The organism is Bradyrhizobium sp. Rc2d (genome assembly GCF_900099855.1).
Taxonomy (GTDB): domain Bacteria; phylum Pseudomonadota; class Alphaproteobacteria; order Rhizobiales; family Xanthobacteraceae; genus Bradyrhizobium.
Genome location: NZ_FNCU01000029.1, coordinates 1 through 104,545 on the forward strand (window position 1 = coordinate 1; position 104,545 = coordinate 104,545).

The following is a 104,545-nucleotide window of genomic DNA, read 5'->3' on the forward strand; positions in this document are numbered from 1 at the left end:
CTTGACGGAGGCCTCCAATGCTTGCAGCAATCAAATGGAACTCCCGACATAGTGCTCGCGAATGGGTAATGATGGCTGTGGCGCTTGTCGTCCGCACACAGGCAAACCGGCAGAACGGCGAAAGGAAGCAAAAGCAGCCACTCTGGAAGCAGTTCGACGACACCCATCATTGGGACTCAACCGCGGAGGAATGGGTCCCCAACCAAGACCGACCGACTTCCTAAATACCTGCGAACGACGGGGGTGTCGGGCAGGGCGATGGAATTTCTGTCAGCAAGACTGGCGGGATATCCAATCGGCGAGTCCAACGATTGGGGACCGACTGCTTGCCAGTCTGATCGGACGAGTGGCTTACCCCATCCACGCGTGCATCGCATGGTCGGTCCCGACGAATCCTTTGGCTTGGCCTCCCAGCAATTGCTTTGAGCCCGGCTGCAGTTCCCGTCGCGTTCTGCAGTGGCGTTACCCTGTCCTAGCCAACATGATCCACGAACGGTTGATGTCGGATAATGGCCCCGTGGCCGCTCAATCAGACGCCGCGATGTCTGCCTCTGGGAGATGAGCCGACCGTCTCCGGTAAGCTCCCGAGGGCGGCCTTTGACCCCGAGCGGACCTCCGCCAACCTCCAGTGCGTTCATTCTCCGCTCCGCTGCTCGGTCAGGCCCTTGGAGCCCCCTTACTTTTGGTTGGATGAATGGTTTCGCCCCGGGCGAGCATTTCTACAAACTCGCGAATTCGCTTATTCCGCGTTTCGGGGCGCTTGGCATCGTTCACGCGATAGACGAAGGCGAACCTGTTGGCACGGTCGAGCGTCGCAAACGCCCGTTCTGCTTCCGAATTTGCAGCCAGCGCAGCCAGGAAATCGGACGGAGGTTCGGCTTTGCCCTGGGATTGATACGCCGCGCTCCAGCGACCATCGGCTTTGGCTTTCTGGACCTCGCTCAACCCGGCAGGTTGCATGCGCCCTTCGCGAATAAGACGCTCCGCTGTATCCCTGTTGATTGCGGACCATCGGCTCGCACTTCGCCGCGGCGTCATTCTCACTAAATAGTAATGCTCATCAAACTTCCCAAGCTGACCATCGATCCATCCGTGACATAAAGCGGCTTCGATGGCCTGCGCCTTGGTGATGGTTGCTTCTGGTGCGCCGGCTTTAGCGAGCTTAAGCCAAAAGCCGCTCTCGCTTCCCTCGTGTGCCGACAGATAGGCTTCGATGGATGGCAGGTCCGCAAATGATATGATCGGACCCTTTACATTGGTCATGCATCCTCCTCGCATGGGCGGTTAAACGATTCCCTATGGATACGGGCCGTTCCGCGCTTGTATAGCCGGCATGCGGACTAGTCACTAACACCAGATTGAAGTTGCGAAGCCGCCTCCGGGTGGCCTTTGATTTTGCAATAAGTGCTGACGGTTGATGTCCGATTCTGGCCCGATGCTGCCTGGCTCGAAGCCCGTGCAAACCTCGGCTGACGAACGTAGACCGGATGCGGTTTTCAGGAAGGCAGACCGCCGACTTTGATCCATCTCGGACATTGGGACGCAGCTTCGGAGATCCGATTATTTGCTCATTCTCACTCGCTGTCTCGCCGCAAAGTGCTAGGCTTTGGACATGGACGGGCGTTTCCTCCGTGGTGCTCAATGAGACGGCGCGAGTTCATGGGGCTGATCGTCGGCGCGGCAGCGACGTGGCCGCTCGGCGTGCGTGCGCAGCAACCGGCAAGGTCGGTCTACCGGGTAGGGTATCTCGCGATCGCGTCACGCGAGCAAACATTTCGCAATGTTAGAGCCTTCGAAGCGGGCCTGCGGAGCCTTGGCTACCGCGTCGGCGAGAATGTCGTCATCGAGTACCGCTTTGCCGACGGAGACATGGGGCGGCTGGCGGCGCTTGCCACAGAGGTGGCCGGGCTCGGCGTGGACGTCATCGTTTCCGGAAACAATGTGACCACGGTTGCCGCCATGAAGGCGACCAGGACGATCCCGATCGTGATGGCCAACAGTGCCGAGCCGGTCAGTGCCGGACTTGTCGCCAGTCTGGCGCGCCCGGGTGGCAACGTCACCGGGTTCAGCTCGGAGCCCGGCGATGAGATCAACGGCAAGCGGCTCGAATTTCTGAAGGACATTCTGCCGAACCTCTCGCGTGTTGGCATTCTGTGGAATCCGGACTTTGCGCCCAATCAGGACCGGCTGACGTCGCTGCGGGAAGCTGCCCAAGCGCTGGCGTTGACTCTTGTCCCGGCCGAGGCGGGCGGGCCGGACATACTTGAACAAGCGTTTGCGACAATGGTGAGAGAACGCGCGCAGGTGCTTCTCGTGCTGAGCGATGGGGTGCTGTTCAACCATCGCGGCCTGATTGGCGTCATGGCCGTCAGAGATCGGCTGCCTGCAATCTCTGCCGTGAGAGAATACGCCGAAGCGGGCTTCCTCTTGAGCTACGGGATTGACTTGCCAGATCAGTTTCGCCGGTCTGCGACCTTTGTCGACAAGATTTTTAGGGGTGCGAAACCTGGCGACCTGCCAGTCGAACGGCCGACCAAGTACGAACTTGTCATAAACCTCCAGACCGCCAAAGCACTCGGCATCAACGTGCCACCGACCGTGCTGACGTGGGCCGATGTAGTGATCGAATAGGCACCATGACGTCGCTGATTGGCCCCTTGGCCGAACTGCTTATAAGCCGCCGCAACGCCGGTCTCGGAGGAGAACCGGACTTGACGAGCTGTGCGGTCGGACCGCTGTTTGTGACCCAAAGCCGTCTTGGCCATGGGCGTCGCTCGTGGTGCAGCGTTCTGCTATTGTAGCTTTTGCTCATTGTTGAATATCGGCCAATGGAGCACGCGAATGCCAAACAGCGAGGAGATCGAGGCGAAGTCGAACAACCCGGTGCCGCAGGGCTATGTGCTTGGTGCCAGCGAGGGTGAACACCTGATCCATTTTCGTGATGGCGGCAACATCTTCATCATGGTCGACCCCGTAACGGGATCCAACAATTTCGGCCTTGGCACGCAGCAGTTACCCAAGGGTTCAGGCATTCCGGTTCACCGACACCTCGACAGAGACGAAGCCTTCTACGTTCTGGAAGGCAGTGGCACGGTTACACTCAATGATGTGAGTCACTCTTGCGAAAGAGGTGGAACGATTTTCATACCCAAGAACACGTGGCATGGCTTCAGTAGTCCAGATCAGCAACTGGTTCTGCTGTGGGTCATGGTGCCGCCAGGTCTCGACGGTTTCTTTCGCGAAACCTGCAGCCGACCCGGCGAACCTCGAAAGGAATTGACGCGGGAGCAGATCAACGCGATTGCTCTCAAATATGGGCAAGAATTCAGGTAGGCGGGCTCAAACATTTACTCACAGGAGCTAAGACGTCCCTAGCCGACGTGCCTATTTTGTTTGGCTGCTCATTTCAGGTGGAGAGCTGACTAAGCGCGGATGGGTCGGCGAAGTTGCCTTTTGACCCCTTGGCGGACATGGGATCAAACCAGCGATTGCCACTAACCGGGGCCAATTTTATCCTCGTTAGTAACACTAACTTGGGTGTCAGAATCTGTCACATTAGTCATTGGACTTTTCAGAAATAATTTCGGCCCCTCATTGTTGTTCTTCCTGCGACAGGCGTTCTCGCTGTCGCGTCAACAACGGAGGATTCTTCGATGAGCAACAAGTTGTTTGGTTACCTCATCGCAGGTGCGCTCGCCTCCGCGCTCGCCATTGCCTCGCCGGCCCTCGCCCAGCGCGGCGGTGGCGGCGGTGGCGGGCATGGCATCGGCGGCGGTGGCGGCTTCGGTGGCGGGCATGCTATCGGCGGCGGTGGCGGCTTCGGTGGCGGGCGTGCTATCGGCGGCGGCGGCGGCGGCTTCGGTGGTGGGCGTGCTATCGGTGGTGGCTTCGGCGGCGCCCGCTTCGGCGGCGCGGGCCTAGGCCCGCGCACCGGACCCATGATAGGCCCGCATTTCGGCGGCGCCCGCTTCGCGGGTACGGGCCTAGGCCCGCACACCGGACCCATGATCGGTCCGCATTTCGGCGGCGCCCGCTTCTTTGCGTCGCGTGCTGCGTTCACGCCTCGCTTCCATCACCGCTTCTTCCATCATCGCTTCCACCGCTTTGCGTTCATCGGCGTGCCTTTCGCCTACGCCGCCTATAACTATGACGATTGCTGGCGCAGAGTGTGGACGCGATATGGACTGCAGTGGATCAACGTCTGCTACGACTACGGCTACTAAACGCTCGCGAACCCACATCATTGTGATGATCGCCACTGGGTACTTTCTGGCGCAGAGAAGCTGAATAGGCTGGGCGATCGTCGGAGAACGGCCATGACGGGTGGCTACCGCCGCATTCTGGTCGTCGAGGACGATCCGGAAACCGCCGGTGAGCTCAAGGACCAGCTCACGATCAGCGGATACCAGGTTGATTTGGCTTCCAGCGGCAGCGAAGCGCTGAGCCACGGTGCGGCACACAACTATGCCGTGATCACGATCGACCGCATGCTTCCCGACATCGATGGCATTGCGGTGATGTGCCAGTTGCGCGACGGTGGCGTTGCCGCGCCCTTCCTGATCATCAGCGCGCTCGGAGAAGTCGACGACAAGGTTCGTGGCCTGCGGGCCGGCGGCGACGACTATCTGGTCAAGCCTTTCTCCTTCCTCGAGTTGTTGGCGCGACTGGAAGCGCTTGGCCGGCGCAGCGACGCCATCGCCGAGGAGGCGATCCTGCGCGTCGGCGATCTCACAATCGACCTGATCTCGCGGACCGTCAGCCGGCGCGGCAAGGAGATTCTCCTTCTGCCCAAGGAATTCCAGATTATCAATATCTGGTGCGCAACGAAGACCGCATCGTGTCGCGGGCGATGGTGCTGCAGCACGTCTGGGATCTTCATTTCGATCCATCGAATATCATTGATGTCTATGTCGGACGGTTGCGCCGCAAGGTGGACGACCAGCAAGCCTATCCGCTGATCCATACGATTCGCGGTGTCGGATGCTGTCTCCGTGCTCCTAGCTAAGACGCTCAGCTCAACGACTTTCAAGCAGGCGCTGATCGCGATCGGCGAGAGATTGAGGTCCTGGTGCCTCCACCCCTGCTCGCCAGCGCCGACGAGCTGATCGAATATAACGTAGTTTGCTGCGATGCATGAGTCAGGAAGTGGCCCGAAGGCGACTTTGCGCTGCCCCTCGAAAGAGGCTTGAAGCGCAGTCGCGGGGCGTTTCGCTCGTTTAGGCGATGCCAAAACCATGAGCCGGACCGGCCATTTCGTGATAAGAAAGGCCGTGAAGACCTTTGAGTGGGCTCGGCAATGAGTGATTTCGAATTGCCTGTGACGCGCTATGCCATGAGCGGCGATGTAAGCATCGCATACCAAACGATGGGCGATGGACCGATTGATGTCATCATCGTTCCCGGTATGGTGTCGCATGTCGAGTTCATGCATGAATCGCCGGGATATACAGCGTCCCTGCGTCGCCTGTCCGGTTTCGCCCGTGTCGTAACATTCGACAAGCGAGGGCAGGGATTGTCCGACAGGGCGCCAGGCGCACCTTCGCTCGAACAGCGAATGGATGATGTTCGGGCCATCATGGATGACATCGGCTCGAAACGGGCGGCGCTCTTGGGTATTTCCGAGGGTTCAGCCATGAGTATCATGTTCGCCGCGACATACCCTGAGCGCGTCTCCCACCTAGTTTTGTATTCCGGGTTCGCAAGCTCTCCTGCCCAAAGGATGAACAATTATGAAGAGATAGTGTCCGAGCGCGCCAAAGCTTGGGGGACCGGCATGCTGATCAAGGTCATCAATCCAAGTCGTGCATGTGACCCAAAGGCGGTTAGCCACTTTGCCAAGTTTGAAAGGCTATCTGCAAGTCCGGGGGCATATAGGTCGCTGGCGTTAATGAACGCATCCATTGATGTCAGGCCCATACTGTCAGCGGTACGAGTTCCTACGTTGGTGCTTCACCGACGAACGGACACTTTGGTTCCAGTCGAAATAGGTCGGGATCTCGCAAAGCAAATTCCCGGTGCCAAATACATTGAATACCCTGACGGCGATCACATGATGACGTTTGGTGATGTCGAAACCTTGTTGGGAGATGTCGAAGAGTTCATCACCGGACACCGCGAAATTCCATCAACCGATATTGAGCGTGTTTTAGCGACGGTTCTTTTCACGGACATCGTGGAGTCCACACGTCGCGCCGCCGATATGGGTGACCAAAGATGGACCCACTTACTGAATATCCACGATCAGCTGGCAAAAGACTTGGTCGAAAAGCACAGGGGTACGCTGATCAAAACGACCGGCGATGGCATTCTCGCGACATTTGATGGACCCGGTCGTGCTGTTAGGTGTGCGCTTGCGCTTGGGACCGCTTCCAAACAAATCGGTTTGCTGTTGCGTGAGGGTCTGCACACCGGTGAAATCGAAATAAGGGACCGGGATATTAGCGGTATTGCTGTGCATGTGGCGGCTCGTATCATGGCGCAATCCAGAGCTGACGAGATCCTTGTCTCGAGGGTCGTGACCGACCTTGTGGCTGGCGCTGGCTTGAAATTCTTTGATCGCGGATCGCACGAGCTTAAGGGCATTCCGGGACGATGGGATCTCTTTGCGGCGAGCCTGTAGATCGGGCTATGCCTGCTATTGGGCCCTTAGCTGAGATCGCTGCGGCTAGGCTTGAAGTCAGCTTGTGACCTGCGAGCAGACTTCGTCTAGCCCGTAGGATGGTTTTGAACGCTTGCGAAACCACGCCGTGGCGCCATTCCAGTTCTGGGCCTGCTCCGGCGTCGTTGCCGCCCATGTCAATGTCGCCAGGGACAGCGCCAGCGCGGCCAATGATGTGATGCTGATTCGACCGCGTTTCGCGCTTCGGCTCAGAGCCCTCGCTTCTTGCGACATTCCCGGTGCCCTTCTTGGCCGGGCACCGAGCGTCGCAAACGACATCTCACCAGCCTTCCACGGACGCGAGCAATGCGGGCAATTAGCATCGGCCCGGTTGCGTCCCCCTCAGCAATGGAACCACCATCACTGCGGGCGGGAACTTGTCAATGTTTCTCACCGGTAACCGACCGGAAATTTAGCTGACGCGAACAGGCGGCGGATGCGCATGAGAAGGTCGGGTCAGTTCGCTGAGTGATGGAGGGGAGGAAGCGATCGATCCGGTACCGTCGCAAACCGGTTAGCAACCCGTGCTTCCGATTTGCGTTCTAGTCCGCTGAATACAGCCCAGATGTATCATTTGATCGAACCGGTGCGATTTTGGCGGCCGCATGGATAAAGCCCACGACGTGCTGATCCGGAACCTGTGGGAGCACACCGCGCTGGCGGAGGAGGATGTCGCCGAAATCCGGACGCTCACCTTCACGGTTCGTGACTTTGTGCCGAACGAGGATTTCATCCGTCAAGGCGACGAACCCGAACATTCGGCGCTGGTCGTCTCCGGCATGGTCACCCGCTACCATCTGCTCGGCAGCGGGCGGCGGCAATATCTCGCGTTCCATCTCACCGGCGATCTTCCTGACGCGCAGGGCCTGTTCATTGATGAGATGGATCATGGGCTGAGTGCGCTGGGGCCGGCTTCGGTCGCCTTCATCCCGCATCGCGAATTGTTCGCCGCTTTCCGACGGCGGCCCACTTTCGGGTTTGCCGTCTGGCGCGAGACGCTGCTCGATGCCACGATCTTTCGCGAGGCCATCACCAACCAACAGCGCCCGTCCCATGCAGGCGCGCATGGCGCACCTGTTCTGCGAGCTATTCTATCGCGCCCGCGCCGCGCAGCTGGTCCGCGGCAATCGCTGCCGGATGCCGATCAGCCTGGCCCAGCTTGGCGAGACGCTGGGCATGGCGATTGCGACCGTGAACCGAACGCTTGCCGATCTCAGGCGGAGCGAAGCCATGGATCTGCGCGACGGTGAGCTGATCGTGCTGAAATGGCGCGAATTGCAGCGGCTCGGCGATTTCAACCCGGCCTATCTGCACCTGAGGCGTCAATCGGCATCGTGACGGCGTGTGCGCCTGTGCGAGGTCCAGCTCGAGCTGGGGAACAACTCTCTCCCGGGCACGTCATTCATGAAATGAGGGAGATGCCCATGAAAGCTCTCATCGCAGCGATCGCGTTTGCCGCCATGACCGGGTCCGCGATTGCCCAGAATATTGGGCCCGCTCCGCAGAGCGGCATGGAAAGGCCGGAGAACACCAACGGCGCCACTGAGAAAGGGGCGATGGATACCACCGGCATGAATGCAAATCAGGCAAAGCGGCCCGGCACGAAGGATATGTCCAAGGGAGAGAACAGGACCGACGACAAGAAAAAATAAGAGTGCCGGCGGCGTGGCCAACGCCTCCAAGGCGCCGGTCTTGCAATTGTATCACCTGCAGCAGTCTCACTCGCGCGCGCAGCAATCGACCAGCGCGCGCCAGATGCGTTCGATCTGTAATGTCCTTTGACGTTCGAAGACGGCATCGTCCTCCGCACGAGGCGGCGTTGCGGTCCGCGTGTCGCGCGGCTCAATCCAGCGCTCCGAGATGGGATCGTACCATCGGCCGGGAGTCGTCACGTCCAACACCTTCATCGTCTACCCCATGCGCCTGTTGCTGGTGTTCTGGATGAGGTTGCCATGCGCAGCCTGCTCACGAATGTTCTGCTTCTCGTCGTCGCGGCGACCCTTGGTGGTGTCGACGGGAACTGACGGTGCGCTGCCGGCGCCCTTGGGACTCCGGTTCTGCTCGGGAACGGGGCGCACCGTTTTCGTCAACGGCTTTGTCATGCGCATCGACTCCATCATTGCCTGATGTGAGATCAACGCAATTAACGTTCGCGACGTTCCAAATGGTGCCGTTACGTTCTAAAGCATTTTAAACGCGATAGAACTCTGTTCTCGGCCGGAGAACTACGGGCATCTGGCGCCGGCTGCGCGTGGCGGTCCGTTCAGGAGTGAACACATCTGCGACGGCGATCGGCGCCGCAGTCGCCGAGCGAAGACCATTGTCCATGCCGTGCTTCTATCCAAGCCGTGCTTTGCGTTCGTCCGGGGCGCAGCTTCGCGCGGCGTGCTCGCGGTAGAGGGCGATCGCCCTGTTGGCGAGCATCAACGGCCGGCGCTCGCCGGTCTTGAGCTGCGCCTCGATGGCATCGAGGATGACGTTTGCGGACTCATCCGGCGGACCGAGCTCGCCGCTCTTCTCCAGGAAGCTCCAGGCAATGAAGAATGCGTTCTCGACGGTGCAGCGAATGGTCATGCGCTGCCAACGCCGTGCAGCCGCGCCCGTTCCGCGCGCCGGGTCGTGTCCCGGACCAATACGTGTCAGCGGAACCCCGGCTTACGTTGGATTTCGGTTGATCGCGCCATGGACGCGACGGCGACGGCGTTGGTTACGCCGGCGCGCGTTTCGCGGATTTCAGCGCATCTCAGTTCTTGAGCACGATGCGACCGACCACCTTGCCGGCGCGCAACTCATCGATCCATTTCTGGACGTCGCCCATCGGCTCCTCGCGCATCGGCGTCGGCTTGATCTTGCCGGCGCGTGCCAGCGCCATCAGCTCCTGGGCTTCCGCGAGGGTGCCGACCATGAAGCCCTCGATGGTCATGCGCTTGTAGACCCATTGCACCATCGGCAGCGTGAACTGGCCGCCCATCAGGCCGGAGACCACGATCTTGCCGCCGCGTGCGGCGACCGCGACGGCAAACGCCATCGACTTCTCGTTGCCGGCGAAATCGACGATCTCGTCGAAGCCGCCCTCGGTCTCCTTGAGGATGCGCTTGATCACGTCAGGCTCGGCCGGATCGTAGGCGCTCGCGGCGCCGTTCTTCAGCGCGGTCTCGCGCGCGGCCGATGAGAGGTCGGCGACCGTAATCGGCTGCTTGAACATCGCCTGCGCGAACGACAGGCCCATCATGCCGACGCCGCCGAGCCCGATCAGCAGGAGGTTGCGCTGGCGTGGACGGTCGACCAGACGCTTGAGCGCGCCGTAGGCGGTCACGCCGGAGCACATCAAGGTCGCGGCCTGATTGACGGGCAGGGGATCGTAATCGAGCAGATATTTGGCGTCGGGCACCAGCACATGGGTAGCAAAGCCGCCGTCGATGGAGACGCCGAGGAAGCGCTGCTTGACGCAGAGATTCTCGTCGCCGTTCTGGCAGTCGCGGCACTGGCCGCAGCCGATCCACGGAAACACCGCCTTCTTCGCGCCGACGAGTCCGGCGGGAACGTCAGGGCCGACTTCATCGACGACGCCGGCGATCTCATGGCCGAGCGTGAAGGGCAGCGTCATGCCGCGCGTGGTGTCGAGCTTCTTGCCGCCGCCGAGATCGGCGTAGCCGTCCTGGATGTGCAGGTCGGAGTGGCAGAGGCCGCAGCGCTCGATGCGCAGCAGCACCTCGCGACCTTGCGGCTTGGGCGTGTCGACGATGGTCTCGCACAACGGCGCGTCGAACTTGACCAGGGACTGCCTGCGCATCAGCGCCATATTCTTTCCTCCGAAATTATCTCATTGATTGAGCATGATCTGTTTCGGAAAACCGCTTCACACTTTGCGCTAGCGCGGCCCTTCAGGTCCGGATCATGCTTCTTCGCTTCGTATATTGGCCAATTCACAGGCCATGGCAACAAAACCCGCAATCGGAATGGTCTCCGCGCGACGGGTCGCATCGACGCCGGCAGCTTGCGCGAGCCGCGCGGGATCGACGCCCAGAGATTTCAGGCTTTGCCGCAGCATCTTGCGGCGCTGGCCGAAAGCTGCGGCTGCGACCTGCTCGAGCAGCCTGCGATCGCAGGCCAGAGGTTCTGCGCGCGGCTTCAGCCGCACCACGGAGGAGGTGACCTTCGGCGGCGGCACGAAGGCGGAGGGCGAAATGTCGAACAGGATCTTGGTCTCGCAGCGCCAGTTGGCGAGCACGCCGAGCCGGCCATAGGCCTCCTCGTCCTCATGCGCGACGATGCGCTCGCCGACCTCGCGCTGGAACATCAGCACCATCATCTCGTACCAGGGCGGCCAGGGCTCGATCGTGAGCCAATTGATCAGGAGCTGGGTCGCGATGTTGTAGGGCAGGTTGGCGACGATCTTTGCTCTTTCGCCATCGAGCAGCGGATGCGGGTCGAAGGTCATGGCATCGCCATGCACGATCTCGAGCCGGCCGGGATAACGCGCGGCGATATCCCGTAGCGCCGGGATCGCGCGATCGTCATGCTCGATGGCGATGACGCGCCTCGCGCCGAGCGCGAGCAAAGCGCGCGTCAGCCCGCCCGGGCCGGGCCCGATCTCGACGATGGTGGCATCCTCGAGCGGCGCGGCGGCGCGCGCGATGCGCGCGGTGAGATTGAGGTCGAGCAGAAAGTTCTGGCCGAGCGATTTGCGGGCCGACAGCGCATGCTGGCGGATGACCTCGCGCAGCGGCGGGAGGTCGTCGATCGCGCTCATCAGAGGTTTTCAGCCGCCATGCGGCTGGCGAGCCGAAGCGCCGCGATCAGGCTCGCCGGATTGGCCTTGCCGGTGCCGGCGATGTCGAAGGCGGTGCCGTGATCGGGCGAGGTGCGGATGAAGGGCAGGCCGAGCGTGACGTTGACGGCGTCGTCGAAAGCGACCGTCTTGATCGGGATCAGCGCCTGGTCGTGATACATGCAGACCGCGCAGTCATAGGTCTGTCGCGCAGCCTCGTGAAACATGGTGTCGGCAGGCAGCGGGCCCTTGGCCTCGATGCCGTCGTTGCGCAGCGCTTTCAGCGCCGGCGCGATGATGGTCTGCTCCTCGTGGCCGAGCGAGCCGTCCTCGCCGGCATGCGGATTGAGGCCGGAGACCGCGATGCGCGGCGCCGTGATGCCGAAGCGGGATTTGAGCTCGGTCGCGACGATGCGAACGGTCGAGACGATCAGCTCGCTCGTGAGCTGGGCCAGCGCCTCGCGCAGCGAGACGTGAATGGTCACCGGCACCACGGCGAGCTGCGGCGACCACAGCATCATCACCGGCTGCGGGACGTGGCCGTCCGTCGCGGCGAGCTCGGCGAGGTATTCGGTGTGGCCGGGATGACGGAAGCCTGCGCGGTAGAGCACGCTCTTGGCGATGGGATTGGTGACGACGGCGCCGGCGCGGCCCTCGCGCACATCAGCGACCGCCTGGCGGATCGAGCCGAGCGCGGCCGGTGCGCTCGATGCGTCAGGCTTGCCGGGCTCGGCCGTGGCATGCTCGCCGGTGGCAACCACGGGCAGGGCCTCGGTGAAGGCGGCCTCGGCCTCGCCGGGGCTCACCGCGGCGATCCTGATGTCGGCGCCGAGCGCCTTGGCGCGCCGGGCGATCAACGCCTCGTCGCCGAGCAGGTAGAAGGCGGGCAGGTTCAGCTCACGGCGCCTGAGCCAGGCTGCGATGGTGATGTCGGGGCCGATGCCGGCGGGCTCTCCCAGGGTCAGGGCGAGGGGTTTTGCCGGGCGCGCTGCGGAAGGCTCGGCCATCAGCGGTTGCGATATTCGATCATCGCCGCCTTGCGGAGCTCTTCGAGATAGGCCTTCTGGGTCTTCTCGTACTTCTCCTGATACATCTTCTCGCGGACCTCGCGTTTCTTCGGCGTGTCGATCATGGTCGGCTTGCGCGAGCACAGCACCACCATCTCGATGCCGGCCTTGGTTACTTCGGGCGCGGTCAGATGGCCGATCGGCGTGTCGTCGAGCACCTTGCGCAGCGCCTCGGGTAGTTCCGCGGTGGTCTTGGTGATGCTGTCGCGGATGGTGGCGTTCGGCGTCGAGCGGAACAGCGAGTTGGCTTCCTCGCAGCTTCCGACGCGCGCGCGATAGCTGTCGGCTTCCTTCTTCCGTGTTTCAAGGAACGCCGCGGACGAGCCGCGCGGCACGATCAGCACGATCGGCTGCATCTTGTATTCGGTGCCCTCGATCTGGAGCTTCTCGCCACTCTGCGCCTGCACGGCCTGCGCGACGTCGCGCTCGCCGACGAGCAGCTTCTCCTTGTAGCGGCCGCGTACGAGGCTGGTCCAGACCATCTCGGACTTCATGCGGCTCTTCAGCGTCTCCGGGCGCACGCCCTTGGATTCGAGCGACTTGGTGAGCTGGTCCGGCGTGATGCGCATGCGCTGCGCCATGCCCTCATAGGATTGGTTGATGTCGGAGACGCCGGGATCGACCCCGTACTTCTTGCCTTCCTTCATCTTCACCTTGTCGTCGATCAGCTCGTTGATGACCTGCTCGCGGCTCGGCGCCTTCTGCGTCGTGAGCTGGTCGAGCTTCGAGCGCTGTTCGATGTCGAAATCGGTGATCGGATCGCCGTTGACCATGACCACGATGTTCTGCGCCCGCGCCGGCGCACCGACCAGGAACAGGGCGGCGAGGACGAGAAGGGGGCGGAAGATCGGCAACGGAATCGTCATGGTTATCGCTCGCATGTCAGCCGCGTCGAGCCTGTGGTGGCAAGCGCGGCCAGCACTTCAAACCGCTCACTGGAGGCCCGAGGAACCGCTGGTCGTCGACGAGGTCGCCAGCGTGCGCAGGCCGATCTGGAACATGAACGCGTGGCTCAGCACGGGCGGTGCACTGCCCGCGGAATAGCTATAGGAAGTTACATAGTTCGCCGCCAGCACGAAGCAATCGTCGACATAGCCGGCGCCGAGCACATACTGGTTGATCTTGTTGGCCTCCAGATCCCAGCGGGCCGAACCCGACACCACCCAATTGGAGGCGACCTTCAGCGAGCCTGTCGTAAGGATGCCCTCGCGGCGGGTCAGATAGCCGAGTTCCGGCTGCGCTGCGTAATTGCCGTACAGCACGGCGACCGACCAGCGATTGAAATTGGCGCGGCCTTCCGCCTCGAAACGCTGGACGTTCCAGGTCTGCTCGTCCATGCGGGAGCGGACGCTGAATGTATAGGTGCTGTTGGGTGAGTAGCTCGCGCTCGTGACGTAATCGGAACGCGGCTTGTCGAGACCGGAATTGAGGCCGGTATTGATGGTGTCCTGGACCGCGAAGGAGTTCAGGCCGAACAGGTGGTAGGACTGGCCGAACAGCACCTTGACGGCGCCGCCCTTGTCGAACTGCGTGGTGGACTGCACGCCGACATTGGCGCGGCCGCCGCCCTCGACGCGGTCGTAGCCGGAGAACTTGTCGACGCTGAACAGGTTCGATGCGTCGAATACCATGCTCTGGGCGTCCTCGTTCGGGAGCTTGCCGGCATAGGTCTCGTTCGGCCGGATGATGATCTGCGCGATCGGCTCGACGGTGGTCGAGCCCCAGGGCTGAATGTTGATGAAGGGATAGCGGTATTCCAGGCCAACGGTCGGCATCAGGCGGAAGGCCTGGGTGTCGCCGACGGGCAGGAAGTTCGACACGCCCGGCTGGTTGGAGACCGAGGAATTGATCGCGTCGGCGCGGAGGCTGGCGAACGGCGTCCAGATCTGGCCGAACGGATCGGTGAAGGACTTGCGCCACTGCGCTTCCGCGGTGAGGCGGGTGTAGGTGCCGGGGAAGCCGCGCAGCAGGCACTGCGAAGGCAGACGGGCCAGCGGATCGGCCGACGCCGTCGTGCACAGGCTGCTGGTGTTGGCGGTCGTCGTGATCGGATCGAACACCGACCCGTCACGCGACAGGTTCACGAAATTGGTCTTGTAGCTGAACTCGCCGCCGAAGACGGGATAGTTGAGCACGTTCGAGTAGTCGATCACCGGATAGACGATCGGCACCTGGCTCTGGTTGCCCGAATAGCTCAGCCAGTACATCGTGCGCGCATCGAAGAAGCTGCGATTGCCGACACCGGTCAGATAGAGCTGCGACAGCGCTTCCGTCGGCAGCAGCAGGAACGAGCCGAGCGGATCGCGGTACTGATAGAGCCGGTAGTCCGAGAAGAAATAGTAGTCGGACATCAGGACGCCGTCCCAACCCCAGACCCATTTGTCGTTCAGCGCGAACTGACCCTTGGTGTCGACGGCGCCGCGGAATTGGCGGTCACCGGGCTGCCCGGCGAACGCTCCCGGATCGAGCTGGTCGATGCCATAAGCGCGGATCTGGTAGGCGCCGTCGATCAGGCGCTGCCGGAATTCCCCCTGCAGCATCACGCCTTGCCGCGACATGAAGCGGGGCGTGATGGTTGCGTCCATGTCGGGCGCGATCGCCCAATAATAGGGAATTTCGGCGCCAAAGCCGGTGTTCGTCGTGCCCGGGAAATAGCCCGGCATCAGGAAGCCGGACTTGCGCTTCACGGTCGGGTCGGGCGTCGAGAAATAGGGCATGTAGGCGAGCGGCACGCCGAAGAATTCGAGCTGTGCCGTTTCGAAATACAGCATCTTCTCCTGCTGGTCGTGGATGATGCGCGCACCCTTGACCTGCCACAGCGGCGGCTTCTTCGGATCGTCCTTACACGGCGCGCAGGCGGTGTAGACGCCGTTCTCGAACACCGTGTAATTGCCGCTGGAGCGGTCGGCGCGGCTCGCGGCCATGCGGGTCTGATCGGCGGTGTCCACGCGCAGCGAATCGACGAAACCGTCGCGGTAATCGTCGGAGAGATCCATGATCTCGGCATAGGTGATCTTGCCGTCGGCATCCGTCATGCGGATGTTGCCTTCGGCATGAAGCCGCTTGGTCTTCTGGTCGTAGATGACCCTGTCGGCCTCGACGCTGGTGCCGTTGTAGAACAGCTGGACGTTACCGACCGCGGAGACGCGCGAGTTGTTGTAGTCGTAGTCGACCTCGGTCGCCTGCACCAGCATCTGGTTGTCGTTGGGAGCCCTCTGCGGCTTCGGACGCGGCGGCAGCGGATTATAGGTGTACTGGGCGGAGGCAGGCACCACTGCGGCAACGTCGATCAGCGCGCCGAGCGAGGCGGCAGCGGCGACAGCGAGCAGAAGCCTGCGGACGGACCAGCCGCATCCGTTCGCGCGCACCAATGTGCGCCGCGTCGAACGAGACACGAGCCCTCGGTGGACGGCAGTCACTATCCGTCCTCCTGATAGAGCAAGGCCAAAAAGCCGGTGAGGCCGCCCACCACAACGGGCAACCACGCCGCAGCGATCGGATGCATCAACTCAGCCTTGCTCAAGTCCTCAGTTACTTTCGACAGGACGTAGAGCAGAAAGCCCGCGCCCACGCCACTCAAAACCATCTTCTGCACGCCGCCCATCCGGAAGAAGCGCAACGACACGGAGGCCGCCAGCATCACCATGGCCGCCAGCAAAAACGGCTGTGCCAGAAGCTTCTGATACTGGAGTCGGTATCCTGCTGTCGCGAAGCCCGAGCTTTCGGAGGAGCGGATGTAGCTCGGTAGTTGCCAAAAGGACACAGTCTCGGGTGTGGAAAAGCTGTTGCGGACCTGCGCCTCGGTCAGCGTCGTCGGAATCTCGAGGCGGGCCTGATCGACCGGCGGGGAGTCCAGCGAGAAGCGTCGGACGTCCTTGAACAGCCAATGGCCGGCCTCCAGCGTCGCCTCGCGCGCCTCGATGCGTTCCTTGAAGTGCTGCTCTGTGTCAAACCGGAACAGCGTGAGGCCGGTGAGCCGGATGCCCTGCTGCTCGCTGCGCGCCGCATTGATGATGGTCTGGCCGTCGCTGGTCACCTGATTGAGCCAGAAGCCGGACGCATCCTGGATGCCGCCGCCGGGCGCCGAGCCGAACAGCTCCGCCTCCATGCGCTTGGAGAGTTCGCGCAAGTTGGCTGACATCGGATTGTAGGCGACGGTGGCGATCACTCCGATCAGCAGCGCGCTGCCGAGCGCCGGCGAGATGAACTGCCAGGCCGAGATGCCGGCGGCGCGCGCGACCACGAGCTCGAGCCGGCGGGAGAGCGCGAGATAGCAGGTCATGGCGCCGATCAGCATGCAGAACGGCGTCAGCTTCTCCAGCAGCTGCGGCACCCGGAATAGCGAGGTCTCGGCCACCATGATCGCCGAGGCGGATGCGAGGCCAGAGGTCTTGCGCACCATCTCGATATAGTCGACCAGCACCAGCAGCAGGAAGATGCTGGCGAACACGCCGAGCGCGGCGACCACGAAGCGGCCGGCGAAATAGCGCCCGAGTGTGTTGGTGAGCATGCTCATGCGGTGGCCGGCCGTCCGAACAGCCGCGCTATCCGCGCGTTCGATCTGTTGATGGCCTCCATCAGGCCGGGGGGCGGCTCGACCACGACGCCGCCTATGATCATCCAGAGCCCGACGCCGATCGCGCCCACGACCATCGCGTATTGCACCAGCACCGCGCCCGGCGATTTCACCGCCATCACGGAGCAGGCGAAGCCGGCCATGCGCAGGCCGAACACCGCGAGGATCGAGGAGCCGATCGAGAAATTGCGGCTCTGGCGGGTCGTGCGGGGCGCACCCAGGAACGCGAAGGTCAGCACGGCAAAGGCGAACGGATAGATCGGCGCCAAGATGCTGTCGTGCAGGGCCGAGCGGAACTGGCCGGGGATCTGCTTGTAGACGGGATCGTCCTCGGACGGCGAGAACAGCTCCCAGAGATAGCGTTCGCGGATGCCGAGGGTGACGTCGCGGCCCTGGCCGGAGAATTTCGACATGTCGAAGCCGTAGCGGCCGAACGCCACCAGCGCCGGATCGCGCTTGCCGGCCTCGAAGCGCTGGAGATTGCCCGTCTCCAGCACCAGGAACGATCCGGTGTCGTTCTTCACGACCTCGCCGTGCTCGGCGACGATCGAGACGCGCTCGTTCGGATCGCGGCGGTCGTCGATGAAGATGCCGGCGAGGATGCCGCCGGGCTGGCGCTCGCGGATCCGGATCGTCAGGTTCTTGTCGAGCTGGGCGAAGCGGCCGGGCTGAAGGATGTTGGTGAGCACGTCGGCTGTGATCTCGGCGTCCCACTGCTTGATCCGCCGCATGCCGTCGGGGGCGAGATAGGCCGCGATGAAGGCGACCAGCAGCGCCACCACGCAGGTCGCATAGAAGAACGGATAGAACAGACGGAATGGCGAGAAGCCCGCCGCATTCATCACGATGATCTCGGAATCGGTCGCCAGCTTGTTCAGCGTGTGCGAGATCGCGATCATCAACGCGATCGGCGAGATGATCAGGACCAGGGCCGGGATGACGAGGCTGGTGATGCCGAGGAAGGTGAGGATGGTCTGACCCTGGCTCGTCATCAGGTCGATGCCGCGCAACGCCTGCGTAATCCAGATCACGCCGGTGAGGCTGACCAGGACCAGCGCAAACGACGCCAGCGTCGTGCGGAAGATATACCTATCGATCGACCCCATGCGCTACTGCACGAATCCCACCAAGACCCCAATGCCGGCGGCCCGCCCCAATCCCGCAACGGGATCCCCAAGGGACGGCCAGCCATCGGTTCCGCCAGCTTACTCTCTCTACCATCCCTTTGATCCGTCAACAAAATGGCTGCCCCATGGCGCCCTCAATATATGGTTAATATTTCGCTCGTTGTGGCCCGGCGGCCACGGCGGTGCTTGGCATCTGGCGGGCCGCTGGCCCATAGTACGGAAACCTCAGTGAATCGCAGTTCAGCTCCGGCCCGCGGCCGGGATCGCCGGGCGGCGAAAAGCCTCATGTTTTGGAGAAGTTACCCATGTCCGATGCCATCAAGGTCGGCTTTGTCCCGTTGTCTGCCGCGCCCCGTGGCATCCTGGTCGTGTTCTGCGACGACGGTCTGAAGCTCGGCCCGGCAACGGCCAAGGCGCTCGGCGGCGCCGCGGACCTGGTGAAGCGGGCGGCCTCCGCCACCGCCTTTAAGGGCAAAAGCGGGGCCGCACTGGACATCCTGGCGCCGGAGGGGGTGAAGGCCACTCGCCTGATCGTGATTGGCGCCGGCAAGTCGGCCAGCCTGAAGGCGAACGATTTCCTCAAATTCGGCGGCGTGGCAGCGAGCAAGCTTCCGTCCGGGACCGCCGCCATGACCATGATGGCGGAACTGCCCGACGGCGCCATGACGAGCGAGCAGGCGGTCGCGGTCGCCGCGGGCCTACGGCTGCGCGCCTACAAGTTCGACCGCTACAAGACCAAGAAGAAGGACGGCGAGGAGGGCGGTTCGCGTGCCGATGTCTCGCTTGCGGTCGGCGATGTCACCGCTGCGAAAAAGGCGTTCGCCGCCGCCGGCCACGTCGTCGACGGCGTAGTTATCGCGCGCGACCTCGTCAACGAGCCGCCGAACGTGCTTTTCCCTGAGGAATTCGCGCGCCGCGCCGGCCAACTCCGCAAGCTCGGCGTCAAGGTCGAGGTGCTCGACGTCAAGGCGATGCAGAAGCTCGGCATGGGCGCGCTGCTCGGCGTCGGCCAGGGCTCGATGCGGCCGAGCCGCACCGTGATCATGCGCTGGGACGGGGCCAAGAAAGGCGAGGCGCCCGTCGCCTTCGTCGGCAAGGGCGTCTGCTTCGACACCGGCGGCATTTCGATCAAGCCGGCCGGCAGCATGGAGGACATGAAGGGCGATATGGGGGGAGCTGCGTGCGTCGTCGGACTGATGCATGCGCTGGCGGCGCGTAAAGCCAAAGTCAACGTGGTCGGCGCTATCGGCCTCGTCGAGAACATGCCCGACGGCAATGCGCAGCGGCCGGGCGACATCGTCACCTCGATGTCGGGCCAGACCATCGAGATCATCAACACCGACGCCGAGGGCCGCCTCGTGCTCGCCGACGTGCTCTGGTACGTGGCGAAGAAGGTGAAGCCGAAATTCATGGTGGACCTGGCGACGCTGACCGGCGCCATCATGGTCGCGCTCGGCACCGAGCATGCCGGCATGTTCTCCAACAATGACGAGCTCGCCGACCGGCTGATCGCGGCCGGCATCGAGAGCGGTGAAAAGGTCTGGCGCATGCCGCTCGGTCCCGAATACGACAAGCTGATCGATTCCCAGTTCGCCGACATGAAGAACACCGGCGGCCGTCACGGCGGCTCGATCACCGCGGCGCAGTTCCTCCAGCGCTTCGTCGACGGCACGCCCTGGGCGCATCTCGACATCGCCGGCACCGCCATGGGCGCGCCAAAGTCCGACATCAACCAGAGCTGGGGAAGCGGCTATGGCGTCCGTCTCCTGGATCGCCTGGTGGCAGATCATTACGAGCGCAAATGACCGAAGTGCTGTTCTACCATCTGCAAAACATGACGGTGGAGAACGTGTTGCCGCCGCTTCTCGAGAAATCGCTCGAGCGCGGCTGGCGCGTCGTGGTGCAGTCGACCTCGGAAGAGCGCGCCGATGCGCTGGACGCGCATTTGTGGACCTATCGCGACGATTCGTTCCTGCCGCACGCGACATGGCGCGTGAACGATGCCGTCGACCAGCCGATCGTGCTGGCGGTCGAGGCGGACAATCCGAACGGCGCCAATGTCCGCTTCCTGGTCGACAACGCTGCGCTGCCGCAGGACGCGGAGGGCTATGAACGCATGGTGCTCTTGTTCAACGGCGACGACCCGGACGCGCTTGCGCTCGCGCGCAGCGCCTGGACGGATTGCAAGGCGCGGGGATTTGATGTCACCTATTGGCAGGCCGACGAGCGGGGCCGGTGGCAGAAGCGGAATTAGCGCCGTTCGCAATTAATGATAATTTGCACTTTTCGAACGATGCTGGCTTCGGCCACCTTCGTGCCGCAAAGGGATGTTGGGACAATCGTTTAGGGCTGGTCCTTCACGCGGGGAATGAGTTTATCGTGCGACATCAAAAGCTTCCCGGCTCGCTCATGATTGCGTTGGCCGCCGTAGCACCGCTGGTTGCGGGCTGCTCGGGCGCGAGCGATCTGCTGTCGAAGGACGCAGAATGGTTCCAGAAGCCCGGCCGTCTCTTCATCAAGAATATCTCGATCGAGTCGCCGCCACTCACGCCTGACAAACCGGTCGGAGCCGAGGATCTCGTCAGCGCCGACGGCGCCTGTCCCGGCATGGCGCCGCCTCCCGGGCCGGCCGATGCCAATGCATCGACGACGTCGCCGGCGCCGATGGGCGGCACGGTCGCGCTCGGCCACACCGAATGCGACGTGGTGCGCGGCATCGGTGCGCCTTCGTCCGTCAACCTCTCCAACGACGCCATCGGCCGCCGCGTCGCCGTCGTGACCTGGACGACCGGTCCCCGCGCCGGCATCTATACGTTCACGGCCGGACGCTTGTCCTCGATCGAGGGCAATCCGGAGCCGCAGCCGGTGCCGAAAGCCACCAAGCCGAAGGCGAAGAAGAAGTCGGCGTAAGCGTAACGCTTGCCGTTGAGGTCGCGTGCCCCGGACACCGCGCAGCACCATAGTGATGCGCTGCTGAGCCGGGGCCCAGACTCGTGGCACGCTCGGTCCCGGCTCTGCGCAGCAGTGCAAAGAGTGCAGCCGCGCGTCCGAGACACGAGAGTGCATTGGAGCATGATCCGGAAAGGTGTGAAGCGGTTTTCCGTCTCAAGACGCAGCTCCTTTAGATCTGACGGCCGCTCTTCGCGATATGCTGCCAAAACGCCTCCGCGGCCTGCGCCAGACGAAGCTTCGGCCGGAACACGTGGATCTCGATCGGCACGTACCATTGCGGCCCACCTGCTGCGACGATCTCGCCCGAGGCGAGCTGATCGCTGATCAAGCTTTCCGGCAGCCAGGCCATGCCGCGGCCGGCCTGGACCATCGTCACCAGCAGCTTTGCGAGATGAGAGGTAAAGGTTGTGCGCAGATGCGCGTCCAACGGCGACGTCGCGCGCACGGCTTCGAGAATTCGTCCCATGCCAGATTCAGGACGGAAGCTCAGGAACGGGACCGGCGCGGCTTTCGTTCCCGGGAGCTTGAAGCGGGGCTTACGGCTTCGACTTGAAACCGGCACCGATGCCGGAATCAGCCTGTCGTCCCCGACATGCAGCGAGCGGAAATGCGACGGCGCCAGCGCCGTGGTCGCTGCCGGGTGGTAATGACAGAGCAGGAAGTGCGCATCGCCCGCGAGCAATATCCGCTCACAGGCCTCCATGTGGTTGGCGACCAGCTGCACGTTCGGAACGAACGCCAGCTTGGTCTCGATCCCGCGCAGCCAATCGGGAAAGAAAGTCAGCGACAGCGCGTTGGTCGAGGCGAACTTCAGCACGTCGGAGGCGCCGCGAGCCCGTTCCTGGGCGTCGAGCCGGCCGGCGGCAAGCCGGCGCAGAACGTCCTCGGCCGTCTCGCGAAAGCCTTCGCCGGCCGCCGTGAGATTGACGCTGTGCGTCGTGCGGTCCAGCAGCGGCGCCCCGGTCCACACTTCCAGCGCCTGAATCCTGCGGCTCAGCGCAGGCTGCGAGCAATTCCGCTGCTCCGCGGCGCGCGAGAAGCTGCGTGTGGTCGCCACCGCGATGAAATCGTGCAGCCAGTTGATCTCCATCGCACGGCCTCCTGATGTTCAAGACATTGCTTATGCATAATTTGCATAACGATATCAGAACACGACATTGGATTTCCAGTGTCATGGGCGGCACGGTGCAGCAAGACTTCTGTAGGAGAAGGCGCGATGGCTGCGCGCACGCTATACGACAAGCTGGTCGACGCCCATGTCGTCCGCAATCTCGACGATGCCGGTCTCGTGCTGCTCTATGTCGACCGCACCGTGCTCAACGAATATACCAGTCCGCAAGCCTTCGCCGGGCTGCGCGCGGCTGGGCGCAAGGTCCGGAATCCGAAGGCCGCGCTGATGGTCGTCGACCACGTCAACCCGACCGCGGCTCAGCGCACCCGAGCGATGCCGGACCGAGGCGCGGCGCGGCAGGTCGATTACTTCGCCGAGAACGCCAGGGATTTCGGCATCGAATATTTTGATATCCTCGACCCCCGGCAGGGCATCGAGCATGTTGTTGCTCCGGAGCAGGGGCTCGTCATGCCAGGCATGGTGATCGCGGCCGGCGACAGTCACAGCACCGCCTATGGCGCGTTCGGTGCCCTCGGCTACGGCATCGGAACATCCGACATCGAGCACTATCTCGCGACGTCGACCGTACGCTATCGCCGCCTCAAGACGATGCGCATCCACCTGACGGGCGAGGCGCCGCTCGGCGTGACGCCCAAGGACATTGTAATGGAGGTGATCCGGCGGATCGGTGCCGATGGTGCGACCGGATATGCCGTGGAGTTCAGCGGTCCCGTCGTCTCCAACATGAGCGTCGAGGGCAGGATCGTGATCTCGATCATGATCGTCGAGGCGGGTGCGCGCGGCGTCGTGATCGCGCCGGATCAAAAGGTGCTGGATTATCTGAAGGGACGTCCTCGCGCGCCGAAGGGCGAGATGTGGGAGCGGGCGGCCAGGAGCTGGCTGATCCTGGCTTCGGATCCCGACGCTCGGTTCGATCGCGAGATCGCGCTCGAGGTTTCCGAAGTCTCGCCGGTCGTGACCTGGGGCACCAGTCCCGACCAGGCGATCGCCGTCACTGAGACCATTCCCGATCCTGGACAGCAGGCTGCGCCCGAGCGCCAGGCGGCCGCGAGGCGCGCCCTGGACTATATGGGCCTCAGGCCCGGCCTGCCCATTCAATCCGTTCCGATCGACTTCGCTTTCATCGGGTCCTGCACGAACGCGCGGATCGAGGATCTGCGCGATGCGGCCGAGATCTTTCGCGGCCGCCGGGTCGCCGATGGCGTGCGTGCGATCGTGGTGCCGGGCTCGACCCAGGTCAGGGCCCAGGCCGAGGCGGAGGGCCTCGCAAAGATGTTCACCGAGGCTGGCGTCGAATTCCGGCAGTCCGGCTGCTCGATGTGCCTTGCGATGAACGACGATGTGCTCAAGCCCGGCGAGCGGTGCGCGTCCTCGACCAACCGCAACTTCGAAGGCCGCCAGGGACCGGGCGCGCGCACGCACCTGATGAGCCCGGCCATGGTGGCGGCGGCAGCCGTCACCGGACGCATCACGGATGTGCGTTCTCTCTTGGCAGGAGCACGTCAATGATTCCGTTCGGTCAGGTCACGGGCGTGGCTGCGCCCATGATGGCGCCCAATGTCGACACCGACGTCATCATGCCAAAAATGTTCCTCAAGGGCGTGGACCGCAGCGGCTTGGGCGAGGGCGCCTTCAACCTGCTGCGCTTCAGCGGCGGTAAGCCCAATGCTGACTTCATCCTCAATCGGGAAGGCTATCGCGACGCCAACTTTCTCGTCGTCGGCCCGAATTTCGGCTGCGGGTCGAGCCGCGAGCACGCGGTCTGGGGACTGCAGCAGCTCGGCATTCGCGCGCTGATCGGCACCAGCTTCGCCGGCATCTTCAACGACAATTGCGCCAACAACGGTCTGCTGACGATCTCGCTCGATGCCGATGTGGTGGCGGAGCTCGCCCGCGTGGTGGCCGACAGCTCGCGCAATGACGTCACGATCGACCTTGCTGCGCAATCGATCCGGTTCGATCGCGGTCGCCGCTCGATCGGGTTCGACATCGAGCCGGACAGGAAAGAGGCCTTCCTGACCGGCCGCGATTTCATCGCCTCCACGCTCGTCTTCGCCGACGACATACGCGCCTTCGAGGCGCGGCATCGGGCGGAGAACCCCTGGATCGTCTGACCTGCACGACCTTGCGCGGCTCGAATCCGCGCCCCAACGACAAAACGACAAACAGCGGAGGAAGCTTTGGTAGACACAACATATCGCCCGGCCGAAGCGCCTGGCGCCGTTGCTGCAACACATCTGGCCCGTCTCAAGGTCGGGCCGTTGCCGATCGGCATCTACGTCGCGGCCGCACTCGTCTGCGCCGCCGCCGTCTATTCCGGCAAGCTGCCGAACGACGTGATCGGCGGCCTTTCGGTCCTGATGCTGCTCGGCTTCCTGCTGGGCAAGCTCGGTCAGACCATTCCGGTGCTGAAGCAGATCGGCGGCACCGCGATCCTGTGTCTATTCGTGCCGTCGGCTCTGGTGAGCTACGGCCTGATGCCAGAAGCCGCCTTGAAGGCGATCACGACCACGTTCCGAACCGCCAACTTTCAGTATTTCTTCATCGCCTGCCTCGTCGCAGGCTCGATCCTCGGCATGCCCTATCGGGTCCTGGTTCAGGGCTTCATTCGGATGTTCGTTCCGCTCCTGATCGGCACGATCGCGGCCGTCACCGCCGGCATCGCCGTCGGGCTTCTGTTCGGCCACAGCCCGAAGGACACGTTCTTCTTTGTCATCATCCCCATCGTCGGCGGCGGTCTTGCGGAAGGTGTCCTGCCGCTGTCCATCGCTTATTCCGAGATGTTGCATCGGTCGCAAGCCGAGCTTGTGGCGCAGATGGTGCCGGCTGCGCTGCTCGGCAACGTCGTCGCGATCGTCAGCGCGGGCCTGCTGGCGCGCCTTGGCGAGATGCGGGCCGATCTCAATGGCAGAGGGATGCTGGTCAAGACCGGAGACGACGACATTCTCGGCGAAGCGCGGCCGGACCAGCCGATCGATCTCGGACTGCTCGGTGCCGGCATAGTGCTGTCGTGCGGCTTATTCGTGCTCGGCATGATTTTGGCGCCGCTCACCGGCATCCCCGGGCCGATCATGATGATCATCGCCGCAGTGGCATTGAAGCTGACCAGGTTACTACCGGCCGAGATGGAGCTCGGCGCCTATCAGATCAACAAGTTCATGTCGACCAACCTTACTTTCGCGATCCTGGTGGCGATGGGGACATTGCTGGTCTCATGGCAGCAGCTCGTTGCCTCCTTCAATCCAGGCTACATCATGATCTGCACGACCACGGTGCTGGCGATGATCCTGTCAGGTTTCTTCGTCGGCAAGTGGCTGAACATGTATCCGGTGGAGGCGGCGATCGTCACCGCCTGCCACTCGGGCCTCGGGGGCACCGGCGACGTCGCTATTCTTGGCGCCGCGGATCGCATGGGCCTGATGGCGTTCGCCCAGATCGCCACCCGCGTCGGCGGCGCGATCATGATCGTGATCGCGACACTCTTGATGAAGTCGCTGTCCTGATACGGGCCGCGGCCTTCGCGCAGGACGAATGTTCCAGGGGAGATCTCAATGCTCGAATTCGAACAGATTGAATCATGCTCCGATCGATCAGAGACCGGGTTGACGCGCCGCCATCTGATGTCGATCGCGTTGACAACCGGTGCCCTCGGTTCGGCCATATTGGCGCCGGGTGCTTTCGCTCAGGAGAATAATGCCGTGACGACCAGCGCGCTGCAAAAGTTGCTACCGGGGTTTCGACAGAAGCGCCTCAAGACCAGCGGGGCCGAGATCAACGCGCTCGTGAAGGGCGAGGGCGCGCCGCTGCTGTTGCTGCACGGACACCCGCAGACATTGGCGTGCTGGCACAAGATCGCCCCCAAGCTCGCGGAGCGCTTTACCGTGGTGCTGACCGATCTGCGCGGCTACGGCGACTCGAGCAAGCCCGACGGCGGCAAGGACAGTATCGCATATTCCAAGCGGGAGATGGCGCGGGATCAGGTCGAAGTGATGCGCGCGCTCGGTTTTGACCGCTTCCAGGCTGTCGGCCACGATCGCGGCGGGCGCGTTCTGCATCGTCTGATGCTCGATCATCCGGACACCGTCTCCAGGGCGGTCCTGCTCGACATCGCGCCAACCGCGACGATGTACGCCAAGGCGAACAAGGAGTTCGCTACGCGATATATGTGGTGGTTCTTTCTGATTCAGCCGGCGCCGCTTCCGGAAACCTTGATCGGCAACAATCTCGAATTCTATCTGCAGACCCATATCAACAAGCAGAACAAGACGCCGGGCGCCATCGACCCGGTTGCACTCGAAGAGTATCGCCGGTGCTACACCCGCGAGACGCTGCATGCCGTCTGCGAGGATTATCGCGCCGCTGCCGGCATCGACCTGATCCACGATGAGGCGGATTCCGACAAGAGAATTGGTTGCCCGCTGCTCGTGCTGTGGGGCGGCAAGGGAGTTGTCGGGTCGAGCTACGACGTCCTCGACACATGGCGCGCCAAGGCCAAGGACGTGCGAGGCGGAAGCCTGCCTTGCGGCCATTATCTGCCGGAAGAAGCACCTGAGTTGCTCCTCGAGCAGCTCAATGCCTTCTTGGCGTAACGACGGCGAGGCGTCTCGGCAGCGGTCTTCAGGATCGCTCGCCGGTCTATCTCACGCTCATGGTGCTGGGGTGGCTCGCTGCCCGGCGAGACCTCTGAGTGCCGCTTTCCCGGAGGCGCTGGTCCTGCCAATCGGCCTCACAAAAGGACATTTGATTCAAACGCTCAGAGCAAGGTACGTGAATACCGGTACTGTGCATGGGGTTGTTTTGCCGGTTTTGATGCAGCCAATCGCGTCAGGAGGGTCAACCCGCCGCCTCGTCGAACTGCGCGCTCGCCTCGAGCCACTGTTCCTCCGCCCGCGCCAGTGCGTCCGCCGCATTGGCGCGCGCCTTCGACAATTGCGCGGCCTGCTTGGGATCGCGGCTGAAGATGTCGGGCAGGGCGAGGGCGGTGTCGATCTTCGCGATGATCTCGCCGACGCGGGCGATCTCGGCTTCGGCTTCCGCGATGCGCTTCTTCAGCGAGCCGCGATTGTCCGACTTCGGGCGTTGTGGCTTCTCACTCGCGGCGCTGCGCTCGCGCGGCGCTTCGGCATTGCGCGCGGACAGCACCAGACGGCGGTACTCGTCGAGGTCGCCGTCGTAATTGGTCACGGTGCGGTCGGCGACGATCCAGAGCCGTTCGGCGCAGGCCTCGATCAGGTAGCGGTCATGCGAGACCATGATCACCGCGCCGGGAAATTCGTTGATCGCCTCGGCAAGCGCGGCACGGCTGTCGATGTCGAGATGGTTGGTCGGCTCGTCCAAAATGATCATGTTGGGGCCGAAGAAGGTCGCAAGGCCCAATAGCAGCCGCGCCTTCTCGCCGCCCGACAGTTTTCCGGCTTTGGTGTCGGCGGCCTTGCCGGAGAAACCGATCGCGCCGGCGCGGGCCCGCACCTTGGCTTCGGGCGCATCGCCCATCAGCTTGCGCACGTGATCGTAGGCGGAGGCGTCCTCGTTGAGCTCGTCGAGCTGGTGCTGGGCGAAATAGGCGATCGACAGCTTGTCCGCGCGGGTCACCTTGCCGGAGAACGATGCGAGGCGTCCGGCCAGCAGCTTGACCAGCGTCGACTTGCCGTTGCCGTTGGCGCCGAGTAGCGCGATGCGGTCGTCATTGTCGATGCGCAGGGTGACGCGGCTCAGCACAGGCGTTGCCGGATCGTAGCCGACCGAAGCGTTGTCGACGGCGATGATCGGCGGCGACAGGATCTTCTCCGGCGCCGGAAAGCTGATCTCGCGCACGTCCTCGGTGACCAGCGCGGTGATCGGCTTCAGCCGCTCCAGCATCTTGACGCGGGATTGCGCCTGGCGCGCCTTGGAGGCCTTGGCCTTGAAGCGATCGACGAAGGCCTGCAGCCGCGCGCGTTCGGCCTCCTGGCGCTTGACCTGCTTGGCATCGAGCAATTCGCGCGCGGCGCGCTGCTCCTCGAAGGAGGAATAGGTGCCCTTGTAGAGCGTGAGCTTGCCGCGCTCCAGATGCAGGATCTGGTCGACCGAGCTTTCCAGGAGGTCGCGATCATGGCTGATCACGATCACCGTGCGCGGATAATGCGCAAGGTGATCCTCAAGCCACAGCGTGCCTTCGAGATCGAGATAGTTGGTGGGCTCGTCGAGCAGCAACAGGTCGGGAGCTGCGAACAGCGTCGCGGCGAGCGCGACGCGCATGCGCCAGCCGCCGGAGAATTCGGCGCAGGGGCGGAGCTGATCGGCGGCGGAGAAGCCGAGGCCGGAGAGGATCGCGGCCGCACGGCTCGGCGCCGAATGCGCGTCGATGTCGACGAGGCGGGTCTGGATCTCGGCGATCCGGTGCGGATCGGTCGCGTGCTCGGCCTCGGCGAGCAACGCGTCGCGTTCGAGGTCGGCCTTGAGCACGACGGAGATCAGGCTTTCGGGGCCGTTCGGGGCCTCTTGCGCGAGACTGCCGACGCGCCAGCGCGGCGGCAGCGTCACCGAGCCGTGCTCGGCCGCAAGCTCGCCGCGGATCACCTTGAACAGCGTCGACTTGCCGGTGCCGTTGCGTCCGACCAGGCCAACGCGCGAGCCGGGCGTGATCTGCACGGAACTCTGGTCAATCAGAAGGCGTCCGGCGAGGCGGATGGAGAGATCGGTGATGGAGAGCATGCGGCCTTGTCACCGCAAGGCGCGTCGAACGCAACCCGTTTTTCCGTGGTTATCGCTTGCGCATGATCCTTTCGGAAAACCGCTTCCGGATCATGCGCCGGTCAGTGCGATTCGCGCTCGCGCTGCTTCAATTCGTTGAGCAGCTGCTCGAGGTGCGTCGGGAGGTGAGGATCGGGGCGCAGACTCTGCTGAAGCCGTTCGCCCACGGCATCGCAAATTGAGCGGCTGGTGCGCCGGTCGATCTGTACGCTGTCATTGGCAAAAGGCCCAGCCATCGCGAGGTTCCATGCTCTTAAAGTAAAGACACGGTACCAAGTCATTGCCCCCAAAATGGTTTCGCTGCTCGCGGGGAATGTCCGAAAGTCTCGTCAAAGTTGTATGAATCGCCCCATGTCCGCCCAAATAAGAGGCCCCGGCGGGCGGAACGCCGGGGCCTCTCCTGAAGGGGTGCCTTGGGGGCATAGGACCCCTTTTGTCAGGAAGGTGCTTTGGAAGGTGCTGTCGGGCTCAGTAGCAGCGGTTGATCAGCCGCCAGCGGGGTCCCCAGGGGGTCGGGACCAGCCGGCGCACATAGCAGCCGCCATAACCGTAGGAGACGGGGCCGCCGACATAGAAGCGCGGTCCGCCCCAGCCGTGGTGCCAGCCGCCTCCGTGCCAGCCTCCGCCGTGCCAGCCGCCATGCCAGTGAGCGGAGGCGGAGGTCGGCGCCAGCGCGGCACCGAGCGCGACCGCGGCAACGGCGGCAAGCGAAAGTTTCCTCAACATGGTGATCTCCTCAAAACTGCCGGCGCGGGCCTGTCGCGTCGATGGAAAGGCCGCCGAAACGGTCTGCCTCACAATCAGGCTTGGGTTTCGATGGGCCCGACCTTACGCCCGCGAAGCTGAACCGAACCCCGACGGGGATTTCAGGATCGGTTCATCTGGGTGAAATCGTTGTAATCAGCTGAAATCGCGGGTTACGACGCCTGCGGCGAAGCGCCCATGCGGCCGCCTCGGCGGTCGCTTGCCGTCCGGCAAAGGCGCCGATATAAGCCCCGCAACTCCCGAACCACCGCATTCCTTCCAAGGACAAGATTTATGGCCATCGAACGCACTTTCTCGATCATCAAGCCCGACGCGACCGAGCGTAACCTGACCGGCGCGGTCAACGCCGTGATCGAGAAGGCGGGCCTGCGCATCGTCGCGCAGAAGCGCATCCGCATGACCAAGGACCAGGCCGAGACCTTCTATGCCGTCCACAAGGCGCGGCCGTTCTTCGGCGAGCTCGTCGACTTCATGACCTCGGGTCCGGTCGTGGTGCAGGTGCTGGAAGGCGAGGGCGCGATCGCCAAGTACCGCGAGGTGATGGGTGCGACCGATCCGGCCAAGGCTGCCGAGGGCACCATCCGCAAGCTCTACGCCAAGTCGATCGGCGAGAATTCGGTGCACGGCTCGGATGCGCCGGAGACGGCTGTAATCGAGATCGCGCAGTTTTTCTCGGGCAACGAGATCGTCGGCTGATCCATCAGCCGATAAGTTAGGACGACGGGGCGAAAGGACGTATTGTGAACTGGCTCTGGCAGATCTTCGATCCCGCGACGATCGGGGCGTTCTTCACCCAGTTTCGCAACGAGATGGCTGAACCGACCTTCTGGATCGCGGTCGGCAAGATCATCTGGATCAACATCCTGCTCTCCGGCGACAACGCGCTGGTGATTGCGCTCGCCTGCCGCGGCCTCAAGCCGCGGCACCGGCTGTGGGGCATGATCTTCGGCGCGGGCGCCGCGGTGATACTGCGGATCATCTTCACCGGCATCGTCGCGAGCCTGATGGGGCTGCCCTACCTCAAGCTCGTCGGCGGTCTCGCGCTGATCGTGATCGCGGCAAAACTGCTGGTGCCCGAAAACGAGGACGAGGACGACGTCGAGTCCGCCTCGCATCTGTTGCAGGCGGTCCAGATCGTCGTGGTCGCCGACATCGTCATGAGCCTGGACAACGTCATTGCGGTGGCTGCTGCCGCCAATGGCAGCGTACCGCTGTTGATCCTCGGCCTCGCCATCAGCGTGCCGCTCATCGTCGCCGGTGCCGCGCTGATCATGGCGCTGCTCGCAAAGCTGCCGGTCCTGGTCTGGGCCGGCGCGGCGCTACTTGGCTGGATCGCGGGCGAGGTGATCGCGACCGATCCGGGCGTCGCACCGAAGCTGCACATGCTGTTCGACGGCCCGCTCGGCGCCTCGCTGGACAGCGTGCTCGGCGCACTTCGCATCCCGCCGCAGTTCGCACATGGCGGCGGAGGCGGCGAATATTTCTGCGCCGCGCTCGGCGTCGTTGTCGTGCTGGTCGTCGGCACCATCTGGCGCCGGCGCAGCCTGAGCGCGGCCGCGCTCGAATCCTCCGAGGGGCACGCCAAGGCATCGGCGAAGTGACTTCGACGCTCTGATCGGTCTTGGTCTTCTCTCCAGCGATGAGAGGCGAGCATGTCACTGATGTGCTCGCCGCGTTGGCCGCGGTACGCGAGCGATCACCGGCCATGGGCACAGCGCAAGAGCCGAAGTCTCCCATCATCGCATTCCTACAACCGCGCGCATTGTGTTCGCGGCAGGAAGCGCGCTGCGCGGTAATACGCAGCGCGCTTGGGCGTTGCGTGCGATGAGTCTTCCTTCGCAACCAACGCGCGATTTAGAGGTTGTCTTATTATAAACTATTGAAAATAAAGGGTGCTTTCGTTGACTCAACGATGGTCCCCACGGCACGTCGTTCCGACGTTCATGTTCATGAAATCGGAAGCTGGTGCGATGCCGTCGAGAGTGATTTGCCGTCCTGTTGCTGTTCTTGCTGCTAGCATCAAAGCCCTTCTGACGTGCTCCAGCCCGAGAGCCTTCGCGGTCTCCGTGGTCTCCATTGCCTTGTTCAGCGACGGCCTCCTGCACGGCACTGTTGCGCAAAGCGCTGTGCCGGAGACGGAGCGGGGCAGCACGTTGCCGGCGGTGACCGTCAGCGCAGATGCGCCGAAGCCGCTCGCACGTCCACGCTCCAATCCAGGCCGAAGGGCGGGCCGTAGCGCGCCTGCGAATGAGCGGGCCAAGTTGCAGGCGGAAGCAACCCCCACGGCTGCGAGGCCGGGCGCGCTTCCGCCGTCCTACGCAGGCGGGCAGGTCGCCCGCGGCGGCCAGGTCGGCTTGCTGGGCAACAAGGATTTCATGGATACGCCGTTCAACATCGCCAGCTACACGGCGAAGAAGATTGAAGATCAACAGGCCACCACGGTCGCCGACGTCGTCAGCAACGATCCTTCGGTGCGTTTCACTGGCCAGACCGGCGGCATTCTCGACTCCTTCTTCATCCGCGGCTTTCCGATCGGGGAGGGGAATGTCGGAGAAATTGCCTTCAACGGCGTCTATGGCGTTGCACCGAATTATCGGGTGTTCACCGATTACGTGGAGCGCATCGAAATCATCAAGGGCCCGACGGCGCTGCTTTACGGCATGGCGCCAAACAGCAGCGTCGGGGGCACCATCAACATCGTTCCAAAACGTGCTGGGGATGTCGATCTCACCCGGGTCACGACCGACTACGCGACAAATACCCAGCTCGGCACGCATCTCGACGTGAGCCGTCGGTTCGGCGAGAACCGCGAATTCGGTATTCGCGTCAATGGTAGTTATCACAATGGCGATACACCGTTGGACAACCAGACCCGGGAGGCGCATGTCGGCGCCGCAGCGTTCGACTATCGCGGCGAGAAGTTCAGAGCTTCGCTCGACTTCATCGATCAGGAGGAAAAGTTCGACGCGCCCACGAGGCCGTTTCTGGTCGCAACGGGCGTCGCCGTTCCGACCGCGCCGGTCGGGCGGCGCAATGTCACGCAGGCCTGGGAATGGGCCAAGGTTCACGACAACTCGCTGCTAGCGCGCGCCGAATACGATGTGACGGACTCCGTGACAGTGTTCGCCGACGGCGGTGGCGGCAGGACCCAGGTCGATCGTCTGTTTGGGACGCCGACGATCCTGAACGCGGCAGGCAACACGACTTCGACGCCGGGGCATTTCAAATTTGATATCGACAGGAACGTGGCCGACGCCGGTGTGCGTGCCCGGCTCGAAACAGCCGCGATCAGTCACGCCGTGACCTTCCAGGGCAGCTACTACACGGATCAGATCTCGCGCGGCTCCGTATCCGGGACGCCGGTGTTGTCCAACATCTATGCGCCGATCGCCCGTCCCGAGCAGCTCGTTCCGGCTCCCGCGACTGTACCGAAGCTGTCGGATACCGCGCTGACCGGCCTTGCGCTGGCCGACACCATGTCGGTTTTCCAGGAGCGCCTTCAGCTGACGGTCGGCGTCAGGCAACAGGGCGTCAAGTCCAACAACTACAACACCACCACGGGCGCCGTTACCTCCGCCTACGACCAGACGGCGCTCACGCCGATGGTCGGCGTGGTCGTCAAGCCCTGGAGCAACGTTTCGCTGTCCGCCAATTACATCGAAGGGCTCAGCAAGGGCGACGTCGCACCGACGACGGCGAGCAATCAAGGAGAGGTCCTGGCGCCGTACTTCAGCAAGCAGAAGGAAGCCGGCGTCAAGATCGATTTCGGGATGCTCGCGACCACGATCAGCCTGTTCGAGATCACCAAGCCGTCGGGACAGCTGGGGGCAGATAAGGTCTTCCGGGCTGACGCCGAACAGCGCAATCGCGGCGTGGAATTCACCGTGTTTGGAGAAGTGCAGCCGGGCATTCGCGTGCTTGGCGGCGTGACGTTGATCGACGCGGAGCTGACGAAGACGAGCACGCTAGCCAATCTCGGCAAGACGCCGATCGGCGTGCCTCAGGTGCAGGCCAATTTGTCCGCCGAATGGGACACGCCGTTTGCACCCGGACTGACGCTGGTCGCAAACACCATCTATACCGGGCACCAGTATCTGGATGGGGCAAACACGCAAGTTATTCCGGCCTGGACCAGGCTCGATCTAGGTGCGCGCTACAACACGCGCATCAATAACCGGCCGGTCACGCTCCGGGCCCTGGTCCAGAATGTATTCGATACCAACTACTGGGCTGGCGTGGCGAGCTTCTCCGCATTGGCGCAAGGCACGCCGCGAACTCTGCTATTGTCGATGTCGACGGATTTCTGAACCAGGTCGGCTTTGATGCGCGCAACGACGATGCGCGTTCCGAACGTCACCGAGGCCAGACGCGGAGCCACGATCAGGCGCAGACGACGGGTGCTCTGAATGGACGAAAGAATCAGGGCGCCGCGACAGGACGGCTCCGCGCCCGCCCGATCCCGAATGATGCCCGGGCGCGCGCGCCACACGCTGCTGTGGGCTCACCGATGGCTCGGATTGATCTTCGGCCTCGTCGTGGCGCTGATAGGCCTCACCGGAAGCTTCATTGTCTTCTACCGGGAGATCGATGTTGCCCTGAATCCTGCGCTCTATACTCCCGCAGGTCCGGAGCAAAAAGTCACTTTATCGGAAGTGATGCGCGCCGCCGCGGCGGCGGATCCAGCGCCGATTGCCACGATCCTGGCGCCGGATCGGACCTGGCCGGTCTGGATCGTGATACATACGCATGAAACTGCGCCTGGCCGCTACCCGAACCGTTGGACGACCATGGTCGATCCTTCGAACGGAAACGTGCTCGGGCGGCGTGACTACGTCAACGCGTTCGCCCTCAAGGTCTATCGTCTCCACTACACGCTGCTGCTCTATGAGTGGTGGGGCAAGGAGCTGGTCGGCGTGGCCGGGTTCGTGCTGCTCGGTTTGGCCATATCGGGCCTGGTCCTGTGGTGGCCGAGGCCGGGTCTTTTCTGGCGATCGGTCTCAGTGCGCAAGAACGTCTCGCTGCTTCGATTTGTTCTGGACGTTCATAGTGCGGCCGGCTTTTGGGCACTGTTCGTGCTCTTGGGGATCTCAATCACCGGAGTCGGCATCGTATTTCCCGACATGGTGCGTCCCATCGTTGGTCTTCTGTCGCAAACGACGCCTGATCGCTCGCCACGGGTCGAACTGCCGTCTCCGGCAGAGAGCCGTTGCTGCCAGCCGATGCGATCGCGCGAATAGCGCAGGCGGCCAAGCCCGGCGTTGCGATCGCTATGTTCAATCCGCCGACCGCAACGCGCAACACCTGGCGCGTGCAGTTTCGTCCCGACGGTGCTGATCCCGCCGTGCGGGCACGGGGGGCGATCTGGCTCGATCCATGGAGTGGCGCAGTGGTGCACGACCGCACTCCGCTCGCCATGTCGATGGGGGACCGCTATCTGGCCGAACAGCTCTGGATCCACAACGGCGCGGCGCTCGGACTCGCAGGACGTCTGCTGGTTTTCGCGGCCGGATTCGCGCCTCTCGCCCTGTTCGTCAGCGGCCTGATCATGTGGCTCAAAAGACGACCCGGGAGGATGAGGGTCACCGCCGCACGATCGAACCGGCGCGGTTGATCAGGCGGGCGAGCTGGCGGAAGCGGCTGCCGACGCGGTCGGCGACGAGATCGACGAGGCGGTGCTCGAACACCAGCATCAGCTTGCGGCTCCCGCTGCGGAAATGTGTGGCGGGCAGCACACCCGGCCGCGCCGCCGAGATCAGGTGCGCGACGCGGAACGCAGCGCCCAAGAGGCGTGCACGCTCGAGCTGCGCCGGCGTCAGCAGGCTCTGCATGGTGGCCGGCGGCTGGTTTTCCTCGCTCAGGCCCGCATAGCGGTAGAACACCGACAGGCCGATGAACGCGCGCTCGGTATGGGTGATCGCGCCGAAATTGCCGTTGACGACGAGGCTCAGCGTCTGCTCGCCACGATGATCAGGATGCACGCGCCAGCCGATGTCGGAGAGCAGACACGCGGTGTGGCGCAGGCGGCGATCCTCTTCGGTCTCGCGCAGCTTCACGACGCGCGCGAGGCGGTCGGTCCAGGCGATCAGCTCGCGGGCGTGCTTCGCCGAACGCGACAGCAGCTGGTTGAGCTCCTCTGCGGCGCAGATCAGCCCGTCCTTGTTGCGTTCGGAGTCCGGCAGCTTCTCGTGCAGCAGGCCCTCGCGCACGCCGAAGGTCGAGAACACGATGGTTTTCGGCTTCGCCACGCGGATGATGTGCTCGAGCACCAGTGCCGCATAGGTGAGGAACGGGCGGCGCGCATCAGCGACGATCTCGATGTCGGCCAGCATGTCGGCGGCCGCAAGCCGGCGCAGACGCCGCGAGAAGTCGAGCGCCTCGGCCGCCGGAATCGAATAGCCGTGCATCACTTGGAGTGGATAGCCGCTCTGGATGATGTGGATGCGCGCGAGCGCGCGCCAGGTACCGCCGACCGCGTAGAAGGTGCGGCCGCGGCCCGCGGCTAGCTGCGGCACCTCGTCGATCGCTTCGCGGACGATGCGGTCGGCGCGCTTGAGCGATTTGTGCGCGAGGTCCTGGAGCGCGAGCCCGCCGAGCGGCAGCGTCACGCCGCTGCGTACGCTGTTCCTGCGCACGTCGATCAGCTCGAGCGAGCCGCCGCCGAGATCGCCGACGATGCCGTCGGGATAATGGATGCCGGAGATCACGCCGAGGGCCGACAGCCGCGCTTCGCGCTGGCCCGACAGGATCTCGATCTTCACGGCGCAGATGCGCTCGGCCTTCGCGATGAAGTCGGGGCCGTTGGAAGCGTCGCGGCAGGCGGCGGTCGCAATCGCGAACACGCGCCCGACCTGCATCACGCGGCACAGCGCCCGAAAACGCTTGAGCGAGGTCAGGGCCTTGTCGACGGCGTCGGGCGCGAGCAGGCCCGTGCTCTGCACCTCGCGCCCGAGGCCGCACAGCGTCTTCTCGTTGAAGATCGGAATGAGGCTGCGCGCGAGCGCCTCGTAGACGACGAGACGGACCGAGTTGGAACCGATATCGATGACCGCGACGCTGGAGCCGCGCTTGCGCGGCCGCTTCACGTCGAAAATCCGGGATCAGGATGGATGACGTTCATTACGGCGCGTGAGACGGCGCGGCGAGGATTCCTTGAGCGACTTTCCACGGCCAGACAGACTCGGATTTGTCATGAAGTAGTTGTGGACGTTGAAAGGCTCCTCGCCCTTCGCGGCCTTCATACGCGTTGAGGACCCGTCCGGCAACAATTGCCAGCTCTGCTCATTATCCTTCAGATTCGCGACCATGATCTGTTCGAGAACCTGCTGATGCACCGTGGGATTTTGCAGCGGACACAGCACCTCGACGCGGCGGTCGAGGTTGCGCGGCATCATGTCGGCCGAGGAGATATACACAGCCGCTTTCGCGCTCGGCAGGCCCTGGCCCATGCCGAAGCAGTAGATTCGGCCGTGTTCCAGGAAGCGTCCGATAATCGACTTGACGCGGATGTTCTCCGACAGGCCGGGAATTCCGGGCCTGAGGCAGCAGATGCCGCGCACCACCAGCTCGACCTGGACGCCGGCCTGCGAGGCCTCGTAGAGCGCGTCGATGATGTCGGGGTCGACAAGCGCGTTCATCTTCATCCAGACCGCGCCGTGCCGCCCGTGCCGTGCATGCGCGGTCTCGCCCTGGATGTGCTCGATGATGCGCTTGCGCAAGGTCAATGGCGACACCGCCATCTTCTCAAGATCGCTCGGCGCGGCATAGCCGGTGATGAAATTGAACACGCGCGCCGCGTCGCGGCCGATGGTCGGATCCGAGGTGAAGTAGGAGAGGTCGGTGTAGATGCGCGCGGTCACCGAGTGATAGTTGCCGGTGCCGGTATGGACGTAGGTCGTGAGGCTGCCGCCCTCGCGGCGCACCACCATCGAGAGCTTTGCATGCGTCTTCAGTTCGAGGAAGCCGTAGACGACCTGCACGCCGGCGCGCTCGAGGTCGCGCGCCCAGCGGATGTTGGCCTCTTCGTCGAAGCGCGCCTTCAGCTCGATCAGCGCGGTCACCGACTTGCCGGCCTCAGCGGCTTCGGCGAGCGCGCGCACGATCGGCGAGTTGTTGGAGGTGCGGTATAGCGTCTGCTTGATCGCGACCACATCTGGGTCGCGCGCGGCCTGCTGCAGGAACTGCACCACCACGTCGAAGGATTCATAGGGATGATGGACGACGAGGTCCTTCTGCCGGATCGCCGCGAAGACGTCGCCGGCATGCTCGCGCACCCTCTCGGGATGGCGCGGCACGTAGGGGGTGAATTCGAGGTCGGGACGGTCGATGCGGGTGAGCTGCGAAAGCTCGTTCATGGCGAGCACGCCATCGACCAGGAACACCTCGTCGTCGGCGGCCGACAGCGCGTGCTGGACGAAGCTCCGCAATTCCTCGGGCATCTTGGCGTCGATCTCGAGCCGGATCACCGAGCCGCGGCGGCGACGCTTCAGCGCGGTCTCGAACAGGCGGACCAGGTCTTCCGCCTCTTCCTCGATTTCAAGCTCGGAGTCGCGGATGATTCGGAAGGCGCCCTGGCCGCGCAGATTGTATCCGGGGAAGAGGCGGTTGATGAACAGGGCGGTCGCCTGTTCCAGCGAAATCAGCCGGACGGCCCTGCCTTCGGCTGGTAGGCGGATGAAGCGGTCGATCTTGCCGGGCATGCGGATCAGCGCGTTCATCTGCTTGCCGTCGGCGGCGCGCGTGAGCTGGAGCGCGATGGTGAAGCCGAGGCTCGGGATGAACGGGAAAGGGTGGGCCGGATCGATTGCGAGCGGCGTCAGCAGCGGGAACACGTTGTTGAGGAAGTAGTCCTCGATCCAGCTCCGCTCCGCCTTGGTGACGTCCTTGCCCTCAACCAGCACGATGCCGACATCGGCGAGCGTGCCGCGCAGGTCGCGCCAGATCGCCTGCTGGTCGGAGGCAAGCTCGGACACGGTGCGGTTGATCAGCGCGAGCTGCTCCGACGGCGTGAGGCCATCGGGGGCGCGCTCGGCAATGCCCTCGCGCACCTGGGCCTTGATGCCGGCCACGCGGACCATGAAGAACTCGTCGAGGTTATTCGCTGAAATCGACAGGAATCGTACCCGCTCCAGCATGGGGTGGCTGGGATTGACCGATTCCTCCAGGACGCGGCGATTGAAATGCAGCCAGGACAGCTCGCGGTTGATGAAACGCTCGGGGCTGGAAGCAATCGCCGGCAGGCCCTCGGTTTCCGGGGGTTTTTCTTTGATTTCAACGGCTTGCGCAGAGTCCATGAGAAGTCGATCCATCCAGTTCACCCCAATTTGCGACTTACGCGCAAAACCGGCGGGAGCATGTGTTAGAGCGATGACGTTTCGATGACATTGATGTTCCGCCGCTCCGCCGCGTCAAGCGGCCTCGGAGGCGGGCGGGGGCCGGTCAGGCGTCCCGAAGCAGCTCGGCGGCCAGCGCCCGGGTGACGGGGCGCCCAAGCCGCAGGGCCTCGCTGTCGAGCAATTCCACAGCCCGCCGGGCGGCGGCCGGGGACCGCTCCAGGCGAGTGGCGAGGTAGCTGACCACGCTCTCATCCACCGTGAGTTGACGGTCGGCGCAGAATTTGACGATCAGGCCACGGAAAAGCTGGTCGTCGGGCGGCAGCAGCGCGACCGCCGGCACGGCGCGCAGGCGCGAGCGCAGGTCGCGAAGCTCGATCTCGAGCGATGCCGGGACCTCGCGCCCGGTGAAGAGGACGTAGGCGCCATCCTCACGGGCGAGGTTCATCAGGTGGAAGAGCGCGCGCTCGTCAAATTCTTTCGCCTTGAGGTCCTCGACCACTAGCGCCCCGGTGGCGAGCGCGCCCGGGACCGCTGCAGCGGTCAGGGCGTTGGCCGTGGTCGAGCGGGCGCCAGCCTCCTCGGCCCAGATCGCGGCGAGATGGCTCTTGCCGCTGCCTTCGGGGCCGGCCAGCCACATGATCCGGTTCGGCCATTCTGGCCAGGCGTCGATCAGGCCGAGGCCGGCCGCGTTGGCGGGGCCCTCGAGGAAATTGTCCCGGCTGAGGCTTTCCGCATGCGGAAGCGAAAACGCCAATTGTCGGGGATGAACGCGGCCTGCCACGCTTGCCTTGCTCCATGCCGGCGCGCCGGCCTCGTTGGAAAAGATTCGACTTGATCGAGCGGGAGTTGGCCTTTTACGGGGCCGCATCCCAACTCATTTGGCCTCGATCGTGCTCATGTGCCGCAGCCACTCGACGAGATAGAGCGACACCGAGGAGAGCGTGAAAACCGTGACGAGGCCCATCAGGATCATATCATAGGGTTGCGGCTTGAAGCCGAAGGCAAGTGCGGCCAGCACCAAGGCCGCGAACGCCACTTGGGCCACAGTGTTGAGCTTGGACACCTTCGAGGGCTTCATCTCGACCGGCCGGTCGAACAGCCAGGATACGATCACGGCGGCGACGATCATGATGTCGCGCGAGACCACGAGGATGACAATCCAGCGCGGAATCGCCCCCCAGATGCCGAGCGCCATGTAGATCGAGACCAGCAGCGCCTTGTCGGCGAGCGGATCGAGCAGGGCGCCGAGCTCACTCGTCATATTGAAGCGCTTGGCCAGGAAGCCGTCGACGGCGTCGCTGATACCGGCGATCAGGAAGACCGCGAACGCCACCTCCATTTGGCTCGACACGATGGCCCAGACGATGATCGGGACCAGCATGATGCGGCCCAGGGTAATGATGTTCGGAATACTCACGCGGCGCTTCCCGGCACCCGGATTGACCTCAGATCCGGCCCCCTCGGAGGCTGAACCGGTTGATATCTACATAGTATAGGGCGGGGCGCCATGCGAGCCATTGCGCGTCCCCGGAATTCGACGTAACCAGCCGCAAACCCACTGGAAATCGGGCATGACCGACCGCAAAAACGGCCTCACTTACGCCGATTCAGGCGTCGATATCGACGCCGGCAACCGCCTCGTCGACCTGATCAAGCCGATGGTGCGCGCCACCGCACGGCCCGGCGCCGACGCCGAGATCGGCGGTTTCGGCGGCCTGTTCGACCTCAAGGCGGCCGGTTTCAAGGACCCCGTTCTGGTTGCCGCGACCGACGGCGTCGGCACCAAGGTCAAGATCGCGATCGAGACCGGCCTGCATGGCGGCATCGGCATCGACCTCGTCGCCATGAGCGTCAACGACCTCGTGGTCCAGGGCGCCGAGCCACTGTTCTTCCTGGACTATTTCGCCTGCGGCAAGCTCGATCCGGAGGCCACCGCCGCGATCGTCGCTGGCGTTGCGGAGGGCTGCCGCGAATCCGGCTGCGCCCTGATCGGCGGCGAAACGGCCGAGATGCCCGGCCTCTACAAGGACGGCGATTATGATCTCGGCGGCTTTGCCGTCGGCGCCGCCGAGCGCGGCACGCTGCTGCCGCGCAAGGACATCGCGGCAGGCGACGCCGTGATCGGGCTCGCCTCGTCGGGCGTGCATTCCAACGGCTTCTCGCTGGTGCGCAAGATCGTGGAACAATCCGGTCTCGGCTTCGAGGCGCAGGCGCCGTTCGCGCCGGTGATGACGCTGGGCGGCGCGCTGCTGACGCCGACGCGGCTCTACGTCAAATCCTGCCTGCGTGCGATCCGCGAGACTGGCGCGGTGAAGGGACTAGCCCACATCACCGGCGGCGGTTTCACCGACAACATTCCGCGCGTGCTGCCGAAGCACCTGGGCGTCGGCATCGACCTTGCACAGCTGCCGGTGCTGCCAGTGTTCAAATGGCTGGCCGCGCAGGCCGGCATCGCCGAGCTTGAAATGCTGCGCACCTTCAACTGCGGCATCGGTATGATCGCGATCGTCGAGCCTGACCAGGTCGACAAGGTGGTCAAGGTCTTCACCGATGCCGGCGAGACCGTGGCGCAGCTCGGCACCGTGATCCCGGCCGAAGGCGAGCACCGCGTCGTCTATAACGGCCACCTCGACCTGGCGCTGTGATGAAGCGCCGCGTCGCCATCCTGATCTCCGGCCGCGGCTCCAACATGGCTGCGCTGATCAAGGCAGCGGCTGCCGCGGATTTTCCGGCAGAGATTTCGCTGGTCATCTCGAACAAGGCCGATGCACTGGGGCTCGAACGGGCCAGGGCGAGCGGCGTGACAACCGAGGTGATCGAGAGCAAGCCGTTCGGCAAGGACCGCGCAGGTTTCGAGAAGGTGCTGCAGGCCGCGCTGGACCGGCACGGCATCGAGCTGATTTGTCTGGGCGGCTTCATGCGCCTGTTCACGGCGGAGTTCACCAAGGCCTGGTACGGACGGATGCTCAACATCCATCCGTCGCTGCTGCCGTGCTTCCCCGGCCTCGATCCGCATGGCCAGGCCTTGCGTGCCGGCGTCAAGCTGTCCGGTGCGACGGTGCACTTCGTGATCCCGGAGACCGATGCCGGCCCGATCGTGATGCAGGGCGCGGTTCCCGTCAGCGACAACGATACGTCGGACACGCTCTCGGAGCGCATCCTCGAAGTCGAGCACCGCATCTATCCCGAGGCGCTGCGGCTGCTCGCGGCCGACAAGGTCCGGATCGAGGGCGAGGTGTGCAAGACGGCGGGCAGCGGACCGTCGGAGAATTTTTTGGTTTCGCCGGTGGTGAGCTGAAGCGACGTCGCTTTTCGACTTCCAAAACAAAATCCCCCGGCAGAGCCGGGGGCAACGTCATGATCTCTCGCGCGTAGCTTTGAGAGAAATCAGGAGACCTTGAGGTTCTCCGCGGATGATTTGCCGCGGTTCTCCACGAGGTCGTATTCAACCACCTGATTCTCGTTGAGGGTCGAGAGTCCGGCGCGCTCGACGGCGGAGATGTGGACGAACACGTCCTTGTCGCCGCCGTTCGGCTTGATGAACCCATAGCCCTTGGTCGGGTTGAACCATTTGACGGTGCCCTTTTGCGGCATCGCTAGTCTCCTCCACTAGATAGAAAAAAGACGCGGCCGCTTTTTCGCGTGCCACGCCACAAACGGGCTTCCGGAAGTCTGTTCGAGTCTTGAGTCTCAATGTCGCGAAACGCACAGCCGAGCGGCCAATTCCGATTGTGGCCAATATTGCAACATGAAAAGCGCGCGTTAGCAAGCAGAGTGCGAATTTCAAGATCGCACCGGACACGCCCGAGTGCAATTTTCGACCTGTGGCCGGGGAACCACAATCAGGAGCAATCCCCCTCGTCGGGAGGTGTCAGCTGGTTGACCCTCCGTAGCAGTTCGGCACAAATCACCTCATGCGTGCGCCGCTCGTGTTGCATTTTTGCGCGCCGCCATTTGCTTTGGGATTTGTCGTCATGCGCTGCACCGCGCAGCCACCAGGGACACGGCAGACGATCGGGCTGAACCGCATCCGCCGCGTCGCGGCAGCGGTCGCCACGACCTTTGCCCTTATGACGTTTGCACTCATCGTGACGGTGTCGGCGGCGACGGCCGTCCTCGCGCAAAGTCCGACGCCGACGCCCACGCCCACGCCGACCCCGACACCCACGCCGTCGCCGACCCCGGTTCCGATGCCGACCTCGACCAATTACGACCAGTCGGCCGGCAACAGCACGCTCAATCTCGGCTCAGGTTTCCTAGAGCGCCTCGGCAACCAGGCATCGAGCGGCATCAACCGGGCATCCCGCACCAATCCCGGCGGCGGCGGCGCATCGGCGAGCACCGAAGATCCGCGCTACCGCACCTGGTTCGAGGGTTACGGCATCTCCGTCCGCACCGATGCGCAGGGAGACTTCCTCGGCGACAAGCGCAAGACCTTTGGCGGTGTCGCCGGTATCGGCGCGCGGCTCGCACCGGGTGTCAATATCGGCTTTTCGGTCGACCAGAGCCACACCGACATCGACGTGCCGCTGGCGCTCCAGTCGGCGACACTCGACCTGACCCAGGTCGGCATCAACGGCTCCATCGACAAGGGGCCCTGGACCTGGGCCTTTGCGGTGGTGCACGGTTTCGGCAAGGTCCGTTCCAGCCGCGACACCGGCTTCGGCGTTGCGAACGCGGGCTATCGCGCCGCGGTCGACGGTGCGCTGACCGAGATCAGCTATTACTGGACCAAGGACCAGATGCGCATCGTGCCCAAGGGCGCGCTCGAATATGTGCGCGCTACCAGCGCGGCGTTCCAGGAGGCCGGCGGCCTCGATCCGCTCAACGTCGGCGCGACGGCGCTGTCGCGCGCGCGCGTCATGATCGGGGCCGAGATCGGCCGCTACTTCATCATCGACCAGAAAATCCTCGACCTGTCCGCCTACGGCAAGTTCGTCGACAATTTCCACCAGGACCTCGGATCGATCCAAGTCAGCCTGGGGACCCAGAGCATCGACGTCCCCGGCATCGGCGAGAGCCGCTACGGCATGGATGCCGGCGCCTCGGCCTCGCTCAGCCTGACCAGCGTCGCGCGCCTCTACGTCAATTACGACGGCAAGTTCCGCAACGAGCTCACCTCGCACCAGGGCACGGTCGGCTTCGAATACAAATGGTGAGCTGAAACTTACGCCGGCGTTGCCGCGGCATAGCCCGTCAGTCCAAAACCCTCGCGCGCGGCCGTCATCATCGGCACCAGCGCGTTCGGATGGATGAACTCGTCGCGGAAGCAGGGATAGGTCTTGGGATCGAAGATCTTCTTCAGCCAGTCGACCACGATCTTGTGCCGCTCGGAGGTGCGGAACTCCTTGTGATAGGTGAGCCAGAGATCGGCGTGGTGGCTGACGCCGAGATCGACGGCAACGAGCGGCGCACCGAGCGCGATCGACACCGTCGGCAGGAAGCCGATGCCGGCGCCGCGCTCGACGGCATAGAGCACGCCGACCGAGGAGTTGGTTTTGATCCCGACGACGCCTTCCAGCGACTTCAGCCCGAGCACGCGGGCATAGGCGCCGTCATCGACCTGCGGCGCGCTCTGCTTGATGATGCGGTGGTTCTTGAGGTCGGCGAGCGTTGCCGGCACGCCGTAGAGGTCCTCGTACTCCTTGGAGACGAATGGATAGATGTGCAGCCGGCCCAGCTTGGCGACGATCAGATCCGGATTGGTCGGTGGCTCGAGCTGGATCGCGATGTCGGATTCAAGCCGCGCGACGTCGGCCTGCTCCATCGCGCAGCGCAGATCGACGGTGATCCTTCGATAGGTCTTCTGGAAATCGATCAGCCGCGGCAGGATCCAGAAATTGCCGGGCCCCTCCGTCACCGCGACGCGCACGGTGCCCGCGGTGTCGTTCGACGAACGCGAGGCGCGACGGAAGACGTTGAAGGCGTGACGCTCCATATGCGCGACGTCGGCGATCATCGCGGTGCCTTCGTCGCTGAGCGTGAGTCCGCTCTGGTCGCGCAGGAACAGCTTGCAGCCGATGCTCTCTTCGAGCCGGTCGATCCGGCGCATCAAGGTGGTGGAGGTGAGGCCGAGCTCTTCGGCCGCGTTGCGAAAACTTTTATATTTTGCGCATGCTAAAAACAGCTTCAAATCGTCCCAGGACGCACCCAGGACTTCTTCACGGTGCTGCATCATCGCAGCACCCCGGTGCAATAACTGCTGCATACTCTTGGTCCCCAACCGCTAAGCTCGTCCTCATAGCGGGGTACGAAAGCCGTAAACGATAGAGGGGCGATCTCGGTATGGAAAGAGGCTCGTTTGCCGCAAGGCATGATTTCGACGCGCTGCCGCTGAGCCCGGACGTGGACGTCCGTTGCGCGCAATTTTCCGAAATTGCCGCGCTTTCGGAAATGGCGCATCGCCTGGTGCCGGGTGTGCAGATCGGTTCAGCAGAGCTTGCAAGATATTTCACCTTCGATCCTCAGAGCATCCTGACTTTCAGCCGGAAGGGCCGTCTGCTCGGCGGCATGGCCTTCCTGTTCCTCAATGATCGCGGGCACGATGCGCTGCTGCTCGACGAGATCTGCCTCACCGCGCCCGAGACGCGCTATCTCGCGTCCGCGAAAGACGACGTCGCGGCCATCTACATCTGGGCGATCGCGACGACGGGGCGCGGTATCGCCGGTCTCGGCAAGGCCGCGGCTCATCTGCGACAGCTAAGGTTTCGCGGTGCCGATTGCTATGCGCAGCCATCAACCGTGGCCGGACGCGACATCATGAAGGCGACCGGCTTTGTGCCTGTCCCAAGCTTCCAACCCGACCTCTGGTGCTACGAGCGCCCCTGGCATCGCCAGCCGATGCGCATGCCGGGTGCGATCATCCAAGCAAGGAGTTTTGCAGATGCACGGTACTAGAATTCCTCTCGCCAAGCCCGACTCCCGCGCCATCACCATCCGCCTTGCGCGCGATCCCAGCGATCTGATGTTGGTCACCGCGATCCGCTCTGCGGTCTATCTCGCCGAGCAGGATTGTCCGTTCGAGGAGGAGTTCGACGGCAACGACATGGTCGCCGCGCATTTCATCGGCTTCGTCGGCAACGAGCCCGCGGGCTGCCTGCGGGTGCGCTTCTTCGGCGATTTCGCCAAGGTGGAGCGGCTTGCGGTGCGTCACCAGTACCGGCGCTCGCGCGTCTCGTTCAAGCTGGTGCAGGCAAGCGTCGACTATGTGAAGCGCAAGGGCTTCCGCAAGATCTATGGCCAGGCGCAGGACCGGCTGGTCGATTTCTGGGCCCATTTCGGTGCCAAGCCGCTCGGCCACAACCGCAAGATCACCTTCTCGGATTTCTCCTACACGGAGATGCTGCTGGAGATCGAGCCGGGGCCGGACGCCATCACGCTGGACAGCGATCCCTATGTGATCATCCGGCCCGAAGGCGATTGGGACCGGCCGGGCGTACTCGACGCCTCGGCGGGGCGGGCGGTGACCTCGCCGCTGCGGGATCTCGCGCTCGCCGACCGTTGAAACAGGTGCAGCTGCGCGCAAGACAATGCCGGTTTCCATCCACGATGATCCGCCGATCCTGATCTGCGCGGACCTCCAGGTCGAATATCTGACCCCTGGGCGCCGCCATGTCATCCTCGACGGCGATGCCGCCACCGAGCGCTGCCTGGAACTGCTGACGCTGTGGCGCAGCAATCTCTGGCCGGTGATGCATTTGAAGCGCATCGCGCAGGCGGCCTGGTTCAATCCGGCATCCAGGCTGACCGATTGGATCGCGGAGGCGAAGCCGCGTCCGGGAGAAATGACGTTCGAGCATCCGCTGCCGTCGGCCTACAGCTCGTCGCGGTTTGTGGACTACATGTCCAATATCCACAATGTGCGCTGCGTGCTGGCCGGGTTTTCCCTGGACGAGACCATCCTGGCCACCGCCGTGGACGGGTTTCACCGCAGCCATCGCTACGAGGTGGTCGCTGACGCCGTGGCCTGCCGGCAGCCGGGCACGGGTGATGCCGCCGCCTACAAGCGAGCAGTAGTGAATGTCATCGGGAATTTTGCTACGATCCATTCCAGCGCCGAACTGATCAGAACCAGCGGCGCCGTTGCGGTGTAGGCGGCCGCGATCGGCGGGTGGGGGTCGAGACATTGTCACGGGGAGAACAGCTCAAGGAGCTGGCAAGCGATTTGTCGCGTGCCGTCGAGACGGCGCGCCGCGTCGGCTTGCCCACGACGGTCTATCTGCTCTCGATGGCGCTCGTTGAGGTGAGGGAGGCCGCCGCCGCTGACGATGGGGATGACGACGACGCGGCCTGAGAGCCGTCCCATCCCGATATGCGGCTTTGTGCAATGCTGCTGAGCGCTTGCTGCCGACGAATTGGCGTTGCAAGCTTTGTCCCATCGCAATAGCCAAGTGGCTTGATCATCAAGTGACGCTGGCTGTGCCGGCGACGTCACGACTTTAGGGATCCCTGCAAATGACCATGCTGCCGAATTCGCCAGAGGCCCGGGATGTGGCCTATCAGCTCCATCCCTACACCAACGCGCGCACCCATCAGCAGGCCGGTCCCCTCGTGATCGAGCGCGGTGAGGGTCCCTACGTGTTCGATGCTGCGGGCAAGCGCTATTTCGAGGCGATGGCAGGCCTGTGGAGCGTCGGGCTCGGCTTCAACGAGAAGCGTCTCGTCGACGCCGCACACAAGCAGATGCAGGCGCTGCCGTTCTATCACACGTTCTCGGCCAAATCGCACGGGCCCTCGATCGACCTCGCCGAGAAGCTGGTCGCACTCGCGCCGGTGCCGATGAGCAAAGTGTTCTTCACCAATTCCGGCTCGGAAGCGAACGATACGGTCCTGAAGCTGATCGCCTATCGTTCCAACGCGCTCGGCCAGCCCCAGCGCAAGAAGGTGATCAGCCGCCTGCGCGCCTATCACGGCGTCACCATCGCCTCGGCCAGCCTCACGGGCCTGCCGAACAATCACCGCTCGTTCGACCTGCCGCTGCCGAACATCCTGCACACGGGCTCGCCGCATTTCTACAAGGACGGCGCGCCGGGCGAGAGCGAGGAGGCGTTCGCGACGCGCCGGGCCGAGGAGCTCGACGCGCTGATCCAGAAGGAGGGCCCGGATACGATCGCGGCCTTCTTCGGCGAGCCGGTGATGGGGGCGGGCGGCGTCATCGTTCCGCCGGCGACCTATTGGGACAAGATCCAGAAGGTCTTGAAGAAGTACGACATCCTGCTGGTCGCCGACGAGGTGATCTGCGGCTTCGGCCGCACCGGTAAGATGTTCGGCTGCGAGACCTATGGCATCAAGCCGGACGCGATGGTGGTCTCCAAGCAGATCACTTCGAGCTATTTTCCGCTGTCGGCGATCATGCTGAACGACCGCATGTTCGAGCCGATCGCGGACGAGAGCAACAAGATCGGCGTGCTCGGCCACGGCTTCACCGCGGGCGGACATCCCGTCGGCTCGGCGATTGCGCTGGAGAATTTGAAGATCATCGAGGAGCGCGGCCTGGTCGCGCATGCCGCTGAACTGGGGAGCTATATGCAAGGCAAGCTGCGCGAACTCGCCAGCCATCCGCTGGTCGGCGAGGTCCGCGGCGTCGGCATGATAGCCGCTCTCGAGCTCGTGCTCGACAAGGGGCGCAAGACGGCAGCCGCTACGCCCGGCGCCGTCGGCGGCATCGCCAGCCGCATGCTGCAGGAGCGCGGCGTGATCTCCCGCAACATGCTCGATGCCATCGCCATCTGCCCGCCGCTGATCGCCACCAAGGCCCAGATCGACGAGCTGGTCGCGGCGATCTCGGGTGTGCTGGAGGACATGAAGGGGGAAGTGGCGAAGCTGACGCCGGGGTAGGATCGAGTCTGTCAGTGTGGCCGAAGCAGCCAGCCACATCCACCGGTGTCGTCCTGGCGAAAGCCAGGACCCATACCGCGTGATCTATCGATCGGGGTTCGTAGAAGTACCGAATGGCGAATCTTCGCCAAACTCCTCCCAGGGGTAATGGGTCCTGGCTTTCGCCAGGACGACATTGGGGAGGCACTTGGGCCGCCTACGCCCGCTGCACCCCGACCACGCGTCCCTTCTCGATCGCCAGCGCCAGCTCGCCGCGCTTGAGCTTCAGCGCGGCATCGCCGAACAGCTCGCGGCGCCAGCCGCGCAGGGCCGGCACGTCGGCCTCGTCACTGGCTGCAATCTCCTCGAGATGGTCGACGGTGGCGATCACCTTGCTGGCGACCGCATGGCGCTCCGCGGTCATGCGCAGCAGCACCTTCAACAGCTCGACGATGGCGGCGCCATTGGAGTTGTTGCGCGGCTTCTCCAGCTTCGGCAGCGTCGAGAAATCCCGCGCCAGCCCGCGCTCGACCGCGGCGACGATGTCTGCGCCCCATTTGGATTTCTCAAATCCCTTCGGCACCGAGCGCAGATGGGCGAGCTTCTCCAGTGTGGTCGGCGCATGCGTTGCGATGTCGCTGATGGCTTCATCGCGCAGCACGCGGCCGCGCGGCACGTCACGGCTCTGCGCCTCCTGCTCGCGCCAGGCCGCGACCTCCATCAGCACCGCGAGATCCTTCGGCTTGCGCACCCGGGTCTTCAGCCGCTCCCAGGCGCGCTCGGGGTGGAAGTCGTAGGTTCTGGGCGAGGTCAAGACCTCCATCTCGATGGAGACCCATTCGCTGCGGCGGCGCTTCTTCAGGTCGGCGTCCAGTGCTGCGAACACGTCGCGCAAGTGGGTGACGTCTGATACCGCGTAGTGCATCTGCTCCTTTGTCAGCGGCCGGCGCGACCAGTCGGTGAAGCGGTGGGTCTTGTCCGGGCGGTGACCGGTGACTTTCTCGACCAACTGGTCATAGGCGATGCTATCGCCATAGCCGAGCACCATGGCCGCGACCTGAGTGTCGAACACCGGATGCGGGATGATGCCCGCCTGGTGCCAGATGATCTCGATGTCCTGGCGGGCGGCGTGGAAGACCTTCAGCACGCCTTCGTTGCCCATCAGCTCGAAGAACGGTTTGAGGTCGATGCCCTCGGCCAGGGCGTCGATGACGACGGCTTCCTCGGCGCTGGCCATCTGCACCACGCACAACAGCGGGTAATAGGTGGTTTCGCGCAGGAACTCGGTATCGACGGTTATGACGGGGTGCTTGGCCAGCCGGCTGCAGGCAGCCGCGAGGTCAGCAGTGGTGGTAATCAAATCCATGAACGGCCCATGACGAGATCATCAGCCGTTCTGCCGAAAGTGCAGTGATGTCAAGGGGCTCGATGCGAATTCAAGCCTTGCATTTGGGTTGAAATCGCATTTTTCCGACAAAAATCCTATTCGTAGCGGACCCGCTGCGAAGATTTCCGGGCGCAGGGCAGCGCCACCACGAGCACGCACATGGCGACCAGAGCCAGTCCCAGGAACTCGAAAACCAACAGATCCACGGCGAAATCTCCAGAAACATTGGTAGATTTGTCGGGGGTGCGTTGAGGGTCTGTTAATTCCAATGGTTACCGGCGGTGCGGGCAGCCGGATGGTGGACGGCAGGTTAACGGGCAGGGGCCGTCCCAACGAATTCGGCGCCCCGCATGAGACGGAGCGCCGATGTTCGTTTGCCGTGGCAGCAGGCCTCACGGCAGTTTCAGCGACGTCTCCGCGTTGTACGGCTTGAGCGTCTCGTCGGCGGCCTTCTGGGCGGCGGCGAGGGCTTCCTTCGGCTGCTTCTTGCCGTTGAGGACCAGCATCACCTCGTCCTCGAGGTTCTTGCGCACTGGGACGGTCTTGTAGGTCGCGAACCAGGGCTTTGCGACGTCGAGCTGCTCGACGGCGGTCTTGGCGTCCGGGTTCTTGTTCAGGAAGTCGACCATGTCAGGCGTCTTGTAGGCGGCCATGTTGGGCGCGAAATAGCCGGTGGCGCGGCTCCACCAGGCGCTCTTCTCGGGTGAGGTCATCCACTTGATCAGGGTCCAGGCGGCCTTCTGCTTGTCGGCTTCGAGGCCGGCCGGAATGATCAGCGAGGCGCCGCCGATCGGCACCGCGTTGCGGACGTTGCGCGGGATGAAGGCGACCTTGTAGTTGAATTTGGCGTTGTCGCGCACATAGGTGAGCGAGCCCGTGGACAGCATCATCATCGCGGCGTTGCCGGAGATGAAGGAGGTGCTGACGGCGGGGCCAGGGGTGGCGCCGGGCGGATGCACCTTGTGCTTGGCGATGAGGTCGTTCCACCAGGAGAGCGCGCCGAGCATCGAGGGCGTGTCGTAATAGACCTCGCCGCCGAACTCCTCGTTGTAGTAGCGCCCGCCATTGGACATGGTGAGCGTTTCCATCATCCAGCCGCAATAGTCGTAGGCGCAGGGGATCGCAATGCCCCATTGGGTGACCTTGTCGCCCTCGCGCTTGGTGAGCTTCTTGGCCCAGTCGGTGAGCTCGGCCCAGGTCTGCGGCGGCTTGCTCGGATCAAGGCCCGCTTCCTTGGCCTTGTCGGCGTTGATGTAGAGCAGCGGCGTCGAATTGTGGAAGGGCACGCCATAGACCGAGCGGTTGATCACCGCGTTGCCCTGCAGCGCCGGGAAGAACTGGCCTAAGAACTTTTCCTTGGTGGTGCCGTCGGCGGCGATCAGAGAATCCAGATTGGTGAGCTCGTTCTCGATCTGCATGTCGAGCAGGAAGTTGGCCGACATGATCACGGCTGACGGCGGCTTGCCGGCCTTGATCGCGGCGCGCGTCTTGATCAGCGTGTCGTCATAGGAGCCGGTGTAGACGGCGGTTGCCTTGACCTCGGGATGGGTCTCGTTGAACTCCTTGATCAAGGTCCCCATGTCGCGGGCGAGCTTGCCGTCGACGGGAACGGGGAAGAACAAATCGATCTCGGTCGGGCCTTCGCCGGCGAGAGCCGGAAAGGCGAGGGCGCCGGCCATCGTGCCTGCAATGGCAAGGCCGAGCATGAGCCTGCGGGAGAATAGCATCGGAAAATCTCCTATTTGATGCCTGAGGTGACGAAAGAGCTGATGAAGCGCTTCTGGAAGATCAGGAAGGTGACGAGCAGCGGTGCGATAACCATCAGCGTGCCCGCGGCGATGGTGCCCCAAGCCTGCGTGCCCTCGGCCGTCTTGGTGAAGACGGAGAGCCCGACCGTGAGCGGCCGCTTGTCCGGCGAGTTGATCACCATCAGCGGCCACAGGAAGTCATTCCAATGGCTGGTCACGGAGATGATGGCGAAGGCCGAAAAGCTCGGCAGCGACAGCGGCACGTAGATGTGGCGGATGCGCTGAAACAGACCCGCGCCGTCGATCAGCGCGGCGTCCTCCAGCTCGGTCGGAATGGCCTCGAACGCTTGCCGCATCAGGAACGTGCCGAAGGCCGAGGCAAAGAACGGCATCATCACGCCGGTAAGCGTGTCGTAGAGGCCGAGCTGCGCGATCAGGCTCAAATTGGGCACGATCAGCAGCACCGGCACCAGCATCAGCTGCATCAGGAACAGGTAGAAGATCAGGGTCTTGCCGGCGAAGGCGAGCCGCGCAAAGGCAAAGCCCGCCAGTGTGATCGTGACGAACTGCACCAGCAGAATGCCGGTGCAGATGATGGTGGTATTGAGGGTGTAGCGCGGGAAGTCGCCGATCTCCCAGGCCTCCCTGATGTTGTCGAGCGTCGGCTTCAGGCTCGGCATCAGCTCGGCCATGAGATTGATGCCGTCGGAAGCCGGGCGCAGGGTCGCCACGCCCATCCAGAGGAACGGGATCAGCCAGACCAGCGCGAGCAGCACGGTCAGCACGAAGCCGAGCTTTGGCGTGATCTCGCGGCGGGTGGCGAGCGGAGCATCCCTAAACAGACGGTCGATCACATTCATGGCCCGCCCTCGCGGTTCGCCAGCGTGCGGAATGAAAGCGCGGTGAGGCCCATCAACGCGGCCAGCGTCAGCAGCGTCGCCGCCGAGGCCTTGCCGACGTCGTAATGCTCGACCGCCTGCTGGTAGATGTAGAACAGTACGAGATTGGTCGAGTTGGACGGGCCACCCTGGGTCAGGACGAAGACGTGGTCGACTTGCGTCACCGCATTGAGCGTGGCGATCACGGTGACGAACAGGAAGGTGGGCTTGAGCTCCGGCAGGATGATGTAGCGCAGGCGCTGGAACGGACCGGCGCCATCGAGATGGGCGGCCTCCATGACGTCTTCCGGCACCGCCTGCAGGCCGGCGAGGAAGAACAGCATGTAGTAGCCGGCATTCTTCCAGATCGTGATCACCATGATCGCTGACAGCGCGATGTCAGGGTCACCCAGCCAGTTCGGCAGCACCGGAAGCAGCCGGCCGATGTAATAGTCGAGCAGGCCGACATTGGGCAGGAAGATGAACAGGAACAGCGCGGATGCCGCGACCATCGGGATCAGCACCGGCAGGAACAGCGCCGCGCGCAGCGCGCTGGTCACCGCGCTGGTGCGCGCGAGCGCGAGCGCAAACAACAGGGCCAAGCCGATGCTCGGGATCGCTGTGCCGACAGCATAGATCAGATTGTTAACGACCGCGCCGGTGAAGGCGGGGTCGGCAAGCACCGCGCTGATATTGTCGAAGCCGACGAAGCGGACGGGCGCTTTCGGCGTCGTGCGCTGATAGAGCGCATCGATGAACACGCGCCCCATCGCGCCATACGTGAACAGCGCGAGGAAGATCAGCGAGGGCAGCAGCAGCAGATAGGCCGGTAGCGATGCCTTGAAGCCGGCGGCGAAGCGCTTCAGGACGTGCAGGCGCGGTGCCGCCGAGGTCGCGACCGGGAGAGCCGCGGGTTCGGCGAGGCTCATCTCACCGCGCCGCAAACTTGAGCGCATAGTCGCGGCCGTCCATTCCCGCAGGCGGGTCGAAGGGGAAGCGCAGACTGGTGTCGAGGAAGTCGTGGCTGTGCACGACCAGGTTCTCATCGTCGATCAGCACCACGCCATAGGCCGGCGGTTCGTGGCTCGCCAGATGCGGCGCATTGGCATTGAGCTCGAACCAGACCTGGTGGTTGGTGCCGCGCAGCGTCGAGAACGGGATTTTGCCGTAGCTGCCGAAGATCGGCCGGTGCACATGGCCGAAGAAGAGGTGGCGGATGCGGCTGCGATAGGGCGCGATCACCTCGGCGAATTCCCCGCGCTGCTTCAGCGCGATCTCGTCCATCGCGAGCACGCCGACCGGGAAGGGCGGATGATGCATGAATACGACGAAGGGCATATCAGCGGGCGCTGCGGCCAGCGTGCTTTCGAGCCAGCCGAGGCGCTTGTCGCACATCTCGCCGGCGTGGCTGGTCTCGTCCAGCGTGTCGAGGAAGACGAACAGGCCGTGCTCGGTGGTGCGCGTCCCCTGCACGAAGCCGTTCTGATCGCGCGGCGCGGACCGAAGACCGTCGAGGCAGGCCACGCGCTTATCGTGATTGCCGACCATGGCGATGTAAGGCATCTTCAGCGCGGCCATCGCATCTGCGAAATTGGCGTAGGAGTCAGGCTCGCCCCAATGGGTGAGGTCGCCCGTGACGACCGCGAAGGCCGCATCGGACTGATGCTTGTTGATGTCGGCGATGGCGGCATCGAGGCGGGCGCGCGGGTCGAGGCCATAGAGCTTCAGCCCGGGATTGGCGAGATGCGTGTCGGTGAGGTGGATGAATTTGAAGGGCATGGCGCGCGTGTCAGGTCTCTGGGAGGACGGTCGCCTCCGGCAAGACGGCCCGCCAGCCGGTTAGAGTGAGAGTGTTTCAGTTTGATGACAGTGGTTGCCGACGCGGCAAATTGTTGGGCAGAACGGCGAGTGCGGTCAACGGGGTCGTCTCGCGTTGCGGCATCGAGCCTATCGCAGTGCGCAGAGTCGGACGAGCGCAGGCAAATCCATCAGCATCGCGAGTGCAGGGATGGTTGAGGCGCCGAGGAAGATGGTTGGGTTGCGCTCTACCCGTCCAACGGCATTTCTCACGTCCCACAAAACGTCTGCAGCACCCGCTGATCCGGGAGCGGCGGATCGGCGTAAGCCGCATAGTCCGGCTGGTCCTCGTACGGCTTGGCCAGCACCTTCACCAATTCCTCGAACGGAGCATAGTCGTCGTCGTTGACGGCGGCCTGGATCACGGCTTCGACGCGATGGTTGCGCGGGATGAAGACCGGATTGACGGCGTGCATGGCGGCTTGCCGTTCGGCGGCGCTCTGCGACTCCAGGGCGATGCGCTCGCGCCAGCGCTTGGCCCAGTCGTCGAAAACCGAGGGATCCATGAATTGCGCGCGGACGTCGGAGGCGCCGGCTTCATCCCCCGCGGCCTCACCGAGCTTGCGGAAGGTGAGGGTGAAGTCGGCCTGGTTCTTGGCCATGGCATCGAGCAGGTCCTGGATCAGGGCGTCGTCGCCGTCGCGCTCCGTGAACAGGCCGACCTTCTTGCGCAGGCCGGCCTGATAGGCCGCACTGAAGGTCTCGGCGAAGGCGCCGAGAATGTCCTGGGCTTCGGCGACCGCCTTCTCCTGGTCGTCGGAGAACAGCGGCAGCAGGCATTCGGCGAGCCGGGTTAGATTCCACAGGCCGATGCGCGGCTGGTTGGCATAGGCATAGCGGCCCATCTCATCGATCGAGGAGAACACCTGCGCGGGGTTATAGGCATCCATGAAGGCGCAGGGGCCGTAATCGATGGTCTCGCCGGAGATGGACGTGTTGTCGGTGTTCATCACGCCATGAATGAAGCCGACCAGCAGCCAGCGAGCGACGAGATCGGCCTGGCGCGCGACGACGCTCGCGAGCAGGGCGTGATAGGGCCGCTCGTCATGCAGCAGCTCGGGATAATGGCGGGTAATGACATGGTCGGCGAGCCGGCGGATCGCCTCGGTGTCGCGGCGGACGGCAAAGAACTGGAAGGTGCCGACGCGGATATGGCTGGAGGCGATGCGCGTCAGCACCGCGCCGGGCAGCGCGGTCTCGCGGATGACGTGCTCGCCGGTGACGACGGCGGCGAGCGAGCGCGTGGTCGGGATGCCCAGCGCGAACATCGCTTCGCTGACGATGTATTCGCGCAGGACCGGCCCGAGCGCGGCGCGGCCGTCGCCGCGGCGGGAGAACGGGGTGGGGCCGCTTCCCTTGAGCTGGATGTCGCGGCGGACGCCGTCTTTATCGATGACCTCGCCGAGCAGGATGGCGCGGCCGTCGCCAAGCTGGGGCACGAAATGCCCGAACTGGTGGCCGGCATAGGCCATGGCGATGGGATCGGCGCCGACGGGAACCGCCTTGCCGGCCAGGATTTCGGCGCCTTCCGGGGTCTCCAGCGCATCCGGATCGAGTCCGAGCTGGACCGCCAGCGGCCGGTTCAGCTTGATCAGCCGGGGCGCCGCCACAGGGGTCGGCGCGACGCGGGCGAAGAAGCTGTCCGGCAGCGCCGAATAGGAGTTCTGGAAGGGGAAATGGACCGTCATGGCCTCAAGATAGGGCTGGAACGCCTGATGGCAAAGGCTCGGCCCCTGAAAATGGGCGGTTCTGGCCCAAAACAGCGCGTTCCCTTGGTTGCCGCCTAGGGTCTCGTCGGGTAAACCCTGCCGCAACTTCGGACCGGCCGTTACAGGCCGTCCGATTCGCTTCCTCCGACATTGATTTTGGGACGACCATGCATCGCTACCGGTCACATACATGCGGCGCGCTCCGTGAGAGCAACATCGGCGAGACGGTCCGCCTCTCGGGCTGGGTCCATCGCGTTCGCGACCATGGCGGCGTGCTGTTCATCGACCTGCGCGACCATTACGGCCTGACCCAGTGCGTGGTCGACCCGGACTCGCCGGCATTCTCGCTGGCCGAGAAGCTGCGCTCGGAATTCGTGGTGCGGATGGACGGCAAGGCCCGCCGCCGCCCCGAAGGCACCGACAATGATGATCTGCCGACCGGCAAGGTCGAGGTCTACATCAGCGAGATCGAGGTGCTGGGCCCGGCCGGCGACCTGCCGCTGCCGGTGTTCGGCGACCAGGAATATCCCGAGGACATCCGCTTGAAGTACCGCTTCCTCGATCTGCGCCGCGAGAAGCTGCATCAGAACATCATGACCCGCATCGAAATCATCAAGTCGATGCGCAGACGCATGGAGGGGCAGGGCTTCTTCGAGTTCAACACCCCGATCCTGACCGCGTCCTCGCCGGAAGGCGCGCGCGACTTCCTGGTGCCCTCGCGCATCCATCCCGGCAAATTCTACGCACTGCCGCAGGCGCCGCAGCAGTACAAGCAGCTCTTGATGATGAGCGGCTTTGATCGCTACTTCCAGATCGCGCCCTGCTTCCGCGACGAGGACCCGCGCGCCGACCGTCTGCCCGGCGAGTTCTATCAGCTCGACGTCGAGATGAGCTTTGTCACGCAGGACGACGTCTTCGCGGCGATGGAGCCTGTTATCACCGGCGTGTTCGAGGAGTTCGCCAGAGGCAAGCCGGTGACGAAGGGCTGGCGGCGGATTCCCTTCGCCGAGGCACTGCGCAAATACGGCAGCGACAAGCCGGACCTGCGCAATCCCATCGAGATGCAGGACGTCTCCGAGCATTTCCGCGGCTCCGGTTTCAAGGTGTTCGCGCGCATGCTCGAAGATCCCAAGAACCAGGTCTGGGCGATCCCGGCGCCGGGCGGCGGCAGCCGCGCCTTTTGCGACCGCATGAACTCGTGGGCGCAAGGAGAGGGCCAGCCCGGCCTCGGCTACATCATGTGGCGTGAGGGCGGCGAGGGTGCAGGTCCGCTCGCGAACAACATCGGGGCCGAGCGCACCGCCGCGATCCGCGCGCAGCTCGGCGTGAAGGAGGGCGATGCCGCCTTCTTCGTCGCCGGCGATCCCGACAAGTTCTGGAAGTTCTCCGGTTTGGCCCGCAATAAGGTCGGCGAGGAGTTGAACCTCACCGACAAGGAGCGGTTCGAGCTCGCCTGGGTCGTCGACTTCCCGATGTACGAGTACAATGAGGACGACAAGAAGGTCGATTTCTCGCACAACCCGTTCTCGATGCCGCAGGGCGGCCTGGAAGCGCTGAAGGGCCAGGATCCGCTGACCATCAAGGCGTTCCAGTACGACATCACCTGCAACGGCTACGAGATTGCCTCGGGCGGCATCCGCAACCACGTGCCGGAAGCGATGGTGAAGGCGTTCGAGATTGCCGGCTATGGCGAGCAGGAAGTGGTCGACCGCTTCGGCGGCATGTACCGCGCCTTCCAGTACGGCGCGCCGCCGCATGGCGGCATGGCCGCGGGTGTTGACCGCATCGTGATGCTCCTGTGCGGCACCACGAATTTGCGCGAGATCTCGCTGTTCCCGATGAACCAGCAGGCCATGGACCTCCTGATGGGCGCGCCGTCGGAAGCCACCACCAAGCAGCTCCGCGAGCTGCACGTGCGGGTGAACCTGCCGCAGAAGTGAGTGGCTCGCCTCTCCCCGCCCTTGTCCCGCCGAAGCTTCAGCGAAGGCGAATGCGGGGAGAGGCTGTCTCCACATCGTCATTGCGAGCGCAGCGAAGCAATCCAGAGTCGATCGCGGAAAGATTCTGGATTGCTTCGTCGCAAGAGCTCCTCGCAATGACGAGGAGGAGGGATCTGCGCTTCTCTCCTACAGCCCTGTCGACGCCTCGATCCTGAACTGCGCCAGCGCGACGATCGGCTCGTGGTTCAGGGCATCCATGAGTTGAACCACCGGCACCTTGCCGAGCGGCGTCAGCTTCAGGGAAAGCGTCTGCCCGGATGTCTCGACGAAGCCGGCGAGCGCATCGACGGCCATTCTAACGTCGGCATTGGACGCCGCGATCTTCCCGCCCTGCGCCCTGATCATCTCGACGATGGCGCTGCGCGCGGCGTCGCGGCTGACATCCTGCATGCGCGAGAACTGCGCCACGACGAGATCGACGACGCCGCCGTCGCGCAGGGAGAGCTCGATCGCGCCGGTCTCGATCTGGCCGGCCTGGCTCATGGCCTGCACCGGATCGGCGGTGAACATCGTGCGCGGCACGTTGGCGAGCGCGAGGCGGGCCTGTGCCCTGGCGAGATTGCCAAGATCGATGGTGGCGGGCGCGAGCGCAAACGCACCTGATGACTCCGTCCAGGCAGCGCCGAGATCGAGGTTGATCGCGAGCTTGTCGACGCCCGCCATCACCAGCGGCCGCTGCGCCGGGTTGGCGGGATCGGTGGGGGTGACCATTTTCACGACCAGGCTGGCCTTGCTCGGGATCGATCCGACCAGCTGGCCCCAGTTCAGGCTGACCGTGTCGATGGTGACGAACTGCCGCGTGTTCTTGTAGGGCGCCACCACGCCCTTGATCTCGGCGCCTTCGAGCACGCGGAACAGGCCCAGCAACTGATCGGGCGAGGGCGCCTGCCCATGACCGCTGAGGCCTGCCGCCCAGCGCATCAGGTTTGCCGCGCTGAACGATTTCAGCGCGAATCGCTCCATCTTGAACTGCCCCCGTGGGGACGGCGTATCGATGCCTTCGACCGCGAACTCGCCCTCGCGGTATCTGACGGCGTTGATCCTGGCCGTCCCTTGCGGCGTGCCCATCGAGGTCTTGCCAACGTCGATCTTGCCGATGCGAAGGCCCTCATAGAACCCGGCGAGCTTCCCCATCATCTCGCGCGATTGCGCTTGTGTCGGCAGGACCGACCGGTCCGTCGGCATGAGCGCAACGATCTCGGCCGGCCGGAATTTTGACGGCTGCACCGCGATGTCCTCGAAGGTGATCCCGTCGATGTCGATCCGCATGCCCTGGGTTGATTTGAGCACATAGGGGCCGGCCGACATCTGCCGGTAGACGCGATGATAGCTGTCGTCGCCGGCCTTCTGCGGATCCAGTGCCGCGGCGATCGCGGTCGCGTCGAAATCGTTGACGATGATGTTGGAGAGATCGCCGGTCAGCTTGTCCTGCTTGCCCGGCTGCGGCACATCGATGGTGAAGACGGCCCGGTCCGCCTTCATGGCATCGATCTTGCCGTGCTTGAGATGCTGGATCGCCAGCCGCGAATAGGCGACCTCGCCGCTGCCGGCAGCGCTGCCGCTCGCATCGAAGCTCATCGTCAGCGTCGGAGCCGTGACTGACGATGCAGTGACGCTTGCGTATTGATCGAGCACATAGCGGTAGATGTCGATCAGGGAGTCGCCCGTCGGCACATTCCCGGCGTGCAGAGGGCCGGCATAGTCACGCAGGGTAAGTTGCGGGATCTTGTAGGACGCCTTCAGCTTCGTGGGGCCGACTTGGTTCAGTGCGACTTCGAAACCCGTGACGTCGATGCTGTCGGCCGAGAACCTGACATCGTCGATCAGGCGGACGCCCGTGCCCTTGATGCCGGCGATCTTGATCTGCGCCTGCTCGCCGGGAGCGATCGCGATGTCCTCGATCGTCACCATGCGAGTGGGCAGATCGAAATCAATCTTGCCATGGCTCGCCTTGCCGCCGCTCGAACGGATCCTTTCGAACGCGGCCTCGACCTCGGCGGTGGCGCGATGCTTGGCGTAGAGGTTGAAGCCGAACCATCCGCCCGCTCCGAGCACGGCTGCCACGATCAGGCCGATCAGGATTCGCTTCATTCCCTTGCTCCAGTTGCTCGTTTTGCACCGTGCAACCTGGCATATTCGCGAAACGCTATGCGGTCCAGGGAAAGCTATGGTTTTCAAGTATTTGACCACGCGTCTTGTTGATGGGGTCGCAATCGGATGTTGCCACCGGGGCGCCTGCCGTGCTTCATCCCGTTTCCATGGCCCGGAAATACCCGTCCGCGCGGGCGGCCGCTCCGGATCAGGCATTTTGAGGCCGGTAACGCGAGGCGAGACACCGCATGTCGTCCTATTCTGATGATCTCCACCAGGCGGCGCTCGCCTATCACCGTCTGCCGCGGCCCGGAAAGCTGGAGATCCAGGCAAGCAAGCCGCTTGCCAACCAGCGCGACCTCGCGCTGGCCTATTCGCCGGGCGTCGCGGCCGCCTGCACCGAGATCGCCAAGAATCCCGCCGAGGCCGCCTCGCTCACCACCCGCGCCAATCTGGTCGCCGTGGTGTCGAACGGCACCGCCGTGCTCGGCCTCGGCAATATCGGCCCGCTGGCCTCCAAGCCGGTGATGGAGGGCAAGGCGGTCCTGTTCAAGAAATTCGCCGGCATCGACGTGTTCGACATCGAGATCGCCGCCGACACCATCGACCGCGTGGTCGAAACCGTGGCGGCGCTCGAGCCGACCTTTGGCGGCATCAACCTGGAAGACATCCGCGGACCGGAGTGCTTCGAGATCGAGGCGCGCTTGAAGGAGCGCATGAAAATCCCGGTCTTCCACGACGACCAGCACGGCACCGCCATCATCGTCGCCGCCGCCATCACCAACGGCCTCAGGCTCAACGGCAAGAAACTGTCCGAGGTCAAGATCGTGGCGTCGGGGGCAGGGGCCGCGGCACTTGCGACGCTGAACCTGCTGGTGTCGATGGGCGCGCAGCGCAAGAACATCTGGGTTTGCGACATCGACGGCCTCGTGCACGAGGGCCGCAACACCTCCATGGACCGCTGGAAGGCGGTCTATGCGCAGAAGACCGACAAGCGCACGCTCGCCGACGCCATCGGCGACGCCGACATCTTCATCGGCCTGTCCGCGCCCGGCGTGCTCAAGCCTGAGATGGCCAAGGTGATGGCCGACAAGCCGCTGATCATGGCGCTCGCCAATCCCATACCGGAGATCATGCCGGAGGATGCGCGCAAGGTGCGCCCCGACGCCATGATCTGCACCGGCCGCTCCGACTTTCCGAACCAGGTCAACAACGTCCTGTGCTTCCCCTTCATCTTCCGTGGCGCGCTCGACGTCGGCGCCAGCGCTATCAACGAGGAGATGAAGCATGCCGCCGTCGAGGCGATCGCGCAGCTCGCGCGCGAGGCGCCGTCGGATGCAGTCTCCCAAGGCAGCCTCGACACCGGTGAGGCGGGTGGCTTCGGGCCCGGCTCGTTGATCCCGAGTCCGTTCGATCCTCGCCTGATCCTGCGCATCGCGCCGGCCGTAGCCAAGGCGGCGATGGAATCCGGCGTCGCGACGCGCCCCATTACCAATTTCGACGAGTATCGCGCGCTGCTCGAGCGCTTCGCCTTCCGCTCCGGCCTCGTCATGAAGCCGATGTTCGCCAAGGCCAAGACCCAGCCGGTGCGCGTGATCTACGCCGAAGGCGAGGACGAGCGCGTGCTGCGCGCCACGCAGGTGGTGCTGGAGGAGAAGCTGGCGACGCCGATCCTGGTCGGCCGTCCCTCGGTGGTCGAGGCGCGCATCAAGCGCTTCGGCCTCTCGATCAAGGCGGGCAAGGATTTCGACCTCGTCAATCCCGAGGACGATCCACGCTACCGTTCCTATGTGCAGACCTATGTTGAGGTCGCCGGCCGCCGCGGCGCGACGCCCGATGCGGCGCGCACGGTGGTGCGCACCAACAACACGGTCATCGCGGCGCTTGCCGTGGTGCGCGGGGAGGCCGATGCCATGCTGTGCGGCGTCGAGGGGCGGTATATGAGCCATCTGCGCCATGTCCGCGAGATCATCGGCTTCTCAGCCGGTATCAGCGATTACGCTGCGTTAGCCCTGCTGATCACCAGCAAGGGCGCCTTTTTCATCGCGGACACGCAGGTGCGGCCCAATCCGAGCGCGGAAGAGCTCGCCGAGATCGCGTCGCTCGCGGCAGTCCATGTGCAGCGCTTCAACATCAAGCCGAAGATCGCCTTCGTCTCGCATTCGGATTTCGGCAGCTACGACACGGACTCCTCGCGCAAGATGCGCCGGGCCACCCAGCTCCTGAAGGAAAGGCATCCGGAGATCGAGGCCGACGGCGAGATGCAGGGCGACACCGCACTCTCAGCTGCTGCGCGGAAAATGGTGCTGCCGCACTCCAAGCTGGAGGGCGAGGCCAACATCCTGATCATGCCGACCCTCGACACCGCCAACGTCGCCTATCAGATGATCAAGTCGCTGGCGGACGCGCTCCCCGTCGGCCCCATCCTGGTCGGCCCGGCGCGCCCGGCGCACATCCTGACCCCCTCGGTGACCGCGCGCGGCATCCTCAACATGACGGCTGTTGCAGTCGTGGAGGCGCAGGAACGGGCAGCGCGGCAGCAGCCGACGTTGTTTACCTGAGGCGCGATCTCTTCGCCTCTCCCCGCTTGCGGGGAGAGGCCGGATCGCATCGACAGATGCGATCCGGGTGAGGGGGACTCTCCGCGAGTCCAACTCTCACCGTCCCCGCAGAGGCTTCCCCTCACCCCAACCCTCTCCCCGCAAGCGGGGCGAGGGAGCAGACCTCCGGCGCATCCGCGCTTCAATCTTTTCAAAACGGTTTGCGATTTCCCCGTTTGTAAACCGTCGCACGACTCTTCATAATCGCCCGGCACTCGCGTCAAGACGCCGATTTCAAAAAGCCTGAGCCAAGAGGCCGATCATGCCAGCGTTCGTGACTTTCGGGCGAATTCTGTTCGCCGTGCTGTTCATCTACACGGGCGCGACCAAGCTCTTTGCCGTCCAGGCGACCGCCGACTTCATCGCCACCAAACTCGTGGTGCCCGACGTCGTCGCACCTTACGCCAAGCAGCTCGAGACGGCGACTGCCATGACCACGCCGCAACTCTTGGCGATCGCCGTCGGCGGGCTCGAGATCATCGCCGGACTGATGATCGCTCTGAATTTCGGCGCACGATTCTTCGCGATGCTGCTGATCATCTACGTCGCGGTCGCGACCGTGCTGTTCGATGACTTCTGGAACCAGGCGCCGCCCGACAACGCCAAGATGGTGGTCGACGCGCTGAAGAACCTGTCGATCATCGGCGCGCTGTGCATGATCATCGGCTACGGCCGCACCACACGTCCGGCCGAAGCGGCCTACGGGGACGTGTAGCGTCTACGTCCTGCGCCACGGGGTCACAGTGACCTCATGCGCCGCGTCGAGCAGGTACGGCGGCGCCCCTGGCTTCATCCCGTGCGAGGCGAGCACCTCATGCGGGGTCCGCCTGGGCACGCCGACAAAACAGCCTTCGCCGCCGGGCAGTCGCACGTGCGGCGCCTCCGACAGCCAGAACGTGTCGTAGCGGTCCATGAACATGTCGAACACCACGGGGCCGCCGATGACGGCGACCATGCCGGAGGCGACGTCGGCAAAGGCGCAAGCCTCTTCGAAGCGCGCGTGATCCGGATTCCACAGTGTCGCGTTCGGCATTTCAGGGTCGACGGTCAACGCCTTGATCTTGCGGGTCAGGATCAGCCGCTTGCGCTTTGGCGAATTCGGCTGGTGCTCGTGCGAGTTGCGGCCGTGCACGATCAGCGCGGCGCGATCGAGCGCCTGCTCGAAGAACAGCTTGTCGCCGTCGAACTTCAGACTGTCCGGCATGACGTGCGCTGCGTCGGCGAGCATGCCGTCCGCCGAGACGATGACGTAGCCTTCGAACCGGAAAGACAATTGCCTTCTATTCGGAAACGGTCGTCACAACGGAATTGACCGGGCGCTGGCTCACCGTCGGCAGCTTGATGTCCTTGAGCAGCTCCTGGTCGTATTCGGGCAGTGTCGACGCCGGGAATTTTGCGCGCATCGCCACCACCTTGTAGCCGCCGGCCTTCAGGCGCTTGAGCAATTCGGGCAGGGCTTCGGCGGTGTGCTTCTGAAAGTCGTGCATCAGGATGATGCCCTTGCCCTTGGTCTCGAGCTTCTTCATCACGGTCTCGATCACCTTCTCCGGCTTGGAGGCCTTGAAGTCGAAGGAGTCGATGTCGCAGGAGAAGATCCCGATGTTGCGGTTGCCGAGATAGGTGACCATCTCCGGCGGATGCTGAAGCGCCGGGAAGCGGAAGAACGGCGACGGCGAGATGCCGCCGAGCGCCCATTTCACGGCGCTGAAGCCCTTCTCGATCTCATCCTTGCGCTGCGCTTCCGTGAGCTTCTTGTTGTTGAGGTTGGCGTGCGACCAGGTGTGCGCGCCGATCGTATGACCGGCCGCATAGACCTGCTTCAGGATCTCCGGCTCGTAGGTCGCGTGCTTGCCGATGGAGAAGAAGATGCCGGTGGTGCACTCGTCGGCGAGCGCCTTCAGCACTGCAGGTGTGTTCTTGGGCCAGGGGCCATCGTCGAAGGTCAGCACCACTTCGTGGTCGCGCAGGAAGTCGAGCTCCTTGAAATGCTCGAAGCCGAAGCCGGGGCCGCCGGTGGTGTCGATCTCGACGGTGCGGGCGACGCCGAGCGCGCCCGGCGTGTTGCAGGCTGCGCGCGCCGGCTGCGGCGCCTGTTTCGGTGGCGGCGGGTTGACGAAGCCCGCTGGTGCGGCAGCCACTGCGGGAGCGGCCGCCGGCGCAGTCGCTGGCGCTGAAGCGGCCGGTGTCGCTGCTGGTGCGGCTTGTGTGCTTGCTGCGGGTTTTGCCGCGGTCTGCGACCATGCCGCACCCGTCATGGCCAAAGACATCGCGCTTGCTAAAATCAGTCCTGCCGCCACGCGCATGGTGTTGTCCTCGAGATTGATCCCGTTGTTCCGCCGCGGCTTTTCGCCTGCGACAAAAACCGTCCTGCCCCAAACGATCCTAGCCTAGATGGTGGGCCCTCGCCATTGCAACGGCTGTTTGGTGCCCTGCCACAATTGTGCCCAACCGGATGGGCGCAACTCGCATCAACTATCGGCCAGCGCCTTGGCAACGGCCGTTTTGACCCGCGTATCGGTCGGCGCCACCGCGGACGGAAAGACCTCGGCGATGTAGCCGTCACGGCCGATCAGATATTTGTGGAAGTTCCACTTCGGAACCTCCCTCGGCCGCGCGTCGGCAGCCCATTTGTAGAATGGATGCGCCTTCGCGCCGACCACCACGGCCTTGGCCGTCACCGGGAAGGTAACGCCGTATTGGTGGTGCGCCGTGTCGGAGATTTCGCTGGCGCCGCCGGGCTCCTGGCCACCGAAATCGTTGGAGGGCACGCCGATCACGGTGAGCCCGCGCTCGCGAAACTCGCCCCAGAGTTCTTGCAGGCCGGCATATTGCGGGGTGTAGCCACAGAGCGAGGCGGTGTTCACCACCAGCAGCGGTTTGCCCGTGAACGCGGCAAGGCGGATGTCGTCGCCGGACAATGCGGGGAAGGAGAAGGCATAGGCCGAGATCCGGCTCATGCCACCATTTGCGAAGGCGCGTGTTGCCGGCGCGATCGCGCCTGCAACCGTTGCGATGAGCATGGTCCTGCGGTTCATCATGACGGCGTCCCCCCGAAATGAGCCGGGGCGCATGTTACTCCGCCGGCACGACCGAGCCGCTCAACACCGCGTTATCGGTCGCGGTGCGGAGCGCTAGTACAAGCGGACGATGAAATCGGTGCCTTCGCCGGTCTCGCCCTGGTTGATGCCCTGGTCGGAGACGATGATCGAGCCACCCGATGTCAGCATCTCGTTGATCTTCGCCATGGTGTCGGCGGGGATTGCGATGCGGTCGAGGGCATCAGCGGGGCTGTCCGGCGTGACCACCGGCTTTGCGGCAACTGGGATCACGACAGCGCCACGGCGGCGTGACACGCGCCCTTCGTCATCGCGCGCAGCTGCGCGGATGGAGACAGGCAGCGACACCACCGACCAATGCAGCGCATTGGAGTCGGTCTTGTCGACTTCGGCTGTGAAGACATGCGTACCGAGCGGCCGGTCGCTCGCGGCGATCGTGACGGGCACCTCGAACAGCGGCGCAAAGTTCTGCCGCACGTAGAGCTTGGAATCCTTGCGGCTGATGAAGACGGCGATCTGGCCGGCCCGCCTCGGCGTGTCCGGCTTCGCCGCCGGCGCGGGATCGGCAACGCCGGTCTCGTCCTTCTTCACGTCGGGCGAGGTGGCGAGTGCCGGCGTCGTGGCGTCAGGCTTCTTCGCGGTTTCGGCAGCTTCAGTCTTGGCAGCGTCGAGCTTGTCGTCGGTCGCCGTCGAGGCCTTGGGCGCTTTCGCGGCCTCAATGGGCTTCGCGTCCGTGTTCTCCGGCTTGGCGGTTTCTTCGGATGGCGGCTTGGCCGCGTCAGATGCCTCGGCGGTCTTGGTCTTGATCTTGTCGGCTGGCGCTGCCGCTTCCTCGCGGGCGGGCGCATTGCCGGTGGTCACATCCGACATCACGGTGTGGCCGACCGAGGCGCGCAGCTCGAACAGGCTGTCTGCACTGGCGGTCTTCGTCTCGACCGGCTTGGCTTCAGTGACGTTGGTTTGCGCTGCGCCCTTGTCGGCCTTGTCGCCCACATTGATCTGCGGTGCGAGGCTGGCGGCGGGCTGAGGCGGCACGCGCACCGCAGCAAGCAGAGGATGCGAGAAGCTTTGCGGCGACATCTGGCCGGGCGCGACGATGACGCGCGCGCCCATCCTGGTCCAGTTCCACATCTTCACCGCGAACGCCATCGGCATGCGGATGCAGCCATGCGAGGCCGGATAGCCCGGCAGCACGCCGGCATGCATGGCGACACCGGACCAGGTGATCCGCTGCATGTACGGCATCGGGGCGCCGCTATAGATGTTGGAATGGTGGAATTTGTGCTTCTGGATGACGCTGAACACGCCCATCGGCGTCGAATGGCCCTTCATGCCTGTCGACACCGGGGATTCCGCGAACACGCCCTTGCTGTCGTAGACCGTCACCTTCTGGCGGTCGATCGAGACGACAATGACGAGCGGTCCTTGCGGCTTGGTGCCGGCTTCCTTCTCGGCGACGATCTCCTTCTTGCCCGCCGTGCCGCGCTTCTGCGGCTTCTGGCGCGGTATTTCGGGATACCGATCCTGCCGGGCGTAATAGGAGCCGTCGGAATAATCCGTCCAATAATAAAACGCTGCGTCAGCCTGGCTTGCCGTCCCGATCGCACCCGCCGCCGTCAAAATGGCGACCTGCCAAAAACGCGTTGGCTTGGCAGCAAAACCGGACTCATTCACGCTGTTCATCCTCGAATCCATAATCCAAATCAGACGTTAGTCTCGCAAAGAGGATACGCGTTCACCACCAAGGCGGTTCTGCCGTCAGCTACTTTTGTTCAACGCGTAGCAAAAAAGCCTCACAGAGCGGTAAACGGCGGCCGTGGCGACTGGTCGCTCGTCTTCCTGATCGGCCGCCTGATGCCTACATTGCGAGGACTTGTTACCGGAGAACTTCATGTCATCTCGTTTCCCCGGTCTTTTCGGCATCCGCTTGAAAGGCCTCGCTTTATTCCTCTTGGCTCTGGCTATGCCGGTGGCGTCCGCCTCCGCCGCCGACGAGCCGGATCTGATCTTCCGCCGCTCGACCGTATTCAAGTGGATGAGCCCGAACGACAAGCTCGCGACCTATGGTCTCGATGATCCCGAGGTGGAGGGTGTCGCCTGTCACTTCACCGTGCCGGAGAAGGGCGGCTTCAAGGGCTGGCTCGGCCTTGCCGAGGAGGTCTCGGACATCTCGCTGGCCTGTCGCCAGGTCGGCCCGATCAAGTTCAAGAACAAGATGGAGCAGGGCGACGACATGTTCCGCCAGCGTCGCTCACTGTTCTTCAAGAAGATGCAGATCGTGCGCGGCTGTGACGCCAAGCGCAACGTGCTGGTCTACATGGTCTATTCGGACAAGCTGATCGAGGGCTCGCCGAAGAACTCGACCTCGACCGTGCCGATCATGCCATGGGGACCGGCGGACTCAAACGTCCAGAAGTGCGGCGAGTTCTTCACTCACTGACGACAGCGCGGCTTTGCAAGATGCGAGCCGGTCAGCCGCACGAATGTCTGCGACGCGGCTTCAAGGCCGCGGTTCGCTTGCAGCGCCATTTCGCCAGGTGACGTATTGCCAAGTGATGTGGCGCTGTCGCGAACGGATTGTTGATCTCCGCGGCCCGTCCGTTGCTCCGCCTCGCGCGTCGCTGCGCGATCTGTCGCCATCATGATGGCCATCCCTCACGTGAACGCGCCCAGTGATCCCAGCGTCTCGATTTCGGCTTCTCTTCAGCAGAAAAACGTAAAATGCGTGTGAAGCGCGTAAGGCGGGAGCATGACTGCGACCGCGTCCGGGCTGATCCAAGCTCGAGCGGGAACCTGGCAGGCCACTTTGGGCCGTGGCGCGGCCCACCTGAAATGATTGGAATTTTCCGGCGAATGTTTCGTCGTCTCGGGCAGGACGAAACAATTCTCACGAAAGATGAAACCATTTTCCGCTTTTGGCGCATCACGCGCGAAACCGCCCATGGTTATCAGCTTCACAACGACGACGGCGCACCGCCGGCCACGAAATCGGGACACAAGATCATGCGCGCGCTCAGCTTCATCCTTGCCTTCGGCTTCGTGCTCGCCGGCTCCTCGTTCGCAGGCTCGCCGGACAGTAGTCTGCCCGGTGTCGGCACCTTCCAGTACAGCGGTTCGCCGCTGACGATCACGGCACCGCAGCCGATCGTGGTTGCCACGCGCTTCTGATCGCCAACAAGAAAATCAGCCGGCAAAGCCCATCATGATTCTTCGATTCTGCGCCGCAGCGTTCATATTCGTTTTGACGCTCAGTGCCGCTCAGGCGCAGGTGCGCGCTCCCTCCAGGTTGCCCGATCCCCGTAGCGAATTCGTGCGTCAGTGTGCGCCGCGCATGCTCGGGCGCTGGGAGCATCCGGAGGAGGTCTGCGGCTGCCTGCACGACCATGCCGCAGCCGTCGTCGAGGACCGCGATTTGCGCGAGGCGCTGCTGCGCGGCATCAGCGAGACCGGCGTGCCGACGATCGAGACCGACTGGGTGCCGACGTCCAAGCAGGGCGAGATCGGCTCGACCTTCACCAAGATCGCCAAGCCGACCTTGCAGTGCATGTTCGACCCTGCGAAGCAGGGCTCTTAGCCCGCTACTTCGATTTCGGACCGTATCGCGGCACGCAAGTGCTCGTGCGCGCCACGCCCTTGTCGGTCATCTTCGCGCCGCGCACTTCCTTGACCTGTCCGGCAGGGCAGGTTCCGTCATCCACTTGCACACGTTGGCCGAGCTTGAGGTCCACGATGTCCTGTTCGCGACCGACCGTTGCTGCGCGCGTCGTCGAGGCAAGCGCGAGGGAAATCAGGAGCGAAAGGCAGGTGGCGCGGCGCAGCAGCATGGTGTGAGGTCCCGGCATCGATGCCGCAATCTAGGGAGCGGCAGGCGATTCTGATAGTGAAGCTTGGTCACGCCCGCCGCGACGATTTGCTTCTCGCGCGCAGGACTGAGCGCGATTCCCGTGCCAGCCGTTCGGCCGACGCCACCAGTTGCGGAACCGCGTGCCCCGAAAATCCCAGCACGAAACCGGGCAGGGGACGCGCGCGAGAATAGGTCTCGGCGAGGAGCCAGCCTTCCGCGCCGGCCGCCCGCTTGGCCTCGGCCGCCCGCGACGGATCGACCGAAGGATCGAACCGGGCGACAAGATGCAACCCTTGCGACGGCACCGGCACGGATAGCGCCCCGTCCGATTTCGCTTCCAATGTCTCTGCCAGCGCATCACGCGCTTCGCGATAGAGCTTGCGCACCCGCTTCAGGTTGGCGGCGAAGGCGCCGGAATTGAGCATGTCGGCCACCGCGCCTTCCATCAGCGTGCCGGGAAAGCGGTCGAGCGCAGCCCGTGCAGCCGACACGTCCGCGATCAGGCGCTCGGGCAGGGCGCAATAGCCGATGCGCAGGCCCGGAAACAAGGTCTTGGCGAAAGTGCCGAGGTAGATCACGCGCTGGAGGTGATCGATGCCGGCGAGCGACATCAGCGGCGCGCCGTCATAGCGGAACTCGCTGTCGTAATCGTCCTCCAGCACGAAGGCACCGGCCTGCTTCGCCCAGTCCAGCAATTCGAGCCGCCGCGGCATCGACATCTGGACGCCCAGCGGAAATTGGTGCGACGGCGTGACATAGGCCGCGCGCGCAGACGGTGCCGCCGCACGACCCCTAGCCACGTGCAGGCCGTGCGCGTCGACCGGAATGGGCGCAGTGCGATATCCGCATTGTCCGATCGTCTGGCGCGCGATCGGATAGCCGGGGTCCTCGCACCAGACCTGGTCGCCCGCCTTCAGGATCGCGCTCAGCACGATGCGCAGCGCATGCAGCGTGCCTGATGTGATCACGATCTGATCGGGGTCGCAGCGCAGGCCGCGCGCTGACAACAGGTGATCGGCGATTGCCGCACGCAGCTCGCGACTGCCGCGGGGATCGCCATAATGCAGATGCTCAGGGCCGAATGCGCGCATGCGACGGCCGACGAAGGCACGGAAGCGCTGCACGGCGCGCTCGTCGATATGGGTGCAGCCGAGCGCGAATGCGCCTTGCCGCGGCGGTTCGACAACCGCCTTGGGTTTCTTCGCCTCGGCCGCTCGCGCTGGGATGCGCGCTGCGACGAACGTGCCAGAGCCGACGGTTGCCTCGGCAAAGCCGTCGGCGATCAGCCGTTCATAGGCCGTGACGACGGCGTTGCGGCGGAAGCCGGTCTGCTGCGCCAGCGTCCGTGAGGGCGGCAATGGCTCGCCGGGCCTGACGAGGCCGGAGACGATCATCTCGCACAGCGCCTGGTACAGCCGGTGCGCCGCGGAGGCGCCGGCCGTGATGTGCGGACCGGTGAGGTCGAGCGGCAGCTCGGCCTTGGCCGGCAAGGGAGAATTGGTCGGAATTTTTCGCATGGAATTGGCACTATCGCAGACCAAATCCGCGGCTACAACTCTTCTGGATTGTTCCAATCTCGAGGTGCGGCCGTGAGCCAGGTTGAGACTTCAAATTCCTATCCGACGTCAGCGCGCAACCAGGTGAAGCGCCGTCACGATCGCGGCTTCTACGATCACGCGACTGTTCACCGCATCCTGGATTCCTCGATGCTTTGCCACGTGTCCTATGTGATCGACGGTCAGCCCTATTGCACGCCAACCTTCTTCTGGCGCGAAGGCACGAAGCTGTACTGGCATGGGAGCAGCGCTAGCCGCATGCTGCGCAACCAGACCAGGGGCGAGCGCGTCTGTCTGACGGTCGCCCATCTCGACAGTCTCGTGCTGGCGCGCTGCGGCTTCAACCACTCCGCCGATTACCGCGCGGTGATGGCGTTCGGCACCGCCTATCTCGTCACCGACGCCGAGGAGAAGGAGCGCGCGGTGATCGCGATGGTCGACCGCTTCTTCCCGGGCCGCACCGCGAGCCTGCGTCAGAGCACCGCGCAGGAGACCAAGGCGACCTCCTTCATCGCGATGGAGATCGAGGAGGCCTCGGCCAAGATCCGGGCCAAGGGCGTGGCCGATGACGATGAGGATTACGAACTGCCGATCTATGCCGAGCGCATCCCGGTCCGCACGGTGCTCGGCGCGCCCGAGCCGTGTCCGCGCCTGCTCGACGGCGTCAGCCGGCCCGCGGGTTTGAATGGCTACTTCGAAGGCCGGCTGCTCGACGATGCATTGCGGGATGCTTATTTTGTAGAGTACCCGAACGGCTGAAATCGGTTAGCTTGCGCTCCATCGATGATCTGAATGCCCGATTGGAGTTGCCTGATGAATGCCGAAACGCAGCAGAGGATTGTTGACGCCGTCGACGCCGGCTTTAAAGCCCAGCTTGCGACCACACGTGATTTCGTCGCGATCCCCTCGACCCGCGGAGCGGAGGGACCATGCCAGGACATGATCGGCGACCTCCTGCGCGAACGCGGCTATGAGGTCGACGACTGGCACATCAATATCGACGACCTCAAGGATCTGCGCGGCTTCGGCCCGATCGAGCATGATTTTTCGAAAGCGCGTTCGGTGGTGGGCACCTACCGTCCGCAAACCAACGTTGGAAAATCGCTGATCCTCCAGGGCCACTGTGATGTGGTACCCGCAGGGCCGCTGGATTTGTGGGACACGCCGCCCTTCTCACCCGTCATCAAGGACGGCAAGATGTTCGGCCGTGGCGCGTGCGACATGAAGTCGGGCACGATCGGTGCGCTCTATGCGCTGGATGCGATCAGCGCCGCGGGTTTCAAGCCGACGGCGCGGATCCACTTCCAATCGGTGATCGAGGAAGAGAGCACCGGCGTCGGCGCGCTCTCGACGCTTCAGCGCGGCTACCGCGCCGATGCCTGCTTCATCCCCGAGCCGACCGGCGGCAAGATGGTGCGCTCGCAGGTCGGCGTGATCTGGTTTCGCCTGCGCGTGAAAGGCCATCCGACCCATGTCGCCTTCGCCGGCTCCGGGGCGAATGCGATCATGGCGGCCTATCATTTGATCCAGGCCCTGCAAAAACTCGAGATCGAGTGGAACGAGCGCGCAAAAGCCGATCGCCATTTCAAGACGGTCAACCATCCCATCAATTTCAACCCCGGCATCATCAAGGGCGGCGACTGGGCTTCCAGCGTGCCGGCCTGGTGCGACGTCGACTGCCGGATTGCCGTGTTGCCGGGCTGGTCGATCGCCGATCACCAGAAGGAGATTGTGGCTTGCGTCGCGGCCGCCGCGCGCAACCACCGCTTCCTCGCCAACAACCCGCCGGAGGTCGAATGGTCGGGCTTCCTGTCGGAGGGGTATGAACTCACCGACGCGGCCGCGCCCGAGGCCGCGTTCAGCAGGGCCTTTAACAAGGTCTACGGTGGCGCGGTCGAGGACCTCGTATTCACCGCGCTCACCGATACCCGCTTCTACGGCCTCAATCACGGCATCCCGAGCCTGTGCTTCGGCGCGAGCGGCGGCGAGATGCACGGCTTCAACGAGTTCGTCGACCTGGAGTCGCTGAAGAAGACGACCAAGGCGATGGCGCTGTTCATCGCCGAGTGGTGCGGAGTGGAGAAGGCGTAAGCAGCCGGGCTTTGCTCCCTCCGCCGTCATTGCGAGGAGCGAAGCGACGAAGCAATCCAGAATCCCTCCGCGGAAAGGCTCTGGATTGCTTCGCTGCGCTCGCAATAACGGGCGGAGGGCCCGTGTAGGGTGGGCAAAGGCGCCCTTGCGCCCTGCCCACCATCCATCCTCAATTCCGAACGAATGGTGGGCAGGCTTCGATTTGCCCACCCTACCGCGCTCCGGCGGGGGCAGAATCTGTTGTCCGAAATACGCGCAGACACATCCTTTAAGCTTAAAATAAAGACTAGGATGGCGGCCGTGCCGGTGGCAGACTGGCGTCCGGCTCGCAGAGCCTGAGTCCGCCGAGGAAATCACGATGCGCGATTGGGATGATGCTTATGCCAATTCGGCCCATATCCTGGGCTCCGACAAAATGCCGGCGCTGTGGGCCGAGCGGGCAGCGGCTTACCGTGCAGGGTTGAAGGATTTTCATCCCGACGTCGCCTATGGCGCCGGTAAGCGGCAGCGCCTCGACCTGATCCTGCCCGACGGCGACAGCAAGGGCCTCGTCGTGTTCGTCCATGGCGGCTACTGGATGCGCTTCGACAAATCGGCCTGGACCGATCTTGCCGAAGGCGCAAGGCATCATGGCTGGACCGTGGCGCTGCCGAGCTACACGCTGACACCAGCCGCGCGCATCTCCGACATCACCGCAGAGATTACCGATGCGATCGTCAAGGCGGCCTCGCTGGTCGCAGGGCCGATCCGGCTCGCCGGTCATTCCGCCGGCGGTCATCTCGTCACGCGCATGCTGTGCGACGACAGCCGGCTCGACCCCGCCGTCTACGATCGCATTGCCGGCACGCTCTCGATCAGCGGCCTGCACGATCTGCGGCCGCTCTTGAAGACAAAGATGAATGAGACGCTGCGCATGACCATGGAGGAGGCGGCGCTCGAGAGCGCGGCGCTGCATCTGCCGCGGGGACATTCGCCTGTGACGGCCTGGGTCGGCGGCAACGAGCGCCCTGAATTCATCCGCCAATCCGACCTGATGGCCAACGTCTGGACCGGTTTCGACGTGCCGACGCACCTCGTGATCGATCCCGGCCTCAACCATTTTACCGTGATCGACGGGCTGAAGGATCCGTCGTCGCAGATCACCGCGCGCCTGATCGGCCTCGACTAACGAGGCGAGGGACGATCGATCGAGAGGGCCTGTCAATGACGTCCAGCGATTACGATCCTGCAAGCGAAGGCGCCGAGACGGATTTCGCCCGGCGCATGTCCTATGGCAACTACCTGGCGCTGGATGCGATCCTTGGGGCGCAACATCCGCTCTCGGAAGCGCATGACGAGATGCTGTTCATCATCCAGCATCAGACCACGGAGCTGTGGATGCGCCTTGCCATCCACGAGCTCAGCGCCGCGCGCCGCGCGATCGCCAGGGACGAGGTGCAACCGGCGATGAAGATGCTGGCGCGGGTGTCGCGCATCTTCGAGCAGCTCAACGGCGCCTGGGACGTGCTGCGGACGATGACGCCGAGCGAGTATACGCGCTTCCGCGCGCAACTCGGGCAGTCCTCCGGCTTCCAGTCACGTCAATACCGGCTGATCGAATTCCTGCTCGGCAACCGCAACCACGCCATGCTCAAGCCGCACGCGCACGATGCGGAGACGACGAAGCTGCTCGAAGCCGAGCTCGCGACGCCAAGCCTCTATGACGAGGTGCTGCGGCTTGCCGACCGCAACGGGCTCAAGATGCCTGCGCCCGTGCTGGCCCGCGACGTCCGCGAAACCCACAGCTTCAACGAAGGCGTGCTCCAGGCCTGGCGTATCGTCTACGAGGCGCCGGAGACGCACTGGATGCTCTACGAACTCGCCGAGAAGCTGGTCGATTTCGAAGACTATTTCCGCCGCTGGCGCTTCAACCATGTGACGACGGTCGAGCGCGTCATCGGCTTCAAGCGCGGCACCGGTGGTACCGGCGGCGTCAGCTATCTCAAGCGAATGCTGGAGATCGAGCTGTTTCCCGAGCTCTGGCGCGTGCGTACGATTTTGTAGAGATGTCGATGACCAAGCTTCGCGTCTACGACGACACCAAGGCTTTGTTCCATCTGCCCGACGGTGTGATCTATCTCGACGGCAATTCGCTCGGCGCGCTGCCGCTCGGCGTTGCCGAGCGCGTCAATCGCGTCATCACGGCCGAATGGGGCAGCGAGTTGATTCGCGCCTGGAACACCGCGGGTTGGTATGCCCAACCGCGTCATGTCGGCGATCGCATTGCCAGGCTGATCGGCGCGGAAGCCGGCTCGGTGATGGTCGGAGACACGCTGTCGCTCAAGGTTTACCAGGCACTCGCGGCTGCGATCGATATGAACGCGTCGCGCAAGGTGATCCTGTCGGACACCGGCAATTTCCCGACCGACCTCTACATGGCCGAAGGCCTGATCGAAACGCTTGGGCGTGGCCATCGATTGCGTCTGGTGGCGCCGGAGGAGATCGAGGCCGCGCTGTCGGAGGAGGTCGCCGTCCTCTACATTACCGAGGTCGACTACCGCACTGGACGCCGCCACGACATGGCGAAGCTGACCGCGAAAGCGCATGCCCTCGGCACCGTCACCGTCTGGGATCTCGCCCATTCCGCCGGTGCGCTGCCGGTCGATCTCTCCGGGTGCGGCGTCGATTTCGCTGCGGGCTGCACCTACAAATATCTCAACGCCGGCCCTGGCGCGCCGGCCTTCCTCTACGTCGCGCCGCGCCACGCTGGCAATGCCCGCGCCGCTCTGTCGGGATGGATGGGCCATGCCAAGCCATTTGCGTTCGAGCTTGCCTATGCAGCGGCCGGCGGCGTCGAGCGCATGCGTGTCGGAACGCCGCCGGTTCTGGCGATGGCGGCGCTGGAGGCCTCGCTCGATATCTGGGACAGGGTCGATATCGCCGAGGTGCGTGCGCGTTCGCTGGCGCTCGGCGATCTCCTGATCGCCGAAGTCGAGCGTCGCTGCCCAGCTCTGCAGCTGGTGACCCCGCGCGCGCATGAGCGTCGCGGCTCGCAAATCTCCTTTGCCTTCGATGGCGGCTACGCCGCCATGCAGGCACTGATTGCCCGCGGCGTTATCGGTGATTTCCGCGCACCAGATATCATGCGGTTCGGGATCACGCCGCTTTATGTCGGGGAAGATGAGATCGTCCGCGCCGCCGAGATCATCGAGGAGGTGATCGCTGGCGAAGTGTGGCGCCGGCCGGAGTACCAGGTCGTGAACGCGGTGACATGAGAAAGGACGCCTCCACAGACGTCATTGCGAGGAGCTCTTGCGACGAAGCAGTCCAGACTGTCTCTGCGGCGGCAGTCTGGATTGCTTCGCGGAGCCTGTCATCGGGCCGCGCTTTGCGCGGACCCGTTGGCTCGCAATGACGGCGGAGGGATCAGGACCGTTCGCCCCACAGCGCCTGCACGATCGCATCGAGCCCATCCGTCAGCGCCGCGGGTCCTGGCTGCAATATGATCGGCGACTTGATCTCGACGATACGATCATCGCGCACCGCCGGAATCGCACTCCAGCCGTCGCGCGCGCGGATACGGGCAGGGACGACCTTCTTGCCGCACCACGACGCGAGGATCACATCCGGAGCTGCCTCGCGCACCATTTCCGCCGAGACGATGCGGTCCTTTGCGGCCTGCCGCGACCGCAGCTCCGGGAACGCATCCGCGCCACCGGCGATTTCGATCAGCTCGGAGACCCAGCCGATGCCCGAGATCAGCGGATCATCCCACTCCTCGAAATAGACTCTTGGCCTCGACGAGGGGCGGGGCGTTGCCGCGATCGCGGCGAGGCGCCGCTCGAAACCCTGCGCGAGGTCCTCCGCGCGCCCGGCGGCGCCCACCAGCGCACCCAGCGTGCGGATCATCGCCAAGATCCCGGCGACGTCGCGCTGGTTGAAGACATGGACGTCGACACCGGCGCGGACGAGATCCGCGACGATGCCGGCCTGCAGATCGGAAAAGGCCAGTACCAGCTCCGGTTCCAGCGCCAGGATCTTCGGGATGTCGGCCGAGACGAAGGCAGACACCCGTGGCTTCTCCCGTCGCACCTGGGGCGGGCGCACGGCGTAGCCGGAGACGCCGACGATGCGGTCCTGCTCGCCGAGCAGATAGAGCGTTTCGACCGTCTCCTCGGTCAGGCAGACGATGCGGTGGGGCGGGAAGTGGCGCATGCGAGGAGCCTATGCACAATGTTTGCGCCGATGTCAGCCCGCCCATTACCTCGGGCGTCATTGCTTTGCCGCGCGAAGCAATTCACGCTGAGACAACAACGAATTGGGAGCAGATCCGATGACGCCGCTCGAGAAACTTAAAGTAATGAAGATGCCGTTCGCCGAGCTCAAAGGCGTCGAGTTCGTCGAGGCCGAGAAGGATCGCGTGGTGGCGCGGATGACGGTCCGGCCCGACCTCTGCACGCTTCATCACACCATCCATGGCGGCGCGCTCATGGCGCTGGCCGATTCCGTCGGCGCGGCTGCGACGGTGATCAACCTGCCGGACGATGCCAAGGGCACGACGACGCTGGAGAGCAAGACCAACTTCATCGGTGGGGCGAAGGAAGGAACCACGGTCATCGCCACCGCCACCCCGGTCCACCGGGGCCGGCGGACCCAGGTCTGGACCACCCGGCTGGAGACCGAGGACGGCAAGCTGGTGGCCATCGTGACCCAGACGCAGCTCGTCCTCGTATGATTAGGGCCCTTGATTTTGTTAACGAAATAGTCGCGTCAGGTGCCACTTACTTGAGCAAGCCCCCGTCTTGAAAAGCTTGTTGCGATGCACAATATAGGCGGCCTAGGGATTCGAACGCCTCCTCGAGGGACACCAAGAGGAGTTTTGACGTGGTACTTGAAGAGACCGTCCGCACCGCTCCGGGCTACGTGCGGACCCTGATCCAGCAGGAAGAGTTGCCGCTTCTGCGCGATCACCTGCTGAGGCTTGATGCCGGAAGCCGGCACGACCGTTTCAACGGTTTTCTCGACGACAGCTTCATCGAGCGTTACGCCGCCCGCTGCGCCGAAGACGGCACCGTGATCGTCGCCTACATCGTCGATGGCGTGGTCCGCGGTGCGGCCGAGTTGCATCCGCCGGAGGATGATTCGCTGCCCGAGGTCGCCTTCAGTGTGGAGGCCTCCGCGCGCCGTCAGGGCGTCGGAACCGTGCTGTTCCGCCGTCTGATCGCGGAAGCGCGCTGGAAGGGCTATAAGCGCCTGCGCGTCACCACCGGCGCCGAGAACCACGCCATGCGGGCGCTCGCCAGAAAGTTCGGCGCACATCTGGCTTTTCGCCATGGCGAATCGACCGGGACGATCGATCTCGGCAAGACGCCCGAGGCGGAGCTTGCCGATCTCGCGGCCTCGCCGTTCACGGCCGGCCGGGCCCTGCTCAGCTTCAACTCGACCTGCTGGAAGATCATCTCCAGCATGTACGGCAATCGTGCCGCCTGAAACAAAAAAGCGGACCGGCAAGGCCGGTCCGCTTTCGTATTCTGGTTAGTGAAATGAGCGCTCAGGTGCCGGTGCGCTTGTCGTTGCCGAAGCGGCGGACGACGCGGCGCTCGACCACCACAGAGCGCTGCGCGCCCTGTTCGCCGGCGATCACGCGGGTTGCGGTGATGCGGCTGTTGGTGCGGGCCTGCTTCTTGACCTCGGCCTGCACGACATCGAGCGGCATGCCCATCAGCGCTGCTGCGATCTCGGCCTGCTGCTCTTGGTCGTCGGTGATGCCAACCGCGGCGAAGATCGCCTCGTCCAGAGTGGGCGGATCGTGACGCACGCGCCGCGTGCCATATTTGGTATTCCAGTCTGCGCTCATAACGGCCTCGTTTTGATGCCGGGATACCTAGTGCCGCGAATGTTGCATTGCAATATGGAATCGGTGTGGCATCTCAGCTATGCACCGGTCGGGTGTCAGGGCGGTGACGCGACACCTGCACCGACTTCAATCCCTTGCTGTGGCCAGCGTTTCAGCGCCGCGTGCCCGGCTTCGGTGAGCCCGTAAATTCCCCGCTCAGCACGCTCGAACCAGCCATACACATTGTTAAGCAAGATCTTACCGGCATCGGGACAGCGTTCGCGCAACTCGCTCACCCGCCGCGGGCCTTCGGCGAGCGCCGAGGCGCAGGCCAGCGCCTGCTGCCGATAGGCCGTCATGATCGGCGAACGGGTGCTGCCGCCGAGCACGGGATCGCCCTGGCGGCGCTGATGTTCGGCGACGAGCCGCGAGCGCAACTTCGGCTCGCGGCGCGGTGCCGCCGTCGGCGGCTTCACCAGCACCTCGACCTGGCCGCGATCGGTCACCCCAAGCATGCCGAAGCCGAGCCGGCGGCAGAGGTTGCGGTAGCGCGCATCGCTCTCACGCCCTTTGCCGCGGGCCGACATTCTGGCGGCGATCCAGATTTCGTCGCCGGCCGGCGCGCGGTCGATCGCCTGGAGGATCAGCTCGAGATTGAAGGCGAGCTTGAGCTCGCCGATCACCACGACAGGTGGATCGCCGGCGCTGAGGCCCACGAGATCGCAGCCGCCGATCTCGCCCTTCACGGTGAAGCCGAGCTCTTCGAGGAAGCGTTTGACGGGCAGATAGAGCGCGGTTTCCAAAGACAAGTTCCGAGTGTGATGTCCGATCGGAGAATCAGTTGCAGGCAGTTTAGAGCCTTCTCGGCTCCGATTGAATCGGGCTGTCTGGCAGAGATTCGGAGCGATACGCCTATACCCGCCCACCCACCGGGATCAGCGCACCGGTGACGCCGCTCGCGGCATCGCTGGCGAGAAACAGGATGACTTCGGCGAGCTCCTGCGGCGTCACCCATTTGGAGAAGTCCGCTTTCGGCATGTCGGCACGGTTGGCCTTGGTGTCGATGATCGACGGCAGCACGGCGTTGACAGTCACCTTGCCCTTCCATTCGTTGGCAAGCGCCTCGGTGAGGCGATGCACGCCCGCCTTCGACGCCGCATAGGGTCCCATGCCGGAGCCGGCCTGGAGCGCGCCCATGGCGCCGATGTTGATGATGCGGCCGGCCTTGGAGGCGGCGAGATACGGCAGCGCCGCCCGCGACGTGTTGAGTGCGGTCAGGACATTCAGCGCATGCATACGCTGCCACGTCGCGGTGTCGCCGTCGCCGACGGTCTCGAAGGCGAAGCCGCCGGCGATGTTGATCAGTGCATCGAGCTTGCCAAAGTGCTTTGCCGCGGCCTCGATCGCCGTCTTGGCCTGCGCCGCATCGGACAGGTCGACGCCGCCAATCTCGATTCTTTCAGGCGTTGCGGGAGCTTGCGATGGCGCGTAATCGATGCCGGCCACGCGCGCGCCGCGCGCCAGCGCCGTCTCGGCGACCACCTTGCCCAGCGCTCCAAGCGCGCCGGTCACGACAATGACTTTTCCCTGCACGGTGCTCTCCGTGGTTTCGCTTTGCCGGCGACTATTGCGTGCAGCGAATTGGACTTGCAATGGCGGCAGCTTCAAGGCTGAGCTATAGTTACAACTTTAGATCGGTGAGGAGGTTGTTCATGTCTGACAATTTGCCAACCATCGAATTTCCCGCTGCCATCGTCGACCTAAGATATCCGCTGATGCGGCTCCGGCAGGCTCTAGACGGGAAGGGTCCCGTTCGCATCGTGGCCATGGGGTCGTCATCAACGGCCGGACGAGCCGATGTCGTGCCGTATCCCTATCGGTTGGAGATGTATCTACGGCAATACTTCAAGGATGTTGTCCACCGGCCTGACATTCGGATTGACGTGCTGAACCGCGGCAAGGGCGGAGAAGAGGCAAACGAAGAACTCGGACGCTTTGAGGCCGATATCTTTCATGATGATCCGGCACTGGTCATCTGGCAGGTTGGAACGAACGCGGTCTTTCACAACGACCAGTACGACGTGGACGTTGTTGCCGGGAATATCAGGAAGGGCCTGGCGCAATTGCGCGCTCGCGGCTTCGAGGTTCTGGTGATTGATCCGCAATATGTGACGAAGATGCTCTGGGACGACCGTGCTGAGCTTTCGGACAAGATGGTCCGGCTGATCCGCGATGCTGCCAATGAGGCCGAGGTGAATCTGTTTCAGCGTTGGGCACTGATGCGGCATTGGCACGTGCAAAACAACGTTTCGTTCGAGCAATTGCTGGACACAGGTGATCCTGACAAGCTGCACCAAAGCGATTGGAGCACTCAACAGATCTCCTTGGCCCTCAAGAGCGCGATGATCAAGGCCATCGGGCTGACGGCTTGAGGCGTCCGCCGCTCGATCACGCTTGCAGATAACGCTCCTTCAGCGCAGTCCGTTCGGCCGCGCCGAGCTTGAGCCCGTCGCGCAAATAGGTTTCGATATCGCCATATTCCTTGCCGACGGCTTCGAACGCAGCAGCAAGGTAAGAGGCTTCGACGCTGCCGATGGCATTGCGTACGTCCTCCGGCAGGTCGGTGGCAGCCGTCGCATCGCGCTTGTAGTGCTGATTGGTGAGCAGGTAGTCCTCGGCAATGACGTCATCGGGGACGCCGAGTGCATGCAGGATCAGCGCGCTGGCAAAGCCGGTACGGTCCTTGCCTGCGGTGCAGTGGATCACGAGCGGCGCGCGGTCTTCCAGGAGAAGGCCGAACAGGTCGCGAAAGCTGTGCGTGTTGTGGCGAACATAGTTGCGATAGGATTCGCGCATGAGCTCTAGCGCGACCGGTGCGGTCAACGTGCCCCGAGCGAGCTCGGCGCGCAGCGCAGCCACGACGGTCGGCTCGATCGGCAGCGAGTGCACGGTGATTTCGTTCACGACACAGACGCCGGCCGCGCGCTCCTCCAGTCCACGGAAATCGAATGCGCTTCGCACCCCCAGCGCGCGGACGATCTCGATGTCGGCTGCAGTGAGTTGGCCGAGATGGTTGGAGCGGAAGATGTGCCGCCAGCGCGTGATGCGGCCGTCGGTGGTCGGATAGCCGCCGAGATCGCGAAAATTGCTGGCGCCTTGCAAGGCGAGGTGGCGGGCAGGGGAGTCGGACATGGGATCAGCTTGGGTTATGGTTCCACCGGATGCGCTGCGGCATCCTTAAAGTCCAATACAGGGGGCGATCATGGGCCGACACAAGGCCATTGTTTTGGCTATCACCATGCTGTCGGCCGGAATTCTCCACAGTCGGCCGGCCGATGCGCAGACATTCCAGACCTATCGCTGCGCCGATGGTACGCAGTTCATCATCGGGTTTTATGACGGCGACAAGCGCGCCTTCCTCCAGATCGACGGCGAGCCGGTCACGCTGGCCAAGCGGCTGACGGTCTCTGGCGCCCGCTATTCGAGAGCCGGGATCACGCTGACGATCGGCAGCACCGGAACCACCACGATCAGACGTCTGAAGCGGCCGGTGACCGCCTGCGCGGTGCTCTGAACGTCTCTGTATCTGTATCTGCAAGAATCAAAAAGGGCCGAAACACCGTGGTTTCGACCCTTTTTCATACTGCCGCTGCGTTCGCGAGCACGCGGCGGTATCAAACCAGCCACCGGCATCAGCGATCCCATTTCGGCTTGGCTTCGTCCACCGCGTCCTGGTGGTACCAGCTGTCGCTGCAGATCGAGACGTTCGTGGGAAGCGAAGCATGATCGGCGGGAAGGCTGGTCTCGCCATAGCGGCGTCCCCCAAGAGCTGCGCGGCCCCCGGTAGGGAATTGGTAGATCTTCGCAGATCCGTGACTCAGACCATTGTTCATCATTACGATTTCTCCTTGGTCGAAGCGCCTTGGCCTCCATGGTGCGCCCGACTCGTTCGATTGTGGTTACTGAAATCCCCATATCGGCCGCGCGCCCCGAATTGGAAAGTGCTGAAAAGGAAATCAGTTGCCGCCCAATTTGTAGGCAGGTCGCCTGCTGCATCTCCCGAGGCACCGTGTCGGTGACCAACGCCTGAGCTATTCCAAAGGTTGCTGGGCAGGGCTGTGGGGCTTTGCGAAAGTTGCTGGACGTTGATGCGCGTTTCATCGGCATCCTCCAGCACCGCGCCGCCTGCTTCAGAATCGGGCGGTTTCCGCGGAGTTTTTGCGATGCAGCTTCACGCGAAGGTGCGCGGCTATGACGCACGAAGCTGGGGGCGGTTTGTCAGCGCCGAGGAGCCGCCTGCCGCGGTGGAAAACCTCCCGCAGTGCGGCCTTTTGGCACGTTAAATGCTTGTAAAGGGCCGGCCGATGGTGGCCGGGTACAAACGTGCGGGGACCCCAGGGCCCCCAACCTTTCGCATCATCTACAGAGAGGCTCAATGACCAAGTATAAGCTCGAGTACATTTGGCTCGACGGATATACGCCGACTCCGAATTTGCGCGGCAAAACTCAGATCAAGGAATTCGCGTCGTTCCCGACGCTCGAGCAGCTTCCGCTCTGGGGCTTCGATGGCTCCTCCACCCAGCAGGCCGAAGGTCATAGCTCTGATTGCGTGCTGAAGCCGGTTGCCGTCTTCCCGGACGCCGCGCGCACCAATGGCGTGCTCGTGATGTGCGAAGTCATGATGCCCGATGGCAAGACCCCGCATCCGTCCAACAAGCGCGCCACCATCCTCGACGACGCCGGTGCCTGGTTCGGCTTCGAGCAGGAATACTTCTTCTACAAGGACGGCCGCCCGCTTGGCTTCCCGACAGCCGGCTATCCGGCCCCGCAGGGGCCGTACTACACCGGCGTCGGCTACTCGAACGTCGGCGACGTCGCCCGCAAGATCGTCGAAGAGCATCTCGACCTCTGCCTCGCTGCCGGCATCAACCATGAAGGCATCAACGCGGAAGTCGCCAAGGGCCAGTGGGAATTCCAGATCTTCGGCAAGGGCTCCAAGACCGCTGCCGACCAGATGTGGATGGCTCGCTACCTGATGCTGCGCCTCACCGAGAAGTACGGCATCGACATCGAGTTCCACTGCAAGCCGCTCGGCGACACCGACTGGAACGGCTCGGGCATGCACGCCAACTTCTCGACCGCCTATATGCGCGAAGTCGGCGGCAAGGAGTATTTCGAGGCGCTGATGGCGGCCTTCGAGAAGAACCTGATGGACCACATCGCCGTCTACGGCCCGGACAACGACAAGCGTCTGACCGGCAAGCACGAGACCGCGCCCTGGAACAAGTTCAGCTACGGCGTGGCCGACCGCGGCGCCTCGATCCGTGTTCCGCACTCCTTCGTCAACAACGGCTACAAGGGCTATCTGGAAGACCGTCGTCCGAACTCGCAAGGCGACCCCTACCAGATCGCTTCCCAGATCCTGAAGACGATCGCGTCCGTGCCGACCGACAAGAAGGCCGCGGCCTAAGATCCTCCCGGCCCGGGCCTGGGGGCTGACCCGGGTTGGTCTCAAATCCGCCGGAGCTGCAAGGCTCCGGCGGATTTTTGCATTCTGATGGCAGCTGTTCCTGTGACCCGCCGGCCTCTTCCCGCGCGAAGCTTGTCGATTGCGTTCGAATGCGGGAGAGTGCCCCGGATGCGTGCAGGGCCGGGGACACGGCGGGTGTTTGAAGGCTTCTACAAGGTGAGATTTCAGCTCGGCGACGCGGTCGGCCGGAGCGTGATGCATGCCGGCAATGGCAAGATGCTCGGCGGCAATTCGGCCTTCGCCCATATCGGCACCTACGACAAGACCGACAGCGGCGTCGACGTGGTGATCAAGACCGTCCGCCACAACCCCGATCCGAACTACCGCGCCATGGCCGGCACCGACGATGCCACCTTGATCGCGAAGGGCTGGGCCGACGGCGATCTCTATCGCTTCAAGGGCGAGCTGAAAGAGCTCCCCGGCGTACCCTTCCAGTCGGTCATGACGCCGATCACCGAAGACGAGGTGCCGATCGTCGGCGGCGTTGGTGAGGCTGGGATCGCCGATGGCCTCTATTCGATTCATCTGCGCGTGCTCGACGGCCTCGATGGCGGGCTCACGGGCGTGATGTTGCTCAACCAGGGCCGCATCCTCGGGGGCGATGCGGCGTTCTATTATCTCGGCAGCTACACCGCCGCGAAGGGCCGCTGGAAAGGCCAGATCCTCAATCAGGAGCACACGCCGGCCAAAGACGATCCGATCTTCGGCGGCCACGAGGTCGGCATCGGTTTCTCCGGCCGCTATGACGCGGAAGAGGCGGTGCTGGAGGCAACGGCGCTCGCCGGCAAGCGCAGCCTGCGCCTGACTGCCGCGCTCAAGCTGATGCACCGCGCCTGATCGCGACAGGAATTGCATATGGACAACATTCGCATGCTCTCGACGCTCGGCCTGATGGGCGCGATGCGCAGCCTGTCGTCTGCGTATGAAGCTGCGACGGGCGTGCGCATCGACGCCGATTTCGCGCCGACCCAGGCGCTGCTAAAACGGCTCCGCGACGGCGAGGCCGCCGATCTTGTCATCCTCACCCGCGAGGGGCTCGACGCGGTGATCGGTGAGGGCCGCGTGGTCGCTGACAGCGCGGCTGACCTCGCGCGTTCCTATGTCGGCATTGCGGTGCGGGCAGGGCAGGCGCATCCCGACATCGCCGACGAAGCCGCGTTGCGCGCAACGCTGCTTGCGGCGCGGTCCGTCACTTATTCGCGGCTCGGCGCCAGCGGAATCTACTTTGCCCAGTTGATCCAGCGATTGGGCATCGCGGCCGAGATCAACGCCAAGGCCACCATCGTGCAGCAGGGCTTTACGGCGGAGCGGCTCGTCAACGGCGAGGCCGATCTCGCCGTACAGCAGATCAGCGAGCTGAAGCAGGTCGGCGGCATCGAGGTCGTCGGCCCGATCCCGCATGATTTGCAGACGCCGGCCGTGTTCTCCGCCGGCCGCATGGCGAATGCGACACATGCCGAGGCCGCCGACAGGCTGTTGCGCTATCTGGCCTCGCAGGAGGTCGTGCCCGTGCTGCGCCAATCGGGACTCGAGCCTTGAATTTGCCGGGGCGGGGACGCAACGTAGTGGCATGCGCGCTTATCTCCTCGCAGCTCTCTTGGCGCTTGCCGCGCCCCTGGCGGCGCAGGCGCAATCGGCCGATCTCGTCCTGTGCGACCGGGTGGCGGCCGATCCCAGTGATCCCGACAAGCCGGCCGACGTGAAGGGAGTGACGGAGATCGCGTCCTCCGACGTGGCGACCGCCATCAAGTTCTGCAAGCAGGCCGCATCCTCCGCGCGCCGCGCGATGTTCGCGCTCGGCCGCGCCTATGCGGCCAACCGGCAGACGAGTGAGGCGATCGCCGCCTGGCGCAAGGCCGCCGACAAGGGATCGAGCGCGGCGATGGTCGAGCTCGGGGTCGCCTACGGCACCGGCTCCGGCGTTGCGAAGGACGAAGCACAAGCGCGCAAGCTGTTCGAGAAGGCGGCGCAATCAGGCAATCCCCGCGGCGTCAGCAATCTCGCCGCGCTCGGCGGCGCAGGTGGCGCTGCGCCGGCCGATCCCGCGCAGGCGCGCGCGCTGCTCGGCAGGGCCGCCGAGACCAATGCGGAGGCGCAGTACCAGCTCGGCCTGATGCTTGCGAGCGGCAGTGGCGGGGAGAGGGACGACGCCGCGGCGCGCGCGCTGTTCGAGAAGGCGGCGGCTCAAAACCATCCCGGCGCGCTGGAGCGGATGGGCGCCTTCGCGGAAGGCGGCCGCGGCGGGCCGAAGGACAAGGATGCCGCCAAAGCCTATTACGAGCGCGCCGCAGCGCTCGGCGACGATGACGCCAAGAAGGCGCTGGAGCGCATTCGCTGTCCCTATGCCATCAAGGACAAGCAGGGCAAGCTCGTCACCACGCTGTGCTTCTGAACGCCATCGCGACTGCGCGGCGCTTCACGAACAGAGGCACGAATTGACGGAACCCGGCTCGCGCGTGCGCCGTTGTCATCCTGACAAAACGGAGCGCGATCATGATCCGCAAACTGGCATCGGGCGAATACCGCCTCTATTCACGCAAGGTGAATCCGAAGACCGGCAAGCGCCGCAATCTCGGCACCTTCAAGAGCCGTGCGGCGGCCGAGAAGCACGAGCGCGAGGTGCAGTACTTCAAGCGGCACTGATGGACGGCGAATGCCGTCCAGGAGCCCGGCAAAACAAAACATGCGAAAACAACCCCATGCACAGTAGCCAAGGGATTGAAATCGCACACATTGCGGATTAATCGAAATTCGGTTGACCCGTCGGGCAAAACAGGGGCATAATGGCATCATGACAGCGAACGTCCCGCGAGCGGCCCTGCGCGAAAAGCCGGGTGGCTTCAATGCGGCGACGATGCTAGGTAGCCACAGTTTTTTTCCGATTTTGCGGGTTCAAGACGTTGCTGGACGGACTGTACAAGGTTGAATACGGCGTCAACGATGCGTTCGGCCGCAGCATCATGTGCCTGCATGACGGCAAGATGCTGGGCGGCAATTCGGGCTTTGCGCATCTTGGCACCTATGTCGAGCGCGACGGCGAGATCATCGCCGAGGTCATCACCGAGCGGCATAACCAGGATCCCAACTACAAGCCGCTGATGGGCGCCGACGTCGCCTCGATCGGGGCGCGCGGCCGGCTGTACGGCAACCAGATCCGCCTTCAGGGCAGCGCGGACACGATGCCGGGCGCCAATTTCTGGGCCAATCTCACCCCGCTCGATGACGAGGCGCTGCCGCCGAGCGGAGCGGTCGGTCCGGGCGGGATCGCCAACGGGCTCTATGGGATGAGCCTGCGTGCGCTCGATGGCGTGGATGCCGGACTCTCCGGCGTGATGCTGCTGATCGACGGCCGCATTCTCGGCGGCGATGCGTTCTTCTACTATCTCGGCTCCTATTCCTCCGCGGACGGCCGCTGGAAGGGCGAGATGCTGAACCAGGAGCACACGCCGGCGAAAGGCGAAAATCCCGTCTTTGGCGGCTTCGAGGTCGGGATCGGCTTCTCCGGCACCTGCACGGCCGAGAGCGGCGAGCTCGAAGGCATCGCACTCGCCGGCAAGCGCAGCCTGCGCCTTGCGGCTTCGCTGAAGTTGATGCGAAGGGCGTAGGACGTTTACTCACAAAAGTCGGATTTCCGTTTGCTGGGGTGAAGCGGTCTTTGCGCATCGTCCCCGGCGATGTCAGCAAGTGACCCCATAGCGGACTCTAGAGTCGCGCTCGCTAATTGCGACCGTTCCAACGGCCCGTTCACGGATTTGAACCACTCACGACAAGCGAAATTGAAGCAAAACATTTACTTCGTGAGTATGATTGCTGTGCACTGATCCAGGTCAATGAGCGCAGTCGAAAGAAACGACGATGTGGTACATCATTTTTTGCAACGCATTTGCATTTGCATTTGCTGCTTTCGTGTTTCCGCTTCTGGCTCGCAATCATCCAGTCTTGGCGTGGGGTCTCGCGATCTGCACTAATATCCCAGTGCTCTTCTTTCTCGCTTATCTGGATTTTTGGAGCGCTGATTGGGCCAAAGCGTTTATTGTCGGTCTTCTCGTATTTTTCGGCTTTGGTGGCCTTGGCATTGGGGCGTTTGTTGGGCTCGCCATAGCTAGCTTCTTCGGGGACCGCATCGCGCGGCGATTTCGTTCGATCCTACAAAAGATCGAGGAGGCCCGTGGATAGCGGCAACTTGCCGCTTTTCCGCTTCTGGCCCGTTTGAGACATGCCGACGCAGGGTAACGATGTCTGTTTGTAGGGGTAGTGCGGAAATCGGCACCCGGGCAAACCGACGCGAATGACCCGGAGCGGGCATTCGTCATTCGCTGATATCGACAACTTCAAACGTCGGCTCCGCTCCAGAGAGCACATCCATGCAGCCCCATCCCGTGATGAATTCGTACTGTCGAACGGGATGATGAATCTCCTTCCATGCCTCCGACTGGGTGTCCGCGAAGGTCGAACCCTCCACGCGATATGCGAAGTGCCTTGGAACTAGTCCCTCGTTCTTTGTAGGCTGTTGTTCCGTGCTGAGCGGCATTTCGTCCAAGAGACGGACTATAGTCGCGCCATTGAAGTGAACGCGAAGCGCCTGCCCCTCAGCGTCCGGCAGAAGGAAGTCTGCCGAAAGGCTTTCCGCTTTCCACTTGATCGCGAGAAGGTCGCTCTTATCGCAGTCGAACCTCACGCCTGCGTCGAGCGGAAAATACCTAGGCACAGCTTGCTCCGGTGGCACCAAGCAGGAACGGGCCTTCTATCATTACTCAGCTTGAATGTCGCCTTCTGGCCCAAGGCGAGTTGGCGCCGCTGAACGCTTTCGTCTCCGAAGTTCGCTACTATTCGGCTTGTCGCGGCTCGAACGAGACGGCAACTCGCTTCGCCTTGATCCGTCCATGCACGCCATAACTCGAATCAAAGCTGAGTGTGATCCCATCATGGTCGATCTCCACGTCGAGGCCATCTATGATACCGGCTTCCATAAATTCAAACAGCTCAACTTCGATCAGATCAAAGATGGTTAGGGTCACAGCTACATGTTTCGTTAGTAGGAAGCACCCCTGAGCATCGACTTCCGACTCCATTCGGAATGTATGCGCGACCAGACGCCCCGGTGCACCTTGGCGAAGTTCAAGTTCACGCAGCTTCGCGGTTTCATATCAAACTCCTGACGCTTGATGATCCGTTGGCGGTAGCAGCTAGTTGGCAGCAGCTGGCTTACGCAAACAGATCGGTGAATGGCCGAATGCCAATGCGTATGCGCGCGAGAACGCCGCTGCGCTGCCAAAACCCACGCGCCTCGCGACCGACTTGACGCGCTCGCCGCGCTGGAGCTCACGCTGGCCAAGTGTCAGCCGCCACGCCTTAAGATAGGCAGCCGGTGTAGTGCCGGTCACTTTGGGAAACAGAGTCATGAAGCGGCTCCGCGAGAGTCCGCTGATACTCGCAAGCTCCTCGGTGTGCCACGGGCGAGAGGGTTGATCGTGCATAGCGACCAGAGCCTTATGGATCGCTGGATGGGATAGGCCGGCAAGAAGTCCTGGTCGCGTTGAGCCGATATCGATTGCTCTCCGAAGCACAAGCAAGATGATCACCTCGCACAAGCGGTCGAGAGCGACTTGCCTACCGCATCGCATGTCCGAGGCCTCGGTTACAAAGGCTGCAGTCAGAGCTTGTAGGGTAGGGGACTCGCCGAGGGGGATCACGATCCGCTCGGGCATTGCATTCATGAGCGGGTTCGTGATGCCCCCGAACTCGATGGTCGCCGCAGCCAGGATCTCGCCGCCGCGATCGGGCATCGCATCACGGTGGGGGCAGAAGACGACGCTCCTTGCGCAGCCACCCTCTCCAACAACAACAAGGTTTGCGACCGCGTCTCGGGCATCTTTCGCAGCGACCGTCACCGACATTTGGAAGGCATCGAAGAAGGCGGAAAGCCTGTCGCGCCTGGTCGTCACAGGACTCTCAATCATGTTTTTTGGATCATTCATGCTCTGCAGTGTGGCATGAGCTGGATCTGGGAGCAACCGGTCCTGTGCTGCCCCTTGGTCCGTGAAAGGAATCCAAATGCTTATACCTCGCCAGAAAGCGCCGCCCCTTGTCGTAAACACGCTCGACCATGGTCCCTTCGACCTGGCAACCGAGAGCCCAGAGCGCATGTCACTCGTCTGCTTCTATCGCGGCTTGCATTGCCCGATCTGTGCCAACTACCTGAAGGAATTAGAACGCCTGACGCCGGAATTTGCCATCCGCGGCGTCACCACCGTCGCCATTAGTTCAGATGGGGAGGAGCGAACTCGCCAGATGGCGGACAAGATCCAAGCCAAGAATTTGCGGGTCGGATATGGTCTAGGACTGAGCGATGCTCGCAATTGGGGTCTGTATATATCGACATCTCGGGGAAAGACCTCGATCGGAATCGAAGAACCTTCTTTGTTCTCTGAACCCGGCGTGTTTCTGATCAGACCGGATCAAACGATCTACTATCTCTCGGTCCAATCCATGCCGTTCGTCAGGCCCAACTTCTCTGAAATGGTCCAGGCGTTGGATTTCGTCATCAAGAACGACTATCCAGCCAGAGGAGAATATAACGGCGCGATTTAAGACATTGAGCCCGTCTCGATCACGCAGCCTCAAACGTTAGCGCTACCGCTTTCCGAAAGATTCCAGGCTCGCTGCCGGTGATCGCTGAGAACTGAGGCGGCGCGCGACAATCTAAGGCCGCAGAACAATCTGCGGCCATTTTGCCTAGCCGTTACTCTTCTCTGAGTGCTCAGCACAACTTGGTGAGTCCGGCTGCCGTATTCGATCCAATTGAAAAAAGCGCTCGTGTGAGGCACCCCACAAAGGTTGTGTAGTATTCACGATACGACTCCGCAAGGGCACCGATGCCCGGTCTCGTCAATTGTGGCGGGATGGCTATAGGAGAAATTCAAATGGCAATTTCTTATCCAAAGCCACATCCACCATCACCTGCTCCAGCCAATACTGCTGTACATAAGCTGGTCCACACTCCACCCAATGATCTTGTCCAGGCAGCGGAGTTGCACTTTCACAAGTCGCTAAAGCACGACGACGACGGGCGAGTGATCCCGAGCTCATTCAAATCATTTTTAGCAGCTCTGAATGAGCATCGCCCGGCGGATTTTCAGAACATCGAGTCAGCCGGCCTCCGTCCGCTCGTAAATCCACAAGCAGGTCTGGCCGCCGATCGACTCACCTCGGCTGGTTGGCATTTCCGCATTCCGAAACCACCGGAGCAGGACGGGAAGCATGAGACTGTAGCCGCGGAGATGATCGAGCTTTACTGGATGGCATTGCTCCGTGACGTCAATTTTCTGGATTATCCGAGCAACGCCCTGGCACAAGCCGCAGCCAGCGAACTGAGCGCTCTCAAGCTATATGCCCATCCCGACTCGAGTAATCATCCCAACTACACTGCCCGGCCCGTCACGCCGGCAACGCTTTTTCGAGGCGGCGAATGGACGCCAGCGGGACAAACGAACCAGGAGCACCTTGGCCCGCTCGTTTCACAATTTCTCTGGCTTGACGTGCCGTACGGGTCTTTGCGGATCAAGCAAACTGAAGGGCGGGTTGTAAACACCGACTATCAGTCTGGAGGCGTCCCTCACATGATCGCATGGGCCGATTGGCTCGACGTGCAGAGAGGAAAAGCCTTTCCGTCATCGATCGAACTCCCGGCCACCCCGCGGTACATTCAGAACGCGGGCGACATCGCGCGATACGTCCATCTTGACGCACTGTATGAAGCCTACCTGAACGCTGCCCTGATCTTGCTCGGTAGCCCTGGCGTTAAGCTGGATGCGGGAAATCCCTACAACCGGGATGCGCCGGTCTTCCCGCATGAGGAGGGCTTCGGCACCTTTGGCTCGCCGTTCATACTTTCGCTGGTCTGCGAGGTGGCGACATGTGCGTTGAAGGCGGTGTGGTACCAGAAATTTATCGGAAACCTGCGCTTGCGCCCGGAGGCCTATGGCGGCTTGGTCCATCGTGCGCTGCACCCCACGGGTTTGAAGGCCGCCGAGGCGCAATTGGCGCTCTCAAGCGGGCTTGCGGTGTTGCAGGCGTCCAACGCCTCGGGCGGTGCGGTTGCAAGAATCAGGCAAGCGAACGCCGCTCGCGGCGCCAACAGCGACAGCTACTTGCTGCCGATGTGTTTCGCCGACGGCTCACCCGCGCACGGCTCCTACGGTGCGGGCCATGCCACTGTCGCCGGCGCATGCGTCACCGCGCTGAAGGCCTATTTTGCAGGAACACAGAAGCTCAAGGATGTTGGGATTACGCCGGTTATCCCGACGTCCCAAGGAACAGACCTGACAACTGTCGGAGTGCCAGATGCTGACCAGCTAACGATTGCAGGCGAACTCGACAAGGTCGCGTCCAACATTGCAATCGGACGCAACATGGCGGGCGTTCACTGGCGTACCGACTACAGCGCGTCCATGCTTCTAGGGCAGCGGATCGCGACGAGCGTCCTGTATCACCTTCGGCGGGACTACCATGAGCGTCCCTGGAGGTTCAGCTACCTGAGCTTCGGCAAAAAGGTCGTTGAGATAGAGCAGGACAGGGTCACCTACGACGGAGCCCTTGTCCTCGATGGTGACGACGACCTTGATCCTGCTCTCGAGGCGGCAAAGCTTTCGGCAATAGTTTAGTCGCGAGAGTCCGGCCTAATTGAATGTTGCTCTCGATCGCTGCGGCAGTAGCATCTGCCGCAGCGGGCTGGCTCTATCCATTGCTCCCTAAGTTGCTCGCCTCGATGAGCGTGGCCTTGATTCAGAATTGAACCATGGGAACGACGGTGCTATCGTTCAACCACATCATTCCTCGTTGGTATGATGGTGCGGGCGCGATCAGGCTTACGGACTGCCGCCTGCCATTTGTAATTGGAATACTTCAGCTGGTGCCCCGCCTCCGGACCTCATTTCAAAGTCGGCCGGGCAATGTTTCTTGACGCGTTACCCTCCGACATTCCCCTTGACTCGGAGGCGGGCATTTTGAGTCAAGCGTACCAACAAGTCGATTTTCGACATGTCCATTATGGAACGTCTTGCCGATTGCGGCGCGGTCAATCAGCGTTCTGCAGGGCGCAACCGCCGTCACCTGATCGCTTCGATAGTGTGCGCCGCTTGCATCATTTCGTTGGCAGAGGATGCGTGGGCTCAATGTGCAGCTCGCGATGTCCTGCAAAACGAGATGAAGGCGCACAGGCCGCGTCCATCCTATGCGCTCCAACAGTTCAAGTCGGCGCGCGATGTTCCGACGTGGAAGACAATTAGGGTCGGCACCTTTGCCAACTCTGTTGCGCTGCGTAACGTGCTGGACGCCATGCGGTGCGGTGTCGGCGGCACGGCTGCCGAAATCCTCGCTCGACCGACCTTCACCGTTGCTTCTAAGGCGGCCGAAGTGAAGCTTGTCGTTGTGCGAGTAGCCGAGCTTGGGTTCAAGACGGATACCGTGACTTTGGCTGCTATTTACGCGCGCGCCATGCAGATCGGCTTTAAGCTCGCCGACGCGGAGGTCGGTCCGCAATTGCGGATTCAGTATCTGGACCAGCCTATGGGCGAATTTCTCACCATCGGAATGAAGCCAATCAAGACGTGGGGCGGCGAACCGACTATTCTGAACGTCGCGAATGGCGGAGCTGGATTGATCCTGATCGGCCAAGACGGAAGAGACGAAGCAGAAAGTGCCGCCACGTCCCGTTTTGTTTTCGCGCGGTCCGACGAACCTGCACCCAACAACGAACTTGAGAAGGCAGCCGCACTTCCGCCCCCGTGGACGGAACGGCATTCTGGGCTTCAGGGTAATTGGTAGTCCGGTTGTGGACCCGGATCAGACTTCCGGGCCACTTCCAATATGCCTGAGCGAGATCCGGCGAGCTCTTATCCGGCACGCCGCGAGCGTAGGGATCGGCTCGGTCCTTTGCTCGTTCACCGTTCAGGAAGTCCCGCCTTACGCAGACCCTCAGCGATGCGCTGAAATTCGGCAAGGAAAACGACGTTATCGGACCACTCAGACCCATCCTGCAACCAAAGGGCAACGGTATAGTTGGGCATGAGCCGACGAAGCTCGCCGACGGCGGCAAGAGCTTCGGGCTCATGTCCCGTCCATGCGTTGGCGGCGGCGAGATCTGCGTAGGCAATCCAAAAGGGATTCACTGTGATGGAGCGGCTGCACCAGTCTATCGCTTCATCATATTGAGCGAGATGGCTGTGCGCATGACAGGCGTAGAAGTACCACGTGCTTAGGAGCGGATCGCGGGGGCTGAGCTGGATGGCCATTTGGAGTGGGGCAAATGCCTCCGCAGATCGGCCAACACGTATCTTGGCAGCGCCCAGCGCGCCATGAGCCGGGGCGAGACTAGGATTTATCCCGATTGCCGCCATATACTCGCTGACAGCAGCGTCGAGATTTCTGCCCTTGGCCCGTTGGATCTCGCCCTTTACAAAATGTGCCATTGCGTCGCTGGGAAATTGGGACAGAACCTGATCCACCGTTTTCTCAGCGCGCCGCAACTTATCGGCGGGTGCATCGGTCCAACGATAATTGACTTGTATTGCCAAAGTGTCTGCCAACCCCACGAGGGCCTTGGGGTAGCCGGGGTCGATCTGCAGTGCGCGCTCGAAGAGGGCACCCGACTCGGCTACCTGTTCGCGCGAATAGGGACGATTGAGCACGGCCAGGCCCTGCATTGTAAGATCGACCGCGTCGGGATTGTTGGGCCGCGCAACCTCCGCGTCGCGGCTTTCGTGGTTAGTCAGCTCGAGATCAAGCCGCCGCGCCAATCCACCCGTGATGACATCCTGAAGCTGCAACGATTTGGACCACTCACCGTCGACGCTCTCCGACCAGATCTGTGCGCCGGTTCGCGTATCGATCAGCCGGGCGTTGATCCGGACAATCGACTCCGTTCGGCGCAAGCTACCATCGAGGATATAACGGACGCCGAGTTCGCGGCGAACGCGCTTTGGGTCAACGTTCTTATAGGCACGGGCTGTACTCGGCGCGATCACGAAGCTGTCCTCGATCCGCGAGAGATCGGAGCTTAGATCGTCAGCAACACCTTCCGCAAAGTACTCCTGCTCGGGTTCGTTGCTCAAATTCGTGAATGGGAGCACGACAATCGATAGACGATGCTTCACCAATTGTGGCTCATTCCATCGCATGTACCAGTAACCAAGACCGCCGCCAGCCATGAACAGGAGAAGCGCCATTGTAAGACCCATCCGAGCTCGCCGGCTATGCGCAGGCCACTGGACAAACGGAAAGCCCGAAACGACCGGCAGCGTATCGGAGGGCCGCGAAGCATAGGCTCGGACTGGAAGAGCGATATTTTTGAGGTTCTGCTCGCCCAGATCGGCGAACTCGACCCCAACCTTGCCACGGACTTGATCGTAGGCGGCGGAGGATATGCAGATGCCGCCGGCCTTCGCGATGCCTTCAAGCCGCGCCGCGACATTCACGCCATCGCCAAAGATGTCGTTCGGCTCGACAATCACATCGCCGATATTAATTCCCACGCGGAAGACTATGCGCTTGGCTTCTGGATCATCGATTGTCAGTTCCTTGACGCGGGTCTGAAATTGTACCGCAGCTCGAACCGCTTCGACCGCGCTCGGAAATTCCGCCAAGAAGCCATCGCCGGTGTTCTTGACGATGCGGCCATCATGTTCGGCAACTGCCGGGGCGACTGCGTCCGTCAAAAGCGCAGTCAGTTTGGCATGCGTTGCCTCTTCGTCGTTGTGCATGAGCCGCGAATAGCCGGCCACGTCGGCGGCCAATATCGCCGACAGCCTGCGCGCGACCCGGGCTGGCCGCTCCTGCACCATGGCCGGCTCTCCAACCCGCTCATTTTTACGACGGATGCGTGACAGTGCCAACCGTGCGATGTCCACCCTGAGCGGTCCCATCGTTAAAACGTTAGCTGCCCTGACCGATTGTTCAGTGGACGCCTCTATGTCGCCGATTGGACCCTGAGCGGACTTTGGCTTGACCGAGGATGCCACGCGCCCAACTCTTATTAAACTCAGAGGGAGAGAAGGATGCTAGCGAACGCGAAGGTGGCCACCCGTCTTCCAGCCAAGGACCTAGATCGGGCGCGGGCGTTCTATTCCGAAAAACTCGGGCTCGACCCTGTCGAACAACGCGAAGGTGGACTGCGCTACATCTGCGCAAGTGGCGAGTTTGCGATATTCATCTCGGCCGGAGTGCAATCCGGCACGCACACGCAGATGGGCTGGGAAGTTGAGGATATCGAGGCAACGGTGTGCGAGCTTCGCGCGCGAGGAGTCAAGTTCGAGGAATATGACCTGCCCGGTCTGAAGACCGTTGAGGGGATCGCCGAGATAGCCGGGAATTACGCCAGCAAGGGTATCGGTGAGCGAGGCGCGTGGTTCCGCGACAGCGAAGGCAATCTTCTTGGAATCGGGCAGCCGGTCCGGTCCTGATGGGGGGGATCGCACATGTTGTCGGCGTGCATCGCTCCCTAGCAGCCGTGACGCAAAGGCCACGCGGGTTTGGTCCATCAGCGAAGCAACCCTCGTCTAACGGAGGTCCGTTCGTTGAGGCATGGCGGACCAGATTTGCTTCTGCGTTCATCCTGCGTTTCTTCGTGAAGGCGCTGTTCATAATGGAACGACGATTTTCTGCATTGGTCCCCGCTCATTGTCACGAAACCAATCTCCGGCCCGATCGTTGGCCCAATGCTCCGTCACTTGCGAGAGGAGTGCCAAATGAAGCGAACGATCCTCGCGCTCGCCGCAGTGGCTGCTCTAGCTGCGGGAGCGGTAACAACAGCAAACGCTGTTGAGTTTGGCATCGGTCCCGGCGGCGTCTATGTCGGACCGGACCGATACTACCGTGACTACGGTAACGATTACTACGGCGCTTGCCGCACCATCGTCGAACACCGGATCAACCGGTTCGGTGAGGATGTTGTGGTTCGCCGCCGCATCTGCGACTGACCGCAGTGAGTAACGGTTTGGGCCCCGACGCGCGTCCAGTACGTCGGGGCCCTTATTGTTTCGGCCCTCAGCTCTGCGAGAGAACAAGGCCGTGAAGTTTGGCGGCGCGGTGAGCGGTGGGGTTCAGCCGCGCACGTGCGCCATGATTATGCCAGCGCGCTAGGCTGCGTGCCGCATGCGTTCGACACTCTGGGTTATATGGTTTCCGGCATCGTCAGCCACCTTCAGAGACATGTCCGCCATCCGGCGGCTGGTATCCAAGGCGCTACTGATCGTGTCGCGCATCAGATCAGTCTGCACGGCCGCCAAATCGTGAGGAGTTCGGCAGCGCCAGAGTTCATTCATGCGATCCATGGTCCGATCGATCTGCTGTCGAACGAAATCGAAGTACTCGCGCGACATGCCGTTCATTCCTTTGGCGACTGCGGTCGTAGAGTACATGATGGCTTCGGCGTTGCGGACCGAGCGTTCCGTTGCCCGCTGCGCTTCATTGCCCGTCAAACCGAACGTGAGACCAAGCTGATCAGTCGAGCGGCCCATCATCGCGGTGGCCATGTCGACGCCGAAGCGCCACGTGTTTTGCAGCATCTCGGCATTTTGTTGCAGTAGATGGCTGCTGGCTTGGGCGACCTCTTCGCCGGCCTCAGCAGTAGCTAGGCCGATCCGTCTGGTCTGCTCCGCGGTCCTCTCGGCGGCGCGGCGGATTGTGTCCTCAGGGCTTTGGGTAGACTTTTCCTCCTGGCGTGGATTGGCCATTAGTTGCTCCATCGTTGTTGTTGGTGAGGTCGGAGCCTATGCCCTCCGTCACAGGTGCGATCCTACGCGAGCAAACGTGGGCATTTCTGGACCGTTCCGGGGCGAGCGAATTTTAATCAATCCTCCGCCATTGCGCGCAGGAACGAGCGGTGCAACTTCCCTGAGGGCACCGGTGGCCACGGCGGGACCCGGACTCACCGACAAGCGCCATTTCTACTTCAATTCGCCGGCGACGGCGGTCACCTGCGGCGCACAGGCGCAGCGGCCGGCCGCAATTCCATTCTCGATATGCCTGCTGCGATGTTCATACCTGTTTGCGCCTGGACGGATACCGGCTGCAAGGCGATCGTGCGATCCGAGCCGCCCACCAGGAGGTTGGCGCCAACTCCGGCACCAACTGTGCCGCCGGCGGTCGCGCCCGCATAGGTTCCGGCCAACGCGGCGTGGCGAACCGCCGTCGGAGCATAAACGGCCCAAACGAGCTGACCGCCGGACGTGGCTCCTATATCGAGACCAAGCGTGCTGACGGTGCCTTCGTAAGCCTCGCGCGCCCTGCCTCTCGCCGATGCATAGATGCAGCTCAACTGCCGTTGTCCAGCAACGATCATGCCGACTCCGGGCGATATGTTGCACGTGAGCGTGCCGACTCTCGGTCGTCCGGCCTCCTGCGCCGTTGCCGGAACCGTGGCGAGCACGAGAGCGAGGGCCGCGCACGCTGTCGCCAAATTGGTCAGCCTTGTTTCGTTCAGCGTTGTCCCAATCATGAGGGCCTCCATCGAGCGTATTCGATGGTCCTTCAATGCGCGCTGAGCCCGCGATGTTCCCGTTGGTGGCGCACGTCGAAGACGTGCGAGTGAGCCCAATGCGGGGGAAATATTGAGTGACCGAGCGTCCTCAAACGGCTCTTGCTCTGCGGCCCACTTTGGCACGCCGTCTTCGGCCGATTGTTCTCGCTTCTGCGTTTCGGAGCCTGCTTCGAAGCGTCTCCACTTCTCGAAGCCCCGCCACAATCGCTTGCACACGCTCGCGCAGGACAGCGCAAGTATAGACCTGACCAGTACTGGACATCGCTGCCTCAGAATATGATTTGAACCAAGAAGTCGACGAAAAGACCAAGGAAGGAATATTCGCTAGGCCGAAGTCAGTGGGCTAAAGCTGCAGTCGCCAGATGCTCCCAGTACTCAGCCTCTGCGAGCAGTTTCCAGCTTCTGTCAGGATGAAGTGCGGCAGTCTGCCGGCAAAGTGACGCCATTGCGCGAAAGCGGCGGGCAGCTTCCATTCCAAACCTCCCATGTTTTCCCCAACATATTTTTGTATTTTATGATGGAGTCATCATGATTATCGGAAATAACTAAATTTGTCGTTTGTTGGCAGTTAATTAGGTTCCGGCGGCGCGCCTGCGTGAAATGAATTTCGCTTTTGGCTTCACATTAGTTTCGAATGCTTCGGTGCTCGGTCGTGTTGCGCGCCGATAGCGCATCTCCGCACAATCGACGCGCTAGGCGAGCTGATCATCTCCGCTCCCAACCATGAGATCGCAATGATGCAGACCGTCGAGGTCCACAAGCCCTAAGCTGCGGGGTGGAAACGACCGAATTGGCATCCGGTAGGGCTGATCCGGGCCCCGCCGGGCTTCCCCTGACGGCTCGCATGGCCTATGACGCTGCAACGCAAAAATCCCCCCAAAAGACCCCATGATCCGCCTCGACAACGTCAGCAAGCAAGCCGGCCACCAGATCCTGTTCATCGAAGCCTCCGCGGCCCTCAACAAGGGTGAGAAGATCGGCCTCGTCGGCCCGAACGGCGCCGGCAAGACCACATTGTTCCGGATGATTGCCGGCGAGGAACTGCCCGACGAGGGCCAGGTCTCGACCGATCGCGGCATCACCATCGGCTATTTCAACCAGGACGTCGGGGAGATGAGCGGCCGCAGCGCCGTGGCCGAGGTGATGAATGGCGCAGGTCCTGTCAGCGAGGTCGCAGCCGAGCTGCGCGAGCTCGAGGCCGCGATGGCGGACCCTGACAAGGCCGACGCGATGGACGAGATCATCGCCCGCTACGGCGAGGTGCAGCACCGTTTCGAGGAGCTCGACGGCTATGCGCTCGACGGCCGTGCGCGCGAAGCGCTGTCAGGCCTCGGCTTCAGCCAGGAAATGATGGACGGTGACGTCGGTAAGCTCTCCGGCGGCTGGAAGATGCGCGTGGCGCTGGCCCGCATCCTCCTGATGCGCCCCGACGTCATGCTGCTCGACGAGCCGAGCAACCATCTCGATCTCGAAAGCCTGATCTGGCTGGAAAAATTCCTGCGCGATTACGAAGGCACGTTGCTGATGACCTCGCATGACCGCGAGTTCATCAACCGCGTGATCTCCAAGGTGATCGAGATCGATAGCGGCTCGCTCACCACCTACACCGGCGATTACGAATTCTACGAGCAGCAGCGGGCGCAGAACGAGAAGCAGCAGCAGGCCCAGTTCGAGCGCCAGCAGGCCATGCTGGCCAAGGAGATCAAATTCATCGAGCGCTTCAAGGCGCGCGCCTCGCATGCGGCCCAGGTGCAGAGCCGGGTCAAGAAGCTCGACAAGATCGAGCGGGTCGAGCCGCCGCGCCGCCGCCAGAGCGTCGCGTTCGACTTCCCGCCGGCGCCGCGCTCGGGCGAGGATGTCGTCGCGCTGAAGAATGTCCACAAGGGCTACGGCAATAAGCGCATCTATGACGGCCTCGATTTCATGATCCGCCGCCGCGAGCGCTGGTGCGTGATGGGCATCAACGGCGCCGGCAAATCGACCTTGCTCAAGCTCATTGCCGGTGCGAGCGAGCCGGACGAGGGCACGGTCGCGCTCGGGGGCAGCGTCAAGATGGGCTATTTCGCCCAGCACGCGATGGATTTGCTCGACGGCGAACGCACCGTGTTCCAGTCGCTGGAAGACGCGTTTCCGACCGCGGGGCAGGGCTCCTTGCGTGCGCTCGCCGGCTGCTTCGGCTTCTCCGGCGACGACGTCGAGAAGCGCTGCCGGGTGCTGTCGGGCGGCGAGAAGGCGCGCCTGGTCATGGCCAAGATGCTGTTCGATCCGCCGAACTTTTTGGTGCTGGACGAGCCGACCAACCATCTCGACCTCGCCACCAAGGAGATGCTGATCACGGCGCTGTCGGATTTCGAGGGCACCATGCTGTTCGTCTCGCATGACCGGCATTTCTTGGCGACGCTGTCGAACCGCGTGCTGGAGCTGACCCCGGAGGGGATTCACCAGTACGGCGGCGGCTATACGGAATATGTCGCGCGCACCGGGCAGGAGGCGCCGGGGTTGCGGAGCTAGCATTTGCGGCGTGCCTTGACGCATTGACGTTCGCCGCTACGCTCCCTCCAAACGGCAGGGGTATCGCATATTGTGTTGAGCAGCCTGAGTGCACGCCTCGTCCTTCGAGACGACCGCTCCGCGGTCTCCTCAGGATGAGGCTGAGCGGAATCGCCGCCTGAAAAAACTGCTGCCGCGCACTCGCCCTCATCCTGAGGAGCCCGCCAAAAGCGGGCGTCTCGAGGGATAGGTCGCAACTGAGCCGGTCAAATGCGATAGCCCTGCTCCAAAAGGGAGCAAACAACCATGAAGCAACTCCGGATCGGCGACATCACCATCGATGCGGTGATCGAGCGGGAAGGGCCGTGGCGGCGGCCGCAGGATTTCTTCCCGGCCTATGACGAGGGCGTGTTTGCCCGTCATTTGCCGACGATGGAGCCGGAGGTGTTCGATGCCGCACGCGGCATGATGGTGATCACCTACCAGACCTTCGTGGTCCGCACGCCGCGCTACACGATTTTGGTCGACACCTGTACCGGCGAGGACAAGGGCCATCCGCCGCCGTTCGATTTCCCCGGCAAGGAGCGCTGGCGCAACGAATTGTTCGCGCTCGGCATCGGCTTCGAGCAGATCGACTACGTGTTCTGCACGCATCTGCATATCGACCACACCGGCTGGAATACCACCTTGCGCGACGGGCGCTGGGTGCCGACGTTCCCGAATGCCAAATACGTCTTCCACAAGCGTGAGTATGCGGCCTGGGATGCCGAGCACGCCAAGGGAGACAACCCGCCCGGCACCGTGTTTCGCGACAATTGCCTGCCGATCGTCGAAGCGGGGCAGGCGCTATTGGTCGATGACGACTACGCGCTCGACGACACCGTGACGCTGACGCCGACGCCGGGGCATTCGCCCTGCCATTGCTGCGTGAACATTGTCTCGAAGGGCCAGCGCGCGGTGGTCGCGGGCGATCTCATGCATCATCAGATCCAGTGCCGCGAGCCGGACTGGTCGGCGAAGCCGGATTGGGATCCGAAGCAGTCGGCGGTGTCGCGGCGAAAGTTCTTCGCGTCCGTTGCGGACACCGACACGTTGATCCTGCCGGTGCATTTTCCGGCGCCGACGGCCGGACTGATCAAGCCACTCGGCGACGCGTTCGATTATCGCTTCAAGCGGGAGTGAAGTTTCTCTTTCGTCATGGCCGGGCTCGTCCCGGCCATCCACGATCTTTGCGACGGAAACAAGAACGTGGATGCCCGGGACAAGCCCGGGCATGACGAATTGTGCAGCAACTGTTCGCTAGAAAAGCTGCGAATTCGTAGCGCCTTACGCGCTGGTCTCGCACTTCTTCATAAAGCTGTTCTTGGCGGCGCCGGCGAGCGGCTTGCCGTCGGCGCCGACGGCCTTGGGCGCGCACGCGTCGGCCTTGCACTTCTTCAGGAACGAGGTCTTGGCGGCACCGGCCAGGGGCTTGCCGTCCTTGCCGATCGCCTTGCTCTCGCAGGTTTCTTGCGCGAAGGCCGAACCCGCTGCAAAGGTGGCAACGATCGCCGCGAGGAAAATCCGCTTCATCATGGGTGTCTCCCTAAACCAGAAATGGCAGGAGGATTGGAGCCGGGAATCGTGGCGCAATCAAGCAGGATGAGCGGGCGTAGTCGGTTCGGCCTGCCGATTTTTCGGGCGCGATCGGCAAACGCCCCACTTATTGCACTGCTCGCTGACCAGGCCGGGCGATCCTGCTAGCTTCGGACGGTTGAGATAGAGAGAGGGAGCATCGTGATGGACGCCGTGATCCCGATAGACCAGGAAGCCGCCGACCGGCATTCTCACCTGGTTCAGCCGCAGGAGATGGACTGGCAAAAGACGCGCTTTCCGGGGTGCGAAGCCAAGACCCTGCTGTTCGATCGCAGCAGCGGTCTGATGACCGCCTTGATGCGCTTTGCCCCCGGATCGGTGCTGCCCGATCACGAGCATGTCGGCATCGAGCAGAGCTACGTCATCGAGGGCGCGCTCGTCGACAAGGACGGGCCAGCCAAGGGGATCGCCTGCAAGGCCGGGGAATTCATCTGGCGCGAGGCGGGCAGCCGGCACGCCGCTTGGTGCCCGGACGGCGCGTTGATCCTGGCGATCTTCCAGGTGCCGAACAAGTTCTTCGAAGCCGATGGCCGCGTCGTCGATGCCGCCGGCCAGGATTGGGAGGAGACGTGGGGGCACACCGACGCGCAGCGGGCGCGGAGCATTTAGCCGGTCCTGTAGCCCGGATGGAGCGAAGCGCAATCCGGGGGCAGACCAACCGTATCGCTCGACCGTCCGCGTGAGACGAAACCCGGATTACGCTTCGAGAGTGGGCAAGAATTGTGTTTCGCCCCTGATTATATGGCGTAGCCGAGGGTCGGGCGTATTTTTGCTTGGAAGCGCGGTGCCGTGGC

At 63.3% G+C, this 104,545-nt stretch carries 103 protein-coding genes and 2 pseudogenes; 57 read left to right on the top strand and 48 right to left on the bottom strand.

What is annotated here, in order from left to right; all coding sequences use genetic code 11:
• Positions 1–657 precede the first annotated feature (657 nt).
• Positions 658–1,263, bottom strand: a complete 606-nt coding sequence (locus BLV07_RS29075) for a YdeI/OmpD-associated family protein (protein ID WP_091892827.1) — start codon at positions 1,261–1,263, stop codon at positions 658–660.
• Between the two features lie 396 nt (positions 1,264–1,659).
• Between BLV07_RS29075 and BLV07_RS29080 the strand changes: the two genes are divergently transcribed.
• The 7 genes and pseudogenes from BLV07_RS29080 to BLV07_RS29110 all read left to right on the top strand — a co-directional run bounded on the left by BLV07_RS29080 (position 1,660) and on the right by BLV07_RS29110 (position 8,310).
• Entirely contained in the window at positions 1,660–2,631 is a 972-nt protein-coding gene (locus BLV07_RS29080) for an ABC transporter substrate-binding protein (protein WP_176945827.1), read from the top strand.
• 210 nt (positions 2,632–2,841) lie between these two features.
• Positions 2,842–3,333, top strand: a complete 492-nt coding sequence (locus tag BLV07_RS29085; protein ID WP_091892832.1) for a cupin domain-containing protein — start codon at positions 2,842–2,844, stop codon at positions 3,331–3,333.
• 320 nt (positions 3,334–3,653) lie between these two features.
• Complete coding sequence (locus tag BLV07_RS47835; RefSeq protein WP_176945828.1) at positions 3,654–4,223, top strand: hypothetical protein; 570 nt, start codon at positions 3,654–3,656, stop codon at positions 4,221–4,223.
• A gap of 93 nt (positions 4,224–4,316) precedes the next feature.
• Positions 4,317–5,005 (top strand): annotated as a pseudogene (locus BLV07_RS29095) (response regulator transcription factor).
• Positions 5,006–5,296: 291 nt separating this feature from the next.
• Positions 5,297–6,619: an adenylate/guanylate cyclase domain-containing protein gene (locus BLV07_RS29100; RefSeq protein WP_091892833.1), complete on the top strand. Its 1,323-nt coding sequence runs from the start codon at positions 5,297–5,299 to the stop codon at positions 6,617–6,619.
• A gap of 644 nt (positions 6,620–7,263) precedes the next feature.
• Positions 7,264–7,996 (top strand): annotated as a pseudogene (locus BLV07_RS29105) (Crp/Fnr family transcriptional regulator).
• Between the two features lie 86 nt (positions 7,997–8,082).
• Complete coding sequence (locus tag BLV07_RS29110) at positions 8,083–8,310, top strand: hypothetical protein (protein ID WP_143035518.1); 228 nt, start codon at positions 8,083–8,085, stop codon at positions 8,308–8,310.
• 66 nt (positions 8,311–8,376) lie between these two features.
• On the opposite strand, the gene BLV07_RS29115 is transcribed toward BLV07_RS29110, so the two are convergent.
• The 10 genes from BLV07_RS29115 to lptF form a co-directional block, all read right to left on the bottom strand.
• Positions 8,377–8,565, bottom strand: a complete 189-nt coding sequence (locus BLV07_RS29115; protein ID WP_091892838.1) for a hypothetical protein — start codon at positions 8,563–8,565, stop codon at positions 8,377–8,379.
• 3 nt (positions 8,566–8,568) lie between these two features.
• Complete coding sequence (locus BLV07_RS29120; protein ID WP_091892996.1) at positions 8,569–8,760, bottom strand: hypothetical protein; 192 nt, start codon at positions 8,758–8,760, stop codon at positions 8,569–8,571.
• Between the two features lie 235 nt (positions 8,761–8,995).
• Positions 8,996–9,232, bottom strand: a complete 237-nt coding sequence (locus BLV07_RS29125; RefSeq protein WP_091892839.1) for a hypothetical protein — start codon at positions 9,230–9,232, stop codon at positions 8,996–8,998.
• 169 nt (positions 9,233–9,401) lie between these two features.
• On the bottom strand, positions 9,402–10,460 hold the full coding sequence (locus BLV07_RS29130; RefSeq protein ID WP_091892841.1) for an alcohol dehydrogenase: 1,059 nt from the start codon (positions 10,458–10,460) through the stop codon (positions 9,402–9,404).
• A 93-nt stretch (positions 10,461–10,553) separates the two neighbouring features.
• Positions 10,554–11,411 carry a 16S rRNA (adenine(1518)-N(6)/adenine(1519)-N(6))-dimethyltransferase RsmA gene (rsmA, locus tag BLV07_RS29135; protein ID WP_091892843.1) on the bottom strand — a complete coding sequence of 286 codons (858 nt, stop codon included), beginning with the start codon at positions 11,409–11,411 and terminating at the stop codon, positions 10,554–10,556.
• Positions 11,411–12,436, bottom strand: a complete 1,026-nt coding sequence (gene pdxA, locus BLV07_RS29140) for a 4-hydroxythreonine-4-phosphate dehydrogenase PdxA (RefSeq protein WP_091892845.1) — start codon at positions 12,434–12,436, stop codon at positions 11,411–11,413. Before pdxA ends, rsmA begins: the two co-directional genes overlap by 1 nt.
• Positions 12,436–13,362, bottom strand: coding sequence for a SurA N-terminal domain-containing protein (locus tag BLV07_RS29145; protein ID WP_176945829.1), 927 nt, complete (start codon positions 13,360–13,362; stop codon positions 12,436–12,438). Before BLV07_RS29145 ends, pdxA begins: the two co-directional genes overlap by 1 nt.
• A 66-nt stretch (positions 13,363–13,428) precedes the next feature.
• The gene (locus BLV07_RS29150; RefSeq protein WP_176945830.1) at positions 13,429–15,915 is read right to left on the bottom strand and encodes an LPS-assembly protein LptD; all 2,487 of its coding nucleotides are present in this window, start codon (positions 15,913–15,915) and stop codon (positions 13,429–13,431) included.
• Entirely contained in the window at positions 15,915–17,012 is a 1,098-nt protein-coding gene (gene lptG / locus BLV07_RS29155) for an LPS export ABC transporter permease LptG (RefSeq protein ID WP_091892851.1), read from the bottom strand. The genes BLV07_RS29150 and lptG overlap by 1 nt, the downstream gene beginning before the upstream one ends.
• Positions 17,009–18,178, bottom strand: coding sequence for an LPS export ABC transporter permease LptF (gene lptF / locus BLV07_RS29160; protein ID WP_091892853.1), 1,170 nt, complete (start codon positions 18,176–18,178; stop codon positions 17,009–17,011). The genes lptG and lptF overlap by 4 nt, the downstream gene beginning before the upstream one ends.
• A gap of 326 nt (positions 18,179–18,504) precedes the next feature.
• Between lptF and BLV07_RS29165 the strand changes: the two genes are divergently transcribed.
• From BLV07_RS29165 to BLV07_RS29175, 3 genes are all read left to right on the top strand, one after another.
• On the top strand, positions 18,505–20,004 hold the full coding sequence (locus tag BLV07_RS29165; protein ID WP_091892855.1) for a leucyl aminopeptidase: 1,500 nt from the start codon (positions 18,505–18,507) through the stop codon (positions 20,002–20,004).
• Positions 20,001–20,453, top strand: coding sequence for a DNA polymerase III subunit chi (locus BLV07_RS29170; RefSeq protein WP_091892858.1), 453 nt, complete (start codon positions 20,001–20,003; stop codon positions 20,451–20,453). The genes BLV07_RS29165 and BLV07_RS29170 overlap by 4 nt, the downstream gene beginning before the upstream one ends.
• Positions 20,454–20,617: 164 nt before the next feature.
• On the top strand, positions 20,618–21,109 hold the full coding sequence (locus BLV07_RS29175) for a hypothetical protein (protein WP_176945839.1): 492 nt from the start codon (positions 20,618–20,620) through the stop codon (positions 21,107–21,109).
• A gap of 211 nt (positions 21,110–21,320) precedes the next feature.
• On the opposite strand, the gene BLV07_RS29180 is transcribed toward BLV07_RS29175, so the two are convergent.
• Positions 21,321–22,241: a LysR family transcriptional regulator gene (locus BLV07_RS29180; protein WP_091892862.1), complete on the bottom strand. Its 921-nt coding sequence runs from the start codon at positions 22,239–22,241 to the stop codon at positions 21,321–21,323.
• Between the two features lie 126 nt (positions 22,242–22,367).
• Here BLV07_RS29180 and leuC point away from each other — a divergent pair, with 126 nt between their 5' ends.
• The 4 genes from leuC (at position 22,368) to BLV07_RS29200 (ending at position 26,872) form a co-directional block, all read left to right on the top strand.
• The gene (gene leuC, locus BLV07_RS29185; protein ID WP_091892864.1) at positions 22,368–23,792 is read left to right on the top strand and encodes a 3-isopropylmalate dehydratase large subunit; all 1,425 of its coding nucleotides are present in this window, start codon (positions 22,368–22,370) and stop codon (positions 23,790–23,792) included.
• Complete coding sequence (gene leuD, locus BLV07_RS29190) at positions 23,789–24,397, top strand: 3-isopropylmalate dehydratase small subunit (RefSeq protein ID WP_091892866.1); 609 nt, start codon at positions 23,789–23,791, stop codon at positions 24,395–24,397. The genes leuC and leuD overlap by 4 nt, the downstream gene beginning before the upstream one ends.
• 66 nt (positions 24,398–24,463) lie before the next feature.
• On the top strand, positions 24,464–25,786 hold the full coding sequence (locus BLV07_RS29195) for a 2-hydroxycarboxylate transporter family protein (protein WP_176945831.1): 1,323 nt from the start codon (positions 24,464–24,466) through the stop codon (positions 25,784–25,786).
• Positions 25,787–25,981: 195 nt separating this feature from the next.
• A complete protein-coding gene (locus tag BLV07_RS29200) occupies positions 25,982–26,872 on the top strand; it encodes an alpha/beta fold hydrolase (RefSeq protein WP_244551240.1) in 891 nt (296 codons plus the stop codon).
• Between the two features lie 244 nt (positions 26,873–27,116).
• On the opposite strand, the gene BLV07_RS29205 is transcribed toward BLV07_RS29200, so the two are convergent.
• The 3 genes from BLV07_RS29205 to BLV07_RS29210 form a co-directional block, all read right to left on the bottom strand.
• Positions 27,117–28,976: an ABC-F family ATP-binding cassette domain-containing protein gene (locus BLV07_RS29205; protein ID WP_091892868.1), complete on the bottom strand. Its 1,860-nt coding sequence runs from the start codon at positions 28,974–28,976 to the stop codon at positions 27,117–27,119.
• Between the two features lie 101 nt (positions 28,977–29,077).
• Positions 29,078–29,251 (bottom strand): hypothetical protein, encoded by a 174-nt coding sequence (locus BLV07_RS47840; RefSeq protein ID WP_176945832.1) that lies wholly within the window; start codon positions 29,249–29,251, stop codon positions 29,078–29,080.
• 232 nt (positions 29,252–29,483) lie between these two features.
• Entirely contained in the window at positions 29,484–29,741 is a 258-nt protein-coding gene (locus tag BLV07_RS29210; RefSeq protein WP_091893003.1) for a sulfur globule protein precursor, read from the bottom strand.
• Between the two features lie 312 nt (positions 29,742–30,053).
• On the opposite strand from BLV07_RS29210, the gene ndk reads away from it, so the two are divergent.
• The 5 genes from ndk to BLV07_RS49795 all read left to right on the top strand — a co-directional run bounded on the left by ndk (position 30,054) and on the right by BLV07_RS49795 (position 35,391).
• A complete protein-coding gene (ndk, locus tag BLV07_RS29215) occupies positions 30,054–30,476 on the top strand; it encodes a nucleoside-diphosphate kinase (protein ID WP_091892870.1) in 423 nt (140 codons plus the stop codon).
• Positions 30,477–30,520: 44 nt separating this feature from the next.
• On the top strand, positions 30,521–31,381 hold the full coding sequence (locus BLV07_RS29220) for a TerC family protein (RefSeq protein ID WP_091892872.1): 861 nt from the start codon (positions 30,521–30,523) through the stop codon (positions 31,379–31,381).
• Between the two features lie 774 nt (positions 31,382–32,155).
• Complete coding sequence (locus BLV07_RS29225) at positions 32,156–34,087, top strand: TonB-dependent receptor (RefSeq protein WP_091893005.1); 1,932 nt, start codon at positions 32,156–32,158, stop codon at positions 34,085–34,087.
• Between the two features lie 210 nt (positions 34,088–34,297).
• On the top strand, positions 34,298–35,017 hold the full coding sequence (locus BLV07_RS49790; protein ID WP_283806542.1) for a PepSY-associated TM helix domain-containing protein: 720 nt from the start codon (positions 34,298–34,300) through the stop codon (positions 35,015–35,017).
• Positions 34,987–35,391 carry a PepSY domain-containing protein gene (locus tag BLV07_RS49795; RefSeq protein WP_283806543.1) on the top strand — a complete coding sequence of 135 codons (405 nt, stop codon included), beginning with the start codon at positions 34,987–34,989 and terminating at the stop codon, positions 35,389–35,391. The genes BLV07_RS49790 and BLV07_RS49795 overlap by 31 nt, the downstream gene beginning before the upstream one ends.
• Here BLV07_RS49795 and ppx read toward each other — a convergent pair.
• From ppx to BLV07_RS29250, 4 genes are all read right to left on the bottom strand, one after another.
• On the bottom strand, positions 35,360–36,862 hold the full coding sequence (gene ppx, locus BLV07_RS29235) for an exopolyphosphatase (RefSeq protein ID WP_091892874.1): 1,503 nt from the start codon (positions 36,860–36,862) through the stop codon (positions 35,360–35,362). The two genes, BLV07_RS49795 and ppx, sit on opposite strands and share 32 nt — an antisense overlap.
• A 15-nt stretch (positions 36,863–36,877) precedes the next feature.
• Positions 36,878–39,070, bottom strand: coding sequence for an RNA degradosome polyphosphate kinase (locus BLV07_RS29240; RefSeq protein WP_176945841.1), 2,193 nt, complete (start codon positions 39,068–39,070; stop codon positions 36,878–36,880).
• A gap of 145 nt (positions 39,071–39,215) precedes the next feature.
• Positions 39,216–39,893 (bottom strand): P-loop NTPase family protein, encoded by a 678-nt coding sequence (locus BLV07_RS29245; RefSeq protein WP_091892876.1) that lies wholly within the window; start codon positions 39,891–39,893, stop codon positions 39,216–39,218.
• A gap of 93 nt (positions 39,894–39,986) precedes the next feature.
• The gene (locus BLV07_RS29250; protein WP_091892878.1) at positions 39,987–40,529 is read right to left on the bottom strand and encodes a CDP-alcohol phosphatidyltransferase family protein; all 543 of its coding nucleotides are present in this window, start codon (positions 40,527–40,529) and stop codon (positions 39,987–39,989) included.
• Between the two features lie 154 nt (positions 40,530–40,683).
• Here BLV07_RS29250 and purM point away from each other — a divergent pair, with 154 nt between their 5' ends.
• Positions 40,684–41,757 (top strand): phosphoribosylformylglycinamidine cyclo-ligase, encoded by a 1,074-nt coding sequence (gene purM, locus BLV07_RS29255; RefSeq protein ID WP_091892880.1) that lies wholly within the window; start codon positions 40,684–40,686, stop codon positions 41,755–41,757.
• Positions 41,757–42,410, top strand: coding sequence for a phosphoribosylglycinamide formyltransferase (gene purN, locus BLV07_RS29260; RefSeq protein ID WP_176945833.1), 654 nt, complete (start codon positions 41,757–41,759; stop codon positions 42,408–42,410). Before purM ends, purN begins: the two co-directional genes overlap by 1 nt.
• Before the next feature lie 89 nt (positions 42,411–42,499).
• Here purN and BLV07_RS29265 read toward each other — a convergent pair whose 3' ends face one another.
• Entirely contained in the window at positions 42,500–42,706 is a 207-nt protein-coding gene (locus BLV07_RS29265; RefSeq protein ID WP_008551638.1) for a cold-shock protein, read from the bottom strand.
• Positions 42,707–43,086: 380 nt separating this feature from the next.
• Here BLV07_RS29265 and BLV07_RS29275 point away from each other — a divergent pair, with 380 nt between their 5' ends.
• The gene (locus tag BLV07_RS29275; protein WP_176945834.1) at positions 43,087–44,271 is read left to right on the top strand and encodes an autotransporter outer membrane beta-barrel domain-containing protein; all 1,185 of its coding nucleotides are present in this window, start codon (positions 43,087–43,089) and stop codon (positions 44,269–44,271) included.
• Positions 44,272–44,279: 8 nt separating this feature from the next.
• Here the strand turns inward: BLV07_RS29275 and BLV07_RS29280 are convergent, their stop codons facing one another.
• On the bottom strand, positions 44,280–45,320 hold the full coding sequence (locus BLV07_RS29280) for a LysR family transcriptional regulator (protein WP_091892886.1): 1,041 nt from the start codon (positions 45,318–45,320) through the stop codon (positions 44,280–44,282).
• Positions 45,321–45,397: 77 nt separating this feature from the next.
• On the opposite strand from BLV07_RS29280, the gene BLV07_RS29285 reads away from it, so the two are divergent.
• The 5 genes from BLV07_RS29285 to BLV07_RS29300 all read left to right on the top strand — a co-directional run bounded on the left by BLV07_RS29285 (position 45,398) and on the right by BLV07_RS29300 (position 48,949).
• Positions 45,398–46,009: a hypothetical protein gene (locus BLV07_RS29285; RefSeq protein WP_091892888.1), complete on the top strand. Its 612-nt coding sequence runs from the start codon at positions 45,398–45,400 to the stop codon at positions 46,007–46,009.
• Positions 45,996–46,616 carry a GNAT family N-acetyltransferase gene (locus tag BLV07_RS29290; protein ID WP_091892890.1) on the top strand — a complete coding sequence of 207 codons (621 nt, stop codon included), beginning with the start codon at positions 45,996–45,998 and terminating at the stop codon, positions 46,614–46,616. Before BLV07_RS29285 ends, BLV07_RS29290 begins: the two co-directional genes overlap by 14 nt.
• Before the next feature lie 25 nt (positions 46,617–46,641).
• Positions 46,642–47,205, top strand: a complete 564-nt coding sequence (locus BLV07_RS29295; protein ID WP_091892892.1) for an isochorismatase family protein — start codon at positions 46,642–46,644, stop codon at positions 47,203–47,205.
• Positions 47,206–47,222: 17 nt separating this feature from the next.
• Positions 47,223–47,405: a hypothetical protein gene (locus BLV07_RS46560; RefSeq protein ID WP_128941882.1), complete on the top strand. Its 183-nt coding sequence runs from the start codon at positions 47,223–47,225 to the stop codon at positions 47,403–47,405.
• A 161-nt stretch (positions 47,406–47,566) separates the two neighbouring features.
• Positions 47,567–48,949 (top strand): aspartate aminotransferase family protein, encoded by a 1,383-nt coding sequence (locus BLV07_RS29300; protein ID WP_091892894.1) that lies wholly within the window; start codon positions 47,567–47,569, stop codon positions 48,947–48,949.
• Between the two features lie 196 nt (positions 48,950–49,145).
• On the opposite strand, the gene rnd is transcribed toward BLV07_RS29300, so the two are convergent.
• The 6 genes from rnd to BLV07_RS29335 form a co-directional block, all read right to left on the bottom strand.
• Positions 49,146–50,294 carry a ribonuclease D gene (gene rnd, locus BLV07_RS29310; RefSeq protein ID WP_091892896.1) on the bottom strand — a complete coding sequence of 383 codons (1,149 nt, stop codon included), beginning with the start codon at positions 50,292–50,294 and terminating at the stop codon, positions 49,146–49,148.
• A gap of 413 nt (positions 50,295–50,707) precedes the next feature.
• Positions 50,708–52,042, bottom strand: a complete 1,335-nt coding sequence (locus BLV07_RS29315; protein WP_091892898.1) for an ABC transporter substrate-binding protein — start codon at positions 52,040–52,042, stop codon at positions 50,708–50,710.
• Positions 52,043–52,053: 11 nt separating this feature from the next.
• Positions 52,054–52,923 carry a carbohydrate ABC transporter permease gene (locus BLV07_RS29320; protein WP_091892900.1) on the bottom strand — a complete coding sequence of 290 codons (870 nt, stop codon included), beginning with the start codon at positions 52,921–52,923 and terminating at the stop codon, positions 52,054–52,056.
• Positions 52,920–53,870: a carbohydrate ABC transporter permease gene (locus BLV07_RS29325; RefSeq protein ID WP_176945835.1), complete on the bottom strand. Its 951-nt coding sequence runs from the start codon at positions 53,868–53,870 to the stop codon at positions 52,920–52,922. Before BLV07_RS29325 ends, BLV07_RS29320 begins: the two co-directional genes overlap by 4 nt.
• A gap of 1 nt (position 53,871) precedes the next feature.
• Positions 53,872–54,720 (bottom strand): phosphodiesterase, encoded by an 849-nt coding sequence (locus BLV07_RS29330; RefSeq protein WP_091892904.1) that lies wholly within the window; start codon positions 54,718–54,720, stop codon positions 53,872–53,874.
• 287 nt (positions 54,721–55,007) lie between these two features.
• Positions 55,008–56,486, bottom strand: coding sequence for a protein adenylyltransferase SelO (locus BLV07_RS29335; RefSeq protein ID WP_091892907.1), 1,479 nt, complete (start codon positions 56,484–56,486; stop codon positions 55,008–55,010).
• 188 nt (positions 56,487–56,674) lie between these two features.
• Here BLV07_RS29335 and aspS point away from each other — a divergent pair, with 188 nt between their 5' ends.
• Positions 56,675–58,447: an aspartate--tRNA ligase gene (aspS, locus tag BLV07_RS29340; protein ID WP_091892909.1), complete on the top strand. Its 1,773-nt coding sequence runs from the start codon at positions 56,675–56,677 to the stop codon at positions 58,445–58,447.
• A gap of 186 nt (positions 58,448–58,633) precedes the next feature.
• Here the strand turns inward: aspS and BLV07_RS29345 are convergent, their stop codons facing one another.
• Positions 58,634–60,598 carry an aq_1923 C-terminal domain gene (locus BLV07_RS29345; protein ID WP_176945836.1) on the bottom strand — a complete coding sequence of 655 codons (1,965 nt, stop codon included), beginning with the start codon at positions 60,596–60,598 and terminating at the stop codon, positions 58,634–58,636.
• Positions 60,599–60,846: 248 nt separating this feature from the next.
• Here BLV07_RS29345 and BLV07_RS29350 point away from each other — a divergent pair, with 248 nt between their 5' ends.
• Positions 60,847–63,159: an NADP-dependent malic enzyme gene (locus BLV07_RS29350; protein ID WP_091892910.1), complete on the top strand. Its 2,313-nt coding sequence runs from the start codon at positions 60,847–60,849 to the stop codon at positions 63,157–63,159.
• A 301-nt stretch (positions 63,160–63,460) separates the two neighbouring features.
• The gene (locus BLV07_RS29355; protein WP_091892912.1) at positions 63,461–63,913 is read left to right on the top strand and encodes a DoxX family protein; all 453 of its coding nucleotides are present in this window, start codon (positions 63,461–63,463) and stop codon (positions 63,911–63,913) included.
• Positions 63,914–63,916: 3 nt separating this feature from the next.
• Here BLV07_RS29355 and BLV07_RS29360 read toward each other — a convergent pair whose 3' ends face one another.
• From BLV07_RS29360 to BLV07_RS29375, 4 genes are all read right to left on the bottom strand, one after another.
• Positions 63,917–64,471 carry a dihydrofolate reductase family protein gene (locus tag BLV07_RS29360; protein WP_176945837.1) on the bottom strand — a complete coding sequence of 185 codons (555 nt, stop codon included), beginning with the start codon at positions 64,469–64,471 and terminating at the stop codon, positions 63,917–63,919.
• A 7-nt stretch (positions 64,472–64,478) separates the two neighbouring features.
• Entirely contained in the window at positions 64,479–65,501 is a 1,023-nt protein-coding gene (locus BLV07_RS29365; protein ID WP_091892914.1) for a polysaccharide deacetylase family protein, read from the bottom strand.
• A 165-nt stretch (positions 65,502–65,666) separates the two neighbouring features.
• Entirely contained in the window at positions 65,667–66,236 is a 570-nt protein-coding gene (locus BLV07_RS29370; RefSeq protein WP_091892916.1) for a glutathione peroxidase, read from the bottom strand.
• A gap of 93 nt (positions 66,237–66,329) precedes the next feature.
• A complete protein-coding gene (locus tag BLV07_RS29375) occupies positions 66,330–67,937 on the bottom strand; it encodes a L,D-transpeptidase (RefSeq protein WP_176945838.1) in 1,608 nt (535 codons plus the stop codon).
• Between the two features lie 208 nt (positions 67,938–68,145).
• Here BLV07_RS29375 and BLV07_RS29380 point away from each other — a divergent pair, with 208 nt between their 5' ends.
• On the top strand, positions 68,146–68,694 hold the full coding sequence (locus BLV07_RS29380) for a CreA family protein (RefSeq protein ID WP_091892920.1): 549 nt from the start codon (positions 68,146–68,148) through the stop codon (positions 68,692–68,694).
• Here the strand turns inward: BLV07_RS29380 and BLV07_RS29385 are convergent.
• Positions 68,688–68,906, bottom strand: coding sequence for a hypothetical protein (locus BLV07_RS29385; RefSeq protein WP_091892922.1), 219 nt, complete (start codon positions 68,904–68,906; stop codon positions 68,688–68,690). The genes BLV07_RS29380 and BLV07_RS29385 overlap by 7 nt on opposite strands.
• Positions 68,907–68,975: 69 nt before the next feature.
• Between BLV07_RS29385 and BLV07_RS29390 the strand changes: the two genes are divergently transcribed.
• Together BLV07_RS29390 and BLV07_RS29395 are read left to right on the top strand one after the other, a co-directional pair.
• Positions 68,976–69,422 carry a hypothetical protein gene (locus BLV07_RS29390; protein ID WP_143035520.1) on the top strand — a complete coding sequence of 149 codons (447 nt, stop codon included), beginning with the start codon at positions 68,976–68,978 and terminating at the stop codon, positions 69,420–69,422.
• Between the two features lie 34 nt (positions 69,423–69,456).
• Positions 69,457–69,828, top strand: coding sequence for a hypothetical protein (locus BLV07_RS29395; RefSeq protein ID WP_091892926.1), 372 nt, complete (start codon positions 69,457–69,459; stop codon positions 69,826–69,828).
• Positions 69,829–69,832: 4 nt separating this feature from the next.
• On the opposite strand, the gene BLV07_RS29400 is transcribed toward BLV07_RS29395, so the two are convergent.
• Both BLV07_RS29400 and pdxR read right to left on the bottom strand, forming a co-directional pair.
• Complete coding sequence (locus BLV07_RS29400; RefSeq protein ID WP_091892928.1) at positions 69,833–70,078, bottom strand: DUF6719 family protein; 246 nt, start codon at positions 70,076–70,078, stop codon at positions 69,833–69,835.
• A 67-nt stretch (positions 70,079–70,145) separates the two neighbouring features.
• Positions 70,146–71,615 (bottom strand): MocR-like pyridoxine biosynthesis transcription factor PdxR, encoded by a 1,470-nt coding sequence (pdxR, locus tag BLV07_RS29405; protein ID WP_091892930.1) that lies wholly within the window; start codon positions 71,613–71,615, stop codon positions 70,146–70,148.
• 72 nt (positions 71,616–71,687) lie between these two features.
• Here pdxR and BLV07_RS29410 point away from each other — a divergent pair, with 72 nt between their 5' ends.
• The 5 genes from BLV07_RS29410 to kynU all read left to right on the top strand — a co-directional run bounded on the left by BLV07_RS29410 (position 71,688) and on the right by kynU (position 76,999).
• The gene (locus BLV07_RS29410; protein WP_091892932.1) at positions 71,688–72,413 is read left to right on the top strand and encodes a pyridoxamine 5'-phosphate oxidase family protein; all 726 of its coding nucleotides are present in this window, start codon (positions 71,688–71,690) and stop codon (positions 72,411–72,413) included.
• A 54-nt stretch (positions 72,414–72,467) separates the two neighbouring features.
• Positions 72,468–73,745, top strand: a complete 1,278-nt coding sequence (locus tag BLV07_RS29415) for an ArgE/DapE family deacylase (protein WP_091892934.1) — start codon at positions 72,468–72,470, stop codon at positions 73,743–73,745.
• A 358-nt stretch (positions 73,746–74,103) separates the two neighbouring features.
• On the top strand, positions 74,104–74,913 hold the full coding sequence (locus tag BLV07_RS29420; RefSeq protein ID WP_091892937.1) for a hormone-sensitive lipase: 810 nt from the start codon (positions 74,104–74,106) through the stop codon (positions 74,911–74,913).
• A 35-nt stretch (positions 74,914–74,948) separates the two neighbouring features.
• Positions 74,949–75,788: a tryptophan 2,3-dioxygenase gene (kynA, locus tag BLV07_RS29425; RefSeq protein ID WP_091892939.1), complete on the top strand. Its 840-nt coding sequence runs from the start codon at positions 74,949–74,951 to the stop codon at positions 75,786–75,788.
• A gap of 8 nt (positions 75,789–75,796) precedes the next feature.
• Entirely contained in the window at positions 75,797–76,999 is a 1,203-nt protein-coding gene (gene kynU, locus BLV07_RS29430) for a kynureninase (RefSeq protein ID WP_091893009.1), read from the top strand.
• A gap of 151 nt (positions 77,000–77,150) precedes the next feature.
• Here the strand turns inward: kynU and BLV07_RS29435 are convergent, their stop codons facing one another.
• Complete coding sequence (locus BLV07_RS29435) at positions 77,151–77,939, bottom strand: cobalamin-binding protein (protein ID WP_091892941.1); 789 nt, start codon at positions 77,937–77,939, stop codon at positions 77,151–77,153.
• Positions 77,940–78,057: 118 nt separating this feature from the next.
• Between BLV07_RS29435 and BLV07_RS29440 the strand changes: the two genes are divergently transcribed.
• Positions 78,058–78,459, top strand: a complete 402-nt coding sequence (locus BLV07_RS29440; protein ID WP_091892943.1) for a PaaI family thioesterase — start codon at positions 78,058–78,060, stop codon at positions 78,457–78,459.
• A gap of 149 nt (positions 78,460–78,608) precedes the next feature.
• Positions 78,609–79,214, top strand: coding sequence for a GNAT family N-acetyltransferase (locus tag BLV07_RS29445; protein ID WP_091892946.1), 606 nt, complete (start codon positions 78,609–78,611; stop codon positions 79,212–79,214).
• Positions 79,215–79,275: 61 nt separating this feature from the next.
• Here BLV07_RS29445 and BLV07_RS29450 read toward each other — a convergent pair whose 3' ends face one another.
• The 3 genes from BLV07_RS29450 to BLV07_RS29460 all read right to left on the bottom strand — a co-directional run bounded on the left by BLV07_RS29450 (position 79,276) and on the right by BLV07_RS29460 (position 81,153).
• Positions 79,276–79,581 (bottom strand): hypothetical protein, encoded by a 306-nt coding sequence (locus BLV07_RS29450; protein WP_015686575.1) that lies wholly within the window; start codon positions 79,579–79,581, stop codon positions 79,276–79,278.
• A 95-nt stretch (positions 79,582–79,676) separates the two neighbouring features.
• Positions 79,677–80,363 carry a DUF2161 domain-containing phosphodiesterase gene (locus BLV07_RS29455; RefSeq protein ID WP_091892948.1) on the bottom strand — a complete coding sequence of 229 codons (687 nt, stop codon included), beginning with the start codon at positions 80,361–80,363 and terminating at the stop codon, positions 79,677–79,679.
• A gap of 109 nt (positions 80,364–80,472) precedes the next feature.
• A complete protein-coding gene (locus BLV07_RS29460) occupies positions 80,473–81,153 on the bottom strand; it encodes an SDR family oxidoreductase (protein ID WP_091893011.1) in 681 nt (226 codons plus the stop codon).
• A gap of 119 nt (positions 81,154–81,272) precedes the next feature.
• Here BLV07_RS29460 and BLV07_RS29465 point away from each other — a divergent pair, with 119 nt between their 5' ends.
• Entirely contained in the window at positions 81,273–81,992 is a 720-nt protein-coding gene (locus tag BLV07_RS29465; RefSeq protein WP_091892950.1) for an SGNH/GDSL hydrolase family protein, read from the top strand.
• 16 nt (positions 81,993–82,008) lie between these two features.
• Here the strand turns inward: BLV07_RS29465 and BLV07_RS29470 are convergent, their stop codons facing one another.
• A complete protein-coding gene (locus BLV07_RS29470; protein ID WP_091892952.1) occupies positions 82,009–82,752 on the bottom strand; it encodes a tyrosine-protein phosphatase in 744 nt (247 codons plus the stop codon).
• Between the two features lie 70 nt (positions 82,753–82,822).
• On the opposite strand from BLV07_RS29470, the gene BLV07_RS29475 reads away from it, so the two are divergent.
• Positions 82,823–83,134, top strand: a complete 312-nt coding sequence (locus tag BLV07_RS29475) for an MliC family protein (RefSeq protein ID WP_091892954.1) — start codon at positions 82,823–82,825, stop codon at positions 83,132–83,134.
• A 118-nt stretch (positions 83,135–83,252) separates the two neighbouring features.
• Here BLV07_RS29475 and BLV07_RS29480 read toward each other — a convergent pair whose 3' ends face one another.
• Positions 83,253–83,456, bottom strand: a complete 204-nt coding sequence (locus tag BLV07_RS29480) for a DUF2735 domain-containing protein (protein ID WP_091892956.1) — start codon at positions 83,454–83,456, stop codon at positions 83,253–83,255.
• 539 nt (positions 83,457–83,995) lie between these two features.
• Here BLV07_RS29480 and BLV07_RS29490 point away from each other — a divergent pair.
• The 7 genes from BLV07_RS29490 to BLV07_RS29520 all read left to right on the top strand — a co-directional run bounded on the left by BLV07_RS29490 (position 83,996) and on the right by BLV07_RS29520 (position 89,266).
• Complete coding sequence (locus BLV07_RS29490; protein ID WP_091892958.1) at positions 83,996–85,030, top strand: glutamine synthetase beta-grasp domain-containing protein; 1,035 nt, start codon at positions 83,996–83,998, stop codon at positions 85,028–85,030.
• Positions 85,031–85,225: 195 nt separating this feature from the next.
• Positions 85,226–85,927 (top strand): GrlR family regulatory protein, encoded by a 702-nt coding sequence (locus BLV07_RS29495; protein ID WP_091892960.1) that lies wholly within the window; start codon positions 85,226–85,228, stop codon positions 85,925–85,927.
• Positions 85,928–85,945: 18 nt separating this feature from the next.
• The gene (locus BLV07_RS29500; protein ID WP_091892962.1) at positions 85,946–86,629 is read left to right on the top strand and encodes a substrate-binding domain-containing protein; all 684 of its coding nucleotides are present in this window, start codon (positions 85,946–85,948) and stop codon (positions 86,627–86,629) included.
• 31 nt (positions 86,630–86,660) lie between these two features.
• On the top strand, positions 86,661–87,482 hold the full coding sequence (locus tag BLV07_RS29505; RefSeq protein ID WP_091892964.1) for a tetratricopeptide repeat protein: 822 nt from the start codon (positions 86,661–86,663) through the stop codon (positions 87,480–87,482).
• Between the two features lie 101 nt (positions 87,483–87,583).
• Positions 87,584–87,733: a hypothetical protein gene (locus BLV07_RS29510; RefSeq protein ID WP_007609497.1), complete on the top strand. Its 150-nt coding sequence runs from the start codon at positions 87,584–87,586 to the stop codon at positions 87,731–87,733.
• Positions 87,734–87,990: 257 nt separating this feature from the next.
• Complete coding sequence (locus BLV07_RS29515; protein ID WP_091892966.1) at positions 87,991–88,695, top strand: hypothetical protein; 705 nt, start codon at positions 87,991–87,993, stop codon at positions 88,693–88,695.
• A 250-nt stretch (positions 88,696–88,945) separates the two neighbouring features.
• Positions 88,946–89,266, top strand: a complete 321-nt coding sequence (locus BLV07_RS29520) for a hypothetical protein (RefSeq protein WP_091892968.1) — start codon at positions 88,946–88,948, stop codon at positions 89,264–89,266.
• Positions 89,267–89,399: 133 nt separating this feature from the next.
• Here BLV07_RS29520 and BLV07_RS29525 read toward each other — a convergent pair whose 3' ends face one another.
• The 3 genes from BLV07_RS29525 to BLV07_RS29535 form a co-directional block, all read right to left on the bottom strand.
• Positions 89,400–89,798, bottom strand: coding sequence for a hypothetical protein (locus BLV07_RS29525; protein WP_244551241.1), 399 nt, complete (start codon positions 89,796–89,798; stop codon positions 89,400–89,402).
• 118 nt (positions 89,799–89,916) lie between these two features.
• Positions 89,917–90,108 (bottom strand): hypothetical protein, encoded by a 192-nt coding sequence (locus BLV07_RS29530; RefSeq protein WP_143035521.1) that lies wholly within the window; start codon positions 90,106–90,108, stop codon positions 89,917–89,919.
• A gap of 168 nt (positions 90,109–90,276) precedes the next feature.
• The gene (locus tag BLV07_RS29535) at positions 90,277–91,068 is read right to left on the bottom strand and encodes a helix-turn-helix transcriptional regulator (RefSeq protein WP_244551242.1); all 792 of its coding nucleotides are present in this window, start codon (positions 91,066–91,068) and stop codon (positions 90,277–90,279) included.
• 76 nt (positions 91,069–91,144) lie between these two features.
• On the opposite strand from BLV07_RS29535, the gene BLV07_RS29540 reads away from it, so the two are divergent.
• From BLV07_RS29540 to BLV07_RS29550, 3 genes are all read left to right on the top strand, one after another.
• Positions 91,145–91,681 carry a peroxiredoxin-like family protein gene (locus BLV07_RS29540; RefSeq protein ID WP_091892974.1) on the top strand — a complete coding sequence of 179 codons (537 nt, stop codon included), beginning with the start codon at positions 91,145–91,147 and terminating at the stop codon, positions 91,679–91,681.
• Between the two features lie 332 nt (positions 91,682–92,013).
• Positions 92,014–93,753 (top strand): vanadium-dependent haloperoxidase, encoded by a 1,740-nt coding sequence (locus BLV07_RS29545; RefSeq protein ID WP_143035522.1) that lies wholly within the window; start codon positions 92,014–92,016, stop codon positions 93,751–93,753.
• 376 nt (positions 93,754–94,129) lie between these two features.
• On the top strand, positions 94,130–94,915 hold the full coding sequence (locus tag BLV07_RS29550; protein ID WP_091892978.1) for a hypothetical protein: 786 nt from the start codon (positions 94,130–94,132) through the stop codon (positions 94,913–94,915).
• A gap of 116 nt (positions 94,916–95,031) precedes the next feature.
• On the opposite strand, the gene BLV07_RS29555 is transcribed toward BLV07_RS29550, so the two are convergent.
• Positions 95,032–96,996 (bottom strand): adenylate/guanylate cyclase domain-containing protein, encoded by a 1,965-nt coding sequence (locus BLV07_RS29555; protein ID WP_244551243.1) that lies wholly within the window; start codon positions 96,994–96,996, stop codon positions 95,032–95,034.
• A 147-nt stretch (positions 96,997–97,143) separates the two neighbouring features.
• Here BLV07_RS29555 and BLV07_RS29560 point away from each other — a divergent pair, with 147 nt between their 5' ends.
• Together BLV07_RS29560 and BLV07_RS29565 are read left to right on the top strand one after the other, a co-directional pair.
• A complete protein-coding gene (locus BLV07_RS29560; protein WP_091892982.1) occupies positions 97,144–97,548 on the top strand; it encodes a VOC family protein in 405 nt (134 codons plus the stop codon).
• Between the two features lie 285 nt (positions 97,549–97,833).
• Positions 97,834–98,064, top strand: a complete 231-nt coding sequence (locus BLV07_RS29565; protein WP_143035523.1) for a hypothetical protein — start codon at positions 97,834–97,836, stop codon at positions 98,062–98,064.
• 159 nt (positions 98,065–98,223) lie between these two features.
• Here the strand turns inward: BLV07_RS29565 and BLV07_RS29570 are convergent, their stop codons facing one another.
• Both BLV07_RS29570 and BLV07_RS29575 read right to left on the bottom strand, forming a co-directional pair.
• Positions 98,224–98,820 carry a phasin family protein gene (locus tag BLV07_RS29570; RefSeq protein WP_091893015.1) on the bottom strand — a complete coding sequence of 199 codons (597 nt, stop codon included), beginning with the start codon at positions 98,818–98,820 and terminating at the stop codon, positions 98,224–98,226.
• Between the two features lie 239 nt (positions 98,821–99,059).
• Positions 99,060–99,596 (bottom strand): DUF992 domain-containing protein, encoded by a 537-nt coding sequence (locus tag BLV07_RS29575; RefSeq protein WP_349525479.1) that lies wholly within the window; start codon positions 99,594–99,596, stop codon positions 99,060–99,062.
• Between the two features lie 918 nt (positions 99,597–100,514).
• Here BLV07_RS29575 and BLV07_RS29580 point away from each other — a divergent pair.
• Positions 100,515–102,137 (top strand): ABC-F family ATP-binding cassette domain-containing protein, encoded by a 1,623-nt coding sequence (locus BLV07_RS29580; RefSeq protein WP_091892986.1) that lies wholly within the window; start codon positions 100,515–100,517, stop codon positions 102,135–102,137.
• Positions 102,138–102,422: 285 nt separating this feature from the next.
• Complete coding sequence (locus tag BLV07_RS29585; protein ID WP_091892988.1) at positions 102,423–103,298, top strand: MBL fold metallo-hydrolase; 876 nt, start codon at positions 102,423–102,425, stop codon at positions 103,296–103,298.
• A 144-nt stretch (positions 103,299–103,442) separates the two neighbouring features.
• Here the strand turns inward: BLV07_RS29585 and BLV07_RS29590 are convergent, their stop codons facing one another.
• Positions 103,443–103,691: a hypothetical protein gene (locus BLV07_RS29590; protein WP_091892990.1), complete on the bottom strand. Its 249-nt coding sequence runs from the start codon at positions 103,689–103,691 to the stop codon at positions 103,443–103,445.
• Between the two features lie 204 nt (positions 103,692–103,895).
• Here BLV07_RS29590 and BLV07_RS29595 point away from each other — a divergent pair, with 204 nt between their 5' ends.
• Positions 103,896–104,360, top strand: a complete 465-nt coding sequence (locus tag BLV07_RS29595; protein WP_091892992.1) for a cupin domain-containing protein — start codon at positions 103,896–103,898, stop codon at positions 104,358–104,360.
• The last annotated feature ends 185 nt before the right edge of the window (positions 104,361–104,545 follow it).

Coding starts and splice junctions, on each gene's coding strand:
- BLV07_RS29075 (WP_091892827.1), bottom strand. CDS start 1,263: ATGACCAATGTAAAGGGTCCGATCATATCATTTGCGGACCTGCCATCC.
- BLV07_RS29080 (WP_176945827.1), top strand. CDS start 1,660: ATGGGGCTGATCGTCGGCGCGGCAGCGACGTGGCCGCTCGGCGTGCGT.
- BLV07_RS29085 (WP_091892832.1), top strand. CDS start 2,842: ATGCCAAACAGCGAGGAGATCGAGGCGAAGTCGAACAACCCGGTGCCG.
- BLV07_RS47835 (WP_176945828.1), top strand. CDS start 3,654: ATGAGCAACAAGTTGTTTGGTTACCTCATCGCAGGTGCGCTCGCCTCC.
- BLV07_RS29100 (WP_091892833.1), top strand. CDS start 5,297: ATGAGTGATTTCGAATTGCCTGTGACGCGCTATGCCATGAGCGGCGAT.
- BLV07_RS29110 (WP_143035518.1), top strand. CDS start 8,083: ATGAAAGCTCTCATCGCAGCGATCGCGTTTGCCGCCATGACCGGGTCC.
- BLV07_RS29115 (WP_091892838.1), bottom strand. CDS start 8,565: ATGAAGGTGTTGGACGTGACGACTCCCGGCCGATGGTACGATCCCATC.
- BLV07_RS29120 (WP_091892996.1), bottom strand. CDS start 8,760: ATGACAAAGCCGTTGACGAAAACGGTGCGCCCCGTTCCCGAGCAGAAC.
- BLV07_RS29125 (WP_091892839.1), bottom strand. CDS start 9,232: ATGACCATTCGCTGCACCGTCGAGAACGCATTCTTCATTGCCTGGAGC.
- BLV07_RS29130 (WP_091892841.1), bottom strand. CDS start 10,460: ATGGCGCTGATGCGCAGGCAGTCCCTGGTCAAGTTCGACGCGCCGTTG.
- rsmA (WP_091892843.1), bottom strand. CDS start 11,411: ATGAGCGCGATCGACGACCTCCCGCCGCTGCGCGAGGTCATCCGCCAG.
- pdxA (WP_091892845.1), bottom strand. CDS start 12,436: ATGGCCGAGCCTTCCGCAGCGCGCCCGGCAAAACCCCTCGCCCTGACC.
- BLV07_RS29145 (WP_176945829.1), bottom strand. CDS start 13,362: ATGACGATTCCGTTGCCGATCTTCCGCCCCCTTCTCGTCCTCGCCGCC.
- lptG (WP_091892851.1), bottom strand. CDS start 17,012: ATGAGCATGCTCACCAACACACTCGGGCGCTATTTCGCCGGCCGCTTC.
- lptF (WP_091892853.1), bottom strand. CDS start 18,178: ATGGGGTCGATCGATAGGTATATCTTCCGCACGACGCTGGCGTCGTTT.
- BLV07_RS29165 (WP_091892855.1), top strand. CDS start 18,505: ATGTCCGATGCCATCAAGGTCGGCTTTGTCCCGTTGTCTGCCGCGCCC.
- BLV07_RS29170 (WP_091892858.1), top strand. CDS start 20,001: ATGACCGAAGTGCTGTTCTACCATCTGCAAAACATGACGGTGGAGAAC.
- BLV07_RS29180 (WP_091892862.1), bottom strand. CDS start 22,241: ATGGAGATCAACTGGCTGCACGATTTCATCGCGGTGGCGACCACACGC.
- leuC (WP_091892864.1), top strand. CDS start 22,368: ATGGCTGCGCGCACGCTATACGACAAGCTGGTCGACGCCCATGTCGTC.
- leuD (WP_091892866.1), top strand. CDS start 23,789: ATGATTCCGTTCGGTCAGGTCACGGGCGTGGCTGCGCCCATGATGGCG.
- BLV07_RS29205 (WP_091892868.1), bottom strand. CDS start 28,976: ATGCTCTCCATCACCGATCTCTCCATCCGCCTCGCCGGACGCCTTCTG.
- BLV07_RS47840 (WP_176945832.1), bottom strand. CDS start 29,251: ATGGCTGGGCCTTTTGCCAATGACAGCGTACAGATCGACCGGCGCACC.
- BLV07_RS29210 (WP_091893003.1), bottom strand. CDS start 29,741: ATGTTGAGGAAACTTTCGCTTGCCGCCGTTGCCGCGGTCGCGCTCGGT.
- ndk (WP_091892870.1), top strand. CDS start 30,054: ATGGCCATCGAACGCACTTTCTCGATCATCAAGCCCGACGCGACCGAG.
- BLV07_RS29225 (WP_091893005.1), top strand. CDS start 32,156: ATGGATACGCCGTTCAACATCGCCAGCTACACGGCGAAGAAGATTGAA.
- BLV07_RS29240 (WP_176945841.1), bottom strand. CDS start 39,070: ATGGACTCTGCGCAAGCCGTTGAAATCAAAGAAAAACCCCCGGAAACC.
- purM (WP_091892880.1), top strand. CDS start 40,684: ATGACCGACCGCAAAAACGGCCTCACTTACGCCGATTCAGGCGTCGAT.
- purN (WP_176945833.1), top strand. CDS start 41,757: ATGAAGCGCCGCGTCGCCATCCTGATCTCCGGCCGCGGCTCCAACATG.
- BLV07_RS29265 (WP_008551638.1), bottom strand. CDS start 42,706: ATGCCGCAAAAGGGCACCGTCAAATGGTTCAACCCGACCAAGGGCTAT.
- BLV07_RS29275 (WP_176945834.1), top strand. CDS start 43,087: ATGCGCTGCACCGCGCAGCCACCAGGGACACGGCAGACGATCGGGCTG.
- BLV07_RS29280 (WP_091892886.1), bottom strand. CDS start 45,320: ATGCAGCAGTTATTGCACCGGGGTGCTGCGATGATGCAGCACCGTGAA.
- BLV07_RS29285 (WP_091892888.1), top strand. CDS start 45,398: ATGGAAAGAGGCTCGTTTGCCGCAAGGCATGATTTCGACGCGCTGCCG.
- BLV07_RS29290 (WP_091892890.1), top strand. CDS start 45,996: ATGCACGGTACTAGAATTCCTCTCGCCAAGCCCGACTCCCGCGCCATC.
- BLV07_RS29295 (WP_091892892.1), top strand. CDS start 46,642: ATGCCGGTTTCCATCCACGATGATCCGCCGATCCTGATCTGCGCGGAC.
- BLV07_RS29300 (WP_091892894.1), top strand. CDS start 47,567: ATGACCATGCTGCCGAATTCGCCAGAGGCCCGGGATGTGGCCTATCAG.
- rnd (WP_091892896.1), bottom strand. CDS start 50,294: ATGGATTTGATTACCACCACTGCTGACCTCGCGGCTGCCTGCAGCCGG.
- BLV07_RS29315 (WP_091892898.1), bottom strand. CDS start 52,042: ATGCTATTCTCCCGCAGGCTCATGCTCGGCCTTGCCATTGCAGGCACG.
- BLV07_RS29320 (WP_091892900.1), bottom strand. CDS start 52,923: ATGAATGTGATCGACCGTCTGTTTAGGGATGCTCCGCTCGCCACCCGC.
- BLV07_RS29325 (WP_176945835.1), bottom strand. CDS start 53,870: ATGAGCCTCGCCGAACCCGCGGCTCTCCCGGTCGCGACCTCGGCGGCA.
- BLV07_RS29330 (WP_091892904.1), bottom strand. CDS start 54,720: ATGCCCTTCAAATTCATCCACCTCACCGACACGCATCTCGCCAATCCC.
- BLV07_RS29335 (WP_091892907.1), bottom strand. CDS start 56,486: ATGACGGTCCATTTCCCCTTCCAGAACTCCTATTCGGCGCTGCCGGAC.
- aspS (WP_091892909.1), top strand. CDS start 56,675: ATGCATCGCTACCGGTCACATACATGCGGCGCGCTCCGTGAGAGCAAC.
- BLV07_RS29345 (WP_176945836.1), bottom strand. CDS start 60,598: ATGAAGCGAATCCTGATCGGCCTGATCGTGGCAGCCGTGCTCGGAGCG.
- BLV07_RS29350 (WP_091892910.1), top strand. CDS start 60,847: ATGTCGTCCTATTCTGATGATCTCCACCAGGCGGCGCTCGCCTATCAC.
- BLV07_RS29355 (WP_091892912.1), top strand. CDS start 63,461: ATGCCAGCGTTCGTGACTTTCGGGCGAATTCTGTTCGCCGTGCTGTTC.
- BLV07_RS29365 (WP_091892914.1), bottom strand. CDS start 65,501: ATGCGCGTGGCGGCAGGACTGATTTTAGCAAGCGCGATGTCTTTGGCC.
- BLV07_RS29370 (WP_091892916.1), bottom strand. CDS start 66,236: ATGATGAACCGCAGGACCATGCTCATCGCAACGGTTGCAGGCGCGATC.
- BLV07_RS29375 (WP_176945838.1), bottom strand. CDS start 67,937: ATGAACAGCGTGAATGAGTCCGGTTTTGCTGCCAAGCCAACGCGTTTT.
- BLV07_RS29380 (WP_091892920.1), top strand. CDS start 68,146: ATGTCATCTCGTTTCCCCGGTCTTTTCGGCATCCGCTTGAAAGGCCTC.
- BLV07_RS29385 (WP_091892922.1), bottom strand. CDS start 68,906: ATGGCCATCATGATGGCGACAGATCGCGCAGCGACGCGCGAGGCGGAG.
- BLV07_RS29390 (WP_143035520.1), top strand. CDS start 68,976: ATGCGTGTGAAGCGCGTAAGGCGGGAGCATGACTGCGACCGCGTCCGG.
- BLV07_RS29395 (WP_091892926.1), top strand. CDS start 69,457: ATGATTCTTCGATTCTGCGCCGCAGCGTTCATATTCGTTTTGACGCTC.
- BLV07_RS29400 (WP_091892928.1), bottom strand. CDS start 70,078: ATGCTGCTGCGCCGCGCCACCTGCCTTTCGCTCCTGATTTCCCTCGCG.
- pdxR (WP_091892930.1), bottom strand. CDS start 71,615: ATGCGAAAAATTCCGACCAATTCTCCCTTGCCGGCCAAGGCCGAGCTG.
- BLV07_RS29415 (WP_091892934.1), top strand. CDS start 72,468: ATGAATGCCGAAACGCAGCAGAGGATTGTTGACGCCGTCGACGCCGGC.
- BLV07_RS29420 (WP_091892937.1), top strand. CDS start 74,104: ATGCGCGATTGGGATGATGCTTATGCCAATTCGGCCCATATCCTGGGC.
- kynA (WP_091892939.1), top strand. CDS start 74,949: ATGACGTCCAGCGATTACGATCCTGCAAGCGAAGGCGCCGAGACGGAT.
- kynU (WP_091893009.1), top strand. CDS start 75,797: ATGACCAAGCTTCGCGTCTACGACGACACCAAGGCTTTGTTCCATCTG.
- BLV07_RS29435 (WP_091892941.1), bottom strand. CDS start 77,939: ATGCGCCACTTCCCGCCCCACCGCATCGTCTGCCTGACCGAGGAGACG.
- BLV07_RS29440 (WP_091892943.1), top strand. CDS start 78,058: ATGACGCCGCTCGAGAAACTTAAAGTAATGAAGATGCCGTTCGCCGAG.
- BLV07_RS29450 (WP_015686575.1), bottom strand. CDS start 79,581: ATGAGCGCAGACTGGAATACCAAATATGGCACGCGGCGCGTGCGTCAC.
- BLV07_RS29465 (WP_091892950.1), top strand. CDS start 81,273: ATGTCTGACAATTTGCCAACCATCGAATTTCCCGCTGCCATCGTCGAC.
- BLV07_RS29470 (WP_091892952.1), bottom strand. CDS start 82,752: ATGTCCGACTCCCCTGCCCGCCACCTCGCCTTGCAAGGCGCCAGCAAT.
- BLV07_RS29475 (WP_091892954.1), top strand. CDS start 82,823: ATGGGCCGACACAAGGCCATTGTTTTGGCTATCACCATGCTGTCGGCC.
- BLV07_RS29480 (WP_091892956.1), bottom strand. CDS start 83,456: ATGATGAACAATGGTCTGAGTCACGGATCTGCGAAGATCTACCAATTC.
- BLV07_RS29490 (WP_091892958.1), top strand. CDS start 83,996: ATGACCAAGTATAAGCTCGAGTACATTTGGCTCGACGGATATACGCCG.
- BLV07_RS29500 (WP_091892962.1), top strand. CDS start 85,946: ATGGACAACATTCGCATGCTCTCGACGCTCGGCCTGATGGGCGCGATG.
- BLV07_RS29505 (WP_091892964.1), top strand. CDS start 86,661: ATGCGCGCTTATCTCCTCGCAGCTCTCTTGGCGCTTGCCGCGCCCCTG.
- BLV07_RS29510 (WP_007609497.1), top strand. CDS start 87,584: ATGATCCGCAAACTGGCATCGGGCGAATACCGCCTCTATTCACGCAAG.
- BLV07_RS29520 (WP_091892968.1), top strand. CDS start 88,946: ATGTGGTACATCATTTTTTGCAACGCATTTGCATTTGCATTTGCTGCT.
- BLV07_RS29535 (WP_244551242.1), bottom strand. CDS start 91,068: ATGAATGATCCAAAAAACATGATTGAGAGTCCTGTGACGACCAGGCGC.
- BLV07_RS29540 (WP_091892974.1), top strand. CDS start 91,145: ATGCTTATACCTCGCCAGAAAGCGCCGCCCCTTGTCGTAAACACGCTC.
- BLV07_RS29545 (WP_143035522.1), top strand. CDS start 92,014: ATGGCAATTTCTTATCCAAAGCCACATCCACCATCACCTGCTCCAGCC.
- BLV07_RS29550 (WP_091892978.1), top strand. CDS start 94,130: ATGTCCATTATGGAACGTCTTGCCGATTGCGGCGCGGTCAATCAGCGT.
- BLV07_RS29560 (WP_091892982.1), top strand. CDS start 97,144: ATGCTAGCGAACGCGAAGGTGGCCACCCGTCTTCCAGCCAAGGACCTA.
- BLV07_RS29565 (WP_143035523.1), top strand. CDS start 97,834: ATGAAGCGAACGATCCTCGCGCTCGCCGCAGTGGCTGCTCTAGCTGCG.
- BLV07_RS29570 (WP_091893015.1), bottom strand. CDS start 98,820: ATGGCCAATCCACGCCAGGAGGAAAAGTCTACCCAAAGCCCTGAGGAC.
- BLV07_RS29575 (WP_349525479.1), bottom strand. CDS start 99,596: ATGGAGGCCCTCATGATTGGGACAACGCTGAACGAAACAAGGCTGACC.
- BLV07_RS29580 (WP_091892986.1), top strand. CDS start 100,515: ATGATCCGCCTCGACAACGTCAGCAAGCAAGCCGGCCACCAGATCCTG.
- BLV07_RS29585 (WP_091892988.1), top strand. CDS start 102,423: ATGAAGCAACTCCGGATCGGCGACATCACCATCGATGCGGTGATCGAG.
- BLV07_RS29590 (WP_091892990.1), bottom strand. CDS start 103,691: ATGATGAAGCGGATTTTCCTCGCGGCGATCGTTGCCACCTTTGCAGCG.
- BLV07_RS29595 (WP_091892992.1), top strand. CDS start 103,896: ATGGACGCCGTGATCCCGATAGACCAGGAAGCCGCCGACCGGCATTCT.